We start from the raw sequence: 113,779 nt of genomic DNA, 5'->3' as shown, positions 1-113,779 counted from the left end.
GTGCAGGGGTGCGAACCTTGGTTCGCACCCGGCTTGCCGCCGCGCTCGCCGGGCATGGCCCGGCGCTACCAATGCGGGATCTACCCTGGTGGATGCGGACCTGGGTCCGCACCGTTCCTGCCGCGCCGTTGCTGCGTCACTCGTTCGGCGGCGTGGTCGCCTTGGCTTCACTGCCGAAACTGCCATCGGCTTCGGCGGCCAGGTACGCAAACACAGTGTAGGCCGCCACGTTCTGGGCCAGCGCCTTCGGGTCGATCTTGTCGAGGGTGTCGTCGGCGGTGTGGTGCAGGTGGAAGTAATCCGAGCCATCCTGCGCCAGCCACGCCCATGCGCCACCCTTTGCGGCCAGCGGACCGACATCCGGCCCTGGGCCACCCTTGTCGGCGGCGTACTCGATGCCCAGCGGCTTCATCACTTCGGCAATCTGCTTCGTCGCTTCGCGCGAGCCTTCCGGGTTCGGCGAACCGGTGTTGAAGGCGTAGATGCGGCCAGCACCGAAATCGCTCTCGGCGGCCAGCTGGTGCAGGGCTACGTCCTTGGCGTGCGCCTCGGCGTAGGCCTTGCCGCCATACAGGCCCTGCTCTTCGTTGGCGAAGGCGACCACGCGGATGGTGCGCTTCGGCGCCTGCTTCAGCTGGCCGATCAGATGACCGGCGGCCATGGTGATGCCCACGCCTGCGCCGTCATCGACCGCGCCGGTGCCCAGGTCCCACGAGTCCAGGTGTCCACCGATCACCACCACTTCCTTCGGCAGCGTGCGGCCGGTGATCTCACCGATCACGTTGTACGAGGTCGCGGTGCCATCCCAACCGCAGTCCAGTGCGACCTTCACCGTGGTTGCGCCACGGGCAAGCAGGCGCGCCAGCTGGTCGGCGTCGGGCACCGACAGCGCCGCCGACGGCACCGGGGTCAGGCCGTCATCGAAGCGGGTGATGCCGGTGTGCGGCACGCGGTGCGAATCGGTACCGGCCGAGCGCATCAGGAAACCGATCGCGCCCTTGCGGATGGCCTCGGACGGGCCCTTGCTGCGGATCGCGCCGCCACGGCCATAGTCGCGGCCATCGCGGAACGGCAGCATCTGGTAATCGACGAAGACGATCTTGCCCTTCAGCGAACCCGCCGGTGCGGCCTGCAGCGCGGCCAGATCGGCAAACCGCACCACCTCGGCTTCGACCGTACCACCCGGGCTGCCACCCAGCGCGGTGATCTGCAGCGGTTGCGGGTTCCTGCCGGTCACGGCGGCGTGCTCGCTGCGGCGCTCCCATTTCGGGAAGGTCACCGGTTCCTTCCACACCTTGTCAAAACCCAGTGCCTTGAACTTGGCTTCGGCCCAGGCCACGGCACGGGCGTCGGCCTCGCTGCCGGCGATGCGAGGGCCGATCTCGGTGGTCAACGATTCGACCACCTTCCAGCCGGTGTCATCGGCCAGCGCCTGGTCGCGCAGCTGCGCGGCGGTGGCCAGCGAAGCCGGCGGCAGGGTGGTGGCATGCGGCGCCGCGAAGGCCGGCGCGGCCAGCAGGGCGAGGGAGGATGCGATGGCAAGGACGCGGCGACGCATGGACAGCTCCGGGAAGGGTGTAAGCCTTGGAGCTTAACAGTCGTTCAGCGCCGCGCATGGGCGGGAGGTCATGGCCGGCGCGGATGCTGTTTTCCGCCAGATGCAGCAAAGCGAAAGCCCCGCCGGGGCAGGGCTTTCGCAGGGCGGCGTTCACCGTTTCCGCCGGGCATGGCCCGGCGCTACCCACCTTATTTCTTCAGGCTGTCGCGGATCTCGCGCAGCAGCACCACTTCCTCGGCCGGCGCTGCCGGAGCGGCTTCCTTCTTGCGCGACAGGCGGTTGATCACCTTGATCACCAGGAAGATGGCGAAGGCCACGATCACGAACTGGATCAGCGTGTTGATGAAATCACCGTAGCCGATCACCACGGCCGGGATTTCCTTGCCATCAGGCCCGATGCTGGCCGGCGACAGCGTCCACGCCAGGTGCGAGAAATCCACCCGGCCAATGAGGTAGCCCAGCGGCGGCATGATGATCTTCTCCACCAGCGCGGTGACGATCTTGCCGAAGGCAGCGCCAATCACCACGCCGACGGCGAGGTCGATGACGTTGCCGCGCATCGCGAATTCCTTGAACTCGGTGAGCATTCCCATTGTTGTTTTTCTCCTGAGGGCGAGAGGGGACAGCGCGAAGGGTAGCGCAGGTGATGTCAGCCGGCGATCACGCCGTGGCGTTCGGCCACGTTCTCAAGGCGTGCACTGAAACGGTCGCCGGGCTTCAGTGCGGCCACGCCGGACGGCGTGCCCATGAACACCAGGTCGCCGGCGCGCAGCTGCCACAGCTTGGACAGCTCGTGCAGGATCTCCGGCACGTTCCAGATCATCTGGTCGAGCAGGGACTGCTGGCGGACTTCGCCATTGATCTCCAGCGACAGATTGAGCGCGGCCAGATCGCCGACTTCACCGGCGTGCACGATCTCGCTGATCGGTGCAGAGGCATCGAAACCCTTGGCCGAATCCCACGGGTGGCCCTTCTCCTTGGCGGCCGCCTGCAGGTCGCGGCGGGTCAGGTCCAGGCCCACGGCATAGCCATAAACCAGGGCCTCGGCGTCGGCCACGGCCAGCACGCCGGTGGGCGCGTCACGGCCGATCGCCACCACCAGTTCCACCTCGTGATGCAGGTTGCTGGTGGCAGGCGGGTAGGGGATCACATCGTCGTGGCCGACCACGATGGCGTCGGCCGGCTTGGTGAAGAACATCGGGCGGCCGCGATCATCTGCGGCGGGCACGGCAGCACCCATCTCACGCGCGTGGTCGGCGAAGTTGCGGCCGACGCAGTAGATGCGGTGCACGGGAAAGCTGCCGCCGCCAACCACCGGTACACGCGGCGTGGCTGCAGCAGGGATCACATCGGAGACATCGGACATGCGGGCATCCAGGAAGGGAGTGCCCGCAGTCTAGAACGCAGCAAGGCCCGCCGTCAGCGGGCAGCGTCGATCAGCGCGAGGACGGCAGCGCCGACTTGCGCACCACGTGGTACTCGCCCTCGACCACGTTCGGGTCGACCGGGCGGCTCGGGCCGGGCTTGCGCGAAGCCAGCAGCTTCCACGCCAGGCCCACCAGGATCATGGCTGCACCGACGAATACGCCGATGAACACCATCGCGGCCAGGATCGCCAGGCCGAGCAGGCCCACGGCAACGCGCACCAGCGGATGGCGCGGCTTGCGCGGGGCAAACAGGGTGCGGAACTGGTTGAAGGCGAAATCGCGATTGAACATGGTGGCTCGATAGGCTGGAAATCAGCGAGCCATGAGTATCGGCAGCTGCCACTGTCATTGAGTGAAAAACTCGTTAAATATAGCCTTGGCTTATTACGGATCAATGACTTGTGTTCATGTCGCAGCTAGTCACATGACCAGGCATGCGACAATGCGCGATTCCGTAGGAGCCTTCGCCATGACTGCCGCTGTTGCCCTGATCACCCTGGATGCCATTGCCGATGGTGCGTTTGCCGAGGTTGAAGCGGTGGTTGATGGCGATGCCGAGTCGCTGCTGCTGTACCGCGACGGTGAACAGGTGCGCGCGTTCCTGAACATCTGCCCGCACGCGGGCCGGCGCCTGGATTGGGCGCCCGGCCAGTTCCTGAAGAGCCGAGAAGGCCACCTGGTCTGCGCCGCCCACGGCGCCTCGTTCGCGCTGGACAGTGGCGACTGCATCGCCGGCCCCTGCAAGGGCGACCGCCTGCGCGCAGTGCCGGTGGATGTGCGGGATGGGCAGGTCTACCTGGCCTGAGGCATCGGTGTGCGGACCAACGGTCCGCACCCACCGAGTTCAGAACCCACCGAGTTCAGAACCCACCGAGTTCAGAACCCACCAAGTTCAGAACCCACCAAGTTCAGAACCCACCGAGTTCAGCCCCCCCCACATCAGCGAAACATCCAGGAATCCATCCACGCATGGCGTGGATCTACCGTGTCGACCAAGGTCGACACCCACCTCGTCATCCCAAGGAATGCAGGCCGTTGCCGTTGCCTCTGCGGGTGCAGGGCGCAGCCCTGCCAACAAACCCAACCCTCAGAACATCAGGTTGATCATCACCACCACCACGCAGGTGTAGATCAGTGACAGCGGGCCGCCGACCCGCCACATCTCGCGCGGGGTGTAGTTGGCCGGGCCGGTGATCATCGAAATCACCGGGTTCGACGCCGTCATCAGGTTGTTCGACGCCGACAGCGCCACGATCAGCGCGAACGCCGTGGGATTGCCGCCGGCCGCCAGCGCCAGGTTCACCGCGATCGGCACCATCACGATGGTCGCGCCCACATGGCTGATCACCAGCGAGAACACCGTGGTCAGCAGCGCCAGCGCCAATTCCAGCACCCAGATCGGAATGCCGGTGGGCAGCTTGTCGATGGTGTGGCCGGCCACCCATGCCGCTGCGCCACTGGAATCCATCGCCCAGCCGAGCGGAATCAGCCCGGCCATCATGAACACCGTCTTCCAGTTGATCGAGGCATAGGCCTCGTCCATGCGCAGCACGCCGGTCAACAGCATCCCGGCCACGCCGGTCATCAGGGTCAGCGCCACCGGCAGTTTGCTGGTCAGCGCGATCAGGATGGTCAGGGCGAAGATCGCCATGGCGATCTTGAACTTGTGCGGGCGCTGCTCGCCGGTGGGGTAATCGGTGACCACCACGAAGTCGCGGCTCTTGGCGGCCTGCGCCAGGTCGGTCCAGATGCTGTGGAAGACCAGCATGTCGCCGGCGCGCAGCTGCACATCGCGCACATCCTCGCGGATCACCTGCTTGTCGCGGTTGATCGCCAGCAGGCTGATGCCGCGTTCCTTGCGCAGGCGCAGCTCGCCTGCGGTCTTGCCGATGACGCCGGAGGTCGGCGGCACCACCGCCTCGGAAATGCCGGCGCGGCTGGGATTGAACAGGTCGCCCAGGTGCTTCAGGCGCGAGGACATGCGCAGGAACTGGTTCTGCGCGAAATCGTGGATCTGCTGGCGCGGGCCCATCGCACCGAGCACGCTGCCCACCCAGATGCGCATTTCCGCCGGCGGTGCCAGGCGGGTGTCATTGCCGGTCTTCAGTGCCAGCAGCAGTGGCGCGTCATGCAGGTTCTCGGCTTCGCCCAGGGTCATGCCGACCAGCGGGCTCTCGGCGGTGACCACCAGCTCGAACACGTCGCCTTCGATGCCGTAGGTCTTGGCGAAGTAGCTCTCGGTGCGGGCCGGCGTGGTGCCGTCGTTGACCAGGCTTTCCTCTTCCACCAGCTTGCGGTCGCCGTAGTAGCGGAAATACAGCAGCGAGGCGATCAGCAGGGCGATGCCGATCGGCAGCGGCGCGAACATGCGCAGCGGCTCGATGGTGGCCAGGCCGGAGGGCAGGTTGTTGTTGGCCGAGGCCAGCAGATCGTTCAGCAGGATCAGCGGCGAGTTGCCGACCATGGTCAGCGCGCCACCCATCACGATCGCCGCCGAGATCGGCAGCAGCAGGCGCTGCATGGTCAGCCCGGTGCGCGCGGCCAGGCGCGAGGCGACCGGCAGGTACAACGCCATCACCGACGGGTTCTGCATGAAGGACGAGTTCAGGCCGGCGATGGCCGTGGTCATCATCAGCAGCCGCTGCTCCACGCCATGGCCGCGCCGCAGCAGCCAGGCTGCGAGGCGGTTCAACGCACCGGTGCGGTCCAGGCCCGCGCCGAGGATGGTGGTGGCGATGATGCTCATCACCGCGTTGCCGGAGAAGCCGCCGAAGATCTCCTCCGGCGCGATCAGGCCGGTCACGCCCAGCACCACCAGCACCACCAGCGCGACCACGTCGGCGCGGATGCGCTCGAACAGGAACATCGCCATTGTGAAGCCGACCAGCCCGAGCACGAGCTTCATGTCAGTGGTCAGCGTCAGCGCGGTATCCATGTGGGGCGCGGCGTCCTCAGGCGTTCATCAGGTGCGGTCGTACAACAGGTCCCAGACGCCATGGCCGAGCTTCTGGCCGCGGGTCTCGAAGTGGGTCTGCGGGCGCCAGTCCGGGCGCGGCACGCTGCCACGCGGGCCGGCGCGGTTGACCAGGCCGGGGGTGGCATCGAGCACGTCCCACATCTGCTCGGCGTAATCCTCCCAGTCGGTGGCACAGTGCAGGCGGCCACCGGGGCGCAGCTTGCGCACCAGCAGCTCGGCAAAACCAGGCTGGATCAGGCGACGCTTGTTGTGGCGCTTCTTGTGCCACGGGTCGGGGAAGTAGATGCGCACTTCGTCCAGCGCGCCATCGGCGATTTCCTTTTCCAGCACTTCCACCGCGTCGTGGTGGTACAGGCGCACGTGGTCGGCGTTGTCGTCGGCCAGCGCGTTCAGCAGGCGGCCTACACCAGGTGCGTGCACTTCCAGGCCGATGTAGTCGCGGCTGGGGTCCTGCTGTGCGGCGAAGCGCAGCGCGGCGCCGTTGCCGAAGCCGATTTCCAGCACCTTGTGCGCATCGCGGCCGAAGGTGGCATCCAGATCACGCGGTTCACCGCTGAAATCCAGGCCGAAACGCGGCCAGCGCTCGTCGAACGCGCGCTGCTGGGCCGGGGTGAAACGGCCCTGGCGCAGCACGAAACTGCGCACTTCACGGCGGCCTTCGTTGACCGTGAACGGCTTGGGCGGCGCCTTCGAACCGGCGCTGTCGAATGGATTGGTCATCAGCCGATCAACCCATCGATCGGGGAGGACGCACTGGCATAGCGCTTGCGCGGAATGCGGCCGGCCAGGAACGCCTCGCGGCCGGCTTCCACGGCCTTGCGCATGGCGCTGGCCATCAGCACCGGGTTGCGCGCACCGGCGATGGCGGTGTTCATCAGCACGCCGTCGCAGCCCAGCTCCATCGCGATCGCCGCATCCGACGCGGTGCCCACGCCGGCGTCGACGATGATCGGCACCTTGGCGTCTTCGATGATCTGCAGCAGGTTGTACTTGTTCTGGATGCCCAGACCCGAGCCGATCGGCGCGGCCAGCGGCATCACCGCAGCGCAGCCGATCTCTTCCAGGCGCTTGGCCAGGATCGGGTCATCGGAGGTATAGACCATCACCTCGAAACCGTCCTTGACCAGCTGCTCGGCGGCCTTGAGGGTCTGCACCACGTCCGGGTACAGCGACTTCTGGTCGCCCAGTACTTCCAGCTTGGTCAGGTTGTGGCCGTCCAGCAGTTCGCGGGCCAGGCGGCAGGTGCGCACGGCATCCTCGGCGGTGTAGCAGCCGGCGGTGTTGGGCAGGATGGTGTAACGGCCCGGCGGCAGCACGTCGAGCAGGTTCGGTTCGCCCGGGTTCTGGCCGATGTTGGTGCGGCGGATGGCCACGGTGACGATCCGGGCGCCTGCGGCCTCGGTGGCCAGGCGGGTTTCTTCCAGATCCTTGAACTTGCCGGTGCCGGTGAGCAGCCGCGAGCTGTAGGCCTTGCCGGCGATCACCAGCGAATCGGGGGAGACATGAGCGTTCATGACGCGATTATCGCTTATCCGCCCGAAGATGGGGTCGTCACTTCGACGCCGCCGGGCATGGCCCGGCGCTACCGGAACGGATGCGCAGGGTAGCGCCGGGCCACGCCCGGCGAGCGCGGAGCGCGGGATGCCTCAGCCGCCACCCAGGGCATGCACGATCTCCACCACATCGCCCTCGGCCAGCACATGCTCGGCATGAAGGCTGCGGCTGACGATCTCGCCGTTCACCTCCACCGCCACCCGGCGCTGCAACAGCTGCTCGGCCGCGAGCAGGTCCAGGAGGGTCGCCGAAGCGGGCAGGGTGCGGGGTTGGCCATTGAGCTGGATGTTCATGGGGCCATTGTCGCTGATCGCCGGTTCGCATCGGAACCGTTGCAAGTTATGCGCTACGCCCGCACCGGCAAAGCCCTTCAAGCCTGGCTCGGGCGACAATCCATGCGGCGGCGCAGCGTGAGCAATTGGCGGCGCAGTGAAACCATTCACCGTGCGCCGGCGTACGTGCGTCGGATCCTCAAACGATATCCCCACAGGAGTTTTTACATGCTGCTCAGCAAACGCCCGATCCGCTCCCTCATGGCGGCCGCGATCGCGCTGGCCGCGCTGCCGGCCATGGCAGGCGAATCCCCGTTCACCCGTACCGTGTTCTTCGGTGACAGCCTCACCGACAGCGGCTACTACCGTCCCTTGCTGCCGGCGGAGGCGCGTCCGGTCGCCGGCCAGTTCACCACCAACCCCGGTTGGGAGTGGGCGCAGTTCGTCGCCGATTACTACGGCACCAATGCGTCCCCCAACGGCAACGGCCAGACCGGTGACAACTACGCTGTCGGCGGTGCCCGCGTGGGTACCGACCTGACCCAGCCGGCCTTCGGCAACGTGCCGGTGCCGTCGCTGAAGACGCAGATGGCCAGGTATCTTGCTGCCAACGGTGGCAAGGCCGACCCGAATGCGCTGTACACCGTGTGGGGGGGCGCCAACGACCTGTTCTCGATCACCGCTCCGGCCCAGGCCCCGGCCGTGATTGGCGCAGCGGTGACCGACCAGATCGGCATCGTGGCCAGCCTCAAGCAGGCCGGCGCGCAGTATGTGCTGGTGCCGAACCTGCCCGACGTCGGTATCACCCCCGGGTTCATCGACCGCGGTGCGGCGGGTCAAGCGCAGGGTACGGCCCTGTCCACCGCGTACAACACTGCGCTGTACGGTGGCCTGAAGCAGGCCGGCATCGACTTCATCCCGCTTGATACCTACACCCTGCTGCATGAAATCATTGCCAATCCGGGCATGTATGGTTTCAGCAACGTCACCGGCCGCGCCTGCCTGGTGGCTTCGTCACTGACCTGCAGCCCGCTGGCCTACGCGCGCCCGGACGCGGCCAGCAGCTACCTGTTCGCCGATGACGTGCACCCGACCTCGGCCGCACACCAGATGCTGGGTCAGTACGCCCTCTCGATCCTGGAAGGCCCGCGCCTGCAGCAGGTGCTGAGCCACTCGGCACAGACCATCGGCCGTTCGCGCGCCGACCAGGTCAGCCTGCACCAGGCCGGCCGCCCGGCCGACGGCATGTCCTGGTGGGGCGGCGTGCGCGGTGACATGCAGCGCTACGACCACGCCGATCTGTACGACGGCCTGGCCCCGGCCGGCCTGTTCGGTGTCGACTGGGCACGTGACGGCATGGTCTTCGGCGGCTTCGCCGGCTTTGGCCGCCTGAATGCCGACTTCGGCAACAGCCGTGGCGATTTCACCCAGAAGGACACCACGGCTGGTCTGTTCGCCGGCTGGTACGGCGAGCGCATCTGGGTCAATGGCCAGGTCAGCTACACCTGGCTGTCCTATGACGTGAACCGCAAGGTCCAGCTCGGCCCGGCCACCCGCGAACACGGTGGCTCGCCGGACGGCAGCAACCTGACCGCCGCCCTGAACGCCGGTTACGAGTTCGGCACCGAAGGCGGCTTCCGCCACGGCCCGATCGCCTCGGTGATCTGGCAGCAGGTCAAGCTCGACGGTTACACCGAAAGCGCCGATGCCGGCACCCTGGCCACCGCGCTGGGTTACGGCAAGCAGGATGTCGATTCCACCGTCGGCCGTATCGGTTGGCAGGCCCGCTTCGACGGCGGCACCGTCAAGCCGTACGTGCAGGTGACCTACGACCACGAGTTCGAAGACACCAAGCAGGCCAGCGCCTGGGTGCAGAGCCTGCCGGACGTCGGCATGTACCGCGTGCCGGGCATGGACTTCGACAAGAACTATGCAACCGCCATCCTGGGCGCGCGCATGGAGCTGTTCGGCCTGCAGAGCAACATCGGCCTGAGCGCCACCACCCTGCAGAAGCGTGCGCAGGACGCGACGCTGTTTGCCAGCTTCAGCGGCAGCTTCTGAGGCACACGACGGCAGGCCTGCGGGCCTGCCGTCACCGTCACGGGCAGGCTGCAAGGGCTTGCCCGTTGCGTTTGAACACGTGCCCCGCATAGACTTGTCGGGCAACGCGGGCGTAGCTCAATGGTAGAGCTGTAGCTTCCCAAGCTACTGACGAGGGTTCGATTCCCTTCGCCCGCTCCATGTCTTCCAGCGTTTTGCGCCAGATCGAGGCGCTCCGCAATAACCGAAGCGCTTCGCAATTCACTGCGCCGAAGTGGTTTTGGACTCTCTTTTCTTTCGCGCGTGGATCCCGGTCGTGGTGACTGATGGATGCTCGGCTGGGCCTGCGCCTCGTGAATGTCCGCCGCCTCGCGGGTCTTATCGAATCCTCAGCGCGATGCGCGCCCGTCAAGGGAAGACTCGCTTCATTCGCGATCGGCTGCGAGTTGTGAGTCTTCGCTGCTCGTTCGGCAGGTTCGTGCTTCCAGCAACGAGGCGCGTCTTCGGTCAGGTGCAGCAAATCAATGTGGGGAAATGAGTGGCCCGCGTCAAGTACAGGTGATCTTGCTTCGCACCAAGGGACTTCTGACGCCGTCAGAGTCTTCAAGATAACGATCAACTTCAATTACAGCGCCTGCAACCGGGCGCACAGTCGTGCAGTTGGCAACTGAATTCAGTGTGTCTGGCGTACTGCTGGGAGATATGTACTGCGTGGAGTTCTGGCTGCAGTGGTAATCCGGAGGGCAGGTCACAACTTTGCTGCGAAGGTACAGCGGATAGGTCGGTGATCCCATGAACTGGAAGGTATAAGGAATATCGGTGAGATGTGGCCCGGTGACCGGAGGCAGATTCGTGATAGTTAGTGGTCGACAATCGGTCTCCCCATTCCTGAACGTTCGATAGCCCTTCTCCACGCCCTTCATAGCTGCCGCACGGAACTCTGAGTCCTGAAGTGCTTTGGCGTCTTCGGCGTTGGAGTGGAAGGCTACTTCAATCAGTGCTGTAGGCATCTCCGCATCGCGGACTTCTGCCTTGTTATTGCCATTGACGAGGTTCGGCCTGATGACGAAGTCCGCGTAGTTCTCCAGCGCATTTATCTGCTCTTTCATGTAGCAGAGAATGTTGTTGGAGAGCTGTACAGATGATGGATCATCCAATTTTGTCATCACCAGCACTCCACGTGCGGTTGCAGTGGCCGCGTTGGTGTGCAGAGAGATGAACGTCTCTGCATTGATGTGATTGGCGTATCTGGCGCGGGCTGCGATGTCGTCGTCCTGCTCACGAAGATCGCGACGGTTGGGCTGGCCGTCGGGGAAGCGGTTCCAGATTGTGGGACCCTCGTCGGGCAGCAGTGACTTGATGTGGTAGCGAGCAGCCAAGTCTTTCCAGGAGAGATTGCTTTCCTCCTCGATGAACGGATTTCCGATGGCCCGTGTATGCCGGACTTCGGTGACGAAATCTCTGCTGCGGGAGGTGAGCCATGTGTTGAGCATCGAAGCAAAGCGCGGTGTGATGTCGTCCTCATGCACGTCGGTGGTGCCTGCATAGGGTTCAGGTCGCTCGTACTCCCAAGTATTACTCCCATAGTGGAAGTACTTGCCGTGGCCTGGATTGATGACAACCAGACCCGGCACGGGGGCTGACGCAGCGCGAGTGCTGCGCTGGTCCTTGTGTTTCAGCAGACGCTCCGGGGGAAGGATTTCATTGATCGTTTTACCCCCGATTCGTGCAATAACGTACTTGAATCCGACAGTTCCGGAGAGGTACTCGTAAAGCTCCGCCTCGATCTCGCCGATCTTTTCGCCGAAACTCTCACTCAGCTCCTTCGCCCCTTTAGGCAAATAGCCTGAATCCAGATCAATCCAGACTATGCCTGTAGACGGCTCAGGAGTGATCCGGACAAGTACACGCCCTTCTTGGCCCGGTAGCCGCGTCTGCTGATCCACAAAACGCTGCAGTTCAGGCTCCAGTTGTCGGAAAATCGACATGCTTTCCGCCACAGAGGGAAGTCGCTGTTGCTGCTGAGGCTGTGTCTGTCGTGTGCTTGCATTGGCGGCGAGTGCTACAGAAAGTGCCAGCCCTGCGACGATACAAGCCAATCTCCCACGTTGCGTAACAGGCATCATGCATCTCCTTTGCTGATGGATCCCCTGCGTCCGAGGTTATCAACAATGATCGCGTCGTTTGAAGTCAGGTAACTCCCCGTCTATTGCAGGTAATTCCAGTCGGCGAAGGTGAACGGTGGCCTTTTCAGGCGTGCAAGATGCTGGGTAGGGGAATGGCCAAGTGCTGTCGCGGCATTGCCCTACGGCGTCGAGCTGGCCGGGGCGCCCTCGTGACCTCGCACAATCAAAAGTCGCTTGGGCGAGCGATTCAGGTGGGCCCGCTTCGTTCGCATCGGCTAGATCCTGTCGGGCCCGGTTCAGGCCGAGCGCGGGGCGTTCGTTTCCAACAATCCGCATTTCCCGTGCAGGCAGTGCGCGGTAGCGTCCAGACTTCTTTCAAGTGGAAACATGCGCATGGAAAGCAGGGACGACGTTGTCATACGGCTGCACAGGATCTTCCTTTCGGCCGGCATCGGATCGGCCAAACAGGTCGAAGCGGTTCGAGCACTCGGGCGTGCCGGTGGCCCGGAGGCGGCGCGGTTGATCGGGCAGATCTATCAGGACGCCTTCAGCGGGTCGACCGTCCAGATGGCGTGCATCGCCGCTCTGGGCGAGGCCGCACGCGGCTATCCAGCGGCGGAATGAAGGGGAGGCCCGGCGCACGGTGGTGCCGCCAGGCAGCATCATCCAGACGCAACGCCACCACGCTATGCTTCGCGCCTGCCGACCGATCCCACTGCGATGAAGCTCGCCATCCTGTCCCGCAACACCCGGCTGTACTCCACCCGTCGGCTGGTCGAGGCCGCGCGCGCGCGCGGCCATACCGTGCGCATCCTGGATCCGCTGCGCTGCTACATGCGCATCGCCGCAGACGGCTTTTCCATGCACTACAAGGGCCGGCCGATGACCGGCGTGGATGCGGTCATCCCGCGCATCGGTGCTTCGGTCACCCGCTATGGCACCGCCGTGCTGCGCCAGTTCGAACTGATGGGCGCACGCACGCCCAATCCGTCCGACGCGATCCTGCGCTCGCGCGACAAGCTGCGGGCGCACCAGCTGCTGGCGGCCAAGGGCATCGACATGCCGGTCACCGTCTTTGGTGACAACCCGGATGACACCGTCGACCTGTTGTCCATGCTCGGCCCGCCGCCGCATGTGGTGAAGCTCAATGAAGGCACCCAGGGCCGTGGCGTGATCCTCACCGAGAAGGCCAGCGCCTCGCGCGGCATCGTTGAAGCCCTGCGTGGCCTGTATGCCAACTTCCTGATGCAGGAGTTCATCGGCGAGGCCAAGGGCGCCGACCTGCGTTGCTTCGTGGTCGGCGACCAGGTGGTGGCGTCGATGCAGCGCCAGGCACCGGAGGGGGATTTCCGCTCGAACCTGCATGCCGGCGGCACGGCGGTGGCGTCCAAGGCCAGCCGGGCCGAGCAGCAGGTGGCGGTGCGTTCGGCCAAGGCGTTGGGGCTGGGCGTCTGCGGGGTGGACCTGATCCGCTCCGAGCGCGGCCCGCTGGTGCTGGAGGTGAACTCCACCCCGGGCCTGGAAGGGATCGAGGCCGCCTGCGGGGTGGATGTGGCCGCACGCATCATCGAACATGTCGAGAAGATCAAAAAAACCTGATATTTCAGTGGCTTGAAATTAAATTCAGGCGAGGTTGGCGGGTTTAACACTGCTTTAATCGCCCCGGGCGTAGCCTTCAACGAACCGCAGCTCTGCCTCTCAGCAGGATCGGTATCGGGATACAACTTCAGGCCCAGGCGGGTGCACCGCCTGGGTCTTTTTTATGCCCGGTGTCCCCCTGCCAAGGGGCCCTTGTGGGCACGTGGGGACACTCGTAGAGTTGGGCCTTCGTTCCGAAGGATCGGGAGGTTGGCGATGTACCGCACCACGATGATCGTGCTGTTGCTGTGCCTGCCTGGCGTTGCACTGGCCAAGCCGGAAAAGGCGGCTGTGCAGATGGACCGCCAGACCCCGGTGGCCGAGCAGGTCCGCCAGGTCGAAAAAGCCCTGCAGCAGGGCGACTACAACGAAATCTCCGCCGAGGACCGCAGTCAGGTCCAGCAGGCACTGGCGCGGATCACCCAGCGGATGGGCGACCGGCAGACCGTCCAGGAGTTGCCACCGCAGGTGCAGAACGACGTCTTCAACGATCAGGAGCGGGTCAACAGCATCCTGACGCGCGCCCACGACGACAGCCGCCAGATCTGCTCGTACCAGCGCACCACGGGCAGCAACATGCCCAAGAGCCGTTGCATGACCGTGGCCGAACGGCGCCGCATCGAAGAGAAGGGCAAGGCCCTGCTCAACGACCAGCGCACCTACAGCAACTTGAACCCCGACTCCAAGCTTTAAGTCGGCCTGCACCCTGCCGCCCAGCACTTGCTGGCAGAGCGGGCATCCGCATACAGTCGGCGTTCACCTCAGACAGGGATTCGTTTGTCATGAAGCATCCAGTGATATCAGCGGTTCTGGTTTCGGCATTGGCCCTGGTCGCTGCCTCGGCAGGGGCCAAGAGTGCCGAAGAGGTATTCCTGCCGGGCAAGCCGCTGCTGCAGCAGGTAGAGCGCATCGAGATCGAACTCAACGATGGCGAAACCTATTCCGAGCTGCGTCAGGAAGAGCGCGGCAAGGTCCGCGAGACGCTGGTTCGCATCCGCGCCGCCGCCGAGCAGTACCCGACCAAGGACGCGATGCCTGAATCGGTACGAACCGAGGTCTTCAACGATCAGCAGGTCGTGAACACCGTTTTGACACGGGCGCGTGAGGATAGTCGTCTAATATGCCGACGTGAGAAGGCCATCGGTTCCAACATGTCGTCCACGCAGTGCTTGACCGTTGCCGAGCGTGCTCGGCAGAAGGACAAGGCGCAGCGCGACATGGGCCAGGCCCAGCGCGTCGGTAAATTCGTCAATTAGAGGTGACAGTGAGAATCCTGGTAATCGAAGACAACAGCGACATTGCGGCCAATCTGGGCGACTACCTGGAGGACCGGGGCCACACCGTGGACTTCGCTGCCGACGGAGTGACCGGGTTGCATCTGGCTGTCGTGCACGAGTTCGACGCGATTGTCCTGGACCTCAACCTGCCCGGCATGGACGGCATCGAAGTCTGCCGCAAGCTTCGCAATGAAGCGCGCAAGCAGACTCCGGTGCTGATGCTGACCGCGCGCGATTCGCTGGACAACAAGCTGGCCGGCTTCGATTCCGGTGCTGACGACTACCTGATCAAGCCGTTCGCACTGCAGGAAGTGGAAGTGCGTCTGAACGCCCTGTCGCGTCGCGGCAAGGGCGTGCAGACCCGCGTGCTGGAAACCGGTGACCTGGAATACAACCTGGACACGCTGGAAGTGCGCCGCCAGGGCAAGTTGCTGCAGCTCAACCCGACCGCATTGAAGATCCTGCAGGCGCTGATGGAAGCGGCCCCGGCCGTGGTCACGCGGCAGGAGCTGGAAACCCGTGTCTGGGGCGAAGAACTGCCGGACTCCGATTCGCTGCGCGTGCACATCCACGGCCTGCGCGCTGTGGTGGACAAGCCCTTTGAAGTGCCGATGATCCAGACCCGCCATGGCATCGGATACCGCATCGCTACGCCGGAAGCCTGATTCTGTGGCAGGCAAGGGGGAGCGCCGGCGCACGCCTTATCGGCGGCGCCTGCGCAGCCGCATCATCGTCTCGTTCGTGTTGTTGGGCTTCTGCCTGACGACACTGTTCGCGTTCGCCACCAACTGGGCCCGCATGCGGGTGGAAAACCAGCTGGTGGAAGACGTGATGAACCGCAACATCAGCGAGTACGTGCGGCGTTATTACGAAAGCCCGGACCGCAACCCCGACCTGCCGGTGCAGCAGATGCGCGCGCGCCTGATCAAGCCGGACAAGTTCGAAGCCCTGCGCGAGGAGGAGCCGGACTGGTACGAGTTCAAGGACGGCCTGTACAACATGGGCGGTGTGGACGAGCGCGGCGAGCGCTATTCCTACAAGCTGGCCGTGCGCAAAACTCCCGATGCCTGGGCGTTCCTGGCCTACGACATGACCGACAGCGTTCGCGGTGGGCAGCAGCTCAACCGCGCGCTGTTCCTGTCGGTGCTGGTGTTCAGCCTGCTGTCGCTGGTACTGGGCTGGTGGTCGGCCTCCAAGGTGATGAAGCCGGTCTCGGATCTGGCCGCGCGCCTGCGTGCGTACCGTGGCGGTACCAGTGAGCCCGAGCCGTTGGCGCCGCGCTTCCCGGATGACGAAGTGGGCCAGTTGGCACAGGCGCTGGATGACTATTCCTCGCGGCTGACCGAAGTGGTGCAGCGCGACCGTGAGTTCAATGCCGATGTCAGCCACGAGCTGCGCACGCCGTTGGCGGTGATCCGTGGCGCCACCGAGCTTCTGCTGACCCGCCCGGGCCTGGACGAGAAGGTATTGCAGCGCCTGCAGCGCATCCAGCGTGCCGAGCAGCAGTGCAGCGATCTGATCGGCGCGCTGCTGCTGCTGTCGCGCAACGAACGCGGGCAGGGCAGCAGCAATGTAGCCCGGGTGGCCGAACAGCTGCTGGACGCGCACCGCGCCCAGTTGGGTGGCAAGCCGCTGGAGCTGCACCTGGATGGCGAACGTGATCTGGTCATCGATGCCCCCGAAGCGGCGCTGTCGGTGGCGCTGGGCAACCTGATCGGCAATGCGGTGAAGTATTCGCAGGATGGCGAGGTGCGCGTGCATGTGGGCGCCAACGCCGTGTCGGTGACCGACAGCGGGCCGGGCCTGAGCGAGGAAGATGCCGCCAAGCTGTTCCAGCGCGGCTATCGCGGTACTCATGCCGGTCACTCGCAGGGCGGTGGCATTGGCCTGTCGATCGTCAGCCGCCTGTGCGATCTGTACGGCTGGCAGGTGAGCGTGCGCCCGGGCGGCGCCCGTGGCGTGATCGCTACGCTGACGTTCTCGCCGAAGCCGCTGTAACCCATTCTGGCTGCTGCTTTGGTGGGTGCCGACCTTGGTCGGCACGAATCCTCCGTCGCCAAAATCTCCTGATCGGCGCGATATGACGCATGCAGCGCCAATGCAGCTTCCGCGAAGGTGCGGTGTTTCTGGTCCAGTACGACACCTGCGTGATGTACTCCGCGCCCCGTGCGTGTCACACCGCACGGTTCCGCAGACGGTTGGCCAGCATGGCGTTTTCGCCTCATGACCGCAGTGCATGCAGCTGGCGAGATGGCACGGTCGGGGTCATCGCCCCGGCCGGGATTGGCGTCCTGAAATCGACCCAACAATCAACAAACCTCTGATGCGCCGAAGGCCGTCATGGAAAATGCATCGCGATGCCCTTGCTTCGGCGGGCGGTGCGTGGGGACTTTGAAGAGTCCGCCGGAGTGTTTTGTTGATTGTTGTGATCCGGTACGCCAACCCGCACCGTCCGCCACCCCGCATCCGCGGGTGGCCTTGCCGTCTGCGAGGAGCATTGCCATGTCTGCACGCACCACCTATCCGAACCTGCGCCGCCTGGTTGGCGAATCCGCCGATCAGTTGCCGGGCGACATCGCCGAACGCATCGAAGATGTACTGGCCGAACCCAGCGACCTGCTGCCCGCGCTGATGGCGCGCATGGATGGGCGCGATAACGCCGATGGCCAGACCCGGAAGGGCACCGGTCTCACGCCCTCGCAGGCCGTAACCCTGGCCAGCCTCAGCCGTACCCTGGCCGGTCTCAATGCGCTGATCCAGATGCTGCACGCCGCCGAAGCGGCACGCGTCCAGGGCAGCACAGGCCAGCAATTGCCGCCGGATGTAGTGGAAGGTCTGTTGCTGGCCGCCCGCGAACTGGCCCGCTACGCCCGCCAGCAGCTGGAGTAGATCCACGCATGCGTGGATGCCCGTTCGCGCGGTGCCGATGGACCTGCAGGGTTATCCGGCCGCCAACGCCAGATACCGCGCATGCAACCGCTCGACCTGCGCCTGCAGGTCATCCGGATGGCCATCATTGACGACCACATCATCAGCCAGCGCGAGGCGCTGCGCGCGGTTGGCCTGGGCGGCGATCATCTGGTCGGCCAGCGCGGCGTCGATGCCGTCGCGCTGCATCAGCCGGGCGTGCTGCACGGCTTCCGGGGCATCCACCAGCAGCACCCGGTCCAGCCACGGATAGGCCTGGCGACCGCCCACTTCGGTCAGCAGCGGGATCGCCGCCAGCGCATAGGGGCTGGCGGCCTGTTCGCACTGCTGCTGCATCAGACGGCGGATGGCCGGGTGAGTGATCGCTTCCAGCGCCGTCCGCTCGGCCGGGTCGGCAAAGATGTGGGCACGCAGGCGCGCCCGGTCCAGGGCGCCGTCGGCGAGCAGCATGTCTGCACCGAAGCGCTCGGCAATCAGGGCGAGGGCAGGGCTGCCCACCGCCACCACCGCACGTGCGGCCAGGTCGGCGTCGGCCACGACAATCCCCAGCGCCTCGAAGCGCCGGGTCACCTCACTCTTGCCCGAGGCGATGCCGCCGGTCAGGCCCACCACATACTGGCTCATGGGGACTCCCCTCAGCGCAGCCCGCTCATCACCAGATACTGGTTCAACAGCGGCTCGCCCCACATGAAGAACAGCCAGCCGGCCAGTGCCAGGTAGGGGCCGAACGGGATCGGTGTCGCCCGGTCACGGCCACGGCTGTACAGCCAGATCGAGCCGATGAGGGCGCCCAGCACCGACGACATCAGGATGATCGGCAGGATGCCCTTCATCCCGCACCAGGCGCCCAGTGCGGCCAGCAGCTTGAAGTCGCCGTGGCCCATGCCTTCCTTTCCGGTCAGCTGCTTGAACAGCCACCACACCGACCACAGCGACAGGTAGCCCAGCAGCGCGCCGAGCAGGGCCGGTTTGGCGGGCATGTACAGGTTGTCGATGCTGCCGATCAACCCCAGCCACATCAGCGGCAGGGTCAATTGGTCCGGGAGCAGCTGCGTGCGCAGGTCGATGCCGGACAGGGCGATCAGGAAGCAGGTCAGCACGATGGCGCCAAAGCCCTGCCAGCCGAAGCCAAACTGCCACACGCAGGCCAGCACCATCACCGCGGTCAGCGCTTCCACCAGCGGGTACTGGATGGAGATGGGCGCCTTGCAGTGGCGGCACTTGCCGCCCTGGATGATCCAGCTGAACAGCGGGATGTTCTCGTACCAGGCCAGCTTGTGCTTGCAATGCGGGCAGTGCGAAGGCTCGACCACGATGCCCGGCGGGGGCGGCTCGTAGAAGTCCGGCTCCTCCAGCACCTCGCGCGCATCGCGCTTCCACTGCCATTCCAGCCGCTTGGGCAGGCGCAGGATGACGACGTTCAGGAAGCTGCCCAGAAGCAGTCCCAGGCCGGCCGCGGCGGGATAGCCGAGGCCGGGATGCTGGTCAAGAAAAGCCATGTATGTGTTATCCGACGACGGAGGCGAGCTTGAAGATCGGCAGGTACATGCCGACGACCATGCCGCCCACGACCACACCGATGAACACCATGATCATCGGTTCGAGCAGGCTGCTCAAGGCGTCAACGGCATTGTTGACCTCCTGCTCATAATACTCGGCCACCTTGAACAGCATGGTATCCAGCGCGCCGGCCTCTTCGCCGATGCCGGTCATCTGGATGACCATGTGCGGGAACAGGTTGGTCTGCTTCATCGCCATGTTGACCGGGTAGCCGACCGACACGTCATCGCGCATGCGCAGCACCGCCTCCTCATAGACCTTGTTGCCGGTGGCGCCGGCGACGATGCCCAGCGCCTCCACCAGCGGCACGCCGGCCTTGAAGGTCACCGCCGTGGTGCGGGCGAAGCGGGCGATGGCACTGTTGTGCATGATCTGGCCGATCACCGGCACCTTCAGGATGTAGCGATCCATTGCATGCTGCATGGCGGGTGAGCGCTTGTAGGCCATGACCAGGCCGACAATGCTGCCGATTACGATGATGGCAACCAGCCACCACCAGGACACCATGAAGCGCGAAGCGTTGACGATGATCTGGGTGAAGGCGGGCAGGTCAGCGCCGAAGCTCTTGAACACTTCCTCGAACTGCGGGACCACGAAGATCAGCAGGATCGCGCTGACCAGCAACGCCACCGCGATGACCATCGCCGGATAGAACAGCGCCTTCTTGATCTTGCCCTTCAGGCCTTCGATGTTTTCCTTGTAGGTGGCCACGGTGTCCAGCACCGTTTCCAGCACACCGGCGCCTTCACCGGCGCGTACCAGGTTGCGGTACAGCTCGTCAAACTGCACCGGGTACTTGCTGACCGATTCGTACAGTGACGAGCCGCCCTCGATGTCGGTACGGACGCCGTCGACCATCTTCTTCATGCGCGGGTTCTTGTGCCCGCTGCCGATGATCTCCAGCGCCGATACGATCGGCACACCGGACTTCATCATGGTGGCCATCTGCCGGCTGAAGAAGGCAATGTCCTTGCTGCCGATTGCCTTGCCGGCGGCACCAAACAGCGGCTTTGGCTTGACCTTGACCTGACCGGGATTGATGCCCTGCCGGCGCAGTTCGGCGCGCAGCAGGTTGGCGTTCTTCGCCAGCTGCTCGCCCTTCATTTTCACGCCCCGCTTGTCGGTCCCCTCCCAGACAAACGGCTGCAACTCCATGGTGGCGCGCGCCACCGGCTCTTTCTTGATCGCACTGCGACTGACAGACATGTTGGCTCCCCGGCCCGCCATCCCCAGACGGGCATCTGCCGATGGTAGCGGGTTCATCGTCCACTTGGCAGATCCGGGATAGGCCGGAATGCGAATTCGTGCCGGCCGCCGACCAAAGGTGACGCACTGCGTCACATTGCCGGGTCCGTCGCAGAATGATGACTGGGGGGTTCACATCGCAGAAATTGCTGCCATCATGGGCCCGGGGAAATCCAGGGGGAGGCGTGCCGGGGTTGGCACGCAACCTGCGTTGATCCACCCGCAGGGTGCAGGACCCGCTCAGCCGGCCGATGGCCGGATCGATCCTGTGCGCTGACTTAACCACCACTTATCTTGGGGATGTAATCATGAAGAACCAGAAGGGCTTCACCCTGATCGAACTGATGATCGTCGTTGCGATCATCGCGATCCTGGCCGCCATCGCGCTGCCGCAGTACCGCAACTACACCGCCAAGGCGAAGATCACTCAGGCTGTTGCCAGCGTTGCCGGTGAAAAGATCAAGGTCGCCGAGAACCAGGCTGCGGAAGTTGCCGACGTCTGCACCGGTGTTGCCACCTCCGCTCAGTGCAACGCCGGCACCCTGACCGGCACCTCCAATGACGCCTCGGCAGTGGTATCGCTGGTGCCGAATTTTGGTGACGGTAGCGACAATGTGACCTGGGCTTGCACCGTGACCACCTCGAGCATCGCTGGCTATCAGGGCGACAACTGCGATACTCTGACTCCGTAATCGCGGTCGAGTTTTCAGCCAATGTGCTGGATGCGATCCCCAGATGCCCGCGAGAAATCGCGGGCATCTGCGTTTGTGTAGCCCGAATCGGGTGCCCTATAAGCTGATCACTTCTTCCAAAGTCCTCGCCATGAACGCAGTCACCTCCGCCAATCTCGTCGGCATCACCGGTCTGGCCCGTCGCCTGGTGCAGGACGGCGCACTGGATGAAGCTGGTGCCCGCGATGCCATGGCCAAGGCCGCTGCAGACCGCCAACCGCTGCCCACCTGGTTCGCGCAGAACAAGGTGGTCTCGCCGCCGCAGCTGGCCGCCGCCAACGCGGTCGAGTTCGGCATGGCGCTGTTCGACGTGTCGGTATTCGATGCCAGCCAGAACGCGATGAACCTGGTCAGCGAAGCGCTGCTGCGCAAGCACAACGTGCTGCCGCTGTTCAAACGGGGTGGCAGGCTGTTTGTCGGCACCAGCAATCCGACCCATTCGCTGGACGAGATCAAGTTCCATACCAATCTGGTGGTCGAGCCGATCCTGGTCGACGAGGACCAGATCCGCCGCACGCTCGAGCAGTGGCACTCCAGCCATGACAACTTGGGCGACTCGCTCGGCGGCGACGACGAGGCGCTGGCCAATCTGGACGTGTCCGGTGGCGACGATGACATGGCCGGCGGCACCGATTCGGGCATCGACGCCAAGGGCGACGATACCCCGGTGGTGAAGTTCATCAACAAGGTGCTGATCGATGCGATCCGAAAGGGCGCCTCGGACATCCACTTCGAGCCCTACGAAGACGATTACCGCGTGCGCCTGCGCATCGATGGCCTGTTGAAGATGGTCGCGCGCGCGCCGAACAAGCTCAACCAACGCATTGCCGCGCGCCTTAAGGTGATGGCGCAGCTGGATATCGCTGAAAAGCGCGTGCCGCAGGATGGCCGCATCAAGCTCAATCTTTCCAAGACCAAGCAGATCGATTTCCGCGTCAGTACCCTGCCGACGCTGTTCGGCGAGAAGGTGGTGCTGCGTATCCTCGATGGCAGCGCGGCCAAGCTGGGCATCGACAAGCTGGGTTACGAGCCGGACCAGCAGAAGCTGTTCCTGGAGGCGATCCACAAGCCTTACGGCATGGTACTGGTGACCGGCCCGACCGGTTCAGGCAAGACGGTGTCGCTGTATACCGCACTGGGCATCCTCAACGACGAGACCCGCAACATCTCCACCGCCGAGGATCCGGTGGAAATCCGCCTGCCCGGCGTCAACCAGGTGCAGCAGAACAACAAGCGCGGCATGACCTTCGCCGCAGCGCTGCGCTCGTTCCTGCGCCAGGATCCGGACATCATCATGGTCGGCGAAATCCGCGACCTGGAGACGGCGGAAATTGCGATCAAGGCCGCACAGACCGGTCACATGGTGCTGTCCACGCTGCATACCAACGATGCGCCGCAGACCATCGCGCGCCTGATGAACATGGGCATCGCGCCGTACAACATCACCAGTTCGGTGACGTTGGTGATCGCCCAGCGCCTGGCGCGCCGGTTGTGCAACAACTGCAAGCGACCGGCCAATCTGCCGGAGCATGCGCTGCTGGCCGAGGGCTTCACCCAGGCGCAGCTGGATGCAGGCATCGAACTGTATGAGGCAGTGGGCTGCGACGAATGCACCGAGGGCTACAAGGGCCGTACCGGCCTCTACCAGGTGATGCCGATGACCGACGAGATCGCGACCATCGTGCTGGCGGGCGGCAACGCGCTGCAGATTGCCGAGGCTGCGCAGGCGATCGGTGTGAATGACCTGCGGCAGTCGGCGTTGAAGAAGGCGGCCGCGGGCGTGACCAGCCTGGCCGAGATCAATCGCGTCACCAAGGATTGATGCCGTAGATCCACGCCATGCGTGGATGGTCTAACCAGTAGATCCACGCCGTGCGTGGATGGGGCAACCAGTAGATCCACGCCGTGCGTGGATGGGGCAACCAGTAGATCCACGCCATGCGTGGATGGCGCGATGCATGAGGTTGCCGGCCAGCGGCCGGCACTACCATTTCGACGCAGGACGCCCAGTAGATCCACGCCATGCGTGGATGGGCGGTGCACGGGGTTGCCGGCCGGCGGCCGGCACTACCACGGGGCAGCCTTATTCCATCCCCAGCTTCTTCAGCTTGTAGCGCAGCGCACGGAAGGTGATGCCCAACTGCGCGGCAGTGCGGGTCTTGTTCCAACGGTTTTCTTCCAGCGCGCGCTGGATCGCACTGCGTTCAAGCTGCTCGATATACGAGGGCAGGGCGGCACTTCCCGGGTGCAGATCAACCACCGCTTCAGCGTGCGCAGCGCTGCCCGGTGAGCGCGGCGCATGCTGCGGCAGGCGCAGGTCGTCGGCGCCGATACGGTCTTCCTCGGCCAGTGCCAGTGCGCGTTCCAGGATGTTCTCCAGCTCGCGCACGTTGCCCGGGAAAGCGTACTGGGCCAACGCGTCCAGTGCCGAAGGTGCCAGCAGCGGGGTGGCGCGGCCGTGGCTGCGGGCCAGCCGCGCCAGGATCGATGCGGCCAACGCCGGCAGGTCCTGGCGGCGCTCGCGCAGCGGCGGCACGCGCAGTTCGATGACGTTGATGCGGTAGTAGAGGTCGTGGCGGAAGCGCCCGTCTTCGACCAGCTCGGCCAGATCCTTGTGGGTGGCCGAAAGGATGCGCACGTCCACCGGTTCTTCGCTTGGGGCCCCGACGGCACGCACCGATTTTTCCTGGATCGCACGCAGCAGCTTCACCTGCATCTGCAGCGGCAGCTCGGCCACTTCATCCAGGAACAGGGTGCCGCCGTGCGCAGCCTGGAACAGGCCCGGCTTGTCGGCATGGGCGCCGGTGAAGCTGCCCTTGCGGTGGCCGAAGAACTCGCTCTCCATCAGCTCGGTGGGGATGGCGCCACAGTTGACCGGCACGAACGGCCCGGCGGCGCGCGCGCCCTGCGCATGGATGGTGCGCGCGACCAGTTCCTTGCCCACCCCGGATTCGCCCAGGATGTAGACCGGCGCCTGGCTGCGCGCAACCTTGCCGATGGTGGCGCGCAGCTGGTCCATGGCCGGCGATTCGCCGAGCAGGCGTGCGGCCTGTTCCGCAGCAGGCCCGGCAATGGGGCGTTCGCTGTTGTTGAGTTCCAGCGCATGCTTGACCAGGCCGCGCAGCACGGTGATGTCCACCGGCTTGCTGACGAAATCGAAGGCGCCGGCTTTCAGTGCTTCCACGGCCAGGTCCATGCTGCCGAAGGCGGTGATCATCGCCACCGGCGTGCGCGGGTAGTGCTGGGCGATCTCGCTGACCAGTTCGATGCCATTGCCATCGGGCAGGCGCATGTCGGTGATGCACAGGTCATAGGGATTGCTGGCCAGCAGTTCGCGGGCTTCGGCGAGGTTGGCGGCGGTGCTGATGCGCAGGCCCATGCGGCCGAGGGTCAACACCAGCAGTTCGCGGATATCGCGTTCATCGTCGACGACGAGGGCGCTGCGGGTTTCGTTCATGGGTGGGAAAGATAGCCGAGGGTGTGGAAGGCGACAAATGTTTGACGCACGGAATCAGTGCGGAAGCAGGGTGTGCGGGCCGGGCAGTACCAGGCGGAAGCAGGAGCCGCCGGCGGGGACGGGGATGTAATCCAGCCGCGCCTGGTTGGCCCTGCACAGCTCGCGGGCGATATACAGGCCCAGGCCGGTGCCGTGCTCGGAGGTGGTGAAGAAGGGGCGGAACAGCTGCGCAGCGACGGTCTCCGGGATGCCGGGGCCACGGTCCATCACGTCGATCACCGCACTACGCTCGTGCTGCGCCACGCGCAGCCGCACGCGCGCGGGCTGCTCGCCGATGCGGCCGTACTTGAGGGCGTTGTGCACCAGCACGGTCAGCACCTGGTACAGGTGGCGCGGGTCGACCTGGGCCGGCACCGAGGTGTCGTTGATGATCGGTTCGATGCTGTCGGTTTCCAGCGTCTGGCCCTGCTTGTACTCCAGCACGAAGCGGCGCACGAAGGCGGCCAGGTCGACGTTTTCCGGGTTGGCGCGTTCGCGCCGGGCCAGGCCCAGCACGCTTTCGACGATGCCGTTGGTGCGCTGGCACTGCTGGTGGATGATCTGCAGCAGGCGACGGTCGCTTTCGTTGAAGCCGGTGCCTTCCTCCAGCAGCTGCACGGCGTAGTTGATGGCCGCCAGCGGGTTGCGGATCTCGTGCGCGAGGCTGGCCGAGAAGCGCCCCATCGCCGACAGGGTGAGCGATTCAGCGCGGCGCGAGACCACGCTGGAGTCGTCCAGGAACACCAGCACCAGGTCGCTGCCGGCCAGCAGGCGGGCGAAGCGTGGCTGCACTTCCGGCTGGTCGGGGTTGAGCTGCAGCGGCATTTCATCCTGTGCCCAGCCGTTGCGCCAGCGTTGCAGGCGCCGGGCAAGTTCGGGGGCGACACTGGCCAGGTCGAGGCGGCCCGAATCACTGTTGCCATCGGCGTCGCCCAACAGGATCGAGGCGGCTTCGTTGGCCAGGGTGATGCGGTTGTCGGCGTCCACCACCACCACGCCGGTGCGCATGCGGCGGATGATCAGTTCGTTGATCTGGAACAGGTTGGCCACTTCGTCGCCACGCTGGTTGGCCAACTGCTGGTTGCGGCGTGCACGGTTGCCGACCTGGTAGCTGATGAAGGCCAGCGCCAGGTAGCTGGTGGCGAACATCGCCAGTTCGGCGAGGGTGCGGGTAGGGTCGCCGCCTTCCAGCACTTTCCACAGGTACTCGGCAGCGGTGGCGACGCTGGCGGCCAGCGCCAGCACCAGGCCCCAGCTGAGCGGCAGCAGGGTGGCGGCGGCGGCGATGTTGAACAGCAGCGACATCGAGATGCCGGCGCTGGCGCCGGGCAGGGCGTGCGCCAGCAGGCTGGCGGCGACGATGTCCAGCAGCACGCCGCCGACCACGATCTGCCGCAGCCAGCGTTCGTTGCGGCCGATCACCAGCCATAACAGGGACAGCAGCAGATAGGCGGCGCCGACCGAATAGGCCAGGCGGGGGTGATGCGCTTGGCCGACCATGGCCGACAGCGGGCTGTACAGCAGGGCGGCGATGACCGAGGCGATCAGTACCCGGTACAGGGCGAAGAAATACAGCTCGCGCCGCGGTATCGATTCGATGCGGTCGATCAATGAAGCACTGGGTGACACGCCGGAACTCCCCTTCTGGCTGCCTGGAACTGGGTCATGACGGCGGTGGGCCGAACCTGCCGACGTCCCCCGATCGTCGGATCTGCTCGCTGCCCGGGTGCCGGCACCGTGGGTCGAATTTACCGGGCCAGTATAGGGCGCCTGTACCGGGCTGGGCTGCGCAGTCGGCCCGGGCGGGCGTTTGCGGTGTGATCCAGGCCGTGCCGCAACTGCCTGAATGACCATGGAAATCTGGCCGGTCCCGGCCTTTTGTCCATACTTCTTTGCGCCCCGGCGCCGGCTCGGCCACAATAGTGGGCCCGCCGCGGTCCATGCCGGCGCCCCGCCGGGGCCCTGAGGAATTGCGTGCGGTCGTTCCTATTCCCACGGTGACGCATGAATTTCCACGAATACCAGTCAAAACAACTGCTTGCCGAGTACGGCATCCCGGTCCCGGCCGGCAAGGTCGCTGCGACCCCGGACGAAGCTGTTGCCGCTGCCAACTCCCTGGGCCAGGGCCCCTGGATGGTCAAGGCGCAGATCCACGCTGGCGGCCGCGGCAAGGCTGGCGGCGTCAAGTTCTGCAAGACCACCGACGACGTGAAGGCCGCTGCGGCCAAGATGCTCGGCACCAAGATGGCCACCTACCAGACCGCTGGCGTTGAACTGCCGGTCAACCTGGTGCTGGTGACCACCGCTGGCGAGATCGTCAAGGAACTGTACCTGTCGGTGCTGGTTGACCGTGGCACCAAGACCATCACCTACATCGCTTCTTCGGAAGGCGGCGTGGAGATCGAGCAGGTCGCCGCTGAAACCCCGGAGCTGATCCACTCGCTGAACGTCGACTTCGTCGAAGGCGTGCAGGGTTACCACGGTCGTGATTTCGGCTTCAAGCTGGGCCTGACCGCCAAGCAGGCCGGCCAGTTCGCCAGCATCATGGTGAACCTGTACCGCCTGTTCAACGAAAAGGACCTGGCGCTGGTTGAAATCAACCCGCTGGCCATCCTGGACGACGGCAACCTGTACGCGCTGGACGGCAAGTTCGACAGCGACGACAACGCCGCGTTCCGCCAGAAGGCGCTGGTCGCCATGCGCGACAAGACCCAGGAAGATCCGACCGAAGTGATCGCTTCGGAGCTGGACATCAACTACGTCACCATGGACGGCAACATCGGTTGCATGGTCAACGGCGCAGGCCTGGCCATGGCCACCATGGACGTCATCAAGCTCAACGGCGGCGAGCCGGCGAACTTCCTGGACGTGGGCGGCGGCGCCAACAAGCAGCGCGTCATCGAAGCGTTCAAGCTGATCCTGTCCTCGGACAAGGTCGAAGGCATCTTCGTCAACATCTTCGGCGGCATCGTCCGCTGCGACATGATTGCCGAAGGCATCATCGCCGCCGTGAAGGAAGTGGGCGTCAAGGTTCCGGTCGTGGTGCGCCTGGAAGGCACCAACGTGGAAGAAGGCAAGCAGCTGCTGCGTGACAGCGGCATGGCCATCATCCCGGCCGACAACATCAACGACGGTGCCAAGAAGGTCGTCGAAGCTGTCAAGAACGCCGCCTGATCCGACACCGAAGGAAATCCAATGTCAGTTTTGATCAACAAGAACACCAAGGTGATCGTGCAGGGCTTCACCGGCCAGCAGGGCACCTTCCACGCCACTCAGATGATCGAGTACGGCACCCAGGTTGTTGGCGGCGTGACCCCGGGCAAGGGTGGCACCACCCATATCGACCTGCCGGTCTTCAACACCGTTGCCGACGCCGTGCAGAGCACCGGCGCCAACGCTTCGGTCATCTACGTGCCGCCGCCGTACGCGGCTGACGCGATCCTGGAAGCCGCTGCTGCCGGCATCAAGGTCATCGTCTGCATCACCGAGGGCATCCCGGTGCTGGACATGCTGCGCGTCAAGAACGTGCTGACCCGTTCGCATCCGGACACCGTGCTGATCGGGCCGAACTGCCCGGGCGTCATCACCCCGGGCGAGTGCAAGATCGGCATCATGCCGGGCCACATCCACAAGCCGGGCAAGATCGGCATCGTGTCGCGTTCGGGCACCCTGACCTATGAAGCGGTCAAGCAGACCACCGAAGTCGGCCTGGGCCAGTCCACCTGCATCGGCATCGGTGGTGACCCGATCAACGGCCTGAACTTCGTCGACTGCCTGAAGCTGTTCAACGAAGACCCGCAGACCGAAGGCATCATCATGGTCGGCGAAATCGGCGGCGACGCTGAAGAAGCCGGTGCCGAGTACATCAAGAACCACGTGAAGAAGCCGGTCGTCGGTTTCATCGCGGGTGCTTCGGCTCCGGCCGGCAAGCGCATGGGCCACGCCGGTGCGATCGCATCGGGCGGCAAGGGCACTGCCGAAGGCAAGTTTGCTGCCATGGAAGCTGCTGGCGTGGTCACCGTGCGTTCGCCGGGCGACCTGGGCGCTGCCATCGCCAAGCTGGTGAAATAAGATCGACTGCCTTCGGCAGACGATTCTGTAGAGCCGGGCCGACGCTCGGCTGCTTGAAACAGAAAGGCCGCCTCAGGGCGGCCTTTCTGCGTCTGGGCATCCGCCGGGCATGGCCCGGCGCTACCAGAATGGTCCACGCGGTAGCGCCGGGCCATGCCCGGCGAGCGCATGTCGCGGCGCTACAATGTGCGCATTGCAACCACAGGCTGGACCCTCATGGCTTCGATCCGCATCGCGATGGCGCAGTTCGACTTCCCGGTTGGCGATGTCGCCGGCAACACCGAGCGCATCATCGAGATGATCGGCCAGGCGCGCGATGAGTACGGCGCCGGGCTGGTGATGTTCCCCGAGCTGGCGGTCAGCGGCTATCCGCCGGAGGACCTGCTGCTGCGCCCGGGCTTCCTGTACGAGTGCGAGCAGGCGATGACCCGCATTGCTGCTGCGTGCCGTGGCATTACCGCCGTGGTCGGTTGGCCGCAGGCGGCCGGTGCGGTGGTCTACAACGCGGCCAGCGTGCTGCGCGATGGCCTGGTGGAGCAGACCTACCGCAAGCGCGAACTGCCCAATTACGCGGTGTTCGACGAGCGCCGCTACTTCGATGTCGACCCGGACGGTGGCAGCTGCGTGTTCGAGGTCGACGGCATCCCGGTCGGCCTGCTGATCTGCGAGGACCTGTGGTTCGCCGAGCCACTGGCCGATACGGTGCGTGCCGGCGCGCAGCTGGTGGTGGTGCCCAATGCCTCGCCGTACGAGCGCGGCAAGCATGCCCAGCGTGACGCTGTGCTGGCTGCACGCACCCGCGAAAGCGGCGCGGCGATCGCCTACCTCAACGTGGTGGGCGGCCAGGACGCGCTGGTGTTCGATGGTGCATCGGTGGTGGCCGACGGCGATGGCACGGTGCACCCGGCCGCGGCGGCCTTCGTCGACCAGTGGCTGGTGGTGGACTACGACGGCGCCACCCGCCGCTTCCTGCCACAGGTATGGATGGACGACGGCGACGAGAGCATGGATGCGCTGGCCTGGCGTGCGGTCACCCGCGGCATCCAGGACTACTGCAGCAAGAACGGTTTCAAGAAGGTGTGGCTGGGTCTGTCCGGTGGCATCGACTCGGCGATCGTGCTGGCCATGGCGGTCGATGCGCTGGGTGCGGAGAACGTGACGGCGGTGCGCCTGCCGTCGCGCTATACCGCCGGCATGTCCAACGACCTGGCCGCCGAGCAGTGCCAGGCGCTGGGCGTGAAGCTGGAAGCCGTTTCCATCGAGCCGGCGTTCCAGGGCCTGATGCAGGCCCTTGCGCCGATGTTCGAGGGCACCACGCCGGACGTGACCGAGGAGAACCTGCAGTCGCGCAGCCGTGGCGTGATCCTGATGGCACTGGCCAACAAGTTTGGCGGCCTGCTGCTGACCACCGGCAACAAGAGCGAATACGCGGTCGGTTACGCCACGATCTATGGCGACATGTGCGGTGGCTACGCGCCGCTGAAGGACCTGTACAAGACCGAGGTGTTCGGCCTGTCCAAGTGGCGCAACACCGTCGGCGGTGCGCCGGTGATCCCGCCGGCGGTGATCAGCCGCCCGCCGTCGGCCGAACTGCGTGAAAACCAGACCGACCAGGATTCGCTGCCGGCCTACGACGTGCTGGACGGCATCCTGTACCGCTACATCGACCAGGAGCAGTCGCGCACGGAGATCGTCGCCGCAGGCTATGACGCGGCGGTGGTGGATCGTGTGCTGCGGCTGGTGCGGATCAGCGAGTGGAAGCGCCACCAGGCCGCGCCGGGCCCGAAGGTCTCGCGCCGCGCGTTCGGGCGTGAGCGCCGCTACCCGATCAGCAACGGCTACAAGAGCTGAGGGCCGGTCGCCGGGCATGGCCCGGCGCTACCGATGTTCGATGGATCCATCGATAGTGCCGGCCGCTGGCCCGCAACCGGGTGTACCGCCCATCGATGCACGGCGTGGATCTACCGGGCTTCGTTGAGCAGTTGCTCCAGGCCGGCGGTTTCGGCGGCCTCGTCAAATTGGCTGTCCCCCAGCCGCGCACGCACGAATGCCAGGCCATCGGCCGCCGCTGCGTCCAGCGTACCGCGATGGTCGACCGGGTATCGGCGGAATGCCACCGGTTCACCGCGCAGGGCCAGTCCGACGGCATACAGCAGGGTGGTGAGATAGGGCACGTCGCGATCCTGGCTGCCGTGGCCGAGCATCAACGGCTGGCTGAAGCCCCGCCGTGGCACGCCCAGATAGTCATGCAGCAGCGCCCAGATGCCCGGCACCGAGGTCAACGGTGCGCTGAACATTTCTCCCGTGTTCGCTCCTTCCAGGGTGGCCGCCAGCGGGCCCAGGCACTGCTGGCGCGCCAGCGCGACCCGTGCATGGCCTTCATCGCTGAGCACGCGTGCGATACGCGGCTCCACCTGCAGCAGGCCATCGAGCAGGTAGGCGTGATAGGCATTGAGCGCGCCCGGATTCGGCGTGCGGCTGTCCGGCTTCATCACCAGCGCGGTCAGTTCGACGGCCGTGGGCGTGCCGGTGGTGAAGCTGCCGCGGTACTGCAGCGAGGGTCCATGGGACGGTGCCAGATGGCCGGCCGTGAGTGCGGCAGCGCCGCCCTGCGAATGGCCCACCGATACCCAACGCGGTGACAGCGTGGCATTGCCGAGGAAATGGCGGCTGGCCTTGATGAGATCGATGGCGTTGCGCGCGGAGGTGCGCACGTGCAGGTAGGCGTGGTCACCCGGGCCGCCCAGGCCCTGGTAATCGGCGGCGAGAACGGCATAGCCCTGTGCCAGGAACTGGTCAAGGAAGCGACCGTCACGCTCGGGCTGATAGGGGCCGGATACCGAGGGCGCGCAGTGGTCGGCGATGCCCTGGGTGCCGTGGACCCACGACACGACCGGCCAGCCACCTGCCGGCGCAGGCCCGGCGGGCAGGTAGACCAGCCCGGTTGCCTCGGCCAGGCGACCGTGATGATCGGGGGTGCGGTAGGCCAGCTTATAGGCCTGGGCGGCCTTGGAGGGCACCCAGCTGGCGCGGTAGGGCGCGGCCGAGAGCAGGTCACCCGGTTCCGCCGCCAGCGCGACAAGGGGGCAGGCGGCCAGCGCGAGCAGGGCAGTGGCCAGCAGGATCGGGCGCGGTCGGAACCGCTGGGATGAGGACATGTGGCGCTCCATACAGGCCGGGATGGCCTTTGCGCCGCATTCTGGGAGCTGTTCTCGGCACCGACTGCGATGGATGTCGCAGTGATCGCCGGTTCGTAGCATTCCTAGCGGTGACGCCAGGCAAAAAAAGGCCCCGTGCGGGGCCTCTTTTCTTACTTCTTTTCCAGTCGCGCGTTGCGCTGGCCGGTGGCGGCGGACTTCTCGCCGGCAAACGGGTTCAGCTTGCGGATCATCCACGGGTACTTCGGCCACTTGCCTTCCAGCCACGGGTGATCCGGCTGGTTCAGCTGCAGGACGCGGCGGGCGTCGTCGGCCAGGGTCTTGTTGCCCAGGTGGGTGTAGGAATCGGCCAGCACCGCCACGGCATCGTTCTGGAATGCGCTCTGCGGGTAGTTCTCCAGCAGGTAGTTGGCGCGGCCGGCAGCCGATACCCAGGCGCCGCGACGCACGTAGTACAGGGCGTTGTCGAGCTCGTGCTGGGCGAATACGTCACGCAGCACCAGCATGCGCTGGCGCGCATCGGCGGCGTAGCGGCTGTTGGGATAGCGGTCGACCACGATGTTGAAGTCTGAATACGCCTGGTGCGGCGTGGACAGATCGCGGCGGCTTGCGTCCAGGGACCATACGCGACGCAGGAAAACCGTATTGCGGTTGGAGTTGGCCAGGCCGCGCAGGTAGTACAGGTACGCGATGTTGCGGTGCGTCGGGTAGGTACGGATGAAGCGGTCGATGCTGGACACCGCGTCATCGTGCTTGCCGGCCTTGTACTGGGCATAGGCCGATTCGATCATCGCCTGCTCGGTGTACGGGCCGTAGGGATACTGTGCCACCAGGCGACGGAAGCTGGCTTCAGCGCCGCTCCAGTTGCCGCCTTGCATCAGCTTGTGGCTCTTTTCGTAGAGCTGTTCGACCGGGGTGCCTTCATCAGGGCGGTCGCCCTTGGTGCCGCGGTTGCAGCCAGTGGCGACGATGACCAGCACCAGCAGGAGGGCGGTCAGGCGGACGGGCGCGGAGAGCAGGACGGAGCGTCGGATCATGGGGTCAATGCGGGACGCGGCTGGAATACGAAGGGTCGATGATAGCCTAGTGTCCTGTCCAGCGACTGAAACCGGTTCGCCGGGACCCCAAAATTTCAAAGATGCCCCCCTGCCATGTCTGAACAACCCTCCGAATCGGCCCGCCAGGCCATTGTCCCCGACACCTCCGCCGGCCGCCGTTTCGACGCGGTCGTGGCCGAGCTGTTCCCCGAATACTCCCGTTCCCGCCTGACCGAGTGGATCAAGGCTGGCGACGTCCTGCTGGACGGCGCGCAGGCACGCCCGCGCGACGCACTGCGCGGCGGCGAGGTGGTCACCCTGCAGGCGGTGCTGGAAACCCAGACCAGCGCCGAGCCGGAAGACATCCCGCTGGACGTGCTGTTCGAGGACGAGCACCTGCTGGTGATCAACAAGCCGGTCGGCCTGGTCGTGCACCCCGGTGCCGGCAACCACAGTGGCACCCTGGTCAATGCGCTGCTGTACCGCGACCCATCGGTGGCGGTGCTGCCGCGCGCGGGCATCGTGCATCGCCTGGACAAGGACACCAGCGGCGTGATGGTCGTGGCCCGCACGCTGGAAGCGCAGACCGCACTGGTCGAGCAGCTGGCCGCCCGTGACGTGCACCGCCAGTACCTGGCCGTGGTGATGGGCGCGCTGGTGGCCGGTGGTACCGCAGATGCGCCGATCGATCGCCACCCGCGCGACCGCCTGAAGATGGGCGTGCGCGAGGATGGCAAGGAAGCGGTGACCCATTACCGCCTGCGCGAGCGCTTCCGTGCGCATACCGCGCTGGAATGCCGCCTGGAAACCGGGCGTACCCACCAGATCCGCGTGCACATGGCGCACCTGCGCCACCCGATCGTGGGCGATCAGCTGTACGGTGGGGCGCTGAAGCTGCCCAAGGGTGCCAGCGACGAGCTGGTGGCCGCGCTGCGCGGCTTCAAGCGCCAGGCCCTGCATGCAGAGACCCTGGAGTTCGTGCATCCGATCAGTGGTGAGCCGGTGCGCAACACCGCGCCGGCGCCGGCCGACATGCTGCACCTGATGAAGGTGCTGCGCGAAGACAGCGCGGCCTTCGCCGAGCGCGAGCGGGACCGCTGGTAATGACTACCGCGCTGCCGATGCTGCAGGCTGATTGGCCAGCGCCCCCGGGCGTGCATGCACTGACCACGCGCCGGCATGGCGCGGGTATCTCGCCAGCGCCATTTGCCCAGTTCAACCTGGGCAACCGGCACGCGGCCGACGGTGACACCCCGGCCAACGTCGAACACAACCGGCAGCTGCTGCAGCAGGGCCTGGCACTGCCATCGGCACCGCATTGGCTGCGCCAGGTGCACAGCAGCACCGTGTTGCGTTTCGGCGCGCCGCCGGTGGAGGGCGCCAGCGAACCGGTGGCCGATGCCGCGGTGACCTCGGTGCCCGGCGTGGTGCTGGCGATCCTCACCGCGGACTGCCTGCCGGTGGTGTTCGCCGCTGCCGATGGCCGCGAGGTGGGCGCCGCCCATGCCGGTTGGCGTGGCCTGGCCGACGGCATGCTGGAGGCCACCGTGGCCGCCATGCAGACGCCACCGGCGCAGCTGCGCGCGTGGCTGGGCCCGGCGGCGGGACCGGCCGACTACGAGATCGGCGAAGAGGTGTACCACGCCTTCGTCGGCCACGACGCAGCCGCTGCGGCGGCCTTCGTGGCGACCCGCCCCGGTCACTGGAGAGTGGATCTGTTCGCGCTGGCGCGCCAGCGCCTGCAGGCCGCGGGCATGGCGCTGGGCAACATCCACGGCGGCACGGTCTCGACCATGGCCGATGCGGATCTGTACTCGCACCGTCGCGACCGCCGCACCGGCCGGATGGCGACGCTGGTGTGGATGGACTGATGCGGGGGGATCGCGCTGCGGGGGTAGAACCTGGCGGCGTGATCGTCTTCGATGGCGTCTGCGCGTTGTGCAGTCGCTGGGTGCGTTTCCTGCTGCGGTTCGACCGGCAGGAACGCTTTCGCTTCGCGGCGATGCAGGGCGCGCGGGGCAGCGCGATGTTGCGCGCGCACGGCCTTGACGCGCACGACCCGACCTCGTTCCTGCTGTTGGACGGGCAGGGCGCGTGGACCGATACCGATGCGATCCTGCGCGTTCTGGACGCACTGGGTGGTGGCTGGCGCCTGGCTGCCGTACTGCGCGTGCTGCCACGCCGCTGGCGCGATGGCGCCTACCGCGTACTGGCACGCAACCGCTATCGCTGGTTCGGGCGCCATGACGCCTGCTTCCTGCCCACCCCGGAACAAGCCGCGCGGTTCCTCGATTAAGCGCCGCCGGGCGTGGCCCGGCGCTACCCCGTGCCCAGATCAAGGTAGCGCCGGGCCATGCCCGGCGTGGGCGGTCAACCTTCCAGGGCTTCGAGGTAGCTGCGGCGCCAGTGGTTGATGTCGTAGGTGCGCAGGTGGTCCATCATCGCGTGCCAGCGTTCCTTGCGCCGGTGCAGCGACATCGTCGCCGCGGTGGCGATGGCATCGGCCACGCCGTCCAGATCATGCGGATTGACCAGCAGCGCCTGCTTCATTTCATCGGCGGCGCCGGCCAGCAGGGACAGCACCAGCACGCCGGGATCTTCCGGATCCTGCGAAGCCACGTATTCCTTGGCGACCAGGTTCATGCCATCGCGCAACGGGGTGACCAGGCCGACAGCGGCGGCACGGTAGAAGCCGGTCAGCGTGGCGTGGGTGAAGTTCTGGTTGACGTAGCGCAGCGGTGTCCAATCCGGCTCGGCATGGCCACCATTGATGTGGCCGGCGATCTGCTCCAGCTGGCTGCGCAGTTGCCGGTATTCGGTGACATCGCCGCGCGAGACCGGTGCGATCTGCAGGTAGGTGAGCGAGCCACGCTGGTCTGGATGGCGCTGCAGGTAGCGTTCGAAGCCGAGGAACCGTTCGGGCAGGCCCTTGGAATAGTCCAGTCGATCCACGCCGATGGCGAGCTGGCGGTCGCGCAGGCTGCTGCGCAGGTTCTTCACGGCCGCCTTGCTGGCTGCGGTGCTGGCCTGGCGGGCGATCAGCTCGGTGTCGATGCCGATGGGGAATGCCGCGGCACGGAAGTGACGTCCGCCGGGTGCTTCGAGCTTGCCGTTTTCCAGTACCCGGCCACCGCCGAACAGGCGCAGGTAGGTCTGGAAGCGATCGGCATCGCGCTGGGTCTGGAAGCCGACCAGGTCATAGGCATACAGCGCCGAGAACAGCCGCAGATGGTCGGGCATGGCCTGCAGCAGGTCGGCCGAGGGCATCGGGATGTGCAGGAAGAAGCCGATGCGGCAGCCGATGCCGCGCTCGCGCAGCATCGCGCCGAGCGGAATGAGGTGATAGTCGTGGATCCAGACGATGTCGTCTTCGCGCAGCAGCGGCGCCAGCTTGTCGGCGAACAGTGCATTGACCCTGTGGTAGGTCTCGCGGGTGCCACGGTCGTAGTCGACCAGGTCCAGGCGGAAGTGCAGCAGTGGCCACAGCGTGCGGTTGGCGAAGCCGTTGTAGTAACCGTCCACATCGCGCTTGGCCAGGTCCATGGTGACGTACTGGATGTCACCATCGCGCTGCTCGTGCAGCGCGCCACTGGCCTCGCGCACGCTCTTGCCACTCCAGCCGAACCACAATCCGCCGCGTTCCTTCAGTGCCGCCAGCAGGCCCACGGCTAGGCCACCGGCGCGGTTCTCGCCGGGCACAGCCACGCGGTTGGAGACGATGACAAGACGGCTCATGAGGCCTCCTGCCAGGAACGCGACAGGCGCATGGCCGCAGTGATCAGGCCGACATGCGAGTAGGTCTGCGGGAAGTTGCCCCAGGCTTCACCACCGTCGAACGCCAGGTCTTCCGACAGCAGGCCAAGATGATTGCGTTGCTGCAACAGTGATTCGAACATGTCGCGCGCCTCGTCCATGCGGCCGATCGCAGCGAGCGCATCGATGTACCAGAACGTGCAGATGGTGAAGCTGGTTTCCGGTTCGCCGAAATCATCCGGGGCGATATAGCGGTACAGCGCGTTGCCGTGCTTGAGGTCGCGGCCGATGGCGTCGACAGTGGCGACGAAGCGTGCGTCGTTGGCGTCGATGAAGCCGATGTCGGCCAGCAGCAGCAACGAGGCATCCAGGCGGTGGCCATCGAAGGTATCGGTGAAGTGGCCGAGTTCCTCGCTCCAGGCTTTTTCCATGATGCGTGCGTGGATGGTGTCGGCACGCTCGCGCCAGTACTGCGCGCGGTCATCACGCTTCAGGCGCACGGCGATCTTGCACAGGCGATCGCACGCCGCCCAGCACATCGCGCTGGTGTAGGTATGCACTTCGGTGCGGCCGCGGAATTCCCACAGGCCGGCATCGGGCACGTCGTGCAGTGCGAACGCCTGTTCACCCAGCGGTTCGAGCCGGGCAAAGGTGTGGCTGTCACCGGGGTCCTGCAGGCGACGGTCGAAGAACAGCTGGGTGGAGGCCAGCACCACGCTGCCGTATACATCGTGCTGGCGCTGTACCCAGGCCAGGTTGCCGCGCCGCACCGGGCCCATCCCGCGGTAGCCGGACAGGCTGGGCACTTCGTCCTCGTCCAGCTTGGCTTCGAAGCCGATGCCATACAGCGGCTGCAGGGTGCCGTCGGTGGTGGCCAGGTTGAAGATGTAGCCGAGGAACTGCTCCATCGTGCGGGTGGCGCCCAGACGGTTCAACGCGCGCACCACGAAGGCGGCATCGCGCAGCCAGCAGTAGCGGTAGTCCCAGTTGCGCACGCTGCCGGGCGCTTCCGGGATCGAGGTGGTCATCGCCGCGATGATCGCGCCGCTGTCCTCGTACTGGCAGAGTTTGAGGGTGATCGCACTGCGGATCACCGCGTCCTGCCATTCCAGCGGGATGGACAGGTACCGCACCCATTCGCGCCAGTAGTCGCGGGTGCGCTGGAACGCTTCCTGCACGTAGCCGCTGATGGAGCGGTTGAGCGATTCATCCACACCCAGGATCAGGTGGATGGGATGGTTGAGCACGAACGGCAGGCCATCACGCACGAAGCGCACAGGCACGTCGGTAGTCAGGCGCAGCACATGCTCGGGCAGGATCCAGCGCACGTGGTTGCTGCCCCAGGTGGACTCGGGTACGCGTGCGCCCCAGTCGGCCAGTGGCCGCGCACGGATCACGATGCGCGGGCTGCCGGACAACGGGCGCACCTGTCGGATCAGGCTGACCGGCCGGTAGAAACGATCGTTCTGGCGCCAGCGCGGGGCGAAATCGAGGATTTCCAGCGCGCCGCCATGTGCATCGCGCAGCACGGTGCGCAGGATCGCGGTGTTGGTCAGGTATTCCTGTTCGCTGCCGGCGAAATCCTCCAGTTCGATGGCGAAGTCGCCGCCGGTCTGCTGATTGGGGCTGAGCAGGGCACAGAAGGTCGGGTCGCCGTCGAAGGTCGGCAGGCAACTCCAGACAACACGGGCGTGCTTGTCGATAAGGGCGCCGAAGCTGCCGTTGCCGACCACGCCCAGATCAAGATCGGGTTGGGTCATCACGCGGTACATCTCGGTTGCGGCCGTGGGGGCCGGGGTCAATACGCATTCTCACGCAGCCAGGCGTGCACGCTGCGTATGTCGGGCAGGGCGAACACTGCTGCACTGGGTTCACGTTCGCCGATCAACACGCTCCAGCCATGCAGGCCATTGGCCGCATCGAAGCCGAATTCATCGGTCAGGTCATCGCCGAGGAACACCGGCAGACGCCCACGGAACGGCAGGTACTGCATCAGCCGACGTACCGCGCGTCCCTTGTCGGTGCCGACCGGAACGAATTCAACGACATGATCGCCCGGTTGCAGGCGATAGCTGGCGCGGCCGCGGATATGCCGGTCGGCGAACGCGCGTACATCGCTGGCGGCATCGGGGGCGCCGCGCCAGTGCAGGGCCAGGCCTACGCCCTTGTTCTCGACCAGTACGCCGGGATGTCCATGGGCGAAACGCATGGCCTGTTGATGAAGCGCATGCAGCCAGTCGGCGGTGTCGTCACCATGCTCATCGCGTATCACGTGCCCGTCCTGCGCACGCAGTTCGTGGCCATGCAGGCCCGCAGCGGGAAGCTTGAGCGGCGCGAACAACTGGTCCAGCTGTTCAAGCGGGCGACCACTGACCAGTGCCACGGCACCTTCCAGCCGATCGCTGATGCGGCCGATGGCTTCACGCACATCGGGGAGAAGCTGCACGGCGTCGGGGCGTGCAGCGAATTCGATCAGGGTGCCATCCACATCGAGGAACAACGCGCAGGCATCGTCCAGCAATGGAGGTGGCGGACGCAGGGGGAGCGGTTCAGCCATGGCGACCACCATGCCAGTGGCGGCGTGTACGCCGGGTCGAGGCCAGGCTACGGCGGGTGCGGACCAACGGTCCGCACCCACCCGGTGGGTGCCGGCGCACCCACCCGCAGTGATCCATCGCGTCCCGGTGGGTGCCGACAGTGATCCATCGCGTCCCGGTGGGTGCCGACCGTTGGTCGGCATGCTGTGCGGACCAACGGTCCGCACCCACCCAAGGCAATCACACCCAGAGCAATCAGAACGTGTAGCGCACGCGACCGTAGTAGTACGCACCGTTGCTGCCGATCGGCGACAGCACGTCGTAGGGCAGGTTGCCGAAGTAGTGGATGTCCTCGTTGGAGCGATCCGGGTAGTTGTCGGTCAGGTTCTGCCCACCGATGGCCACGCTCCACTGCGGGGTGATGCGGTATTCCACTTCCGCATCCAGCTGCCACTCGGCCTGGTAGGTCTGGCGCGGAATGTAGCCATCACCGAAGTTGAATACGCGGGTCGCGCTGCCGTAGCGGTTCACCCGGCTGCTCAGCGACCAGCGGTCGTTGCTCCAAGCGGCTGAGAAACTGCCACGGGTGCGCGGGGTGGCGTCGGTCAGCGTATTGGTCTCTTCGATGCCGAACAGCACGTAGTCCGGGTCCAGCGCCTGCAACTCCGCCGGTGTGGCCAGCACGTTCTTCAGCGTGGTCTTGGCGTAGGCGTAGGTGCCGGTCAACAGCAGCTGGCCATCGCCCAGCGACTGCCGCCAGTTGCTCACCAGCTCGGCGCCGCGGGTGCGCGTGTCGGCGGCGTTGACGAAGAAGCTGGCGCTCTGCAGGCCGCCGACGCCGTAGTTGGTGGCCACGTAATCGGTCAGCCCATCGCCGGTGATGCTCTCGGACAGCGCGATGCGGTCGTCGATGTCGATCTGGAAGAAGTCCAGCGACAGGTCGAAGTGCTCGCCGATGCGGCTGGTGAAGCCGAGCGAGGTGTTCAGCGACTTCTCCGGCTTCAGGTCCTGCGCACCCAGGCCACGGGCGATGGGGTTGTTGACCGAGAGCAGGCGGCCCTGCACCAGCTGGCCGCCGGCGTTGTAACCGGTGGAGGTGGATTCGTAGCCGATCTGCGCCAGTGACGGTGCGCGGAAATTGTTGGAGATCGCGCCGCGCAGGGCGAATGCCGGGGTGAACTCGTAGCGCAGTCCGAGCTTGCCGGTCAGTTCGCCGCCGAAGTCATCGCTGTGCTCGTAGCGCGCGGCCAGGTCGGTGGAGAATTTTTCGCCGAACTGGCTGGACAGGCTGGCGTAGGCACTGGCCACATCGCGTGACAGGGTCGCCGCATCCTGCGGAGTCAGGCCACCGCCTGCCTGCGAGCCGGTCGGGCGATCGGTGTAAGTGCCGGCGGCGTAGCTGGCCGGGTCGCCTGGACGGGTCTGGTAGCGTTCGTGGCGGGCTTCGGCGCCCAGGCCCAGGGTGTGGCTGATGCTGTCGCTCTGCGAGAACACGCGGCTCAGGTCGACGTTGCCTACGGTCTGCGCGTACTCGTAGTCGGCCGTCTTGAAGCGGGTCGGACTGGTCGGGCCCAGCGAGGCATTCAGCGAATCGCGCAGACGATAGGTGAAGTCGTTCTGGCCGTAATCCAGGCTGCCGTCATAGCTCCATTCGCCCCACTGCCCACGGATACCGGCGACCGCCTGCACGTCGCGGTTCTCGCCTTCGGAGATCGGCCGGTAGCCATTGGGGTAGACCTCCTTCCAGTTGGCATCGCCATCGGGATAGCGGAAGTAGTTCGCGCCTTCGGTATCACGCTGGTTGAAGGTGCCGAACGCATAGAACGTCGCGGTCTTGCCCACCGGAATCTCGGTGTTCAGCCACAGATTGATGTCCTTGCTGGCGCCATCGCCGAGCACGTAGTTGCGCTTGCCCTGCAGGGCAAGATTGGCCTCGGTCTGGTCCCACGGCGGAATCTGGTCGAAGCCGGCGCGGTTGGTGCCGTTGCGCTTCTTGTATTCCAGGCCGACGCGCAGGAAGCCGCCGTCTTCGCCCAGCGAGGTGCCGACCTTGGCACTGAGGTTGCCCGTCTGGCCGTCGGTGAGGGTGCGGCCGATCGGCTTGAGGTCGGTGTGGTTGGCGCCGTAGCTGGCTTCGATCTCGCCGCCGTCGCCGCCGTTGTCGAGGATCACGTTGATCACGCCGGCCACGGCATCGGAGCCATACAGCGCACCGGCGCCATCACGCAGTACTTCGATGCGCTTGATGGCGCTGACCGGGATTGCGTTGAAGTCGACCGGGGTGGTGCCCTTGCCGATCTTGCTGTCGGTGTTGACCAGCGCGGTGTGGTGGCGGCGCTTGCCGTTGACCAGCACCAGCACCTGGTCCGGCGACAGCCCGCGCAGCTGCGCGGCGCGCACGTGGTCGGCGCCGCCGGAGTTGGACTGGCGGGGGAAGTTGAACGAGGGCAGCAGGGCCTGCAGGGCGCTGCCCAGCTCGCCGTTGACCACGCCGGCCTTGCGGATGTCCTCGGCGGTCAGCACGTCCACCGGCGAGGTGGATTCAAGCACGGTGCGGTCGGCGGCGCGGGTGCCGGTGACGATCACCGTGTCCAGGTTGGTGGCGGCGTCCTGGGCCGAAGCCAGGGCGGGGGACAGGGCGAGCGCGATGGCGAGGCCGAGCGGCGACGCGGACAGGCGGGGGGACATGCGGGCTCCAGCAGCAACGACGTGGGGAAGGGGGGGGGATAGTTTCACTTACATCCATCCGGATGAAGCGATATATTATCTTGGCGTGAGGAGGCGGTGCGATGCAAGTCCCGGCTCCCATTGCATCACTTCATGCCCTGCCGGCATGAGGGCATTGGTTGCAGCCGCAACCGAGGCGCAGGTGTACCCTCCGTGCCCCTTCGTCGTGCTTTTTCCCCTTCCCGGAGTGCTGTTCCCGATGAAACACCTTGGCCTTGTCTTCGCCGTGCTGCTGGCCACCAGTGGCTGTGCCAGCCTGTCCTCCAAGGCGCCCAGCGCCTATGCCACCACCGCCGACCTGCAGGGCGACGCCGCGCGTCCGTCCAGCGGCCATGGCTGGGTGCGCAGCGAGCTTTATTTCGGCGTGGGCGAAGAGCAGGGCGCCGGTGACCGCCCGCAGGCCGACACCATCAGCGATGCGCAGTGGCGCGCGTTCCTGGACAAGGAAGTGACGTCGCGCTTCCCGGACGGCCTGACCGTGTTCGATGCCTACGGCCAGTGGCTGTTCCGTGGCGATGCCTCCCCGAACCGCCTGCGCACCAAGGTGCTGGTGGTGCTGCACGAGGACAGCCCGCAGCGCCGCGCCGACATCGAAGCGATCCGTCTGGCGTGGAAGCAGCAGACCAAACACCAGTCGGTACTGTGGTCGCGGCAGGCGGTTGACGTATCGTTCTGACCTGGACGCGCCACTGTGGCGCTGCAGGGAATGACGATGACACCCAGGGATGTGCTGATGACGGTGATGCTGGCCAGTCTGTTGGCGCCGGCGGCACAGGCGCAGGACAAGGACCGGGGCCCGCTGCGGTTTTCGCCGGCAGCGGGCGTGCAGGCGGCGGTAGAGGTACAGGAGGACGGCATGCTTGCCGTGCTCCTGCAGCCGGCAGGGAAGCGGCAGCGCCTGCCTGGCGCGCCGGACGCCGAGGGACATTCGCGCCTGGGCGCAGAGGATCTCGATTTCGACGGGCGTCCCGAGCTGGTTGCGCGCGCGGCGGTGGGCATGGTCAATGAGGCCGTTGCGGTCTATCGCTTCGACGTGGGCAGCGGTGAGTTCCGCGCACTGAAGGCGGTGACCCATGGACACGACCAGTGCGGTGACCTGATGGGCCTTACCGCCGACGCCGCCACGCGCACGCTGACCGCCAGCTGCCGCAGTGGGCCGATGTGGTACAGCGACGTGTATCGCTTCAATGGCCAGCAGCTCTATCTGTACCGCGGTGAGAGCGTGCTGATGCTGGGCGATACGCTGAACCGTGCGTTGCACTGGGAAGAGACCGAGAACCAGGGGCCACTGGCGGTGTGGCGCACCTACGATCCCTCCGGCAAGGTGCTGGAAAGCGCCATCGGCGACGGGCTCGGCGCACCAGCAAGCGGTGCGCCGCTGGTGGGGCTGATGGCGAGCGTGCTGCCTGCGCGCCTGTTCCTGTTCGATCATCCCGGTGCGTCCAGCACGCAGCGCTACCTGGTGCAGGGTGATCGCGTGGAGATGCTGGATGAGCAGGATGGCTGGGTGCAGGTGCGCTACCGCAACCCGAAGCGCGGCGCGGTGACGGGGTGGATCAACGTCAACGATTGACGGCAGCCCTGCCCGGAGTTTGCACGACAAGGCGATCGGCCTCTTGCCCACGGAAGCATCACTTCACCGGGACTAGCCTCGGGGTTCCCCCTTGCAAGGTTGTAGTCCCATGAGCAAGCGCGTTGCCGAGATCGTCGTCGATACCCTGCAGCAGGCGGGCGTCCGCCGTTGTTATGGCATCGTCGGCGACACCCTGAACCATGTCACCGACGCACTGCATCGCAGTGAGATCGAGTGGGTGCATGTCCGCCATGAAGAGGTCGCGGCGTTCGCGGCCGGTGCCGATTCATTGATCAGCGGCCAGCTGACCGCCTGCGCGGGTTCGTGCGGTCCTGGTGGTCTGCACTTCATCAACGGCATCTTCGAGAGCAACCGCAACCGCGCGCCGATGGTGCTGATCGCCAGCCAGGTGGTCACCAGCGAACTGGGCATGGAGTTCCCGCAGGAAGTGGATTTCAAGGCGGTGTACGGCAGCTGCACCGTGTTCTGCGAGCAGGTGCACAGCCCGGCCCAGGCACGGCGCGTGGTGGCGCTGGCCTGCCAGGCGGCGATCAGCCGCCGCGGTGTGGCGGTGGTGATCCTGCCGGCCGACATCAGCGAAGCGGAAGTGAAGCACGATGTGCCGTTCTCGGTGCATTACACCCAGCCGGTGCTGCGCCCCTCCGAGGCCGAGCTGCAGCACATCGCCGAACTGCTGGGGCAGGGCAAGCGTATCGGCATCTATGCCGGCGCCGGTTGCCAGGGGGCACATGCGCAGCTGCTGGAACTGGCGCGGCGCCTGCAGGCACCGGTGGCGCACACATCGCGCGCGAAGGACTTCGTCGAACCGGACAACCCGTACAACATGGGCATGACCGGAGTCTTCGGCATCGAGTCCGGGTTCCACACGTTGATGGAGTGCGACACGCTGCTGCTGCTCGGCGCGGATTTCGCCTGGGGCCAGTTCTATCCGGACAAGGCCACGATCATCCAGGTCGACCGCGACGGCAGCCACCTCGGTCGCCGCCATCCGGTGAACCTGGGCGTGGTCGGTGATATCGCACCGACACTGGACGCGCTGCTGCCGATGCTGCCCCCGCGCGAAGACAGCAGTTTCCTGGACGAATGCATCGAGCACCGCGACAAGGCGCTGAAGAAGCGCGAGCAGGAGGAGCAGCCGGGTGAGGGCGAGCTGATCCATCCGCAGCACCTGACCGCGCTGCTGTCGAAGTACGCTACCGACGATGCGCTGTTCACCGCGGATGGTGGCTCGCCGATGGTGTGGGTGCTGCGGCACATCCGGGTGAACGGCCGGCGCCGCACGCTGACCAGCCTGCTGCACGGCACGATGGCCAACGCGATGCCGCAGGCGCTGGGTCTGCAGAAGGCCTTCCCGGGGCGGCAGGTGATTTCGTTGTCCGGCGATGGTGGGTTGGCGATGTTGCTGGGCGACCTGCTGACCGCGGTGCAGGAGAATCTTCCGATCAAGGTGGTGGTGTTCAACAACGGCTCGCTGAATTTCGTCGAGCTGGAGCAGAAGGTGGAGGGGCTGCTGGACAACTACACCGACCTGAAGAATCCGGATTTCGGCCGGTTGGCCGAGGTGATCGGCTTCCATGGCCGCACGGTGACCCGCAGCGAGGACCTGGAAGAAGCGGTGCAGGATTTCCTGGCCCAGCGTGGGCCGGCGCTGCTGGATGTACATACCAGTCGCGCGGAGCTGGTGATGCCGCCGCAGATCGAGGCCAAGCAGGTGGCGGGCACGGCGTTGTATGCGGCCAAGGCGGTACTGAGCGGTCGCATCGACGACGTGAAGCATCTGCTGGTGGACAACTTCCTGAAGAAGTAAGAGGTTGGGTTTGATGCAGGGCTGAGCCCTGCACCCGCCGAGGCCAGAGCAACAGCCGAAGCAACAGCAACAGCGGGAATTCCGTGGGATGGCGGGGTGGGTCCGGCTGCGGGGGACGCCGTAAACCCCCAGACCGGCCCAGCCGCTGGCGGCTGTGCGTTCGGGCGCTTGCGAAGCAGTGCTTCGCAAGCAAAGCGCCCTCACCCTTGGGGGCTTGGCCGCGGCATCCATGCCGCGGACACCCCCGCAACCGGACCCACCCCGCCTTCGACAGATTTCCGCGATCTGTTGGAATGGCATGGCCTGTTGCTAGTGGGACCTTGGTCGACACAGTAGATCCACGCCATGCGTGGATGTCTGTCGGTAGTGCCGGCCGCTGGCCGGCAACCACGCAGATGCCTGCGATCCGGCGCCTGAGAGCGCAGCGACCGGCTTCTGCTTTTGATCTTTTGATTCTCTTCCGTGGCTGGCGCCCGCAGGAAACTGTCCGTGGCCGGGCGGGGTGGGCTGCGCAGGACCGTTGGCGCCATGGATGGCGCCATCGAGCCCCCATGGACGGGTTTACGGCGTGTCCTGCGCAGCCCACCCCGCACGACCCACTCCGATAGCCTGCTTTCAGCGACCAACCACGAGGGGCTCCGCCGTTGGCTGGAACCCATCATTCCACTCGGGAATTGGCGCGCCGGCCCCGCTGGGCCTACCATCGGCGGTCCCCACCCCCACCGCCCCTTCCATGCCCGCTCCCGCTTCCACCGCGCCGCGCCGCTGGTTCGTCGCTGGCGACTTCAATGGCTTCTTCGGCCTGGTCGTCGACAACCTCTCCATTCTCGGCTTCATCGCCATGGCCCTGGTCGGGATGTTCCAGTTCCCCGCCGACGTGGTCTTTGGCCGCATGTTCCCCGGCACCGCCCTGGGCGTGCTGGTCGGCAACCTGCTGTACACCCTGATGGCACGGCGCCTGGCCGCGCGTACCGGGCGCGACGACGTCACCGCCATGCCGCTGGGCCTGGATGCACCGACCAGCATCGGCATGGCGCTGCTGGTGCTGGGCCCGGCCTTCCTGGCCTTCAAGCAGCAGGGCCTGGACCCGCATGCCGCCGCCATCGCCACCTGGCAGTTGGGCATGGCGTCGCTGGTCATCATGGGCGTGCTCAAGCTGATCCTGTCCTTCTTCGGTGAAGCGGTGACCCGCGCGCTGCCGCGCGCTGCGCTGCTGGGTTCCATCGCAGGCATCGCACTGGTGCTGATGGGCCTGCTGCCGTTGCTGGAAACCCTGCGCTCGCCGCTGGTGGGCTTCACAACGCTCGGCCTGCTGCTGTACGTGCTGATCGCCAAGGGCAAGCTGCCGCTGCGCGGCCCCGGTGTGCTGCTGGCCTTCGTGTTCGGCACCGTGCTGTATTACGGGCTCGGCCTGGCCGGCCTGGGTGTGCCCGGCTTCCAGATTCCGGCCTGGGTGCCGCCGCAGGTGGTATTGCCGCTGCCGACGCTGGGCTTCATCGAGGGCCTGCCGACCGCGATGACCTACCTGCCGCTGCTGTTGCCGTTCGGCCTGCTGATGGTGGTCGGTGGCATCAACGTATCCGAGAGCGCGCGCGCGGCCGGCGATGACTACCGCACCCGCGACATCCTGCTGGTGGAGGCGGTGGCCACGCTTGTGGCCGGCGTCTGCGGTGGCGTTGCGCAGACCACCCCGTACATCGGCCAGCCGGCCTACAAGCACATGGGCGCGCGCAGCGGCTACACGCTGCTGACCGGCCTGTTCGTCGGCATCGGCGGCATGCTCGGCATCATTTCCGGGCTGGTGCAGTGGCTGCCGCTGGCGGTACTGGCGCCGATCATCGTGTACGTGTCGATCGACATCACCACCCAGGCGTTCCAGGCCACCCCGCGGCAGCATGCCGGTGCGATGGTGCTGGGCTTCCTGCCGTCGGCGGCCTACCTGCTGGCGATCAAGGCGCCGGGCTGGATTCCGGCCGAGCAGATGGGCGCGCTGCTGACCCACGTCGATGGCCATGGCCTGCCGGAGCTGGCGGTGATCTTCGCGCTGGGCAACGGCTTCATCATCACCTCGATGCTGTGGATCGCCACCGTCGCAGCGATGGTCGATGGCCGTCTGCGTCGCGCCTGCGGCTTCCTGCTGGTGGCTGCGGTGCTCACCCTGTTCGGCCTGATCCATTCGGTGGATCCGCGCGGCGGCATCTACCTGCCGTGGGATCTGCAGGGCCTGGCCCGCGTCATCAGCTGGCAGTTCGCCGGCGCATACGTGGCGTTGGCCATCCTGCTGGGGCTGCTGTCGCTGCAGAAGCAGGCGGTGAAGCCACTGGCTGAAAACGCCCATTGACCGGTAGCGCCGGGCCATGCCCGGCGTTGGGTTGCGCTGCCGCAGGGATTGGCCCGGGCGCTACTTCCCGCTATCCAGTTCCGGGTAATGCCGGAAGATGCCGTTGGTGTTGAAGGGCAGCCGCCGCTCCGAAGCGAGATAGGCGGCGATGCCGGGCCGTTGTTGCACCCGGTCCTTCAGCGCGCGCAGCAGTGGCAACGTCGGCCACAGCGCCTGCATGCGGCGTGGAAACATATAGTCCAGCCCGCTCAGCAACTGGAACAGCGACAGGTCCACGTAGGAGTGTTCGCGCAGCGGGTGGCGACCGCCATTGGCCTTCAGCACCTGCTCGAAGTAGCCGAGGAATTTCGGCAGGCGCTCATCGCGCAGCGCTGCCGCGCGCGCCTTGGCCTCGGTCTTCTGGTCTTCGTAGTACTTCGACGCGGCGATCGGATGGTGGGTGTCGTGCACTTCGGCCACCAGATCGGCGATGGTCAGCTGCAACTGCAGCGCCTGCATGCGCCGCGAGGCGGCCTGCGGAACCAGATCCAGCGTCGGGCCGAGGAAATCGAGAATGGCCGCGACCTGTGCGATGACCTGTCGCCCCGCCTTCAGGAACGGTGGCGCGAAAGGTTGCGCACCTTCGCTGTGGCCATCGAGGAACGGCTGCATCACCGCGTCGCCGTGCACTCGCGCCATGTCCACGTAATCGGCGCCGGTATCTTCCAGCGCCAGCCGCACGAATTCGCCACGGCCCTGGATGCCGGTCCAGTAGTACAGCGCGTATTGCATGCAGGCTTCTCCACCCAACAGGGGCAACAGGGTCGCGCGTATCGCGCAAAGCAGGCGTGAACCACAACGGCAGTGGAATGAGTGGGGAACCCCGCCGAATCAGGGGAGTCACACCTTGTCCATGCAGGTGAAAAGCGAGGTTCTGCATCATGCAGAGTGGAAAAGCGGTCTGGCCCTGGGTTCTGGGCGTGGTGGTGGTGGGCGGCGCGGGCACGTGGTTGTTCCGCGACCAGTTGCAGCACCTGGCAGATGCCGTAGCGGTGCTGGAGCAATCCGCGCCGACCTCGGCCGTCGCCGCACCGAAGGCCGCTGCTACGCAGCAACCCGCGCCCTCTCCGATCAAGCATCCGCTGGATTCGGAGGCCGCCGCCGACCCTGCGCTGCCGAACCTGGCCGACAGCGATGCCGCCGCCTGGAGCGCAGTGAGCGAACTGTTCAAGGGCGAGGGTGCGTTGAGTGCGCTGCTGCGCGATCACCTGATCCAGCGCCTGGTCACCCAGGTCGACAACCTGGACAAGGCCAGTGTGCCGCCTGCCGCGTTGGCCTTCAGGCCGCTACCGGGCAGCCTGCAGGTGGAGCCGGGCGAGGGCGGCGAACGCATCGCTGCGGCCAATGCGACGCGCTATGCGCCCTATGTGCAGGCCTTCACGGCGCTCGATCCGGCGGCGGCGGGCCAGGCGTACAAGCGCTTCTATCCGTTGATCCAGCAGGCCTACGTCGATCTGGGCCGTCCTGACGGGTATTTCAATGATCGCCTGGTAACGGTGATCGACCACCTGCTGGACACCCCGGAGCTGGCCCAAGCGCCACTGCTGCAGCGCGATGAGCGCGGCCGCTACCGCTTCGCCGATGCCACCCTGCAGTCGCGCTCGATCGGGCAGAAGGCCTTGCTGCGCATGGACGTAGCGCAGGTGCGGGCGGTCAAGCAGCAGCTACGGGCGATCCGGGCCACGATCACCCGGTGAGCTCCCATCGTGCGGATCTGATCCGGATCAACGCGCCGACAACACCGCTTCCGGCATGCTGGCCACGGGCTGACTGGCCTTCGAATGCAGTCGCAGCCACCCTTGAAACCGGGTGGGGCAACCGCATCTTTCCAGCATCGCCGGCGCGGGCCGGCCAAGATGACCGATGAGGTTTCGCAATGCGAATGGACAAGCTCACCTCGCGTTTCCAGCAGGCGCTGGCAGACGCGCAGTCGCTGGCGGTAGGCCGCGACAACAGCATCATCGAACCGGTGCACGTGTTCAGTGCCCTGCTGGACCAGCAGGGGGGCAGCACCCGGCCGTTGCTGGCCCAGGCCGGCGTCAACGTGCCGGTGCTGCGCGAGCGCCTGGACGAGGCGCTTGAAGCGCTGCCGAAGGTGTCCGGCCAGGCCGGCAACCTGTCGATCGGCAACGACCTCAACCGCCTGCTCAACCACACCGACAAGCTGGCCCAGCAGAACGGTGATGCCTTCATCGCCAGCGAGTGGTTCGTGCTGGCCGCACTGGAAGACGGCGGCACGCTGGGCATGGCCATGCGCGCTGCCGGTGCCGACAAGGCGCGCCTGCAGACCGCCATCGACAAGCTGCGTGGTGGCGAGAACGTGCAGTCGGAGAACGCCGAAGAGCAGCGGCAGGCGCTGGAGAAATACACCATCGACCTGACCGCACGCGCCGAGAGCGGCAAGCTCGACCCGGTGATCGGTCGCGACGAAGAAATCCGCCGCACCATCCAGGTGCTGCAGCGTCGCACCAAGAACAATCCGGTGCTGATCGGCGAACCCGGCGTGGGCAAGACCGCGATCGTCGAAGGCCTGGCCCAGCGCATCATCAATGACGAAGTGCCTGAAGGCCTGCGCGGCAAGCGCGTGCTGTCGCTGGACATGGGCGCGCTGATCGCCGGTGCGAAGTTCCGCGGTGAATTCGAAGAGCGCCTGAAGGGCGTGCTCAACGATCTGGCCAAGAGCGAAGGGCAGATCATCCTGTTCATCGACGAGCTGCACACCATGGTTGGCGCGGGCAAGGCCGACGGTGCGATGGATGCCGGCAACATGCTCAAGCCGGCACTGGCGCGCGGTGAACTGCATTGCGTCGGTGCGACCACGCTGGACGAGTACCGCAAGTACATCGAGAAGGATGCCGCGCTGGAGCGCCGCTTCCAGAAAGTGTTCGTGGGCGAGCCGACGGTGGAGGACACCATCGCGATCCTGCGCGGCCTGAAGGAAAAGTACGCAGTGCACCACGGGGTGGAGATCACCGACCCGGCCATCGTCGCTGCCGCCACCCTGTCCAACCGCTACATCACCGACCGCCAGCTGCCGGACAAGGCCATCGACCTGATGGACGAGGCCGCTTCACGGCTGCGCATGGAGATCGATTCCAAGCCGGAGGAACTGGACCGGCTGGAGCGTCGCCTGATCCAGCTGAAGATCCAGCGCGAGATGCTGAAGAAGGAAAAGGACGACGCTTCGCGGCAGCGCCTGGCCGATCTGGAAAAAGATATCGATGCGCTGGAGCGCGAGTTCTCCGATCTCAACGAAGTCTGGAAGTCGGAGAAGGCCGCGCTGCAGGGCACGACGAAGATCAAGGAACAGGTCGAGCAGGCCAAGGTTGAACTGGAGTCGGCCCAGCGCCGGCAGGATTTCGCGCGCATGAGCGAGATCCAGTATGGCGTGCTGCCGCAGCTGGAAAAGCAGCTGGCCGCCGCCCAGGAAGTGGAGAACCACGACTTCAAGCTGGTGCAGGACCGTGTCACCGACGAGGAGATCGCCGAGGTCGTCTCGCGCTGGACCGGCATCCCGGTCAACAAGATGCTCGAAGGCGAGCGTGACAAGCTGCTGCGCATGGAAGAGGTGCTGCACAACCGCGTGGTCGGCCAGGAAGAGGCGATCAAGGTGGTGTCCGACGCGGTGCGTCGTTCGCGCGCTGGCTTGTCCGATCCGAATCGACCGGGGGGATCGTTCCTGTTCCTGGGCCCGACCGGCGTGGGCAAGACCGAATTGTGCAAGTCGCTGGCCGAGTTCCTGTTCGACAGCGCCGACGCGATGATCCGCATCGACATGAGCGAGTTCATGGAGAAGCACAGCGTCGCACGCCTGATCGGTGCGCCCCCCGGCTACGTGGGCTATGAGGAAGGCGGTTACCTCACCGAGGCTGTGCGCCGTCGCCCGTATTCGCTGATCCTGCTGGACGAGGTGGAAAAGGCGCATCCGGATGTGTTCAACATCCTGCTGCAGGTACTGGACGACGGTCGCCTGACCGATGGCCAGGGCCGCACTGTGGACTTCCGCAATACCGTCATCGTGATGACCTCCAACCTGGGCTCGCACCAGATCCAGGACATGAGTGGCGATGACACGCCGGAAGCCTACACGCAGATGAAGGCGGCGGTGATGGGCGTGGTGCAGGCGCACTTCCGTCCGGAGTTCATCAACCGGTTGGATGACATCGTGGTGTTCCATCCGCTGGACAAGCAGCAGATCAAGCAGATCGCGCGCATCCAGATGCGTGGCCTGGAAAAGCGCCTGGCCGAGCGTGGCCTGAAGCTGGTGGTGTCCGATGCAGCGTTCGATCTGCTCGGCAACGTCGGCTTCGATCCGGTCTACGGCGCGCGTCCGCTGAAGCGTGCGATCCAGGCACAGCTGGAAAACCCGCTGGCGCAGAAAATCCTGTCCGGTGCGTTCGTCAACGGCGATACCATCGAAGTGGGCAACGACGGCGGCCACCTGGTGTTCGCCAAGGCCTGATGCGTGCAACGGGGCGCTGCATGGTCGCAGCGCCCCGTCTCTTTGCCAGCGCGAACGTCGGTGTCCGGCGTTCGCCGGCCATGCTCAGAACCGGTGCGTATACCCGGTCATCAACCCGAACTGGTTGGCCTTCTGCACGATCGGGCTGTCGGCGGCGTCGCCGAGCAGGCGGGTGCCTTCCACGGCGATGTACCAGTTGCCGTTGCGACCAGCACGATGGCTCCATTTCATGCCCAGCCCGGCGCTGACCAGGCCGGCCTTGGGCTTGTGCTGGGCGAACCCGGTGCGAGCGGCCTGGTCGGGGCTGACGCCGTACCAGGTCTGCATATAGCCGCGGTTGCCGTAGTCGGTGGAGACGCTGCCGCTGACCACGCCACCGGCCAGATCGAACAGCGGCATCTCCAGGTTCAGGTGGATCTGCTGGGTGGCAAGGCCGTTGTCGCCCTTGTCTTCGTCTTTCAGCGTGTACTGCCAGGAACCACTCAACACCGCCTCACCCAGCGTATAGCCAGCCGCCAGGCCGACCAGGGGCCGGGTATCGATATCGCCCATGCCACGCAGGAAGTCCGAGCCGCCGAGGATCGAGTTCTTCTCGCGTCGGCTGCCGCTGCCGCCGACGTAGGCACGCACGCGGGTGTGTTCGCCGATCGCCGTGCCCCAACCCGCACCGCTGGTACCCAGAAACCAGCCGCCCGGCGAAGTCACGTCGAACGACAGCGTCGGTGCGGCCTGGAATTCCTCGCTGCCGCTGTAGCGCGGGGCAACGCCGCCACCGGCGGCAAGCTCGAAGGTCCATTGATCCTCCTTGGCATGCGCTGTGGACGTTGCGAACAAGGGCAGCAGGGCCAGGCCGAGCAGGGTGGGGAAACGGCGACGGTGGGACATGGCAACTCTCTACAGTGGGAGGAAATGCAGTGCGCGCATCCGGCGCGTGCTGCTGGGTCGACAGCGTGGCGGGATGCCACCGACCAATCCGTCCGCAGTTGTGCGGGAGTTGTAAGCAACTGTAAGCGCGGCCCGTGGCGTTCAGCTGGCAGCCAGTGGCCAGTGCATTTCCAGGCGTGCACCGCCCAGGGTCGCGCGTCCCACGCGCAGCTCGCCGTGGTGACGAACCGCGATGCGCCCGGCGATGGCCAGGCCAAGACCAAAGCCGCCGGTGTCGCGGCTGCGGCTGTCATCCAGGCGGGTGAACGGGCGCAACACCTTCTCGCGATCGCCTTCGGCAATGCCGGGGCCATCGTCATCCACGCGCAGGCAGGCCTTGCCGGCCACGCTGACCAGTGACACCTCCACACGGGTGCGTGCATAGCGCATCGCGTTGCCGACCAGGTTGCTCAGGGCCAGCTGCAGCAGGCGTGGCTCGGCATCCACGCGTGGCAGCGCGCTGGGCCAGACCTGCAGCACCAGGCCCGCGCGCTCGGCATCGCGCCGTGCGTCTTCCATGCAGGCCTGCAGCCAGTCGTTCGCCTCGATCCGCTGCATGGGCTCGGCGTCGTTGGGATGCTCCAGACGCTCATAGGCCAGCAGTTCGCTGACCAACCGGTTGAGCTCGGCCAGATCACCATGCAGGCCGGCAGCGAGGTGTGCCCGCCGCGCCGGGTCGTTGCTGTCCTGCATCAGATCCAGGCCGAAGGCCAGGCGTGCGATCGGCGTGCGCAGCTCGTGGGAAATGGCATGGGTAAGATCGCGCTGCCGTTGCACCAGTTCGGCCACGCGCGCGGCCATGCGGTTGGAATGCTCGACGATGACCCGGATCTGCGAGCGTGGCGATACCTGCGCACGTGCCTGCAGGTCGCCGGCACCGATGCGATCGGCATGACCCCGCAGCGCTTCCAGGTCGCGCCACAGCAGGCGTACCCAGGCATACAGGCAGGCGCCGACCAGCAGCAGGATGCACAGGTAGGCGGCGGCGGTCATGTACAGGGTCATCTGCACCTCGCCGGGAAGGCGCAGCTGCAGCCAGCGTCCGTCAGCCCCCTCGATGGGCAGCAGCACCTGCTGGTAGCGCTCACGGACGATGAAGCCGTCCCCGCGCAGGGCACTGCGCTCTTGGTCATCGAGCTCGGGCGGTGTATCCAGCAGTGACAGCGCAATGCCGTAATGCGGCTGCCACTGCAGCAGGCGCTGCTGTTGCTGCTGTCGGTCCAGGCCGGCCAGTCCGCTGCGCAGCGCATACACCTGCCCGCGCACCTGTTCGACGAAGACACGTTCCTGCAGGGGCGTGTAGATGCGGTCCAGCAGATGGTTGAGGCTGAACACCGACACCAGCAGGCAGCCGCCGGTGACGAACCACAACCACAGGAACAGGCGCTTCACGCCGACCAGGCCGAGGGGTTGAACTGGTAACCGCGGCCCCACACGGTCTTGATCCGGCGCGGTTCGCGCGCGTCATCGCCCAGCTTGCGGCGCAGCTTGCCGATGCAGACATCCACGCTGCGGTCCAGGCCATCGAAACCGATGCCGCGCGCCGCCTGCAGGATCTGGTCGCGCGAGAGGATCTGCCCGGGCTGGCTGGCCAGCAGCCAGAGGATCTCGAATTCGGTCGTGCCCAGTTCCACCGGCTGCCCATGCAGGTGAACCTCGCGCTGCACGCGATCGATCAGCAGTTCGCCATGCATCAGCCTGCACGGCACGCCGGCAGGGCCGCTGCCATGGCGACGGCGCAGCAGCGCACGCAGGCGCGCCAGCAGCAGGCGTGGCTCGATCGGCTTGTGGACATAGTCATCGGCGCCGGACTCCAGGCCCAGCACCTGTTCGATATCGTCCTCGCACGCGGTCAGCATCAGGATCGGCACGTCGGAAAAACTGCGGATCTGCCGGCACACGTCGATGCCACCAAGGCCAGGCAGCATCAGGTCCAGCACCACCAGTTCCGGCGCGTGCTGGCGGCAGGCCGCGCTGGCCAGGTCGCCACGCGGCACGTGCTGCACGGCAAATCCATGTTCGCTCAGGTAGTCGCTGACCAGCTCGGCCAGGCGGCGGTCGTCTTCGACCAGCAGCACCTGGGTCGGGTTGCCGGCGGCGGGGGTCCACGGGGAGGGCTGCATCGGTAGGGCATCCTTGTCCGGGGCGAAGGGCCCGGCGGCGAAGCCTAGCAACGGCCCATGGCGACTGCCTGAATCCCGGGCAACCTGATAACCACCGGTATTGGCGTCATCGCCAGAGGCTCTCAATGGCGGCCGATGGCTGGCCTATGGTGGGTGTTTCCCCGGATGGAGCCTGGTGCAATGAGCGATCCGCAGTGGCAACTGGAAACCCTGGCCGTGCACGGCGGCTATCGCCCCGACCCGACCACCCGCGCGGTGGCGGTGCCGATCTACCAGACCGTGGCCTACGCATTCGATGACACCCAGCATGGTGCGGACCTGTTCGACCTGAAGGTGCCGGGCAACATCTATACGCGCATCATGAACCCCACCACCGACGTGCTGGAGCAGCGCGTTGCGGCGCTGGAAGGGGGCATCGGCGCGTTGGCACTGGCTTCCGGGCAGGCCGCGATCACCTATGCGATCCAGACCATTGCCGAGGCCGGCGACAACATCGTCGCTGCCAGTGCGCTGTATGGTGGCAGCCTCAACCTGCTGGCGCACACGCTGCCGCAGTACGGCATCCAGGCGCGATTCGCCGATCCGGCAGATCCGTCGGCGTTTGCCGCGCTGATCGATGAACGCACCAAGGCGGTATTCGTCGAATCGATCGGCAACCCGCGCGGCAACGTCACCGACATCGCCGCCATCGCCGAGGTCGCGCATGCGGCCGGCGTGCCGTTGATTGTCGACAACACGGTGGCCACGCCATTCCTGCTGCGCCCATTCGAACATGGCGCCGACATCGTGGTGCACTCGCTGACCAAGTACCTCGGTGGCCACGGCACCAGCCTGGGCGGGGCGATCGTCGATTCCGGCCGCTTCGACTGGACGGCACAGCCGCAACGCTTCGCCCGCTTGAACCAGCCTGATCCGAGCTATCACGGCGTGGTCTATACCGAAGCGCTCGGCGCGGCGGCCTACATTGGCCGTGCGCGGGTAGTGCCGTTGCGCAATACCGGCGCAGCATTGTCACCGTTCAACGCCTTCCTGATCCTGCAGGGCATCGAGACCCTGGCGCTGCGCATGGAGCGGATCAATGCCAACGCGCTGGCCGTGGCGCAGTACCTGCGCGCGCATCCGAAGGTAGCGTGGGTGCGTTATGCCGGGCTGGCCGATGACCCCGAACACGCGGCAGCGCAGCGTTATCTGGGCGGCCATGGCTCCGGTGTGCTGACCTTCGGACTGCCGGGCGGGCGCGTTGCCGGCGCCCGCTTCCTCGATGCCCTGAAACTGTTCACCCGGCTGGTGAACCTGGGCGATGCGAAGTCACTGGCCACCCATCCGGCCTCGACCACCCATCGCCAGCTGGATGCGGCCGAACTGGCCAGGGCCGGGGTCAGCGAGGACACCGTGCGCCTGTCGATCGGCATCGAGCACATCGGCGATCTGCGCGCGGATCTGGAACAGGCGCTCGCCAAGGCCTGAGGGCGGGCAATCGCGCAGGATCGGTCACGCACCCCGCCAAAGGATCAGGCACGATCGCAGCCATGTCCTCACCGGAGATGGTCATGAAGCGGCTTGCAGGCCTGCGCCAGGCGCAGGGAATCGAACGGGTCATCGACCATCTGCAGGGCTGCCTGCGTGAGCAGCAGGCACTGCCGGACGTAACGGCACTGGCGACTGTCGCCCATCAGTCGCCCTACCACTTCCAGCGCCTGTACCGGGCACTGACCGGCGAAAGCCCGGGACAGACGCTGGACCGGCTGCGCCTGCTCAACGCCCTGCAGGCGCTGCAGCAGCCCGATGCAAGCGTCACCGACGCCGCGCTGGCCGCCGGCTATGAGAGTGCGCAGGCCCTTGCGCGGCGCTGCAGGCAGCGCCTGGATACCACCCCGCGCGCCCTGCGCGCCGATGCAGCACTGCGGCAGCAGTGGCAGCAGGTCTTGGCACAACCACCTGCCGACGTAGACGCGGTGACCGCCGCCCCGCTGAAGGTGGAAGTACGCGCGCTGCAGCCGTTCGAGGTCGTGCTGCTGCGCGCGCAGGGGGCCTTCGGTGATCTCGATGCCAGCTTCGGCCGCCTGTACGAATGGGCGCAGGCGCAAGGGCTGGCCGACGATCTGCTGCACCTGGTAGGCATCGCCATCGATGACCACCGGGACGTACCCGCGCAGGCGCACCGCTTCGACTGCGGGATGGGATTTGCCACCGCGCTGCCGCAACTTTCGTCGCCGCTGCGGCGGCAGGCCCTCGGCATCGGTCCGCATGCGGTCGCCCACCATGTCGGCCCTTATGAGCAGCTGCAGGCCGTGGGGGATGCGCTGCTGCGCGACTGGTGGCCGGACAGTGGGCACGCGCTTGCCGAAGCGCCCCTGTATTTCCACTTCCTGGATGATCCCGAACAGGTGCCTGCCCACCAGTTGCGCGCCGACGTCTGCCTGCCGCTGGCAGGCTGATACCTGCGGGCTTGGTCGTCATCGCCAGAGGCGATCACCACCACCGCAGGAAAGCGTTACGGTAGAGACGCTCTCCAAGGGCGTGGCGATATCATCCCCGGCCGATGCGGGTCGGCCGGGGATTTCTTTGGGCGCAGCCAACCCCACGCCATGCGTGGATAAATCCCCATCGGAATCCAATAGTCCGACAGTGCATCGAAAAGCATCCACGCATGGCGTGGATCTACTGTCGACCAAGCTCGACACCTGCCAAATCGTTCATCCACCACCAGCAGCGGGAACCTGTCGAAGGCGGGGTGGGTCCGGTTGCGGGGGCGTGAGCCGCATGGATGCGGCGACCGAGCTTACATGGACGTACTTGCAGCGTCCCCCGCAACCGGACCCACCCCGCCATCCCACGGAATGCCAGCTTTTGCCGTTGCCGTTGTTTCGGCGGGTGCAGGGCGCAGCCCTGCTGCACACCCCTCACACCACCGGAATGCTGTGCTGCCCAAGACTGCGGTACGGCGGGGTGGCCATCACCATTTCCGCCAACGAGTAGGCCAGCTCGCGCTCGGCCATCACCGTGCCGTCGGCACCGTGTTCAAGCAGATGCTTCACTTCGGCATCGCTGTGCGCACGCGCCAGCAGGGTCAGGTTGGGGTTGATCGCACGCAGCTTGGCCAAGGTCTCACCGGCTTCCAGCGGCTGCGGGATCGCCAGCACCGCGATCTTGGCGCGCTCGGGATGGGCTTCGGCCAGCACCTTGTCCGAGGCGGCGCTGCCGCGGATGCCGGGCAGGCCGGCGGCATGCGCCTCGGCCACGTGTTCCTTGTTGTCGTCGATGATCATCACCGGCACGCCACGGTCGCGCAGCACCTGCGCCAGCGCGCTGCCGACGCGCCCATAGCCGATGACGATGGCATGGTCGTGCAGGTCCAGCGACGGCCCCGGTGGCAGCTCGGTCTCCACCGCGGTGGGCGTGGTTTCCTGGTGCTTCAGCAGCCAGCGGTCGAGCAGGCCGAACACCAGCGGGTTGAGCATGATCGAGATCAGCGCGCCGGCCAGCACCAGCGCCTGGCCGGTCGGCGGCAGGATCTTCAGGGTCACGCCGAGGCCGGCAATGATGAAGGCGAACTCGCCGATCTGCGCCAGGCTGGCCGAGATCGTCAACGCGGTGCCGGTGGGGTGGCCGAACGCGCGCACGATGAAGAACGCCGCCGCCGATTTGCCGAACATGATGATGCCGGCGGTGGCCAGCACCTGCCACGGGTGCTCGATCAGGATGCCGGGATTGAACAGCATGCCCACCGAGACGAAGAACAGCACCGCGAACGCGTCGCGCAGCGGCAGGGAATCGCTGGCCGCCTTGTGGCTGAGTTCCGATTCATTGAGCAGCATGCCGGCGAAGAACGCGCCCAGCGCGAAGGACACACCGAACAGCATCGCCGAGCCGAACGCCACGCCCAGCGCGATCGCCAGCACCGACAGGGTGAACAGTTCGCGCGAGCCGGTACCGGCAATGCGCTCCAGGATCCACGGAATGACCCGGCGGCCGACCACCAGCATCACCGCCACGAACAGGCCCAGCTGCACGAACGTCCAGCCGATGCTGGCCAGCACGCTGCCGAGGGTGTGGTGTTCATTGGCCGCGTCGGGCCCGAACACACCAGCCATCACCGGCATCATCACCAGTGCCAGCACGCAGGCCAGGTCCTCGACGATCAGCCAACCGACCGCGATCTTGCCGCGCTGGGTTTCCAGCAGGCGGCGCTCTTCCATCGCGCGCAGCAGCACTACGGTACTGGCCGTGGCCAGCGCGAAACCGAACACCACGCCGTGGATGACCGGCCAGCCCATCAATGCCGCCAGGCCCCAGCCGAGCAGGGTAGCGACCAGGATCTGGCCGATGGCACCGGGAATGGCGATGGCCTTGACCGCCATCAGGTCCTTCAGCGAGAAGTGCAGGCCGACGCCGAACATCAGCAGCATCACGCCCAGCTCGGCCAGCTGGTTGGCCAAGGCCTGGTCGGCGACGAAGCCCGGCGTGAACGGACCGACGCAGATGCCAGCAACCAGGTAACCGACCAGAGGAGACAAGCGGAGCTTGTTGGCCAGCGCGCCGAAGATGAAGGCGAGCCCGAGACCAACGGCAACGATGTTGATCAGGTCGGTGTCATGGTGCATCGGCTCTCGCAGAAATCGGGGGGATGCCCCGATTTTCACCTAATGAGCCAAATGCGGCAAACCTTTGGAACAAATAGGGTCAGATCCCTTTTCCATCAGGAAAAGGGATCTGACCCCGGATGAACCCGCCGGGCAGGGCCCGGCGCGCCCGTTACCGCTTACCAGTTGTACTTGATCCGCCCGTACACATACGCGCCATTGAAGCCGAACGGCGAGTAGTTGCTGTACGGCAGCATGCCGAAGGTCGAGTTCTGCAGGTCTTCGGTGCGGTCCGGGTACTCGTCCAGCAGGTTGTCGGCGCCCACCGTCAGCGTCCAGTTCGCACTCGGCTTGTAGCTGGCCGAAGCATCCAGCACCCACTTGTCGCCGTAGGTCTGGTCACGCGCGGCGGTGGCCGAATTGCGCACCGTGAACTTGCCGTAGCGGGTCGCCGCCAGGCCCAGTTCCCAGTGGTCCGAGCGCCAGGTGCCGCTGAGGATGGTCTTGTCGTGCGGGTAGCTGTCTTCGATGCGGCCGATCTCATCGCGGCCGATCAGCGACTGGGTCAGGCCCAGCGTGCCGAACACCGCCGGCGTGCCACCCACGCGCTGCACTTCGGTGTCGTTGTAGCTGTAGGCCGCGGTCAGTTCCAGGCTGCTGGCGCTGAACGGCACGGTGTAGCTGGACACGACGTCCACGCCGCGGGTGCGGGTGTCCAGGCCGTTGGTGAAGTACGAGAACGCGGTTACCTGCGGCAGGCCCAGCGTGGCCAGCAGCGCGCTGCTGGCCGCATTGGTGGTGATGCTGGAGGACAGCGCGATGCGGTCATCGATGTCGATCTGGTAGGCGTCGACGGTGACGTACAGGCGATCCACCGGCTGCAGCACCAGGCCCAGGCTGTAGGACGTGGAGGTCTCGGCCTTCAGCGGCGACGCGCCCAGTGCCTGTGCGGCCAGGCTGGTGGTCGGGAAGGTGCCACGCTCGACGAACACGCCGTTGAGGAACTGGCTGGTGACCGCCTGGTAGCCCTGCTGGGCCAGTGACGGTGCGCGGAAACCGCTGGAGGCGGTGGCACGCAGCGCTACCTTGTCGGTGAACGCATAGCGCGCCGACAGCTTGCCGGAGAAACGGTCACCGAAGTCCGAGTAGTCCTCGTAACGGCCGGTGATGCCGGCGGAGAACTTCTCGGTCAGGTCCGCTTCCAGGCCCGCATAGACCGCGTAGTTGTGGCGGTCGGTATGCACTTCGTTGGTGGGAGTGAAGCCGGCAAAACCCTGCGCACCGCTGCCGGTGTAGGAGTTCAGTTCGCCAGGGTTCTGGTCCCACTTCTCGCGGCGATACTCACCGCCGAAGGACAGCGTGACCGGATAGGCCAGGCCCCAGTCCAGCGACTTGGTCAGATCGGCGTTGAAGATGTCCTGCTGGTACTTCAGCGTGCCGTCGTAGAACGAGCGCGGGCTGGTCGCACCCAGGCTGTAGTTGATGCTGTTGCGGGTGTGGAAGTCCAGGGTGTTCTCGCCGTGGTTCAGGCTCAGGTCCCAGGTCCAGCCGCTGTCGGTGTTGCCTTTGACCCCGGCCACCAGCGAGCGGTCCTTGGAATACTGGTTGATCTGCGGCACGAAGCCGTCCGGGTAGGTCTGCGCCAGCAGCGCGGTCTGCCCGCTGTGGTTGCGCGAACGGTAGAACGCGAACGAGGTGATGTCGCGGTTGCTGAGCAATGCGCTGGCGTAACCGGTGACGTGGTCGCTGAAATCGAAGCTGGCGTTGGCCGACGCCGCAGTGGCGTCCACGCGCGGGTCGCCGACGATGAAGGTGGTCTGGCCGACGCTGGGGAAGTTGCCGGTGTTCGGCGTGGTGCCGCGATAGGGGCCGGCGCGGTCGCTCTCGTCCTGCTGGCTGATCTGGCCGGCCACGTGCACGCGGCCACGGCCGTTGCCGAATTCCACGCCGGTATCGCCGGACAGTTGGTACTTGTTGCCGTCGCCGGCCGAATACTGGCCGTAGTCGACGGCCAGGCTGCCACCGCTGCCGCTGCCCTTGAGCACGATGTTGATGACGCCGGCGATGGCATCCGAACCGTACTGTGCCGAGGCGCCGTCACGCAGCACCTCGACGCGCTCGATGGCGGCGATCGGAATCGCGTTGATGTCCACGGCCGACGAACCACGGCCGATGCTGCCGTTGACGTTGATCATCGCCGAGGTGTGGCGGCGCTTGCCGTTGACCAGCACCAGCACCTGGTCCGGCGACAGGCCGCGCAGCTGTGCAGGGCGCACGCCACTGGTGCCGTCGGTCAGTGCCGGGCGCGGGAAGTTCAGCGATGGCAGCGCGCGCGACAGCGCGGTGGCCAGTTCGCCGGTACCGGTGGACTGCAGGATCTCGGGGGTGATGATGTCGATCGGTGACTGCGATTCGGCGACCGTGCGGTCGGCCACGCGGGTGCCGGTGACGATCACCGTATCGAGGGTGTTGGCGGCGCTGCCGGCCTGCTGGGCGGCGGCAACGAACGGAGAGCCACCGAGTGCGACAGCGACGGCGGCGGCGATCAGGCTGGTCTTGCGGGTCATCGGGAGGGGGCTCCGGTTGGCGGGATGGCACCGGAATCGACATCACGGGGGTGAGGCGGACGACGGTTGTTGCGGTGCGCAATACAGGAATTAACGGGATATTCAGTGCCTGTCAAATGCCGACCCACAGAAAAAACGTTGCAGCAGCAACCATTTAGCTGCGACAGGCCCTGACAGGGGGAGGGGCCCGGGAGGCGCGCGGACAGGACGTGGGAGAGAGGAACGTCGGCCGTCGCGCATCCCGGGGCGCGTCAAGTATTCGTTAACGTTAGAATTGCGTCGCAGGAACTGTGCTTACCAGCACATTCCATTCGGTTATATGGACGCCCCCCATGATTTCGCTTCGTAATTTCGCCTTGCGCCGCGGCGAGCGGCTGCTGTTGTCCAATGTCGACCTGACCCTGCATGCCGGTTACCGGGTAGGCGTGGTCGGCCGCAATGGTGCTGGCAAGTCCAGCCTGTTCGCGGCGGTGAAGGGCGAACTGGAGGCCGACAAGGGTGACGTCGACCTGCCGGGCAAGATCCGCATCGCCAGCGTTGCCCAGGAAACCCCGTCCCTGCCGGACCCGGCGCTGAGCTTCGTGCTGGGCGGTGACATCGAGGTGGCCGCGGTGCTGGCCGCCGAGGCCGACGCCACCGCCCGCGAAGACTGGGAAGCGGTGGCCGAGGCGCATACGCGCATGGCCGAGCTGAACGCCTACGACGCCGAAGCGCGTGCCGGCAAGCTGCTGCACGGCCTGGGCTTCCCGGCCGAAACGCACCACCGCGCGGTGTCCTCGTTCTCCGGCGGCTGGCGCGTGCGCCTGAACCTGGCCCGCGCGCTGATGATGCCCAGCGACCTGCTGCTGCTGGACGAACCGACCAACCACCTGGATCTGGACGCGGTGTACTGGCTGGAACAGTGGCTGCTGAAGTACCCGGGCACCTTGCTGCTGATCTCGCACGACCGCGAGTTCCTCGACAACGTGGCCACCCACACCCTGCACCTGCACGGTGGCGGCGCCAAGCTGTACCCGGGTGGTTACACCGACTTCGAGCGCCAGCGTGCCGAACAGCTGCGCCAGCAGCAGATCGCGCATGAGAAGGAACAGGCCGAGCGCGCCCACCTGCAGAGCTTCATCGACCGCTTCAAGGCCCAGGCCAGCAAGGCCGCGCAGGCACAGAGCCGGATGAAGCGACTGGCCAAGCTGGCCGGTACCGAGGCGGTGCGCGCCGAGCGCGAATTCCGCATCGAGTTCGCACCGCCGGCCAAGCTGCCGTTCTCGCTGATCCGCCTGAACCATGTCGAGGCCGGTTACGGCAGTGACTCGGTGATCCTGCACAACGTGGGCTTCGGCCTGGAAGCGGGCCAGCGCATCGGCCTGCTGGGCCCCAACGGCGCGGGTAAAACAACGCTGGTGAAGACCCTGGTGGGCGAGCTGGCACCGATTGCCGGTGAGCGCGCCGCGCACCCGGACCTGCGCATCGGCTACTTCGCCCAGCACACGGTCGAGTCGCTGCATGAAGGCCAGTCGCCGATGGAACACTTCCGCGAGCTGGCCCCGGATGCACCGAACCAATCGTTCCGCGACTTCCTCGGCAAGTGGAACTTCCCGGGCGACCGTGCCTTTGAACCGGTGGATGGTTTCTCCGGTGGCGAGCGTGCACGCCTGGCGCTGGCGTTGATCGCCTGGCAGCAGCCGAACGTGCTGCTGCTGGACGAACCGACCAACCACCTTGACCTGGAAATGCGCGAAGCCCTGGCCGAAGCCCTGGCCGATTTCGACGGCGCGATCGTGATGGTCTCGCATGATCGCCATCTGATCGGCCTGGTCTGCGACACGTTCTGGCGGGTGGCCGACGGCGTGGTCGAGCCGTTCGATGGTGACCTCGACGCCTACGCGGCATGGCTGCGCACGCGCCCACAGGCGCAGGGCACCAAGGCACGCATGGAACAGGTGGAAGAGCCGGTGGTGGTCAAGACCGCACCGGTCGCGCAGGTGGTGCAGAAGAAGCCGGTCAACCCGCACAAGCTGGCCAGCGCCGAAGCCAAGGTCGCCGAGCTGGAAGGTGTGCTGGCCGAACTGGACCGGCAGCTTGCCGACTCGAGCAACTATGCCGATGCCACGCGCATGGCCGTGCTCGGCCGCGACCGCGAAGCCGCCGCCGCACAGCTGGAAAAGGCCGAAGCGGCCTGGATGGAACTGCTGGAGTCCTGATTTCATCGGTAGCGCCGGGCCATGCCCGGCGGCTTCTCCCAACCGCTGCGCTCGCCGGGCATGGCCCGGCGCTACCCGCGGCGCGCGTGTTTCATCCCTGCGCCTGCAGCCATTCGCGGAACCGCTTGGCCGGCTCCCGTTCGGCACGCGAGCGCAGACGGGTCAGCCAGTAGCGACCCAGCTCCAGCGTGGTGGCAAACGGCTGCAGCAGCCGGCCCTCGGCCAGGTCCGCTTCGAACATGCGCAATGGCAGCAGGGCAACGCCTGCGCCACCGGCGGCGGCCACGGCCAGCGTCAATGACGAATCGAACACCGGTCCTCGCGCTTCCACACCGTTGACCCCGGCCATCTGCAGCCAGCGTGGCCATTCGTCGCTGCGATACGAACGCAGCAGCGGCAGGGCCGCCAGATCGCGCGGATGCTTCAGCCGCCGCGCCAGGGCCGGCGCACACAAGGGCGCGAACGGCGCGTCCAGGATTGCCGTGCAGGCCTGTCCCTGCCAGTCGCCATCGCCGAAACGGATCGCCAGGTCCAGGCCTTCACCGGCCAGATCGATGCGGTTGTTGTGGGTCTGCAGCCGCAGCTCGATATCCGGGTGGGCCGCGTCGAAGGCGGCCAAGCGCGGCAGCAGCCAGCCGGTGGCGAAGGTGCCGACCACGCCTATCGTCAGTACTTCCCGCGCCGGGCCACCGGTGTAGCGGGCGATGCTGGCTGAAATGCGCTCGAAGGACTCATTGAGCACCGGGTACAGGGCTGTGCCTTCCTCGGTCAACGCCACGCCGCGGGGCAGGCGATGGAACAGGCGGATACCCAGCCGGTCCTCCAGTCCGCGTATCTGGTGGCTCAGTGCTGCCTGGCTGACGCACAGCTCCAGCGCCGCGCGGGTGAAGTTCTGGTGCCGGGCGGCGGCCTCGAAGGCGCGCAGGGCGTTCAGCGGCAGGGTGGGATGCAGCATGGGAAGGTGTGAGGTGGGGTGATGGCTGATTCCAGTTTGACAGATCGAAATCCCGGCGTGGCGTGATCTTCCTTTCGATAGGCATCAATTTATCTCATGCCTGTCCCTGAAAATTCCCGCTGGTGGCCCCGCGTCATCCCTCCCAATAATCGGGGCACGTTTACCGGAGTCCATCCATGTACGCTCGCCGTCGATTCCTGCAGTTCACTGGTGCCGCCCTCGCATCCTCCCTGCTCGCGCCTGCACTGGCGCGGAGCACCACGCCTGCGGCCGTTACGCCGGCCACGCACGCGGCCATTGCCGGAGCCGCCGATTTCGCCGAGCTGGAAAAGGCCAGCGGCGGCCGACTGGGGGTGACCGTGCTCGACTCCCGCACCGGCCGCCGCATCGGCGGGCATCGCCAGGGCGAGCGCTTCCCGATGTGCAGCACCTTCAAGTCGATGCTGGTGGCCCATGTGCTGAGCCTTGCAGACGCTGGCCGTGTCTCGCTGGACACCCGCGTGGCGGTCGCCGAGAAGGATCTGCTGTCCTACGCCCCGGTCGCCCGCCGCCACGTCGGCAAGGACCTGAGCGTGCGCGACCTGTGCCGCGGCACCCTGACCACCAGCGACAACACCGCAGCCAACCTGCTGCTGGGGGTGACCGGCGGGCCGGCGGCACTGACCGCTTTCCTGCGCGACCACGGCGACCGCGTGACCCGCAACGACCGCTACGAGCCTGACATGAACCGCTTTGCCGCAGGCGATCCGCGCGATACCACCAGTCCGGCGGCAATGGCTGCCAGCCTGGCCCTGTTTGCCGTGGGCGATGGCATCTCCGCCGCATCGCGCCAGCAGTTCGCCGACTGGCTGATCGACAACCAGACCGGCGACGCCTGCCTGCGGGCAGGGCTGGGCAAGCGCTGGCGCGTGGGTGACAAGACCGGCAGCAACGGCGAGGACACCCGCAACGATATTGCCGTGCTGTGGCCGCGTGCGGGCGGCACGCCCTGGGTGATCACTGCTTATCTGCAGGGTGCTTCGGTGGACGAGGAACAGCGAGCGGCCGTGCTGGCCCAGGTGGGCCGGATCGCCGACCAGCTGATCGGCTGAGGCAACGGGTGCTTCATCGGCGGCTTGCCCCACGGTGCGCGAACCCGCATCCTGCGCGCGTTCGATCCACACGGAAGTCCCCCGATGAGCCATGAACTGGTCTACCTGCTGCTGATCTTCGCGCTGCTGGTCATCCCGCGCGCGTTGCAGCGGTTCAGCCTGCCGGCGCCGCTGACCTGCCTGCTGTTCGGCATCATCGGCATGCTCTGGCTGGGCGACCAGGCGCACGACGCGGTCATCGCACTGCTGGCCACGCTGGGCATCTCCTCACTGTTCCTGTTCGCTGGCCTGGAAGTTGACCTGCAGGCCCTGCGGCGCGGCATGTGGCCGCTGCTGGCGCACCTGCTGATCCGCAGTGCGACCCTGTTCGGCGTCGGCTGGCTGGCCTGGCGTTACGCCGGCCTGCCATGGCAGGCGGCCGGGCTGCTGGCGCTTGCGCTGCTGACCCCCTCCACCGGTTTCATCATGGATTCGCTGTCGCGGCTGGGGCTGAGCGAGGACGAGCGGTTCTGGGTCACCAGCAAGGCCATCGCCGGTGAACTGCTGGCCCTGGCGGCGTTGTTCATCGTGCTGCAGGCTGGCGACCCCGGGCACATGGCGCTGTCCAGCCTGGCCCTGCTGGCGATGATGGTCGGCCTGCCGCTGCTGTTCATCGCGCTCGGTCGCTGGGTCGCGCCGCATGCGCCGGGCTCGGAATTCTCACTGCTGGTGATGGTGGGCATGGTGGCGGCGTACATCACCTACCTGCTGGGCGTGTATTACCTGGTCGGCGCTTTCATCGCCGGCCTGGTCGCGCGCCTGCTGCACCAGCGCATGCCGCTTCTGGCCTCGCACGAAAACCTGCATGCGCTGCGCCTGTTCGCCTCGTTTTTCGTGCCGTTCTACTTCTTCAACGCCGGCACCAAGGTGTCCAGCGAAGCGCTGAGCTGGGAGGCACTGGGGCTGGGCATTGTCATCACCCTGGTGGTGCTGCCGCTGCGCATCGCGGTGGTCTGGCTGCAGCGCCGGGTGATGTTCGGCGAGAGCTTCCGCAGCAGCCTGCGTGTGTCGCTGGCGCTGGCACCGACGTTGATCTTTACCCTGGTACTGGCCGCGATCATGCGCGATCGCTTCCAGATTCCGGCGGTGCTGTTCGGCGCGTTGCTGCTGTACGCCGCATTGACCACGCTGCTGCCCTCGCTGGTGTTCCGCACGCCGTTCGATGTCGACCCGGTCGAGCAGGAGCCGGCAGGGCAGGGCGAAGATGCTCCGGTGGCGGCGACGGACGTGGTTGCCGTCGCCCCTGCAGCCGAACGCTGAGGTGGATCCAGGGAGTGCGGTTTGCGCGCATCGGCCGTGGCCGTTAGGGTTGGGGCATGAAACCGATCGCCGCTGTTGCTTCCGCCATCGCTCTGCTCGGCCTCGCCGCCTGCTCGCAGCCATCGCATACGGTCAACCACGATCTGTCGACCGCGCCGGCCGACGCCTTCATGGCCGCCATTGCGGCCCACTGTGGCCAGGCCTACGAGGGCAGGGTGGTGGAAGACACACCGGCGCCCACCGGCAACGACCCCTTCGCCGGGCAGAAGCTGGTGATGCACGTGCGGGGCTGCGCCGACCCGGGTCATGAGCTGCGCATTCCGTTCCACGTCGGCGATGACCATTCGCGCACCTGGGTATTGACCCGTACCGAGCACGGCGTGCGCCTGAAGCACGACCATCGCCACGCCGACGGCAGCCCCGATGCGATCACCCTGTACGGCGGCGACAGCAAGCCGCCGGGCACCGCCGAACGCCAGCAGTTTCCCGCCGATGGCGAGTCGGTGGCGATGTTCCGCCGCGCCGACATGCTGGCTTCAACCCACAACACCTGGGCGATGGAGATCGAGCCGGACCAGCGTTTCGTCTATGAGCTGACGCGACCGGAAGGGCGCCGTTTCCGGGTCGAGTTCGATCTGAGCAAGCCGGTCGCGCTGCCGCCGGCGCCCTGGGGTGATGCAGCGGCGCCGGCACCCTGATCGGCCCCCTGGCATGCTGCCGCGGACAGCCCGGTAGCGCCGGGCAATGCCCGGCGGCTTTCAAGCGGAGACCCTGCCGCTGCCTCGCCGGGCATGGCCCGGCGCTACCCCTCAACGCGTGCCGAAGCGCGCCCGGCAGCCGTTGCTGACCCACACGTTGCCGCGCGAGTAGCCCCAGGTCCGGCCTTCCTGGCAGGCGCTGCCGGACAGCTGCTGCTGCAGCACAGGCCGGCCCTGGCGCTCGTCCCAGTTACAGCTCTGCTGGCGGTTGTTGTTGCTGCTGCAGGTCACGGTGTAGTTGCTGTTGCCACCACCCCAGCCGCCGCCATTGCCGCCGCCCCAGCCACCGCGGGCCTCGGCGAACTCGGCGCGGCAGCCGCGGTTGACCCAGATCGCGCCGTTGCGCACGCCCCAGTTCTGGCCTTCCACGCACTGCGTGCCGGAGATCTGCCGGACCACGCGTGCGTTGCGCCAGCCCACCGGGCAGCTGCGTTCGCGGTTGTCCTGGCTTTCGCAGCGCACGGTGCCGCTGTTGCCGTTGCCGTTGCCACCACCCCAACCGCCGCCGTTGCCGCCACCCCAGCCGCCTCGGCCCTGGGTGAATTCGGCGCGGCAGCCGTTGTTGACCCAGATGCTGCCATTGCGGGTGCCCCAGGTTCGGCCTTCCACGCAGGCCGAGCCGGACAGCTGGCGGACCAGCCGGGCATCGCGCCAGCCGGTGTTGCAGACGCGTTCGCGGTTGTTCTGGCTCTCGCAGCGGACCACCCCGTCCTGCGCGGCGGCAGGGGCGGAGGGCAGGGCGAGCGCGGTAAAGGTGCCAAGGATCACGGCCAGGCTGGCCAGGGACTGCGGTTTCATGGCGACATCCCCATGCGGGAGTAGGTGCGCGACTATAAGGACGGGGGCGATCAAGCCCGCGTGACCGTCCGCATTTGCCCCGGCCGGGGCGTCGGCCGCAGAATAAGAGGCTTTCCGGCCTCCATCAGGTGCCGGCGTTCTCCAGCGGAGCTTTCCCCCCATGCGTACCCACTTCTGCGGCCTGGTCGATGAGACCCTGATTGGCCAGACTGTCACCCTCGCCGGCTGGACCGACGTGGCCCGTAACCAGGGCGGCGTCTGCTTCATCGATCTCCGCGATCATGAAGGCATCGTGCAGGTGACGGTGGAGCTCGACAACGCCGAAGTGTTCGCCGTGGCCGCCTCGCTGGGCTATGAGGACGTGCTGCAGGTGGAAGGCGTGGTACGTGCCCGCCACGCGGTCAACGACAAGCTGCGCACGGGCAAGGTGGAAGTGATCGCCACCGCCATCACCGTGCTGAACAAGGCCGCGCCGCTGCCGTTCCACGCCCACGAGAACCCGGGCGAAGAAACCCGCCTGAAGTACCGCTACCTGGATCTGCGTCGTCCAGAGATGCAGCGCATGCAGCGCACCCGCATCAAGCTGGTGCAGGCCCTGCGCCGCCACCTGGACGAGAAGGGCTTCCAGGACATTGAAACGCCGATCCTGACCAAGGCCACCCCGGAAGGCGCACGCGACTTCCTGGTGCCGGCGCGCATGCACCCGGGCGAGTTCTATGCCCTGCCGCAGAGCCCGCAGCTGTTCAAGCAGATCCTGATGGTGGCCGGCTTCGACCGCTACTACCAGATCGCGCGCTGCTTCCGCGACGAGGCCCTGCGTGCCGACCGCCAGCTGGAATTCACCCAGCTGGACATGGAGTTCGCCTTCGTCCGCGAGCGCGACGTGCAGGACTTCGTCGAAGACATGATCCGCGCCATCTTCAAGGAAGTGGTCGACGTCGAACTGGATGCCAGCTTCCCGCGCATGACCTGGGCCGAGGCGATGCGTCGCTATGGTTCGGACAAGCCTGACCTGCGCATCGCGCTGGAACTGGTGGACGTGGCCGAGCTGGTCAAGACCAGCGAATTCCCGGTGTTCACCGCTGCTGCCAACGATGCCGATGGCCGCGTCGCCGCCCTGCGCATCCCCGGTGGTGCCAGCCTGTCGCGCAAGCAGATCGACGAGTACGCCGCGCACGCCGCCAAGTACGGTGCGAAGGGCCTGGCCTACATCAAGGTGGGCGAGAACGGTGAAATCAGCTCGCCGATCCAGAAATTCTTCAGTGAAGAGGGCTTCGCCGCCCTGGTCGCCCATGTCGGCGCCGGCAACGGCGACATCGTGTTCTTCGGTGCCGGCGGCTACAACAAGGTGTCCGACTTCATGGGCGCGCTGCGCCTGAAGGCCGGCAAGGATTTCAGTCTGGTCGCCGACGGCTGGGCACCGCTGTGGGTCACCGACTTCCCGATGTTCGAATGGGACGAGGAAGCGCAGCGCTACGTCGCCCTGCATCACCCCTTCACCGCGCCGGCCGTGGACGACATCGCCGACCTGCGCGCGCACGCCAAGACTGCCGTTTCGCGCGGCTACGACATGGTGCTCAACGGCAATGAAATCGGCGGCGGTTCGATCCGTATCCACCGCCCCGACATGCAGAGCGCGGTGTTCGAACTGCTCGGCATCGGTGCCGAAGAAGCCCGTGCCAAGTTCGGCTTCCTGCTCGACGCGCTGAACTACGGCGCGCCGCCGCACGGTGGCATCGCCTTCGGCATCGACCGCATCGCCGCGCTGATGGCCGGTACCGAGTCGATCCGCGACGTCATCCCGTTCCCGAAGACCACCGGTGCGCAGGATCTGATGACCGACGCGCCGTCGCCGATCGTCGACGAGCAGCTGGCCGAAGTGCACATCCAGGTTCGCCCCAAGAAAAACTGATCAGGAGATCCAGGCAATGACCGAGTTTGCGTTTTCGCTGGAGTGGGAAAAGCTGGGCAATGAAGGCTCCGAGGCCAACCTGGTCACCGAGCGTGCACGTGTCTTCGGTGGTTGGCTGGTCCGTGTCGGTACCAACCCGTCGGCCATGGCCCTGACCTTCGTCGCCGACGGCGAAGGCCGCTGGGACGGTGAAGACTTCGGCGTCGAGGATTACGAAGACGACGAAGAGGAAGAGTACGACGAGGACGAGGAAGGCGAAGAAGAGGAAGACGGCGAGGAAGAAGAGGACGAGGAGGAATACGAAGAAGAGGAAGAGGAAGAAGACGACAAGGAACCGGCGGAGCGGGCTTGACCCGAACCGTGGTCCTGACGTCAACTCGACCCATGTATTCGATCCGCCGCGCCACTGTGGACGACGCGCCGACCCTGTCGGCGCTGGCCGCACGCACGTTCACCGAAACCTTCGGCCATCTGTATCCGCCGCAGGACCTGCAGGACTTCATCGACGAGGCCTACACGGTCGAGCGTCAGCGCACGATCCTGGCCCACCCCGATTACGCGGTGTGGCTGCTGGAGCTGGACGGGGAGGCGGTCGGCCATGCCGCCGCCGGCCCCTGTGGATTGCCGCACCCGGACGTGCAGCCCGGTGACGGTGAGCTCAAGCGCCTGTACCTGATCAAGACGCAGCAGAGCTGCGGCTGGGGCAGCCGCCTGCTGGAAACGGCGCTGGCCTGGCTGGAGCACGACGGCCCGCGCACGCTGTGGCTGGGCGTGTGGTCGGAAAACTTCGGCGCGCAGCGCTTCTACGCCCGGTATGGTTTTGAAAAGGCCGGCGAGTACCTGTTCCCGGTGGGCGATACCAACGATCTTGAGTTCATCCTGCGCCGTTTGCCGCATCCGGCCTGAAACCGTTCACCGCCGCTTGCCCCTGGCATGTGTTCAATCACCGTAGTTCCGCCCCGCTGACCGCCAGGCTGTTGCACATGACTCCCCCCGTTCTGTTGTTGCATGGCATCTGGAATGCCCGTGCCTGGGTCGGGCCGCTGGCCTGGCGCCTGCGCGCGCGTGGCTTCCAGGTCCATACCTTTGGCTACTCGTCCGTATTTGGCGGCCCCGATGTGGCCGTGCCGCAGTTGCTGGAGCGGCTGGCAGATGCAGGCCCGCTGTCGCTGGTCGGGCACAGCCTGGGTGGCCTGCTGGCGCTGGAAGCCCTGCGCCGGCAGCCGCAGTTGCCCGTGCAGCGCGTGGTCTGCCTGGGCTCGCCACTGCGGGGCAGCGGCACTGCGCGCTCGTTGTCCGAACATGGTTGGGGCCTGGCCCTGGGCCGCAGCAGCGAACTGCTGCTGGACGGGCTGCCGGACTGGCAGGGCAAGGCCGCGGTTGGCCTGATCGCCGGCTCGGTGCCGCATGGGCTGGGCAGCCTGCTCGGGGCGCTCGATGACGATTCCGACGGTACCGTGGCGCTGGCCGAGACCCGCCTGCCGGGCCTGGCCGACCACTGCGTGGTGCGTACCAGCCACAGCGGCCTGGTGGTGTCACCCGATGCCGCGCGGCAGACCGCGCATTTTCTCCGCCATGGCCAGTTCGACCATGGCCGGGACGCCGCCGCCGCGTAAGGCGGTTCGCCGGGCATGGCCCGGCGCTACCGCCCTGCCTTTGTGGGTGCGAACCGTTGGTTCGCACGCTCTCGCCGGGCCATGCCCGGCGAGCGCAGCGGCATCCATCCGCCCTCGACACGGTCAGCGGGCCCGATCAGGTAGAATCCGCGGCCTTATCCATCAACGCACGTACGGAAAGACCCATGGGTAGAGGCCCCTCCATCGAGAACCGCAAGAACGCGTCTGACGCGAAGCGCGGCAAGATTTTCACCAAGATCATCCGTGAGATCGGCGTGGCCGCCCGCGGCGGTGGAGGCGACCCCAACAACAACCCGCGCCTGCGTGTGGCCGTGGACAAGGCGCTGACCGCGAACATGTCCAAGGACGTGATCGAGCGCGCCATCAAAAAGGCCACCGGTGAACTGGAAGGCGTCGAGTACGAAGAGATCCGCTACGAGGGCTACGCGCCCGGTGGCGTGGCCGTCATCGTCGATTGCCTGACCGACAACCGCGTGCGCACCGTGGCCGACGTCCGCCATGCGTTCAGCAAGTGCGGCGGCAACATGGGCACCGAAGGCTCGGTCAGCTTCATGTTCAAGCGCGTGGGCGTGCTGCACTACGGCGCCGGCGCCGATGAGGACGCCATCTCCGAAGCGGCCATCGAGGCCGGTGCCGATGACATCGTGGTCTACCCGGAGGATGGCGCGATCGACGTGCTCACCGCCGCGGACAGCTTCCACGCAGTCAAGGATGCGATGCAGGCGGCTGGCCGCACGCCGGATCATGCCGAGCTGACCTTCCGTGCCGACAACGACATCAAGGTCGAGGGCGATACCGTCCTGCAGGTCAAGAAGCTGCTGGACATGCTGGAAGACCTCGACGACGTGCAGGACGTGTACTCCAACGCCGATCTCGGCGCGGACGCCTACGCCTGAACGGACGCTGCGCCGGTCGCCTTTGGCGGCCGGTGAGCGGACAATGCGGACCATGATGACCCCAGACGTTTCCAGCCATCACCGCCGCATGCGTCCTTCCCGGATCAGCGGCCTGCGCGCGTGTGCCGCATGACCCGCATTCTTGGCATCGACCCGGGTTCACAACGGACCGGGGTCGGCATCATCGATGTCGATGCCAGCGGCCGGGTCAGCCACGTGCATCACCAGCCGCTGGTGCTGCTCGGCGCCGATGACTTCCCGCAGCGCATGAAGCTGCTGGTGCTGGGCCTGGCCGAGCTGTGCCTGCAGTTCCAGCCGCAGGAAGTGGCCATCGAAAAGGTGTTCATGGCGCGCAACCCCGATTCGGCGCTGAAGCTGGGCCAGGCCCGTGGCGCGGCGATTTCGGCGGTGGTGCTGCGCGACCTGCCGGTGCACGAATACGCCGCCAGCGAGATCAAGCTGGCGGTGGTCGGTCGTGGTGGCGCCGAAAAGCAACAGGTTCAACACATGGTCGGGCTCATGCTCAACCTGAAAACCAAGCTGCAGGCCGACGCGGCCGACGCGTTGGCCGTGGCCATCACCCATGCCCACGTAAGGGCAACGGCCAACCGCCTGGGGCTGACTGCCCGCCAAGCGTGGGGCCGCAAATGAGGAGCTGCACGCAATGATCGGTCGACTGCGCGGAATCGTCGCCTACAAGGCGCCGCCGTGGCTGGTGGTGGACGTCAACGGGGTGGGCTACGAGCTGGAGGCGCCGATGAGCACCTTCTACGACCTGCCCGAGCTGGGCCGTGAGGTCACGCTCTACACTCATTATTCGCAGAAGGAAGACAGCGTCTCGCTGTACGGCTTCCTGCGCGAAGGCGAGCGCCGCCTGTTCCGCGACGTGCAGAAGGTCAGCGGCATCGGCGCGAAGATCGCGCTGGCCGTGCTGTCCGGGGTCACCGTCGAAGAATTCGCCCGCATGGTCCAGGCCGGTGACATCACCGCGCTGACCCGCATCCCCGGCATCGGCAAGAAGACCGCCGAGCGCATGGTGCTGGAACTGCGCGACCGCGCGGCGCAGTTCGGTGCCGGTGGCGCTCTGCCGACCGGCAGTGGCCCGGCACCGGCCGATCCGCTGTCCGATGCCACCGTGGCCCTGCAGCAGCTGGGCTACAAGCCCACCGAGGCGGCGCGGATGGCGCGCGAGGCCTTCAACGAGGGCGACGAAGTGGCCACTGTCATCCGCAAGGCCCTGCAGTCGGCGCTGCGCTGAGCCGCTCCGCTTCCTTTCCCATTACACCCTGAGCTTCGCCAGGAGCCCCATGTCCAGCAGTCAAACCCCGCACACCGCCGCCCATGGTGGCCATGGTCACGCTCCCCCCGCCGGGGGCCTGGCGCTGATCATCGGTGCGATCGGCGTGGTCTTCGGCGATATCGGCACCAGCCCGCTGTACACCCTGAAGGAGGCGTTCTCGCCGCACTACGGGCTCAACAGCGACCACGACACCGTGCTGGGCGTGCTGTCGCTGGCGTTCTGGGCGCTGAACATCGTGGTCACCCTGAAGTACGTGACCATCATCATGCGCGCCGACAATGACGGCGAGGGCGGCATCATGGCGCTGATGGCGTTGACCCAGCGCACGCTGCGCAACGGGTCGCGCTCGGCCTACGTGGTCGGCATCCTCGGCATCTTCGGCGCCTCGCTGTTCTTCGGCGATGGGGTGATTACCCCGGCGATATCGGTGCTCGGTGCGGTCGAAGGCCTGGAGGTTGCCGCGCCGGGGCTGCATGCCTTCATCGTGCCGATCACCGTGGTGGTGCTGCTGGCCGTGTTCGCGGTGCAGCGCTTCGGTACCGCGAAGATCGGCAAGCTGTTCGGCCCGATCACCTCGATCTGGTTCATTTCGCTGGCCGCGATCGGCATCTACAACATCGTCGACGCGCCGGAAGTGCTGAAGGCATTCAACCCGTGGTGGGCGATCCGCTTCTTCATGGAGCACGGCTGGCACAGTATCTTCATCCTCGGCGCGGTGGTGCTGGCGGTGACCGGTGGCGAGGCGCTGTACGCCGACATGGGCCACTTCGGTGCCAAGCCGATCCGCCACGCCTGGTACTTCTTCGTGCTGCCCTGCCTGGTGCTGAACTACCTGGGGCAGGGCGCGCTGGTGCTCAACCATCCCGAGGCGGTGAAGAACCCGTTCTTCGAGGCGGTGCCGTCGTGGGCGCTGTACCCGATGATCATCCTGGCCACGATGGCGGCGGTGATCGCCTCGCAGTCGGTGATCACCGGTGCGTTCTCGGTCTCGCGCCAGGCCATGCAGCTGGGCTACATCCCGCGCATGCGCATCAAGCACACCTCGCACGACACCATCGGCCAGATCTACATCCCCGGCATCAACTGGGGCATCGCGGTGATGGTGATCGGCCTGGTGCTGGCCTTCCGCAGCTCGTCCAACCTGGCCGTGGCCTACGGCATCTCGGTGTCGGCCACCATGCTGATCGATACCCTGCTGCTGGCCCTGGTTGCACGTTCGCTGTGGCCCAAGGCACGCAACTGGATCCTGCCCTTGTGCGTGGTGTTCTTCATCATCGATCTGGGCTTTGTCATCGCCAACGGCGCCAAGCTGCTGCAGGGCGCCTGGTTCCCGGTGGTGCTGGGCATCTTCCTGTTCACCATGATGCGCACCTGGCGCCGTGGCCGCGAACTGCTGCGCGACGAGATCCGCAAGGACGGCATCCGCATCGACACCTTCCTGCCGGGCCTGATGCTGGCGCCGCCGGTACGCGTACCCGGCACCGCGGTGTTCCTCACCGCCGACCCGACCGTGGCCCCGCATGCGCTGATGCACAACCTCAAGCACAACAAGGTGCTGCATGAGCGCAACGTGTTCCTGCACGTGGTGACCCTGCCGGTGCCGTACGCGGCGGAAGGGCAGCGCCTGAAGATCGAATCGGTGGGCGATGAGTTCTATCGGGTCTACGTGCGTTTCGGCTTCATGGAGACCCCCGACGTACCGCTGGCGCTGATGCGCTCGTGCGACCACGGTGGCATCTACTTCGACCCGATGGACACCACCTTCTTCGCCAGCCGCGAGACCATCGTCGCCACCGCCAACCGCGGCATGCCGATCTGGCGCGACAAGCTGTTCGCGCTGATGCACCGGAACGCCGCCCCGGCGACGGGCTTCTTCCGGATTCCGGGTAACCGCCTGGTCGAGCTGGGCGCGCAGGTGGAGATCTGACCGCGCGGGGTCGGATCCCTTTTCCACAGGAAAAGGGCTCTGACCCCATGTCCGTGTCATCCAGCTCCATCCACACATGGCGTGGATCTACCGTGTCGACCAAGGTCGACACCTACCAGGAGCAGGCCATGCCATTCCGGCAGATCGCGGAGATCTGTCGAAGGCGGGGTGGGGCCGGTTGCGGGGGCGTGAGCCGCATGGATGCGGCGACCGAGCTTACATGGACGTACTTGCAGCGCCCCCCGCAACCGGACCCACCCCGCCATCCATCAGGAAACCTGCTTCTGCTGTCGCTTCGGCAGTTGATGTTGCAGTTGCTTCTGCGGGTGCCGGGCGCAGCCCGGCCGAATCTCCCCGCTTTTACCGCATAATCAGCACATGACCGACGACCGCATCATCGCCGCCGGCGCCACCCGCGAGGATGACGCCGCCGACGCCAGCATCCGACCCAAGCGACTTGCCGACTATCTCGGCCAGGTGCCGGTGCGCGAGCAGATGGAGATCTACATCCAGGCCGCCAAGGGTCGTGGCGATGCGTTGGACCACGTCCTGATCTTCGGCCCCCCCGGCCTGGGCAAGACCACCCTCAGCCACGTCATCGCCAACGAACTGGGCGTGGCCCTGCGCGTGACCTCCGGCCCGGTGATCGAGAAGGCCGGCGATCTGGCCGCGCTGCTGACCAACCTGCAGCCGCACGATGTGCTGTTCATCGACGAGATCCATCGCCTGTCGCCGGTGGTGGAAGAAGTGCTGTACCCGGCGATGGAAGATTTCCAGATCGACATCATGATCGGCGAGGGCCCTGCGGCGCGCTCGATCAAGATCGACCTGCCGCCGTTCACCCTGATCGGCGCCACCACCCGCGCCGGCCTGCTGACCGCACCGCTGCGCGACCGCTTCGGCATCGTCCAGCGCCTGGAGTTCTACAGCGTCGAAGAACTGACCCGCATCGTGCGCCGCTCGGCCGCGATCCTGGCCATCGACTGCACCGCCGACGGGGCAGGGGAGATCGCGCGCCGCGCGCGTGGCACCCCGCGTATCGCCAACCGCCTGCTGCGCCGCGTGCGCGATTACGCTCAGGTCAAGGCCGGTGGCCACATCGACCAGACCGTGGCCCAGGCCGCAATGCAGATGCTCAAGGTCGACCCGGAAGGCTTCGACGAGCTCGATCGTCGGCTGCTGAAGACCATGGTCGATTACTTCGATGGTGGCCCGGTGGGCATCGAGTCGCTCGCCGCGGCGCTGTCCGAAGAGCGTGGCACGCTGGAAGACGTGGTCGAGCCGTACCTGATCCAGCAGGGCTTCCTGGTGCGCACCGCGCGTGGCCGCATGGCCACCCACAAGGCCTACCGGCACATGGGCCTGAAGCCGAAGAACCCGCCGCAGGACCTGTTTGCCGAGGTCCCCGATGTCGGTTGAACCGCGATTCAGTTGGCCGACACGCATTTACTGGGAAGATACCGACGCTGGCGGGGTGGTCTACCACGCCCGCTACGTGGCCTTCATGGAACGGGCCCGGACCGAATGGATGCGCGCGCTGGGCTACGGCCAGGAGCGCATGCGGTCCGAGCACGGCATGGTATTCGCGGTGCGCTCCATGCAGATGGATTTCATCAAGCCGGCACGGCTGGATGACCAGCTGCAGGTAAGCGCCACCCTGGTCCAGCTGAAGAAGGCCAGCATGGTCTTCGACCAGCAGGTCCTGCGCGACGGCCAGCTGCTGCTGTCCGCACAGGTCCGCATCGCCGCACTGGACGCGGCCAGTTTCCGCCCGCGTGGCATGGACGATGCCGTCCTTGCCGCGCTGCAACCCCACCTCCACCCCGAATCCGAACAGAACTCTTGAGGAACAACGGATGATCGCAACGCTCCTGGCCCTGCAGGCCACGGTCACCGAGGCTTTGCCGGCTGACGTCAGCAATGCCGCGACCCAGACCCTTGCCCAGGCCACCACCGGCGGCGGCATCAACTACCTCGAACTGATGGCCAAGGCCAGCTTGCCGGTGAAGATCATCGTGCTGGCGCTGCTGGTCGGCTCGTTCGTCAGCTGGGTGATCATTTTCCGCAAGGCCCGCATCTTCAAGCAGGCCACCCGCGAAGCCGACGAGTTCGAGAACCGCTTCTGGTCCGGTGCCGACCTGGGCAAGCTGTACAGCTCGGCCACCGACCGCAGCCGCAATGTCGGCGGCCTGGAAGCCATCTTCGAAGCCGGTTTCCGCGAGTACACCCGCCTGCGCGACAAGCGCCGGCTGGATGGCCGTGCCCAGCTGGAAGGTGCCCAGCGCGCCATGCGCACCACCTACACCCGCGAAGTCGACCAGCTCGAGCGCAACCTGGAACTGCTGGCCAACATCGGCTCGACCGCCCCGTACGTGGGCCTGGTCGGTACCGTGTTCGGCATCATGGTGACCATGCACGACATGATCAGCAGCGGCGCCCAGGCCGGTATCGCCGCCGTCGCCCCGGGCATCTCCGAAGCGCTGTTCGCCACTGCCATCGGCCTGTTCGTGGCGATCCCGGCGGTATGGGCCTACAACCGCTTCACCACCCGCGTGGAGCGCATGTCGGTGCGTTTCGAGACCTTCGCCGACGAGTTCAGCTCGATCCTGCAGCGCCAGAGCGCTGGCGACGAGTAAGCGCCAGACCCGGGAGTCCAAGCCATGTCCGCTGCCATCGGTCGCCGCAAGCGCCGCAAGCTGAAATCGGAAATCAACGTCGTTCCCTATATCGACGTCATGCTGGTGCTGTTGATCATCTTCATGGTCACCGCGCCACTGCTCACCCTGAGCTTCGATGTCGACCTGCCCAATTCCAACGCCAAGGCGCTGGAAAGCAAGCAGGACCCGGTGATCGTCTCGGTGCGCCAGGACGGCCAGCTCAGCCTGAAGCTGCCCGACGCCAAGGAACCCACGGCCGTCACTGCCGAGGAACTGCAGGGCCACCTGTCCGGCATCGCCGCGCAGGACAAGGGAGTGCGCGTGATCGTCGCCGCCGACCGTGCCGTGGCCTATGAAAAGGTCATCGCGGCGATGGACGTGATCAAGCGCGCCAACGTGGACAAGGTAGGCCTGGCCACCGATGCACGCTGACGCCCTGCCGCCACCGCACAAGCAGGAACCCGGCTGGGGCCAGCCGCTGGTGCTGGCCGTGCTGGTGCACCTGCTGGTCGCGTTGATCTTCATCGGCGCCTGGCTGTGGTCACCGCAGCGCAATACCGATGCCGCCGCAGGCGATCCCTCGGTCGAGGCCAGCCTGGCGCTGTCCGCGTCCGAAGCCGCCGCCGCCCGCCAGGCCCTGCGCCAGTCGGAAAAGCTGGAAGACCTGCCGCCGCCGGTGGCCGAACCGATCCCGGTGCCGGAAGACACCATCCCGCCGCCGCAGCCGATTGAAGAGCCGCGCCCGCAGGACGCACCGACGCCGCAGCAGCAACAGGCGCAGGAGCGCGTGGCGCAGCCCGATACCAAGGACCAGGACGCGGTCAGCGCGTTGGCGGTCTCGCAGGAAAAGGCCAAGCAGGAGCAGGAAGCCAAGCGCCGCCAGGAGCAGATCGACCTGACCGAGCGCAAGCGCCAGGAAGAGGCCGAGCAGAAGCTGCGCCTGGCCAAGCAGCAGGAAGCGGACGCCAAGAAGAAGCAGGCCGAGCAGGAGCGCCTGGCCGCTGACAAGGCCGAGGCCGAGAAGCAGAAGAAGATCGCCGACATCCGTGCCCGCCGCGAGCAGGCCGAGAAGGAAGCCAAGCTGGCCGAGCAGAAGCTGCGCCAGGTCGCCGCTGCGCGCAATGCCGCAGGCACGGCCGCTGCCGGCGCCAGTGGTGCCGCACAGCCGGCTGCCGGTGGTGGTGGCAGCAGTGATGATCTGTCTGCCAAGTACGCGGCGGCCATCCAGGCCAAGGTGCTGGCGCAGTGGGTGCGTCCGGACAGTGTGCCGCTGGGCCAGCGCTGCCAGATCACCATCAACCAGTTGCCGGGCGGTACCGTCCGCAGCGCCACGGTCAGCGCCGGCTGCCCGTTCGATGAAGCCGGCAAGCGCTCGATCGAGGCCGCCGTGCTCAACGCCCAGCCGCTGCCGTACCGCGGTTTCGAGCAGGTATTCGCACGCACGATCAACTTCACGTTCACCGCCCAGGATCGCTGAGGCGCGGGGGCAGGGCAGCCCTTTGGGGCTGTCCCGTCATCCATGACGCCTTTAGCTCTGGATCGTGCGGGCCCGTCCACGCCATGATTGGGACGCGTCATTCGCACGAAAGGTGGCCGCGACGTTAACGGCATGTGAGAGACCCGGCTGGCACTGACCAGGAATTCACGTACCCTTGGTTCATGATTGCGAAGCGGTTCACTGCCGTTTTGCTATCCCTCGTTCCGGTTCCCCCTATTTGAGCGCTCCATGAAGAAGATGCCTCGCTGGCTTGCCGTGTTTGCGGCCCTGTTGCTGCCCTTTGCTGCCGTCGCGCAGCAGAAGGGGCTGGATATCGACATCATCGGCGGCAATGCCTCCGCCCTCCCGATCACCATCGTGCCGATGCCCTACCAGGGTGCAGCCGGTGCTCCGCAGACCGACGTCGCCGGCGTGGTCCGTGCCGACCTCGAACGTTCGGGCCAGTTCCGCACGCTGCCCGAAGCGCAGATCGTCGAAAAGCCGACCCGCGGCGGTGACATCCAGTTCGCCACCTGGCGCGCGCTGAAGCAGAACTACATCGTCGTCGGCCGGGTCATGGACGCCGGTGCCGGCGCCTACCGCGTCGAGTACGAACTGTTCGACGTGCCCAAGGGCGAGCGCCTGCTGGGCCTGGCGATGACCGCACGTGGCAATGCCATGCGCGACGTTGCCCACCAGATGGCCGACGCCATCTACGAGAAGATCACCGGCGTCCGTGGTGCCTTCTGGACCCGCATCGCCTACGTGACCGCCAGCGGCAAGGGCGACGCCATGCGCTATGCGCTGATGGTGGCCGATTCGGACGGCTTCAACCCGCAGACCATCGTGCGTTCGGCCGAGCCGCTGCTGTCGCCGTCGTGGAGCCCGGATGGCAACAAGCTGGCCTACGTCAGCTTCGAGCGTGGCAATTCGGCCATCTACATCCAGAACATCTCCACCGGCGCCCGTGAGCTGGTCACCAGCTTCCGCGGCATCAACAGTGCCCCGGCGTTCTCGCCGGACGGCCGCAAGCTAGCCCTGACCCTGTCGCGTTCGGGCAACCCGGAAATCTACGTGATGGATCTGGGCAGCAAGCAGCTGACCCAGCTGACCAACCACTTCGCCATCGATACCGAGCCGACCTGGGCGCCGGACGGCAGCGCGGTGTACTTCACCTCCGACCGCGGCGGCCGTCCGCAGGTCTACAAGGTCGGTGCCGGTGGCGGCAGCGCCGAGCGCGTGACCTTCCAGGGCAACTACAACGCCAAGCCCTCGGTCTCCTATGACGGCAAGAAGATCGCTGTCGCCCAGGGTTCGGGCAACAGCTACAAGATCGCGATGATGGACAGCTCGCTGGGTTCGCCGCGCTGGAGCACGCTGTCGCCGGGTTCGCTGGACGAATCGCCGAGCTTCGCGCCCAACGCGAGCATGGTGCTTTATGCCGCCCGTGAGGGTGGTCGTGGTGTGCTGTACGCCGTCTCGGCCGATGCGCGCGTGCGCCAGCGCCTGGTTCTGGCAGACGGTGATGTGCGCGAGCCGGCATGGTCCCCATACCGTACCCAGCGCTAAAAGAGTGTTAATATTTTCTCTGTATTGAACCCCTCATCGGCTTAGGAGCCACAAAGGTATCGCCATGAACAAGTCCACCCGCGTTCTGCTTGTTTCCCTGCTGTCTGTGGCCGTCCTGGCCGGTTGCTCGAAGAAGGTCAAGGAAGAAGCCCCGGCTCCGGTCGATACCGGCACCTCGACCACCACCCCGACCGGTCCGTCCACCTCCGGCCTGTACGGCCCGGGCGACCTGGACACCGATGCCTGCCTGCGCCAGCGCGTTGTCTACTTCGACCTGGACAAGGAAGACGTGAAGCCGGAATTCCAGGCCATCATGGCTTGCCACGCCAAGTACCTGCGTGACCGTCCGTCCTCGCGCATCACCCTGCAGGGCCACACCGACGAGCGCGGTTCGCGCGCGTACAACCAGGCCCTGGGCGAGCGTCGTGGCAACGGCGTCAACTCGGCACTGCAGGCCAACGGTGGCTCGGCTTCGCAGCTGACCGTCGTGTCCTACGGTGAAGAGCGTCCGGTCTGCACCGAGTCGAACGAGTCCTGCTGGTCGCAGAACCGTCGCGTCGAAATCGTCTACACCGCGCAGTAATCCATGCGCCTTGGCATCAAACTGATGCTGGTCGTTGCGGCAGCCCTCGTGGCTGCCGCACCGGCGCATGCACAACGTCAGAGCCTGGCCGACCGCGTCGGTTCGCTCGAGCAGCAGATGTACAACAACAGTGCCAACCAGGACCTGTTGAACCAGATCAATCAGCTGCGGCAGCAGGTCACCAGCCTGCAGGCCTCGATCGAGCAACTCCAGCACGACAACGCCCAGCTCAAGCAGACCGCCCAGGACCAGTACCTGGATCTGGACAGCCGCCTGAACCGGTTGGAAGGGGGCTCTGCCGCCCCGGCCCTGCCTGCGGTTCCGGCGAGCGCACCGAAGGCTCCTGCAGCCCCGGCAAAACCCGCAGCGGCGGCCACTTCCGAGCGGCCGCCTTCCGTCCATGGTGACCCGGGCAGCCTGGCCGTCACCGGTGACGAGCGTACGTCCTACAACGTGGCCTTCGACGCATTGAAGGCGGGCAAGTACGATGATTCGGCGCAGCTGTTCCTGAGCTTCCTGGAGCTGTACCCGAACGGCGTCTACGCCCCCAATGCCTTGTACTGGCTGGGCGAAAGCTATTACGCCACCCGCAATTTCCCGATGGCCGAGTCCCAGTTCCGCGAACTGCTCTCGCGCTATCCCACCCACGACAAGGCCGCTGGCGGCCTGCTCAAGGTCGGCCTCTCGCAGTACGGCGAGGGCAAAGTCGACCAGGCCCAGCAGACGCTGGAGACCGTCGTGGCGCAATACCCGGGCTCGGATGCCGCGCGTACCGCGCAGGACCGCCTGCAGTCGATCCGCCTCGGCAATCAGATCCGCTGATCCGCTGACCGGGCGTACAATGTGTTCCCCGTAGCGCCGAGCCCTTGCTCGGCTGCTTTCGTTTCCGGGTCGGCAAACCCGTCCGGATCCGGTAGCGCCGGGCCATGCCCGGCGGCTTGCATTACCCGCCGGGCCATACCCGACCGGCTGCTGTTGTAGAGCCGAGCCATGCTCGGCTGCGTTCGTTACCGGCCACGGTAGCCCACCCGCCACGTGTCCCATCAAGAAGTCCCTGCCATGACCGCCGTTCCCCCGTCCGCCGCCGTCGCCACGCCCAGCGAAATCGTGCAGTCGCCCCTGCCGCGCCTGAAGATCACCGAGATCTTCACCTCCCTGCAGGGCGAAGCCGATACCGCCGGTTGGCCGACCGTGTTCGTGCGCCTGACCGGTTGCCCGCTGCGCTGCCAGTACTGTGACACCGCCTACGCCTTCCACGGCGGCACCTGGTGGGACATCGACGACATCGTGGCCCACGTGCAGGCCCAGGGCGTGCGCCACGTCTGCGTGACCGGCGGCGAGCCGCTGGCGCAGAAGCGCTGCCTGGTGCTGCTGCAGAAGCTGTGCGATGCCGGCCTGGATGTGTCGCTGGAAACCTCCGGTGCGCTGGACGTCAGCGCCGTTGATCCGCGCGTGTCGCGCGTGGTCGACATCAAGACCCCGGGCTCGGCCGAGGTCGCGCGCAACCGCTGGGAAAACCTGCCGCTGCTGACCACGCGTGACCAGATCAAGTTCGTGATCTGCAACCGCGAAGACTACGACTGGGCCAAGGCCATGGTCGCCGAACACCAGCTGGTGCAGCGCACGATGGTGTTCTTCTCTCCCAGCAAGGGCGAAATCACTGCCCGCCAGCTGGCCGACTGGATCGTGGAAGACCGGCTGCCGGTGCGCTTCCAGATGCAGTTGCATAAAATCCTGTGGAACGACGAGCCGGGCCGATGAGCCGGCGCAGCGTTTCCTGATGTAGCTCCGGCGCGGGACAGCGTGCTGGCTTTCTCCCCCAACCGGATGATTTACCCATGAAGAAGGCAGTCGTGCTTCTCTCCGGCGGCATGGATTCAGCCGCCGTCATCGCCATGGCCCAGGAACAGGGCTTCGCCGTGCATGCTCTCAGCGTGCGTTACGGCCAGCGCCACACCTCCGAGCTGGATGCTGCCGCGCGCGTGGCCAAGGCCCAGGGCGTGATCGTGCACAAGATCGTGGACGTGGACCTGCGCAGCATCGGCGGCTCGGCGCTGACCGACGACATCGACGTGCCCGAGGCGGGCGGCGAGGGCATCCCGGTCACCTACGTGCCGGCGCGCAACACCATCATGCTGTCGCTGGCGCTGGGCTGGGCCGAAGTGCTTGGCGCCAACGACATCTTCTGCGGCGTCAACGCCGTGGACTACTCCGGCTACCCGGATTGCCGCCCCGAGTTCATCGCCGCCTTCCAAGCGCTGGCCAACCTGGCGACCAAGTCGGGCGTGGAAGGCGCGGGCATCACCGTGCATGCGCCGCTGCAGTTCCTCAGCAAGGGCCAGATCGTCAGCGAAGGCGTGCGACTGGGCGTGGACTTCGGCCTGACCGTGTCCTGCTACAACGCCGATGCCAGCGGCGCGGCCTGCGGCCACTGCGATGCCTGCCGCCTGCGCGCGCAGGGCTTCGCCGATGCCGGCGTGGCCGACCCGACGCTGTACGCCTGACCGCGCCCGGTGGGTGGTGGGTGCGAACCGTTGGTTCGCACTCCCTATCCCGGCGCTACCGCTGCCCGGCTACCCCGGTGGGTGCGAACCGTTGGTTCGCACTGCCTGACCCGCCGGGCTCGGCCCGGCGCTACCGCTGCTGCAGCCAACCCGATGCTTCAATGAAACCGCGCACCGCAACCGGATCGCTGTAATCCAGCTCGATCATCCGTGCGATCGCCGCCTGCTCATCCGGCTGCTGCCGCATGTACTCCTGCGCGATGCGATACCCCGCGTAGTACCCCACATCACTCACCCCGAACGCATTACGGGCGCTGTTGTACAGCCAGCTGTCCAGCGCATCGCCATCCATCTCGGCGATGAAGCGAGCGCGGATCTCCGATTCGTGCAACGGCCCGTAGGCATACAGCGGCAGTGCCGGGCGGCGGCCGCTGATCCGCTCGGCGATGTACTCGGCCACGCCCTCGCGCACCGCGTACTGCGCGAGCGAACCGGTTGTCTCGCGCTGCTGGGTGTGCACGTACTCATGCAGGTTGTTCTGCGCGTTGTTCGCGCCGGGCGTGCTGTCGTAGAAGATCCGCAGGCGACTGCGCAACGGCTCCGGCAGTTCGCTGACATCCACACTTGCATCGCCGAGTGCCATCTCCGCGCCGATCAGCACCTGGTTGCCCAGCGTGGTGCCGCCTGTGCGCAGCACGCCCACCGCATAGGTGATGCTGGCCGGGCGCAGGGCGGGGTAGAGCTTACGGAACACAGCCAGATCCCGCTCCAGCGTAGCGCTGGCCTGCCGGGCGTTGGCGGTCAGCGGCCGCACCGAGGCCCAGAAGCGCGGCCAGGCGAGCATTGCTTGTGCGTATTCGGCGGCGGTGTAGTTGCGCACCTTCATCAGCGCATGCAGGCCAGGGCTGCCGGGCTCGATATAGCGCTGCTGCACCAGGGCCACACGCTGCGCGGCATCGGGCTCGGTGAGCACCGCATCGTAGGTAGCCCAGAAGCGGCCGATGTCGTCGGTCCGCACCTGTGCAGGCGATGCCGCAGAGGCGGCAAACGGCAGCAGCAGGGCGAGCATCAACGGCAGTGGCAGGCGCATCCATCGCTCCGGGGCAGGGTCGCAGGTGAGATGCGGCACGTGGCGGAAAGGTTTAGAGGCCCGCAGCCGGGGTAGTGGCGGCCGCTGGCCGGCAACCTGGTAGATCCCCGGCTTCACCCCACCCGGAAAAGTACGGTAGAATGCCCACCCCGCCGAAAGGCCGGGGCCTTGCATGGGCCGTTAGCTCAGTCGGTAGAGCAGAAGACTTTTAATCTTTTGGTCGATGGTTCGAATCCATCACGGCCCACCATTGCAGGCAATGACTCCGGTCATCCAGAAAGGCACCGCCAAGCGGTGCCTTTTTTGTTGCAGAACCTGAGGTCCTACCTGGACTTCGCGCCCTGGGAACGGGCTGCCTCGCGGTCTGCCGCTACTTGTGCGGCAACCGCGGCGGCGTTCGCAGCGCGCTCCACTGCGGCGCGCTCTGCGTCGAACCGGGCCTGCCGCTGGGCGCTGTAATTGTGCTCCAGCTCCAGCGAGGCGATGAAACTATCGGGGTGCTTTGCGGCGCACGCCTGCTGCACCAATTGCACGGCGCGGTCGGATAACCCGGGTTGGATGTTGCCGAGCAGGCAGTCGGCGTATGGCACGGAAGCGGCCGGGCTTGCGGCCAGCGCGGCAATGACCATGGCATTCAACATGCGAACCTCCTTGTGTCAGTGTCGATGGAACCCGGAACGGGCCCGGTCCGAGTATGGCTGGATTATGGTGCAGGGTTGCTACTCAGGCCGGATATCCCGGCACACCAGTTCCGCCAGCCCGCGGAAGGCGAAGAACAGCCCTTCGACCACGCCGTCATCCAGATGCCGGTCCGGCGTTGCGATTGACCGGCAGCGGTCGGCGGCGTGCAGCATCTCTGCCACGGTCAGCATGCCGACGGCCGCGCGCTCCACGCGTGACAGTGCCAGCCTGCGCCCTGCGGGAAGGCTGGTATCAGGCCAGGGCTGGCCGTCTGCACCTTCGCCCGCGCGGATGCGCTCGAGGCAGCCCAGGAACGTGCTCAGTTCGGGCGCAGGGTTGTCATCGTCGTCGTTGACGCTGGCGGCATATGAGGGATAGGGCGGACCTTCGGTCATCTCGGCTTCCTCGGCTCTGAGGTGGGAATGCCACCGCGTGAGGCGGGTGGCGGACGGTGCATGGCTGCAAGCCGGGAAGACAGTAAGCAGTTAACCGGCGGATCCGAAGACCCCCACGCACCGCCCGCCATAAAGGCCGACGGATCACCCGCCGGCACGGTCCGGAGACAGTGCCGACGGGTGAGCGCAAACAACATGCTTTTTGTCTTCCCAGGCTTGCAGGCCCGGTGCCACCCGTTGTCGGTGGCGCAGCATGGTGTTTACGCCTGCGCTTGGATTTCAATCAGAAATTTCCGCAAGGACATGCGGAATCCAGACGCGCGACGATGGTGGCGCAGGCCTGTCCTGCGCAGCAAGCGTCAGTACACGGCGCATTCGTTTCCGCGTCTGGTTGATCGCGCTGGAAGATGCCGCAAACCGCACATTGCGATGCATCTGCCGTGAGCCAGCGCGTGTAAAGCTGGCTTCACTTTCGCCATCAATGTCCTCTGTGCGTTCCAGTTGTACCCACCGCATTTCGGTGCAGGTGCGACGCTAGTGGCGTCCTTGGCGGTTCAAACACGACACATGGCGGTGCACGCGCGGTATGGGGCCCTATCCGGGCGCGAGTCACGGCAAGTCATCCACGCATGACGTGGATCTACGCATCTGGCAGGCGCCAATGCGCACGTCCGGGCGCTATGCTCGGCATCTTTCGCTGGATGGGGCGCCCCATGCGTTTGATCGTGCTGTCGCTGTTGTTGTCCTGTGTCTCCGCCGCGCCGTTGATGGCCGCCGAACCGGCGCCTCAGCCGACGGTCGCCTCTCCATTGGTCATCGGCGAGACCTTCACCCTCCAGTCCAAGGCGCTGGGCGAGACCCGCCGCATCAACGTTTACCGCCCGCAGCCGTGGGGCCTGGACCCGAAAACGCCACTGCCGGTGCTGTACATGCCCGACGGCGGCATCGGCGAGGACTTCCTGCACGTGGCCGGGTTGGTGCAGGTGCTGACCGGCAACGGCAGCATGCGACCGTTCCTGCTGGTCGGCATCGAGAACACCGAGCGCCGACGCGACATGACCGGCCCGAGCCGTGATCCTGAGGACCAGAAGATCGCGCCGCGCATCGGTGGCTCGGCGGCGTACCGTGATTTCCTGCGCGATGAACTGATGCCGCAGGTGCGCCAGCGTTATGCGACAACCGACGAGCGCGCGCTGATCGGTGAATCGCTGGCCGGGTTGTTCGTGATTGAGACGCTGCTGCAGGAACCGGCCTTGTTCAGCAGCTATATCGCGCTGGACCCCAGCCTCTGGTGGAACCACGGCGCCTTGCTGTCTGGCGCAGGCAAGCAGGTGCCCTCCGTCGCGCGCAGCGGTGCGCGGCTGTTCCTGGCCAGCAGTGGCCAACCGGAACTGGCTGCGTCGAGCGCACGCTTGGCGGCGCTGCTGCAGCAGTCATCGCCGGCAACGCTGGTGAAGTACCAGCCGCTGCCGGAAGAGACCCACGCCACGATCTACCACCCGGCGGCGCTGCAGGGCCTGCGTACGTTGTTCCCGGTACCGCCGCCGGCCTCGCCCTGAGAGGGGTTTGGCGCGCAACAACGCGGTGTGTGAGGATGCATCAGCGGCGCCACCTGGGTGCGCCGCCCGCAACAGGAGAGCGCGGATGCAGCGTGTGCGTGTATGGAGTGTGCTGGCCTGCCTGGCCTTGGCAGGGTGCGCGATGTCGGTGGCGCCGCCGGCAACGCAGAAGGAAGCCAGGGAAAGCGCGACGGCGGTGCCAGGCGTTGTGCTCCCCGATACCGAGTCACTGCGCGTGCATGACCCGATCGGGCGCGACTATGCCCTGTGGGTGGCGTTGCCTGCCGGCTACGCGGCGCATCCGCAGAAGCGTTATCCGGTGGTGTACGTGACCGATGCGCTGTACAGCTTTCCGCTGGTGCGCAGCGTGCGCAACCTGGTCGGGCAGCAGGGCGTCAACATCGAGGATTTCATCCTGGTCGGGTTGCCGCCGCAGGAAGGCCTGACCTCCAAACAGAGCCGCTCGCGCGACTACACTCCCAGTGACCCCGTGCGCACCCCTGCCGGCTACTACAGCGATGACGTGATCTATGGCGGCGCGGCCCATTACCGCGACTTCCTCGCTGACCACGCGCTGCCGCTGATCGATGCGCGCTACCGTACCGATCCGGCCCGGCGCGTGTTTGCGGGTCATTCCTATGGCGCGCTGTTGGGTGCTTACGTGCTGACGACCCAGCCCGACATGTTCGGCACCTACATCCTGTCCAGTCCGTCGCTGTGGTTCGACCAGGGCCTGCTGCCGCGCATGCAGGATGCCGCCGTGATGCCGTCACAGCCCATCCGCGTGCTGCTGTCGGTGGGCGGCTACGAGACGGTCAAGCCGGGGCCGCGTTACTCAACGGGCAACGACATGCTGCGGCAGGCCGCCGACTTCGCCGGTCAACTGCAGCGCAGCGGTCGCAAGCTGCAGGTGGAGAACATCGTGATTGATGGTGAAGACCATCTCACGGTGTATCCGCGCGTGATCACCCGTGCGCTGCTTGAGGTACTTCCGGGCGAAGGACCGTATACCGGCGGTTGACGGCCGGCTCCATCCACGCATGGCGTGGATCTACTGGCAGCATTTTTCGTTCACGCAACGGTGCGCATCGCCGTAGAGCCACGCCATGCGTGGCTGCACCAGTAGATCCACGCCATGCGTGGATGCACCAGTAGAGCCACGCCAAGCGTGGATGCACCAGTAGATCCACGCCACGCGTGGATGCACCAGTAGACCCACGCCAATGCGTGGCTGCACCACTAGATCCACGCCATGCGTGGATGGCAGCCTCAGGCCGCGCTTGCCTGCGGCGCCGGCATCAGCGCGGCATCGGCGGCATGGCGGAAGCACAGCCGGATCGCATCCAGCAGCTCGCTCATGTTGTAGGGCTTGGGCAGGAAATGGATGCCGTCGTGCAGTTGCGGCAGCACGTCATGCTGGTCCATGCCGGAGGTCACCAGGATCGGCAGCTGCGGATACAGGCTGCGCACGCGGTTGGCGGCCTCGATGCCGCTGACCAGGCCGAGATTGACGTCGGTGAACATCAGGTCGAAGCGCTCTCCGGCGGCCAGCAGGCCCAGCGCGGCTTCGGCGCTGCTGACGCCTGCGACGTGGCAGGCCTGGCTCTCCAGCGCCATCCGGCTCAGTTCACGGGTTTCCTCGGCGTCTTCGATCAGCAGGACGCGTGGTTCAACGTGGCGCTTGGACAGCAGCATGACGCAACAACTCCGGACGGCAGGGCATGAAAGGCGCGCAAGTATGCGCAAGCCCCCAGTGAGCCCCGTGTGCAGGATCGGCTAAGCCGGCGTTACAGCGCGCGGTTGCGCTGGCGCCGCACATGCCAAGCCAGCGCCGCCACCGCCAGCAGCGCGGTGCCGATGCGCAGGCTGGTGGCCTGCCAGCCGAGCGCAACGGCGTCGTCGAGGCTGAACACATTCCAGGCCAGGTTCATCGACACGTGCAGGGCCAGACCGCACCACAGGGTATTGCCGTCGAGGTGGTCGAGCCAGGCGAAGATGAAACCGCCGAAGGCGATCACTACGCCGACGAACAGGGCCATGCCGCCGCCGTCGAAGCCGCCGAAGCCCAGCCAGTGCACCATGCCGAACAGCAGCGCCTGTGGCAGTGCGAGCAACGGCCAGGGGCCGCGTACGATCTTCGCCAGCAGCACGAAGCCCAGGCCACGGAACAGCACTTCTTCGGCCAGCGGGAACAGCACGGCCAGCATCGTGGCGTCCAGCGTCGTCAGCGCCGTGTTGGGCGTCCCCAGCAGGGCCAGCCCCAGCCAGCACGGCAGGCTGGCCAGCAGCACCCACAACGGGCCACGCAGGCCGTTTCCGCGCAGGCCGAGGCTGGCCAGCAGGCCCACACCGCGGGGGCGCAGCAGCGTGGCCAGCAGCAGTGCCACCAGCACCGCCAGCGCGTTGTCCAGCAGGCTGCTACCGTAGGGCATGGGCAGGGCGGGAATCGGCGCGCCCAGCGCGGCACTGATGTCGCGCACGTTCAGGCCGAGGCCAACGCCAAGCAGCACCAGCAACAGGCGGACGCCTGTGGGAATCGAGTCACGGGCAGTCACATGCATTCCTTGCAGCGAGGTCGCGAGGCAGTCTGCAGGGCGGCGGACGTGGCGGCACGCGCCGGAAGTCCCTGTGCCATCGGTCATGCGTTGCCGCACAGTCATCCGCACACAGGTACAGTCGAGGCCAGACCGACAGGAGCAATGCGAATGCTGTGCCCCGTGTGCAAGACCCAGACCCTGCAGATGGCCGAGCGCCATGGCATCGAGATCGACTATTGCCCGAGCTGCCGTGGCGTATGGTTGGATCGTGGCGAACTCGACAAGATCATCGAGCGCGCCACCGACGGTGCAGGTGCCGCCATGCCGCCGCCAGGGCCCGCGCCGGTGCAACCGCAGGCCGTTCCGCCGCCGGTGATGCATCGCGACACCCGTCATCTCGGCCAGCGCCACGATGACAACCGTGGCCAGCACAGCCAGGGCTACAAGAAAAAGAAGAAGGAGAGCTTCCTCTCCGAGCTGTTCGATTTCTGACGCGGTTCAGGGCCGGCGCAGGATGAACTCGCGGTCGCGGCTGTCGCCGACGATGAAGTCATACTCGCCGGCCTTGCTGCAGCCGTAGCGCGCGTAGAAGCGCTGCGCACCGAAGTTCTCTTCCCACACGCCCACCCACAGGGTGCGGCGCTGCGGCTGGTCCAGCCAGGCCATGAAGGCATCCATCAGGCGCGCGCCGTGGCCGCCGTTCTGGTGGCTGGCCAGGATGTACAGCCGCTTCAGTTCGATGTCGCCTTCGCGTGCTTCGGCATGCGGCAGGGTGTTGGCGCCGGCGGCCAGATAGCCCACCACCGTCTCACCCTCCAGCAGCAGCCACACCGCGCTGCGCGGGTCGGACAGTTCCGCTCGCTGCGGCTCGGTGCCGTAGTGTTCCTGCAGGAACGCGTGCAGATCCTGCGGCGGATAGGAATCGCCCCAGGTTTCGGTATAGGTGGCGATGGCGATCGCCGACAGCGCGTCGACGTCGGCGAGGGTGGCGCGGCGGATATGCAACGACATGGTGCAGCCTGCAATGGAACGTGCGGCAGTGTAGCCGGCCCCGGCGGTTGCCGGGGCTGGCTGCTGCTCATGATCCGCTGCTCAGAACCACATGCGGATGCCGGCGACCCAGCGTGTGTCGCGTGCATGGTCGCCGGCATAGTCGGTGGTATCGCCGAAGGCGCGTTCGTGGCTGATGCCGATGTACGGCGCGAAGCGGCGATTGAACTCGTAGCGCAGGCGCAGGCCGGCTTCGACCTTGTTGAGGCCGCGGCCGATGCCGTGCTCCGGTTCGTCCTTGCTGGCCACGGTAGCTTCCAGCAGGGGCTGCAGGATCAACCGGTTGGTCAACAGCACGTCGTATTCGATCTCGGCCTTGGCCATCAGCTGGCCACCGGAACCGGCATACAGCGTGGCCGAGCTTTCGAACTTGTACGGCGCCAAGCCCTGGATGCCGATCGCCGCCCAGGTGCGTGAATCGGCGGGGCGGACGTCCTGGCGTACACCGACCAGCACGTCCCACCACGGCGAAATTGCACGCCCGTACAGCGCTTCCACGCCTGATGATTCCGTGCGGCCTTCGCTGCGTTCGCCATCGGTGCGCAGCCACAGGCGGTTGATGTTGCCGCCGATCCAGCCGCTGGCCTCCCAGGCTTGGCCGTTGCCGTTCTTTCCATCCCAGTGCTCCAGGCGATCGATCAGCAGCAGGCTGTGGATCTCCGGGGCGTGCTCCATCGCACCATGCGCGATGGGGGGGAACGCGGCCGCACGATCAGCATCGGTGGGGACAGGTATCGGCTCGCGCGGCTGCGTCGGCGCGGGTGTGTCGTGGCCCATTGTCGAGTGATCCATCGCGCCATGGTCCATCGTCGAATGGTCCATCGCACCGTGATCCATCTTCGAATGGTCCATCTTCGAATGATCCACGTCGGCCGCTGGCGTGGCATCGGCAGGAGGCGCGTGTGCGGTCATGTCATGGCCGGCATGGGACTGCGCGAATGCGGGCAGCGCGGCCAACAGGCCGAGGGTCAACAGGCTTGGGGCAAGCAGGGAACGGCTCATTCTTCGATCCTCACTTCGCGCATCATGCCTGCTTCCATGTGGTACAGCAGGTGGCAGTGGTAGGCCCATCGGCCGAGTGCATCGGCGCGTACGCGATAGGTGCGGCGTGTACCGGGCGGCATGTCGATGGTGTGCTTGCGCAGCTGGAATTCACCCTGCGCGTTTTCCAGGTCGCTCCACACGCCATGCAGGTGGATCGGATGCTGCATCATGGTGTCGTTGACCAGCACGATGCGCATGCGCTCGCCGTAGTTCAGGCGCAGCGGTTCGGCGCCGGCGAAGGGAATGCCGTCGAACGACCAGGAGAACTTTTCCATGTGGCCGGTCAGGTGCAGCTCGATCTCGCGGCCGGGCTCGCGGCCATCGGGGTCTTCGAACAGGCTGCGCATCGCACCATAGGTCAGCACCTGGCGGCCGTTGTCGCGCAGGCCGATGCCGGGGTCGTCCAGCTTCGGCTCGGTGGCCGAACTCTGCATGTCCACCAGCGGATTGTTGCGCTCGCTGGCCGGATGCTTTGGCGCTTTGCTGACGGTCTCGCCGCCGCCATGTGCGCCGTGGCCCATGCTGGCACCGCAGCCGCCTTCCATGCCCTTCATTGCTGCCATGTCGTGGCCGCCGTGGCCACCGCCGCCCATGTCGTGACCCATGTCGCTCATCGTCAGCAACGGGCGCGGATCGCGCGCGGGAATCGGTGCCTGCAGCCCATGGCGCACGGCGAGGGTGCCGGCGGCAAAACCCGTGCGGCCCATGTCCTGGCAGAAGATGGTGAAGGCATCCTGGCCGCTGGGTTCCACCAGTACGTCGTAGGTTTCGGCCGGGGCGATGCGGAACTCGTCGATGCTGACCGGATGGATGTACTGGCCGTCGGCGGCGACCACGGTCATCTTCAGGCCGGGAATGCGCACGTCGAAGTAGGTCATCGACGCACCGTTGATGAAGCGCAGCAGCACCTTTTCGCCAGTGCGGAACAGCCCGGTCCAGTTGCCGGCCGGCGCGGTCCCGTTCATCAGGTAGGTGTAGGTGTGCGCGTTGATGTCGGAGATGTCGCTGGGCGTCATCCGCATCCGGCCCCACATGCCGCGGTCGGACAGCGCGGCCGACCAGCCATCGCGACGCGCGTCGCGCAGGAAGTCGGGCAGGGTGCGCTTGTAGTAGTTGTCGTGCTCGGCGAGCTTCTTCATGCGCCGGAACAACGCGCCGGGATCCATGTCGGTCCAGTCGGACAGCATGATCACGTGCTCGCGGTCATGCCGGTACGGCGCCGGCTCGGCCGGGTCGATGATCAGCGCGCCGTACAGCCCCGCCTGTTCCTGGAACAGCGAATGGCTGTGATACCAGTAGGTGCCGGACTGCTTGAGGTCGAAGTGGTAGTGGTAGGTCTCGCCGGGGCCGATGCCGTTGAAGCTCAGGCCGGGCACGCCATCCATGTTGGCCGGCAGCAGGATGCCGTGCCAGTGGATCGAAGTAGGGTGCTGGCCGAGCGTGTTGCGCACGAACAGGTCCACGGTCTGGCCTTCGCGCCAGCGCAGGATCGGTGCCGGCAGCGATCCGTTGACGGTGATCGCCGGGCGGGTGCGGCCGGTGAAGTTGGCCAGCGACTCGCCGATCGCCAGTTCGACGCGGGTATCGCTGATGACCGAAGGTGCGCCGGCCAGGCGTGGCGTGGCAGAAGCGGCGGCGAGCGCGCGCTGCGGGATGCCGGCCGCGGCGATGCCGGCGACCACGCCGCCAGCGGCGATGCCCTGTACGAAAAGACGGCGCGACGGCATGGGCACAGCGCCCGGGCCGGGAGGAATACGGGTACTCATGGTGGTGACTCCAAACACGGAAAGACGCCAGCGCAGGGCCGGCTTCAGTGCGCAGCGCGCACGAGGCGTGTTGGATCAGCCGATGGGAGGGCGTGAGATCGGCGGCAGCGGCGGTGCCGGGCGGCCATTGGCAGGCATCGGCTGCGGGGTCAGGGAAAGACCGGGACCGGTCAGGACAGGCAGTGCCTGCACCGCCAGCAGCGGGTGCTGGGCGCAGCTGCGCACGCAGTCCTTGATCTGGCAGTGTGCGTCGTGGGCGGGGGCCTTGGCCTGCGGCGCCTCGTCGGCCGTCATGCCGGCGTGGTGGTGGCAGTCGGCGTCGCCTTCATCGGTCATCGCCGAGGCCATCGCATGGGCCATGCGGCCCATGTCCTCGTGCCCGCTGGCCATGGCCGCGTTCAGCCCGTTGAGCAACAGGCTGAGCATGAGCACGACACGGAGCAGGGTCGAGGCGAAGGACATGGCGCTAATCTAGCGGCAAGTGGGCGGACATGCACATCCGGCTGAACGGGTGGTTCAAGGTTTGAGCCGGGCAAGGGTGCGCAATCGCGCAGCCTGGTAGCGCCGGGCCATGCCCGGCGAGCGTGAAGCGCGGTCGATATGCGGGCCGCCGGGCATGGCCTGGCGCTACCGGGGTCACCCCTCTTCGCGCACGATCTCGACCAACCTCGGGCCATAGCGGCTGAGCTTGGTGCCGCCGATGCCACCGACCCGGGCCAGCTCGTCCAGCGAGGTCGGGCGCTGTTCGGCGATGTTGCGCAGGGTGCTGTCGTGGAAGATCACGAAGGCCGGCACGTTCTGCTCGCGCGCCAGCTCGGCGCGCAGGCCGCGCAGCGCATTGAACAGGGCCAGGTCCTGCGGCAGCACCGACAGGCCGGTGCGTTGCGCGCTGCGTTCGCGCCCGGCGCTGGCACTGACCGCATCGCGGCGCATGCTGATCTGGCGGCGACCGGTCAGCACATCGCGGCTGGCATCGGTCAGGCGCAGGCCACCGTGGCCCTCGCTGTCCACTTCCAGCAGGCTGGCGGCCACCAGCTGGCGGAACACGCTGCGCCAGGTACGCGCGTCCAGGTCGCGGCCGATGGCGTAGGTGCTCAGCTTGTCGTGGCCCTGCTGCTTGACCTTCTCGTTCTCGCTGCCGCGCAGGACGTCGATCAGGTGTCCGACGCCGAAGCGCTGGCCACTGCGGTATACACAGCTCAACGCCTTCTGCGCGGGGATGGTGGCATCCCAGGCCGCCGGCGGGGTCAGGCAGTTGTCGCAATTGCCGCAGGGCTTGGGATAGGTCTCGCCGAAACCGGCCAGCAGCACCTGCCGGCGGCACTGCATCGATTCGCAGTACCCCAGCAGGTGGTCGAGCTTGGACCGCTCCAGCTGCTTGCGCTCCTCGCTGGCCTCGGACTGCTCGATCATCTGCTTGAGCAGCACCACATCGCCCAGGCCGTAGCAGAGCCAGGCCTCGGCGGCTTCGCCATCGCGACCGGCGCGGCCGGTTTCCTGGTAGTAGCCTTCCATCGACTTGGGCAGGTCGGTATGGGCGACGAAGCGTACGTCCGGCTTGTCGATGCCCATGCCGAAGGCGATGGTCGCGCACATGACGATGCCGTCCTCGCGCAGGAAACGGCGCTGGTTGTTGGCACGCACTTCCGCGGGCAGGCCGGCGTGGTAGGGCAGGGCATTGAACCCCTGCGTGCACAGGAACTCGGCGGTTTCCTCCACCTTGCGCCGTGACATGCAGTAGACGATGCCGGCCTCGCTGCGATGGCTGCGCAGGAAATCGCTCAGCTGCTTGCGGGCGTTGTCCTTCTGCACCACGGTGTAGCGGATGTTGGGGCGGTCGAAGGAGCTGACGAAGTGACGTGCTTCGGCCAGGTCCAGGCGCTCGGCGATCTCGCGCTGGGTGGGCGGGTCGGCGGTGGCGGTCAGGGCGATCCGCGGAATCTCCGGCCAGCGCTCGTGCAGGACGGTCAGCTGCCGGTATTCGGGGCGGAAGTCGTGGCCCCATTGCGACACGCAATGGGCTTCGTCGATGGCGAACAGGGCGATCCGGCTGCGCGACAGCAGCGACAGGAAGCGGCCGGTCAGCAGGCGTTCGGGAGCGACATAGAGCATGTCGAGCTCACCGGCGAGCAGTTCGCGTTCGACCCGGCCGGCCGTTTCGGCGTCCAGGGTCGAGTTCAGGAATTCGGCGCGCACGCCGAGCTGGCGCAGGGCTTCGACCTGGTCCTGCATCAGCGCGATCAGCGGCGAGATGACGATGCCACAGCCGTCACGCAGCAGGGCGGGCACCTGGTAGCACAGTGATTTGCCGCCGCCGGTAGGCATCAGCACCAGGGCATCGTGACCGGCAGCCACATGCTCCACGATGTCCTGCTGCGGACCACGGAAATCGTCGTAACCAAAGACGCGGCGGAGCAGGTCGTGCGCAGGACGGGAAGCCATCCAGCTAGTTTACCCCGGCAGGGGTTCGGCCGGGTTGCACCCGGCACCTGCTGTAGTGCCGGCCGCTGGCCGGCAACCCTGGCAACAGCAGCAGCAACAGCAGGCTCTGGGGTGATCCGTGGTTTGGCGGGGCGGTGTGGGCTTGCAGGACACGCCGTAAACCCGTCCATGGGGGCTCGATGGCGCCATCCATGGCGCCAACGGTCCTGCAAGCCCACACCGCCCCGCCCCCGACAGATTTCCGGTGACGGTTGGTAGATCCACGCCATGCGTGGATGAAATCTGTCAGATATCGACAAATAAAATGGGGTCGGATCCGTTTTCCTGCGGAAAACGGATCCGACCCCAAGAGCTGGCCCGGCAGATCGCGGAGGTTTGTCGAAGGCGGGGTGGGTCCGGTTGCGGGGGCGTGAGCGCCATGGATGGCGCGACCGAGCCTACAGGGACGTATTCACGGCGTCCCCCGCAACCGGACCCACCCCGCTACCCACAGGAAGTCAGCTTTTGCTCTGGCTCTGGCCTTGGCTTCAAAGTCTCTGCAGGTGCAGGGCGCAGCCCTGCCGAACCACCCTCAACCCTTACTGGAGCAGCGAGCGCAGCATCCACGCGTATTTCTCGTGGGTCTGCAGGCGCTGGGTCATCAGATCCTCGGTCGGAGCATCGTCGCCCTTGGCAGCCACATCCAGCACTTCACGTGCCGTACGGCATACCGCTTCGTTGGCGACCACCAACTGGCGTACCATTTCACGCCAGTCCGCACTGTCGGTCAGGCCCGGCTCCTCGACGATCGAGGTCAGCGCAGCAAATTCCCGGTAGGAGCCCGGGGCATTGAAGCCCAGTGCGCGGATGCGCTCGGCCACGTCGTCCAGTGCCGCCCACTGCTCGGTGTACTGCGTCTCGAACATGGTGTGCAGCGAGTTGAACATCGACCCGGTGACATTCCAGTGGAAGTTGTGGGTCTTCAGATAAAGCGTGAACGCATCGGCCTGGAACCGCGCCAATCCGTCGGCGATCTTCTTGCGGTCGCCCTGGGTGATCCCGATATCGATGTTGGGGGCCGACGGCGCGGAAGCCGCAAGCTTCTGCTTGCCGGTCTTGGGCTTGGTCGTGCTCTTGGTCTTCGCCATGGGGTTCCTCCTTGTGGAATCGTTGGCCTTCACAATAAATCAGTCGTGATGACTGGTCGCATTCAACGTTTTAAACGAACCGATTGATGAACGCTATCGACAAAATGCCGCAGTCCCGCCAGCGCCAACAGCGTGCCGCCATCGACGGCGCCATGAGCCGCGACCGTGGACGATTGCTGGGAATGCTCTCGCGTTGCCAGGCCAAGCCACAGGATGCGGCGTTGGCCGCCAGTTTCGAGCAGGCCTTGCAGGTTTCGGTGCAGCGCCGGCAGGCGCGGGCGCAACAACAGCCGGCCATTACTCTGGACCCACAGCTGCCGATTGCGCGTGAAGCCGAGACCATCACCCAGTTGATCCGCGACCATCAGGTGGTGGTGATCGCCGGTGAAACCGGCTCGGGCAAGACCACGCAGCTGCCGAAGCTGTGCCTGGCCGCCGGCCGTGGCCAGGCCGGCATGATCGGTTGCACGCAGCCGCGCCGGATCGCCGCACGTGCGGTGGCCAGCCGTGTCGCGCAGGAACTGCAGAGCGAGCTGGGCCAACTGGTGGGCTACCAGGTGCGCTTCAACGACAAGGTCGGCGAAGACACCCGCATCAAGTTCATGACCGACGGCATCCTGCTGGCCGAGATCGCCAGTGATCGCTGGCTGTCGAACTACGACACGATCATCGTCGACGAAGCGCACGAACGCAGCCTCAACATCGACTTCCTGCTTGGCTATCTCAAGCAGCTGCTGCGCAAGCGCCCGGACCTGAAGCTGATCGTCACTTCGGCGACCATCGATACCGAGCGCTTCGCCCAGCATTTTGACAATGCCCCGGTAATCAGCGTCGAAGGCCGTACCTATCCGGTCGAGGTGCGCTATCGCGCGCTGGAAGGCGAGGGCGAAGACCAGGGCGAACGCACGGTCAACGATGCGATCGTTGCGGCCATCGACGAAATCACCCGCCTGGATTCCCGTGGCGACGTGCTGATCTTCCTGCCGGGCGAGCGTGAGATCCGCGATGCACACCAGTCACTGGAGCGGCGCAAGTACCGCAATACCGAAGTGCTGCCGCTGTACGCGCGGCTGTCCAACCAGGACCAGGACCGGGTGTTCAACCCCGGCCCGAACCGACGCATCGTGCTGGCCACCAACGTGGCCGAGACCTCGTTGACGGTGCCGCGCATCCGCTATGTGGTCGACCCCGGTTTCGCCCGCGTCAAGCGTTACAGCCCGCGCAACAAGCTGGACCGGCTGCACATCGAGCCGATCTCGCAGGCCAGTGCCAACCAGCGCAAGGGCCGCTGTGGCCGCGTGGCCGAGGGCATCTGCTATCGCCTGTATGCCGAGGCCGATTTCCAGGCGCGGGCGGAGTTCACCGATCCGGAAATCCGTCGTTCCAGCCTGGCCGGGGTGATTCTGCGCATGCTGCAGCTTGGCCTGGGCCGCATCGAGGATTTCCCGTTCCTTGAGGCGCCGGATGAGCGGGCCGTCGCTGACGGTTGGCAGCATCTGACCGAGCTGGGGGCGATCGACAGCCAGCGCCACCTGACCGCGATCGGCAAGCAGATGGCGCGCCTGCCGGTGGACGTGAAGCTGGCGCGCATGCTGGTGGCGGCGCAGGCGGCAGGCTGCCTGCGACCGATGCTGGTGATCGCCTCGTTCCTGGGCATCCAGGATCCGCGCGAGCGGCCGCCCGAGGCGCGTGGCGCCGCCGACAACGCACACGCGCAGTTCGCCGATGGCCGCTCCGAGTTCGTCGGTGTGCTGCGCCTGTGGGACGCCTATCGCCAGTCCCATGAGGATCTGACCCAGTCCAAGCTGCGCGACTGGTGCGGCCGCCACTTCCTCGGCTTCCTGCGCATGCGCGAATGGCGCGAGCTGCATCGGCAGCTGCGCCTGCTGTGCGAGGAACTGGGCTGGAAGGAAGAGGCCAACGAGGCATCGATGGCACCGCTGCTGGCCGGCAGCAGTGCGCCGGCTCCGGCGCGCGATGACGCTGCTGCGGTGAAGGCGACCCGTGGCCAGCTGCACCGTGCCGCGCGCCTGGCCCGCGAGGGCAAGGCCGAAACGGCGCCCGCGCCGGTCGCCGCCCGTGCGCAGAAGGACCAGGCGCCCGACGGCGGTGGTTACAGCGAACGCGTTCGCGCCACGGCTTACCAGACCCTGCATCGGGCGTTGGTGGCGGGCCTGCCCACGCAGATCGGCCATCGCAGCGAGAAGGGTGATTTCCAGGCGCCGCGCCAACGCCGTTTCCTGCCGTTCCCCGGTTCGACGCTGTCCAAGCGGCCGCCACCGTGGCTGCTGGCCGCCAACCTGCTGGATACGCAGAAGGTGTGGGGCATGACCCTGGCGGCGATCGAGCCGGACTGGGTGATTGCCGAACTGCCGCACCTGCTGCTGCGCAAGCACTTCGACCCGCATTGGTCGCGTGCGCAGGGCCAGGTGCTGGCCTCCGAGCAGATCAGCCTGTTCGGGCTGGTGCTGGCACCGAAAAAACCGGTGCATTACGGCCGCATCAACGCCGGCGAGGCGCATGACATCTTCGTGCGGCAGGCACTGGTGACCGGTGAGATCAACACCCGCGCCAGCTTCGTGGCCGACAACAAGAAGGTGCTGGAGCAGGCGCGCGAGGAAGAAGCCAAGCTGCGCCGTGCCGGCATTGTTGCCGACGAGGATTGGCAGGCACGCTGGTACCTGGACCGGGTGCCGCCGCAGATTCATTCCGCGTCCGGGCTGGATGTGTGGTGGAAGGCGCTGCCGCCGGAACAGCGCAAGGGCTTGCACTGGTCGTTGATGGATCTGCTGCCGGGCGAAGGCAGCGAGCAGGAGCGCTACCCGAAGTACCTGGTGCTGGGCCAGGCGCGGTTGCCGCTGCACTACCGCTTCGAACCGGGGGCCGACGATGACGGCGTGACCCTGGACGTGCCGCTGCATCTGCTCAATGCACTGGATGCAGTGCAGTTGGGGTGGCTGGCGCCGGGTTTCGTTGCCGACAAGGCGGCGGCCTTGATCCGCAGCCTGCCCAAGGCGATGCGGCGCAACTACGTGCCGGCACCGGATTTCGCGCGCGCGTTCTACGAGGCCTTCCCGCAGCCCAGCGCGGACGCAATCACCGGCGAGCTGGCGCGTTTCCTGTCCCGTGCAACCGGGGCAACCGTGGCCGCTACCGATTTCGAGCCCGGTTCAATCGAACCGCACCTGCACATGAACCTGCGCCTGCGCGACGAGCAGGGCAAGGTGCTGGCAACCTCGCGCGACCTCGATGTGCTGCGTGCGAAGTTCGGTGGCCGTGCCGGCGATGCCTTCGCCGCACGTGCCGGGCGCGAGATGGCGGCCGATGGCCTGCGCTCGTTCCCGGCCACGCCGATTCCGCTGCAGGTGCCGGGCGAAGCCGGCGTGCCGGCCTATCCCGCGCTGCTGGATGAGGGTGACAGCGTTGCACTGCGCATCTTTGCTGATCGCCAGCAGGCCGAGGAAGCGCACCCGCTGGGCGTGCGTCGACTGCTGGAGATCGGCCTGGGCGAGAAGATCAAGCAGGCACGCAAGCAGTTGCCGGTAGCGGCGAAGACCGGGCTGCTGTACGCCTCGATCGAAACCCAGGAACGCCTGCGTGGCGATCTGGTCGATGCGGCGCTCAATGCCGTGCTGGCCGACGGCCTGGGCGACATCCGCGATGCGGCGGCGTTCGAGCAGCGTCGCGAGCACGCCGCAAAAACGCTGTTCGGCGAGGCCATGCAGCGGTTGAAGCTGGCCGAGACGATCCTCGCCCTGGTGGCCGAATTGAAACCGATGCTGGAAGCACCGTTGATGGGCTGGGCGCGCGGCAATCTGGACGACATGGAAGCGCAGCTGGTTGGGCTGATCCATCCCGGCTTCCTGCGCGACACGCCGGCCGATGCCCTGGCGCAGTACCCGCGTTACCTGAAAGCGATGATCCTGCGCACCGAACGCGCCAAGCGCGATCCCCCACGTGACCAGGCGCGCATGCTGGAACTGCACCCGTTCCTGGAGGCACTGCAGGTGGGCGAGCAGCAGGGCCTGCGCGAGCGGCCGCAGTGGCAGGCCTTGCGCTGGGATCTGGAAGAGCTGAGGGTTTCGTTGTTCGCCCAGGAGCTGGGCGCACGCACCGGCGTTTCGGCGAAGAAGCTGGCGCAGCGGGTGACCGCACTGCGCCAGGTCTCGTAATCCCTGGGCTGGCCCCGCCGGGCACTCGTCGGCGGGGTCAAGCGGAATGGCATCCACGCATGGCGTGGATCTACTGCGGGTCATCGCACGGCGGGTTTCTGCCGAGCGAGAAATCGGCGCGACCGCCTGACAGCGTCGTTACTTGGTGCGGCGCACCTTGGGCTGGGTGTTCACGCCTTCGACCTTCAGGTACCACACGCCCATCACTCCGGGGCTGATGCTGACCTTCGGCGACTGCTTGCGTACGCCGGAAATCGAGGTGGCATCGGTCTGTTCCCACTGCTGGCCATTGTCCAGCACGTAGATCCGGCCCTTGCCGAAACCGCGGAACTCGCCCTGCAGCACGCCGCTGATCGGCTCGTTGCTGCCGAAGTCGAAGAAGCCGCGGTTCTTCACGATCACTTCCTGGCGGCCTTCCTCGCGCGCTTCTTCGCGCACCGCAGCGACGGCCTCGGTGGTGGCGGCTTCAACCTTGCCCTGCAGCCAGCGGTTCAGCGTGGCCAGCTCGGCGGCATTGAGCTTGTCCAGGCCTGCGGCCTTGAATTCGGCCGGTGACATCTGCTGCTGCAGGTCACCCTGCACCACGCGCTGGGCCAGCGCAGGCGCCGACAGGGACATCAGCACGGCGGCACAGGCCAGCAGGCGAGGGCGGAAAGGCAGGGTGATCGAAGGCATGGCGGAACTCTCCGGTGGATGTCGGCGAGTGTAGCGGCATGTCCACATTCCCGGCGATGGTGGCCGCGGCGATTGTTCCTGAACGGCTGCGGCGCTAGTGTAGGGGCTTCTGTCTTGCCTGCTCGATGCTGTGAACCGCGCTTCCGTCCCCGGCCTGGATGCCTTGTTGAACCGTCCCTCGGCAGCCGTGCTGCCGGCTCCGCTGCGCCAGGCCCTGCGCGGGCATTGGGAAGCGCCGGACTGCGACCCGCAGATGCGTGCCAGCTGGTCGGTGCTGGGCGATACCCTGGACGCGCTGGCAATGCTCTCGGCAGACGAGGGCGCTGTGGTGGCGGCCCTGCTGTTCGATCTGCCGGGCCTGCGCGTCCACCTCGACGCGTTGCCGCTGGGCAGCCACAAAGCGGCGGTGATCGGCCTGCTCGATGGCCAGGATGCGGCCGATCCCGTCTGGGCACTGCATGCCGGTCGCGAGGCCGGCCGCAACAGCGAAGGCCTGCGCCGGTTGCTGCTGGCGATCATTCGCGACCTGCGGGTGGTGCCGATCCTGCTGGCCCGGCAGCTGGCGCGCATGCGCGCGGCCGACAAGCTCGATGAGGAGCAGCGCCGCGCGCTGGCCCAGTTGACCCGCGACATCCATGCGCCGCTGGCCAACCGGCTCGGCATCTGGCAGTTGAAGTGGGAACTGGAAGACCTGGCCTTCCGTCACCTGGAGCCGGACACCTACCGGCGCATCGCGCGCGAGGTCGACGAGACCCGCATCGCCCGCGAGCGCTACGTCGAAAATGTGAAGAAGGTGCTGTCGCGCGAACTGGGCGTGCAGGGCATCCGCGCCGAGGTCAGTGGCCGGCCCAAGCACATCTACAGCATCTGGCGGAAAATGCAGAAGAAGCGCCTGGCCTTCGACCAGTTGTATGACATCCGTGCGGTACGGGTGATGGTCGACGACGTCGCCGCCTGCTACGCCGCGCTCGGCGTGGTGCATGCGCTGTGGGCGCCGGTGCCGAGCGAGTTCGACGATTACATCGCCCGGCCCAAGGCCAACGATTACCGCTCGCTGCACACGGCGGTGGTTGGCCCGGAAGGGCGCACCATCGAAGTGCAGATCCGCACCCACGACATGCACGCGCAGGCCGAGCTGGGCGTGGCCGCGCACTGGAAGTACAAAGAAGGCGGCAAGGGCGCGGAGAAGTCGTTCGATCGCAAGATCACCTGGATGCGGCAGCTGCTGGAGCAGGCGCAGGACGGGCAGGGCAATGAACTGGCCGGAGCGCTTGATGCCGAGCTGACCGAAGACCGTGTCTACGCGCTGACCCCGAAGGACGAAGTGCTGGACCTGCCGCAGGGCGCAACGCCGCTGGATTTTGCCTACCAGGTGCACACCATGGTCGGGCACCGCTGCCGTGGGGCCAAGGTCAACGGCCGCATCGTGCCGTTGACCTACCGCCTGCGCAGCGGGGATCGCGTCGAGATCCTCACCGGCAAGGAGGCCGACCCGCGCCGCGACTGGCTGATGCCGGCCAACGGCTTCCTGGCCAGCAACCGCTCGCGTGAGAAGGTCCGCAGCTGGTTCCACAAGCTGGACCGTGCGCGCAACGTGCAAGCGGGGCGCGAGCTGCTGGAGCGCGAACTGAAGCGACTGGGCCTGCAGCATTCTGACCTGTCCGCGGCGGCGAAGAAGTTCCACGCCGACAGCGTCGACGACCTGTACATCCAGGTCGCCCTGGGCGATACAGGCCCCAACCAGGTCAGCCGTTCGCTGCTGGAGGCCGAGCGTGCGGCCAGCCAGCCGGCGCCGACGTCGGCCTTGCCGCGGCCGACCGCGCGCCGCGAGAACCTGGGCAAGTCCAAGTTCACCGTACAGGGCGTGGGCAATCTGCTGGTGCAGCTGGCGCGCTGCTGCCAGCCGGTGGCGGGCGAACCGATCGTCGGCTACCTGACCCGTAGCCGTGGTGTCACCGTACATCGTGCAGACTGCGTGGCACTGGCACGGCTGGCTGCGACCAGCCCGCAGCGGATCCTGCCGGTGGAATGGGGCCAGGCCGGCGGTGGCTATGAAGTGGACGTGGTGGTCGAGGCGGTCGACCGCCGCTGGCTGCTGAAGGACATCACCAACCTGATCGCACAGGAAGACGCCTACGTGCTGGACATCCACAGCGACAACGTCCGCAACAGTGGCCGCGCGCATCTGCGCCTGCGGTTGAAGGTCAGCGACTACGGCCAGTTGTCGAATCTGCTGGGCAAGCTCGATGCGTTGCCGGGCGTGAGCGAGGCGCGTCGTCTGGGCTGAGCTTCACGCTGCCCCGGCTACCCTGCACGCATGGAACGCGAGCCCCCGCATCGTTCACACGGCGCCGCACATCCGGCGCTGGATCGCGTTCGCCGTGAAAGCCGCTGGTGGTGGCTGCAGGCGCGCCACGCACGACGGGTGTGGCGTTGGGCACTGCTGGCGGCCGCAGCCGTGTTCGTGCTGCTGGTACTGGTGCGCAAACCGCTGGCGGACTGGTTCTGGGATGAGCCACAGATAGAACAGCTGCTGGCCGAGGGCGATCGCGCACTGAGCGAAGGACGCCTGACCGCGGCCGACGGCAGCGGCGCGCGAGAACGCTACCAGGCGGTGCTGGCCCTTGATGGCGACCGCCCGCAGGCGCGACAGGGCCTGGCCCGCACCGGCGCGGCAGCGTTGCAGCAGTCGCGTGAGCGGTTGCAGGCGGGCGACCTGGACGGCTGCGCACAGGCGCTGGCGTTGGCACGTGAGCTGCAGGTGCCGCGTGCCGAAGCGGATGCGGTGGCCCAGCAGCTGCAGGCGCGTCGTCGCGCCGGCGCTGGCATCGGCGCATTGCTTGCGCAGGCCCGCAATGCCTTTGCAGCGGGGCGGCTGGACGACGGCGACAGCAGCGCGCTGCCGTTGTTCCAGCGCGTGCTGGCACTGCAGCCGGACAACCTGCCTGCACTGGAGGGGCGCGAGGACGCATTGAGCGATCTGCTGCAGCACGCGCGTGCACAGGCCGCGCGCGGCGAATTGGCCACGGCGGCTGTGATCCTGCAGCGTGCACGCCAGTTCGATGCAGGTCATTCCGAGCTTCCTGCCAGCCAGGAAGCGCTCTCCCAGGCCGTCGATCAACGGCTGCAGCAGGGTCAGCGTGCGCTAAAACGGCAGCAGCTCGAGACGGCTGCGGATAGTTTCCAGGCCGTGCTGGCGGTCACGTCCGATGATCCTACTGCACTGCGTGGGCGCGAGCAGGTCGTGCAGGCGTTGCTGGCGCGCAGCCAGAAGCGGGCTGACGACTTCCAGTTCGAGGCGGCCGACAAGGACGCTGCGCTGGCGGCAGGTATGGGTGCCTCGCAGGCAGCGCAGCAGCAGCTGGCACAGCGCCTGCAGCGTGCGCGGCAGGCGCGCCAGTCGTTGCAGCAGCCGGGTATCAGCGCGGCCCAGCGTGAGCGTCAGTTGCGTGATCGGTTGCGCCAGATCGACCGCGCCGAGCGTGCCGGACAGTGGATCAGCCCTCCCGGTCACAGCGCCTTCGATGCGCTGCGCGAAGCGCAGGCACTGGCGCCGCGCGACAGCCGGGTCAAGGCAGCGGCAGCGCGTCTGCTGCCCGCCAGCCGGTCCTGTTTTGATGACAACCTGCGGCAGAACCGGGTGCAGGCTGCGGGCGCCTGCCTGCAGGCCTGGCAGACCCTGGCGCCGACCGCCACAGGCTTGCCCGATGCGCGTGCCCGCCTGGCACAACGCTGGCTGGCGATCGGCAGCGAACGGCTGGGTCGCGGTGATGTGGAGTTTGCCGCTTCAGCCGTGGAGCAGGTGCGGCGGTTGCAGCCGGACCTGGCCGAGCTTCCCGCGTTCGAGGACCGCCTGCGGCACGCAGGCGGTCACATCGACTGATCGAAGAACACCCGCTGCACGGTTGCCGATGCGGCATCCAGCGAGAAATGCTCGGCCACGTTGGCCAGGCCGGCGGCTGCCAGCTGCTGCCACAGCACAGGATCCTGGTACAGGCGGACCACCGCATCGGCAAAGCCGGTTGCATCGTCGGCCACCAGTACATCCTGGCCGGCGCGCAGGTGCATGCCTTCCACCGCGCAGGTGGTGCCGACCACGGGCTGGCCATGAGCCATGCTCAGGTTGATCTTGCCCTTCACGCCGGCGCCGAAACGCAGCGGCGCGATGGCGATGCGGGCACCGTCCATGTACGGAACGATGTCTTCGACGAAGCCATGCATCACCACGCCCGGCTGGGTAGCAGCCAGGGCAAGCAGCGTGTCCGGTGCGCCGGCACCGATGCAATGCAGGCGCACCTGCGGCAATGCTGCGCGGATGTGCGGGAACACGTCGCCGATGAACCACTCCATCGCGTCCAGGTTCGGTGGGTGGCGGAAGCCGCCGACGAACACCAGGTCGTGGCGCTGTGCGAACGGTGCGCCGGTTCCGGCGACTTCATGCAGGTTGGAAATCAGTTCCACCCGGACCTGGGGCGCATCGGCCTGCAGCTGTTCGCGCTCGGCGGCGCTGACCAGCACGGTGATGTCGCACCGGTCCATCACTGCCAGTTCACTGGCGCGGGTGCGTTCGGCGTTGCGCAGCAGGCCAGCATCGCCAGCCACTTCCGCACCCCGGCGTTCGCGCAGGTAGTGCAGGTCGACGGTGTCGAACACGGTGCGCGCCTGCGGGGCATAGCGTTCAAGCAGCGGCAGGCATTCGTTGGCGACATGATGGCGCACCATCATCACCACGTTGAAACGGGTGCCGTGGCTGCGCAGCCAGCCTGCGACACCGTCCAGGAAGGGCGCGTACCAGACTTCCACGCCCATCCGCTGCAGGGCTTCGGTCGCCACACCGCCGTGTTCGCGCCGGGTGGGCACGAACACCACGTGGGCGCCGCCCTGCAGCAGCAGCCGGATCAGGTTGACCTGGCGCAGCGAGCCGGAGTCGCGCTCCGGGCGCGGTACTTCCTCATCGAGGATCAGCACCTGGCGGCGGCCGCGCAGCAGCAGCGCCGGCGAGGGTACCTCGCCGACCTTCGGATGGGAGGCCAGTTCAGCGGCCCATCTGGCTGCGAAAATTCCCTGGTTGCGTACCTGGTAGGCTTTCACGCCGCTGCCGGTATCGGTGCCGTTGCTGGTGCCTTCATCGTGGATCACCCGGCTGGCCGGTTGTACCAGTACCCGCAGGCCCTGCGCACGCACGCGGAAGGCCAGGTCGGTGTCTTCGTAGTAGGCGGGCTTGTAGCGGGTGTCGAAGCCGCCCAGCTGCTGCCACAGGGCGCGCGGCAGCATCAGCGCGGCGCCGGAGCAGTAATCGACGTCGCGCAGGCTGGCGAAGCGCGGATCATCGGCTGCTTCGAAACGGCCGTAGCTCCAGCCGCTGCCATCGCTGAAGATCACCCCACCCGATTCCTGCAGGCGGCCGTCGGGGTACAGCAGCTGGCTGCCGACCAGGCCGGCATTGGCGACGGTGGCAAAGGTGTCCAGCAATGCCTCCAGCCAGCCCGGCTGCGGCACGGTATCGTTGTTGAGCAGCACCACATAGCGGCCGCGCGTGCGCGACACGCCATCGTTGCAGGCCTCGATGAAACCACCGTTGTGCTCGCGCACTTCGTAGCGCAGGCCACTGATCTGCGGCATCCACTGCACCGTTGCGTCGCTGCTGCCGTCGTCCACCACCAGGATTTCGCAGGCCACCGACGGCGGGTGCGCGGCCAGGGCGCGCAGGCAGGCCAGGGTATGGTCGACGTGGTTGTAGACCGGAATGACGATGCTGACGTCCGGGGTATCGCTGGTGGGCACCGCAAAGGGAGCGAACGGTTGTGCCGGTGGCAGGTACAGCGGCTTGCGCGGTGCGGGCACCGCGCGCTGGGTGTGCACCCGTATCCGCTGCCAGGTGGCCCGCCAGCCGCGGGTACGCAGGCTGGCCAGGCTGCGGCGGGCCAAGCCGGTCAGGCGATTGATCAGGTAGCGGATTTCGGCCAGGGACATCGCCATCCGGTTGCAACTCCAGCTTAAGCAGGGGGGCCGGGAGAATTCGCCTGCCGCAGCGGCTGGGGTAGACTCGCCAGACCCTACATTGTCGCATTCCCGTGCCCCGACGCTACGATTCAGACGATATCGACGATTTCGACGACGACGACCAGCAGGACGCCGGTCCGCTCTGGCGCCGCCGACTGATCACCTGGAGCATGGCGGCGGTCGCGTTGGGATTGGGTTTCCTGATCCCCTATACGCTGTACCTGAACCAGCAGGTGACGCAACGCTTCGGTGAGCTGCGCTGGCAGATCCCGACGCGCGTCTATGCACGCCCGCTGGTGCTGATGCCCGGCAAGGCGATGGATGCGGCAACTCTGAAGACCGAACTGGCCGCCTCGGCCTATCGCGATGATGGCCAGGGCAAGGATCCGGCAACCTATGCGGTGCAGGGCGGCCGCTTCGTCATCTCCAGCCGCGGCTACAACGATGTCGATGGACACGTTGCTGCGCGCCGGGTCGAGCTGTCGCTGTCCGGTGGCAGCATCGCATCGTTGCGGGACGCCGACAGCCGCAAGGCGCTGAAGGCGGCCCGCATGGATCCTGCGCGCATTGCCACGCTGTATGGGCAGAAGCAGGAAGAACGCCGCCTGATCCGCATGAATGAGGCGCCGGACCTGTTGGTCACTGGCCTGCAGGCGGTCGAGGACAAGGACTTCAACCGCCATCACGGCATTGATCTGTCCGGCATCGCGCGCGCGGTCTGGGTGACTGTCCGCTCCGGTGGGCAGAGCCGCCAGGGCGCTTCCACCCTGACCCAGCAGCTGGCCCGCAGCGGCCTGCTGGGAATCGGCAAGGAACAGACCGTCACCCGCAAGTTCAACGAAGTGCTGTATGCGTTGATCATGGAAGCGCGCTATGACAAGCGCACCATCTTCGAGGCGTACCTCAACCAGGTGTATCTGGGCCAGCGCGGCAGCCAGGCGATCCACGGCATGTCCTCCGGTGCCGAGTTCTGGTTCGGCCGCGATCTCTCCTCGCTGGAAACCGAGCAGATCGCGCTGCTGATCGGCCTGGTCAAGGGGCCGTCCTACTACGACCCGCGGCGCAATCCCGAGCGCGCGCTGGACCGTCGCAACTTCGTGCTGGGCAAACTGCACGAGGCGACCCTGATCGACGATGCCGAGTACCAGCGTGCGTTGAAAGCGCCGCTGGGCGTGCCCAAGACCCCGGGCCTGGTGGCAGCCAACCGTTTCCCGGCCTACGTTGACCTGGTGCGTCGCCAGCTTGCCCACGACTATCCGGAATCCGCCCTGCAGGGCGCTGGCCTGAGCGTGATGAGCGGCATGTCGCCGTCCGCGCAGGCTTATGCCGAAGGTGCGGTCACGCGCACCATCAAGTCGCTGGAAAGCAAGCGTCGCCCCGAGCTGCAGGCCGGCCTGGTGATGACCGACGTGCACAACGGTGACGTGGTGGCGGTGATCGGCAGCCGCGACGTGTCCGAGGTCGGCTTCAACCGTGCCATCGAGGCGCAGCGCCCGGTCGGCTCGCTGCTCAAGCCATTCGTGTACCTGCTGGCACTGGCGCAGCCGGACCGCTATTCGCTGGCCAGTTGGGTCGATGATTCACCGGTGACGGTGCAGCTTGGCCGCGGCCGCAACTGGAACCCCGGCAATGCGGACAACCGCAGCCACGGCACCGTGCGCCTGATCGATGCGCTCGCCCACTCCTACAACCAGGCGACGGTACGGGTGGGCATGCAGGTCGGCCCGGAACGGGTGACGCAGCTGATCCACGTGCTGGCCGGCATCAAGGCCGAGGCGAACCCGGCGGTGATCCTCGGCTCGACCGACCAGAGCCCGTACGCGATGGCGCAGCTGTACCAGTTCCTGGCATCGGGCGGCGAGATCCAGCCGCTGCACGCGGTGCGTGGCGTCCTTGATCCGCAGGGCAAGCTGCTCAAGCGCTACGACAAGACCCCGGCACCGGCACAGGAAGGTGACTCGATTGCCGCCAACCTGATCAGCATCGGCCTGCAGCAGGTGGTGGCCAGTGGTACCGCGCAGCGTTTGAACGCCGATGGCCTGGGCCGCCTGCAGCCGGCCGGCAAGACCGGCACCACCAACGATGGCCGCGACAGCTGGTATGCCGGTTACACCGGCGATCACCTGGCGGTGATCTGGATGGGCAATGACCAGAACGAACAGGCCGGCCTGTATGGCGCCACCGGCGCGATGCGGGTGTGGTCGGGCATCTTCCAGCGCCTGCCGACGGCGCCGTTGAAGGTCAGCAACAAGGGCCTGGACTGGCAGCCGGTTGCGGCCACGGGAACCAACAGCACCGATGAAGGGTGCCCGGGTGCCCGCCGCTTCCCGTTCGTGGTGGGCTATGCGCCTGCGTATGAACCGTGTGCACCGGCGGCCTTGCCGGACGCGCAGGACGGTGCGGAAGGCGAAGGCGGCGGCTGGCGCAGCTGGTTTGGTCTTGACCGTAAGCCCGAACCCGCCGCCGAACCTGCCGCAGCACCTGCTGCAGCGACTCCTCCTCCAAGCCGATGATGCCGATGACTATCCGTTCGCTGTTCCAGCCCTTGGTCCTGAGTGGCCTCAGCCTGGCCCTGGCGGCCTGCGTGAGCAGCGCGCCGCAGGTGGTCAAGCCGGTGGACACCACCACGCCCGCACAGCGGCTGGCAGCCGTGGAAGCCGCAGCCGGCCCGGATGACAAGGAACTGTCGGTGCAGCCACTGCGCGATTCCCAGGTTGAGGATCTGCGGCAGACGGCGCTGAGCCAGCGCAAGGCCAATGATCTGGCTGGCGCGGCCGGCAGCCTGGACCAGGCGTTGCAGATCGTGGCCGGTGATCCGTCGGTATTGCAGGAACGCGCGGAACTGGCGCTGCTGCAGGGCCAGTGGGCGGAGGCGGAAACGTTCGCACGCAAGGCTGTGGACCTTGGCTCGAAGACGGGGCCGTTGTGCCGCCGGCACTGGGCGACGATCGAGCAGGCGCGCCTGGCGCGGGGCGAGAAGGAGAATGCGGTGTCCGCGCACGCGCAGATTGAAGGCTGCACGGTGCCGGGGATCAAGCGGTACTGAGGTATTCCACTCCATCGGGCGCAGCCCCCTCTGCGGCGCGCGCGCACTGATGGATGCGGGTGATGGGCCGGGTGGGTGG

General features: G+C 66.5%; 96 protein-coding genes and 2 tRNA genes. 57 read left to right on the top strand and 41 right to left on the bottom strand.

All coding sequences use genetic code 11. The annotated features are described in order from the left end of the window. Nucleotides 1-136: 136 nt before the first annotated feature. The 4 genes from ACUXVE_RS10715 to ACUXVE_RS10700 all read right to left on the bottom strand — a co-directional run bounded on the left by ACUXVE_RS10715 (nucleotide 137) and on the right by ACUXVE_RS10700 (nucleotide 3,276). Nucleotides 137-1,558: a M28 family peptidase gene (locus ACUXVE_RS10715; RefSeq protein WP_445514375.1), complete on the bottom strand. Its 1,422-nt coding sequence runs from the start codon at nucleotides 1,556-1,558 to the stop codon at nucleotides 137-139. Nucleotides 1,559-1,746: 188 nt separating this feature from the next. After that, on the bottom strand, nucleotides 1,747-2,151 hold the full coding sequence (gene mscL / locus ACUXVE_RS10710) for a large-conductance mechanosensitive channel protein MscL (RefSeq protein ID WP_033831860.1): 405 nt from the start codon (nucleotides 2,149-2,151) through the stop codon (nucleotides 1,747-1,749). A 56-nt stretch (nucleotides 2,152-2,207) separates the two neighbouring features. After that, a complete protein-coding gene (locus ACUXVE_RS10705) occupies nucleotides 2,208-2,924 on the bottom strand; it encodes a fumarylacetoacetate hydrolase family protein (protein WP_025874273.1) in 717 nt (238 codons plus the stop codon). A gap of 70 nt (nucleotides 2,925-2,994) precedes the next feature. Next, nucleotides 2,995-3,276, bottom strand: a complete 282-nt coding sequence (locus ACUXVE_RS10700; protein ID WP_025874274.1) for a hypothetical protein — start codon at nucleotides 3,274-3,276, stop codon at nucleotides 2,995-2,997. Nucleotides 3,277-3,454: 178 nt separating this feature from the next. Between ACUXVE_RS10700 and ACUXVE_RS10695 the strand changes: the two genes are divergently transcribed. Next, nucleotides 3,455-3,790, top strand: a complete 336-nt coding sequence (locus tag ACUXVE_RS10695; protein ID WP_049469607.1) for a Rieske (2Fe-2S) protein — start codon at nucleotides 3,455-3,457, stop codon at nucleotides 3,788-3,790. Nucleotides 3,791-4,072: 282 nt separating this feature from the next. Here ACUXVE_RS10695 and ACUXVE_RS10690 read toward each other — a convergent pair whose 3' ends face one another. The 4 genes from ACUXVE_RS10690 to thiS all read right to left on the bottom strand — a co-directional run bounded on the left by ACUXVE_RS10690 (nucleotide 4,073) and on the right by thiS (nucleotide 7,809). Then, complete coding sequence (locus tag ACUXVE_RS10690; RefSeq protein ID WP_025874276.1) at nucleotides 4,073-5,920, bottom strand: SLC13 family permease; 1,848 nt, start codon at nucleotides 5,918-5,920, stop codon at nucleotides 4,073-4,075. 27 nt (nucleotides 5,921-5,947) lie between these two features. Next, complete coding sequence (trmB, locus tag ACUXVE_RS10685; RefSeq protein ID WP_025874277.1) at nucleotides 5,948-6,682, bottom strand: tRNA (guanosine(46)-N7)-methyltransferase TrmB; 735 nt, start codon at nucleotides 6,680-6,682, stop codon at nucleotides 5,948-5,950. After that, entirely contained in the window at nucleotides 6,682-7,476 is a 795-nt protein-coding gene (locus ACUXVE_RS10680; protein ID WP_445514374.1) for a thiazole synthase, read from the bottom strand. Before ACUXVE_RS10680 ends, trmB begins: the two co-directional genes overlap by 1 nt. Nucleotides 7,477-7,608: 132 nt before the next feature. Then, nucleotides 7,609-7,809, bottom strand: coding sequence for a sulfur carrier protein ThiS (thiS, locus tag ACUXVE_RS10675; RefSeq protein ID WP_222388470.1), 201 nt, complete (start codon nucleotides 7,807-7,809; stop codon nucleotides 7,609-7,611). A 207-nt stretch (nucleotides 7,810-8,016) separates the two neighbouring features. Here thiS and ACUXVE_RS10670 point away from each other — a divergent pair, with 207 nt between their 5' ends. Then, on the top strand, nucleotides 8,017-9,849 hold the full coding sequence (locus tag ACUXVE_RS10670; protein ID WP_222388471.1) for an autotransporter outer membrane beta-barrel domain-containing protein: 1,833 nt from the start codon (nucleotides 8,017-8,019) through the stop codon (nucleotides 9,847-9,849). Nucleotides 9,850-9,955: 106 nt separating this feature from the next. After that, a tRNA-Gly gene (locus ACUXVE_RS10665) sits at nucleotides 9,956-10,029 on the top strand. Between the two features lie 347 nt (nucleotides 10,030-10,376). Here ACUXVE_RS10665 and ACUXVE_RS10660 read toward each other — a convergent pair. Continuing rightward, the gene (locus ACUXVE_RS10660) at nucleotides 10,377-11,951 is read right to left on the bottom strand and encodes an N-acetylmuramoyl-L-alanine amidase family protein (protein WP_222388472.1); all 1,575 of its coding nucleotides are present in this window, start codon (nucleotides 11,949-11,951) and stop codon (nucleotides 10,377-10,379) included. 396 nt (nucleotides 11,952-12,347) lie between these two features. Here ACUXVE_RS10660 and ACUXVE_RS10655 point away from each other — a divergent pair, with 396 nt between their 5' ends. The 7 genes from ACUXVE_RS10655 to ACUXVE_RS10625 all read left to right on the top strand — a co-directional run bounded on the left by ACUXVE_RS10655 (nucleotide 12,348) and on the right by ACUXVE_RS10625 (nucleotide 17,758). Beyond that, nucleotides 12,348-12,578, top strand: coding sequence for a hypothetical protein (locus tag ACUXVE_RS10655; protein ID WP_445514373.1), 231 nt, complete (start codon nucleotides 12,348-12,350; stop codon nucleotides 12,576-12,578). Nucleotides 12,579-12,674: 96 nt separating this feature from the next. After that, nucleotides 12,675-13,553, top strand: a complete 879-nt coding sequence (rimK, locus tag ACUXVE_RS10650; RefSeq protein ID WP_093818761.1) for a 30S ribosomal protein S6--L-glutamate ligase — start codon at nucleotides 12,675-12,677, stop codon at nucleotides 13,551-13,553. Between the two features lie 255 nt (nucleotides 13,554-13,808). Then, complete coding sequence (locus tag ACUXVE_RS10645; RefSeq protein WP_025874284.1) at nucleotides 13,809-14,285, top strand: hypothetical protein; 477 nt, start codon at nucleotides 13,809-13,811, stop codon at nucleotides 14,283-14,285. A gap of 89 nt (nucleotides 14,286-14,374) precedes the next feature. Continuing rightward, nucleotides 14,375-14,848, top strand: a complete 474-nt coding sequence (locus ACUXVE_RS10640; protein ID WP_140225599.1) for a hypothetical protein — start codon at nucleotides 14,375-14,377, stop codon at nucleotides 14,846-14,848. 8 nt (nucleotides 14,849-14,856) lie between these two features. Continuing rightward, nucleotides 14,857-15,534, top strand: coding sequence for a response regulator transcription factor (locus tag ACUXVE_RS10635; protein ID WP_025874286.1), 678 nt, complete (start codon nucleotides 14,857-14,859; stop codon nucleotides 15,532-15,534). After that, nucleotides 15,497-16,867 carry a sensor histidine kinase gene (locus tag ACUXVE_RS10630; protein WP_222388474.1) on the top strand — a complete coding sequence of 457 codons (1,371 nt, stop codon included), beginning with the start codon at nucleotides 15,497-15,499 and terminating at the stop codon, nucleotides 16,865-16,867. Before ACUXVE_RS10635 ends, ACUXVE_RS10630 begins: the two co-directional genes overlap by 38 nt. A 504-nt stretch (nucleotides 16,868-17,371) precedes the next feature. After that, entirely contained in the window at nucleotides 17,372-17,758 is a 387-nt protein-coding gene (locus ACUXVE_RS10625) for a hypothetical protein (protein ID WP_445514372.1), read from the top strand. 51 nt (nucleotides 17,759-17,809) lie between these two features. On the opposite strand, the gene coaE is transcribed toward ACUXVE_RS10625, so the two are convergent. Genes coaE through ACUXVE_RS10610 form a run of 3 tightly spaced genes read right to left on the bottom strand, consistent with a single transcriptional unit; the run spans nucleotide 17,810 to nucleotide 20,563 of the window. Next, nucleotides 17,810-18,421 (bottom strand): dephospho-CoA kinase, encoded by a 612-nt coding sequence (gene coaE, locus ACUXVE_RS10620; RefSeq protein WP_445514371.1) that lies wholly within the window; start codon nucleotides 18,419-18,421, stop codon nucleotides 17,810-17,812. Nucleotides 18,422-18,432: 11 nt separating this feature from the next. Beyond that, nucleotides 18,433-19,296, bottom strand: a complete 864-nt coding sequence (locus tag ACUXVE_RS10615; RefSeq protein WP_049463888.1) for a prepilin peptidase — start codon at nucleotides 19,294-19,296, stop codon at nucleotides 18,433-18,435. A gap of 7 nt (nucleotides 19,297-19,303) precedes the next feature. After that, nucleotides 19,304-20,563: a type II secretion system F family protein gene (locus ACUXVE_RS10610; RefSeq protein ID WP_445514370.1), complete on the bottom strand. Its 1,260-nt coding sequence runs from the start codon at nucleotides 20,561-20,563 to the stop codon at nucleotides 19,304-19,306. Between the two features lie 347 nt (nucleotides 20,564-20,910). Here ACUXVE_RS10610 and ACUXVE_RS10605 point away from each other — a divergent pair, with 347 nt between their 5' ends. Next, the gene (locus ACUXVE_RS10605; protein ID WP_445514369.1) at nucleotides 20,911-21,294 is read left to right on the top strand and encodes a pilin; all 384 of its coding nucleotides are present in this window, start codon (nucleotides 20,911-20,913) and stop codon (nucleotides 21,292-21,294) included. Nucleotides 21,295-21,424: 130 nt separating this feature from the next. Next, nucleotides 21,425-23,155, top strand: coding sequence for a type IV-A pilus assembly ATPase PilB (pilB, locus tag ACUXVE_RS10600; protein WP_445514368.1), 1,731 nt, complete (start codon nucleotides 21,425-21,427; stop codon nucleotides 23,153-23,155). A 261-nt stretch (nucleotides 23,156-23,416) separates the two neighbouring features. On the opposite strand, the gene ACUXVE_RS10595 is transcribed toward pilB, so the two are convergent. Together ACUXVE_RS10595 and ACUXVE_RS10590 are read right to left on the bottom strand one after the other, a co-directional pair. Beyond that, complete coding sequence (locus tag ACUXVE_RS10595; RefSeq protein WP_445514367.1) at nucleotides 23,417-24,790, bottom strand: sigma-54-dependent transcriptional regulator; 1,374 nt, start codon at nucleotides 24,788-24,790, stop codon at nucleotides 23,417-23,419. A 54-nt stretch (nucleotides 24,791-24,844) separates the two neighbouring features. Next, nucleotides 24,845-26,458: a sensor histidine kinase gene (locus ACUXVE_RS10590; RefSeq protein WP_222388478.1), complete on the bottom strand. Its 1,614-nt coding sequence runs from the start codon at nucleotides 26,456-26,458 to the stop codon at nucleotides 24,845-24,847. Nucleotides 26,459-26,833: 375 nt separating this feature from the next. On the opposite strand from ACUXVE_RS10590, the gene sucC reads away from it, so the two are divergent. The 3 genes from sucC to ACUXVE_RS10575 all read left to right on the top strand — a co-directional run bounded on the left by sucC (nucleotide 26,834) and on the right by ACUXVE_RS10575 (nucleotide 30,751). Then, nucleotides 26,834-28,003 (top strand): ADP-forming succinate--CoA ligase subunit beta, encoded by a 1,170-nt coding sequence (gene sucC / locus ACUXVE_RS10585; RefSeq protein ID WP_093818751.1) that lies wholly within the window; start codon nucleotides 26,834-26,836, stop codon nucleotides 28,001-28,003. Between the two features lie 21 nt (nucleotides 28,004-28,024). Next, entirely contained in the window at nucleotides 28,025-28,900 is an 876-nt protein-coding gene (gene sucD / locus ACUXVE_RS10580) for a succinate--CoA ligase subunit alpha (RefSeq protein ID WP_017356169.1), read from the top strand. A 216-nt stretch (nucleotides 28,901-29,116) separates the two neighbouring features. After that, complete coding sequence (locus tag ACUXVE_RS10575) at nucleotides 29,117-30,751, top strand: NAD+ synthase (protein WP_093818794.1); 1,635 nt, start codon at nucleotides 29,117-29,119, stop codon at nucleotides 30,749-30,751. Nucleotides 30,752-30,861: 110 nt separating this feature from the next. Here the strand turns inward: ACUXVE_RS10575 and ACUXVE_RS10570 are convergent, their stop codons facing one another. Further along, on the bottom strand, nucleotides 30,862-32,058 hold the full coding sequence (locus ACUXVE_RS10570) for a lipase family protein (RefSeq protein ID WP_445514366.1): 1,197 nt from the start codon (nucleotides 32,056-32,058) through the stop codon (nucleotides 30,862-30,864). Nucleotides 32,059-32,210: 152 nt separating this feature from the next. Beyond that, entirely contained in the window at nucleotides 32,211-33,095 is an 885-nt protein-coding gene (locus tag ACUXVE_RS10565; RefSeq protein ID WP_093818749.1) for an outer membrane protein assembly factor BamD, read from the bottom strand. Between the two features lie 114 nt (nucleotides 33,096-33,209). Here ACUXVE_RS10565 and rluD point away from each other — a divergent pair, with 114 nt between their 5' ends. The 3 genes from rluD to ACUXVE_RS10550 are packed head-to-tail and all read left to right on the top strand — an operon-like array spanning nucleotide 33,210 to nucleotide 35,391. Continuing rightward, the gene (rluD, locus tag ACUXVE_RS10560; RefSeq protein WP_093818748.1) at nucleotides 33,210-34,199 is read left to right on the top strand and encodes a 23S rRNA pseudouridine(1911/1915/1917) synthase RluD; all 990 of its coding nucleotides are present in this window, start codon (nucleotides 33,210-33,212) and stop codon (nucleotides 34,197-34,199) included. Continuing rightward, a complete protein-coding gene (gene pgeF / locus ACUXVE_RS10555; protein WP_093818747.1) occupies nucleotides 34,199-34,966 on the top strand; it encodes a peptidoglycan editing factor PgeF in 768 nt (255 codons plus the stop codon). Before rluD ends, pgeF begins: the two co-directional genes overlap by 1 nt. Continuing rightward, complete coding sequence (locus ACUXVE_RS10550; protein WP_222388480.1) at nucleotides 34,966-35,391, top strand: thiol-disulfide oxidoreductase DCC family protein; 426 nt, start codon at nucleotides 34,966-34,968, stop codon at nucleotides 35,389-35,391. The genes pgeF and ACUXVE_RS10550 overlap by 1 nt, the downstream gene beginning before the upstream one ends. A 74-nt stretch (nucleotides 35,392-35,465) precedes the next feature. Here ACUXVE_RS10550 and otsA read toward each other — a convergent pair whose 3' ends face one another. The 4 genes from otsA to ACUXVE_RS10530 all read right to left on the bottom strand — a co-directional run bounded on the left by otsA (nucleotide 35,466) and on the right by ACUXVE_RS10530 (nucleotide 42,073). Further along, a complete protein-coding gene (otsA, locus tag ACUXVE_RS10545) occupies nucleotides 35,466-36,830 on the bottom strand; it encodes an alpha,alpha-trehalose-phosphate synthase (UDP-forming) (RefSeq protein ID WP_093818745.1) in 1,365 nt (454 codons plus the stop codon). After that, nucleotides 36,827-38,608: a glycoside hydrolase family 15 protein gene (locus ACUXVE_RS10540; RefSeq protein WP_093818793.1), complete on the bottom strand. Its 1,782-nt coding sequence runs from the start codon at nucleotides 38,606-38,608 to the stop codon at nucleotides 36,827-36,829. The genes otsA and ACUXVE_RS10540 overlap by 4 nt, the downstream gene beginning before the upstream one ends. A 38-nt stretch (nucleotides 38,609-38,646) precedes the next feature. Further along, complete coding sequence (gene otsB / locus ACUXVE_RS10535) at nucleotides 38,647-39,405, bottom strand: trehalose-phosphatase (RefSeq protein WP_222388481.1); 759 nt, start codon at nucleotides 39,403-39,405, stop codon at nucleotides 38,647-38,649. 235 nt (nucleotides 39,406-39,640) lie between these two features. Further along, nucleotides 39,641-42,073: a TonB-dependent receptor plug domain-containing protein gene (locus ACUXVE_RS10530; RefSeq protein WP_445514365.1), complete on the bottom strand. Its 2,433-nt coding sequence runs from the start codon at nucleotides 42,071-42,073 to the stop codon at nucleotides 39,641-39,643. 238 nt (nucleotides 42,074-42,311) lie between these two features. Between ACUXVE_RS10530 and ACUXVE_RS10525 the strand changes: the two genes are divergently transcribed. The 4 genes from ACUXVE_RS10525 to ACUXVE_RS10510 all read left to right on the top strand — a co-directional run bounded on the left by ACUXVE_RS10525 (nucleotide 42,312) and on the right by ACUXVE_RS10510 (nucleotide 47,854). Further along, complete coding sequence (locus ACUXVE_RS10525) at nucleotides 42,312-42,788, top strand: DUF3574 domain-containing protein (protein WP_222388483.1); 477 nt, start codon at nucleotides 42,312-42,314, stop codon at nucleotides 42,786-42,788. A gap of 36 nt (nucleotides 42,789-42,824) precedes the next feature. Beyond that, on the top strand, nucleotides 42,825-43,685 hold the full coding sequence (locus ACUXVE_RS10520) for an SH3 domain-containing protein (protein ID WP_445514364.1): 861 nt from the start codon (nucleotides 42,825-42,827) through the stop codon (nucleotides 43,683-43,685). A gap of 109 nt (nucleotides 43,686-43,794) precedes the next feature. Continuing rightward, complete coding sequence (locus ACUXVE_RS10515) at nucleotides 43,795-45,513, top strand: thiamine pyrophosphate-dependent enzyme (protein ID WP_025874311.1); 1,719 nt, start codon at nucleotides 43,795-43,797, stop codon at nucleotides 45,511-45,513. A 733-nt stretch (nucleotides 45,514-46,246) separates the two neighbouring features. Beyond that, on the top strand, nucleotides 46,247-47,854 hold the full coding sequence (locus ACUXVE_RS10510) for a hypothetical protein (protein ID WP_222388485.1): 1,608 nt from the start codon (nucleotides 46,247-46,249) through the stop codon (nucleotides 47,852-47,854). A 60-nt stretch (nucleotides 47,855-47,914) separates the two neighbouring features. Here the strand turns inward: ACUXVE_RS10510 and ACUXVE_RS10505 are convergent, their stop codons facing one another. After that, nucleotides 47,915-48,625, bottom strand: coding sequence for a glutathione S-transferase (locus ACUXVE_RS10505; RefSeq protein ID WP_222388486.1), 711 nt, complete (start codon nucleotides 48,623-48,625; stop codon nucleotides 47,915-47,917). A gap of 149 nt (nucleotides 48,626-48,774) precedes the next feature. Here ACUXVE_RS10505 and ACUXVE_RS10500 point away from each other — a divergent pair, with 149 nt between their 5' ends. Beyond that, nucleotides 48,775-49,590 carry a DUF3014 domain-containing protein gene (locus ACUXVE_RS10500; protein ID WP_445514363.1) on the top strand — a complete coding sequence of 272 codons (816 nt, stop codon included), beginning with the start codon at nucleotides 48,775-48,777 and terminating at the stop codon, nucleotides 49,588-49,590. Nucleotides 49,591-49,769: 179 nt separating this feature from the next. Beyond that, nucleotides 49,770-52,355, top strand: a complete 2,586-nt coding sequence (clpB, locus tag ACUXVE_RS10495; RefSeq protein WP_442252334.1) for an ATP-dependent chaperone ClpB — start codon at nucleotides 49,770-49,772, stop codon at nucleotides 52,353-52,355. Nucleotides 52,356-52,439: 84 nt separating this feature from the next. Here the strand turns inward: clpB and ACUXVE_RS10490 are convergent, their stop codons facing one another. The 3 genes from ACUXVE_RS10490 to ACUXVE_RS10480 all read right to left on the bottom strand — a co-directional run bounded on the left by ACUXVE_RS10490 (nucleotide 52,440) and on the right by ACUXVE_RS10480 (nucleotide 55,402). Next, nucleotides 52,440-53,240 (bottom strand): MipA/OmpV family protein, encoded by an 801-nt coding sequence (locus ACUXVE_RS10490; RefSeq protein ID WP_154880984.1) that lies wholly within the window; start codon nucleotides 53,238-53,240, stop codon nucleotides 52,440-52,442. A 141-nt stretch (nucleotides 53,241-53,381) separates the two neighbouring features. Beyond that, nucleotides 53,382-54,671: an ATP-binding protein gene (locus ACUXVE_RS10485; RefSeq protein WP_445514362.1), complete on the bottom strand. Its 1,290-nt coding sequence runs from the start codon at nucleotides 54,669-54,671 to the stop codon at nucleotides 53,382-53,384. After that, nucleotides 54,668-55,402 (bottom strand): response regulator transcription factor, encoded by a 735-nt coding sequence (locus ACUXVE_RS10480; RefSeq protein WP_025874693.1) that lies wholly within the window; start codon nucleotides 55,400-55,402, stop codon nucleotides 54,668-54,670. The genes ACUXVE_RS10485 and ACUXVE_RS10480 overlap by 4 nt, the downstream gene beginning before the upstream one ends. 180 nt (nucleotides 55,403-55,582) lie before the next feature. Here ACUXVE_RS10480 and ACUXVE_RS10475 point away from each other — a divergent pair, with 180 nt between their 5' ends. Further along, nucleotides 55,583-56,869, top strand: coding sequence for an O-acetylhomoserine aminocarboxypropyltransferase/cysteine synthase family protein (locus tag ACUXVE_RS10475; protein WP_445514361.1), 1,287 nt, complete (start codon nucleotides 55,583-55,585; stop codon nucleotides 56,867-56,869). An 83-nt stretch (nucleotides 56,870-56,952) separates the two neighbouring features. Beyond that, nucleotides 56,953-57,840 carry an AraC family transcriptional regulator gene (locus ACUXVE_RS10470; RefSeq protein WP_445514360.1) on the top strand — a complete coding sequence of 296 codons (888 nt, stop codon included), beginning with the start codon at nucleotides 56,953-56,955 and terminating at the stop codon, nucleotides 57,838-57,840. Between the two features lie 465 nt (nucleotides 57,841-58,305). Here ACUXVE_RS10470 and ybaL read toward each other — a convergent pair whose 3' ends face one another. Continuing rightward, nucleotides 58,306-60,006: a YbaL family putative K(+) efflux transporter gene (gene ybaL, locus ACUXVE_RS10465; RefSeq protein WP_025874691.1), complete on the bottom strand. Its 1,701-nt coding sequence runs from the start codon at nucleotides 60,004-60,006 to the stop codon at nucleotides 58,306-58,308. 158 nt (nucleotides 60,007-60,164) lie between these two features. Beyond that, nucleotides 60,165-62,552, bottom strand: coding sequence for a TonB-dependent receptor plug domain-containing protein (locus tag ACUXVE_RS10460; protein WP_445514359.1), 2,388 nt, complete (start codon nucleotides 62,550-62,552; stop codon nucleotides 60,165-60,167). 332 nt (nucleotides 62,553-62,884) lie between these two features. On the opposite strand from ACUXVE_RS10460, the gene ACUXVE_RS10455 reads away from it, so the two are divergent. Continuing rightward, a complete protein-coding gene (locus ACUXVE_RS10455; RefSeq protein WP_049463961.1) occupies nucleotides 62,885-64,750 on the top strand; it encodes an ABC-F family ATP-binding cassette domain-containing protein in 1,866 nt (621 codons plus the stop codon). A gap of 91 nt (nucleotides 64,751-64,841) precedes the next feature. Here ACUXVE_RS10455 and ampR read toward each other — a convergent pair whose 3' ends face one another. Continuing rightward, a complete protein-coding gene (gene ampR / locus ACUXVE_RS10450) occupies nucleotides 64,842-65,705 on the bottom strand; it encodes a LysR family transcriptional regulator AmpR (RefSeq protein ID WP_093818735.1) in 864 nt (287 codons plus the stop codon). 176 nt (nucleotides 65,706-65,881) lie between these two features. Here ampR and blaL2 point away from each other — a divergent pair, with 176 nt between their 5' ends. The 3 genes from blaL2 to ACUXVE_RS10435 all read left to right on the top strand — a co-directional run bounded on the left by blaL2 (nucleotide 65,882) and on the right by ACUXVE_RS10435 (nucleotide 68,793). Next, complete coding sequence (gene blaL2 / locus ACUXVE_RS10445) at nucleotides 65,882-66,796, top strand: L2 family extended-spectrum class A beta-lactamase (RefSeq protein ID WP_093818734.1); 915 nt, start codon at nucleotides 65,882-65,884, stop codon at nucleotides 66,794-66,796. An 84-nt stretch (nucleotides 66,797-66,880) separates the two neighbouring features. Beyond that, entirely contained in the window at nucleotides 66,881-68,095 is a 1,215-nt protein-coding gene (locus tag ACUXVE_RS10440) for a cation:proton antiporter (RefSeq protein WP_445514358.1), read from the top strand. A gap of 56 nt (nucleotides 68,096-68,151) precedes the next feature. Continuing rightward, the gene (locus tag ACUXVE_RS10435; RefSeq protein ID WP_222388496.1) at nucleotides 68,152-68,793 is read left to right on the top strand and encodes a hypothetical protein; all 642 of its coding nucleotides are present in this window, start codon (nucleotides 68,152-68,154) and stop codon (nucleotides 68,791-68,793) included. A gap of 111 nt (nucleotides 68,794-68,904) precedes the next feature. Here the strand turns inward: ACUXVE_RS10435 and ACUXVE_RS10430 are convergent, their stop codons facing one another. Continuing rightward, entirely contained in the window at nucleotides 68,905-69,651 is a 747-nt protein-coding gene (locus ACUXVE_RS10430) for a DUF3011 domain-containing protein (protein ID WP_093818731.1), read from the bottom strand. A gap of 160 nt (nucleotides 69,652-69,811) precedes the next feature. Between ACUXVE_RS10430 and aspS the strand changes: the two genes are divergently transcribed. From aspS to queC, 18 genes are all read left to right on the top strand, one after another. Beyond that, nucleotides 69,812-71,563 (top strand): aspartate--tRNA ligase, encoded by a 1,752-nt coding sequence (gene aspS, locus ACUXVE_RS10425; RefSeq protein ID WP_140225621.1) that lies wholly within the window; start codon nucleotides 69,812-69,814, stop codon nucleotides 71,561-71,563. A gap of 16 nt (nucleotides 71,564-71,579) precedes the next feature. After that, nucleotides 71,580-71,915, top strand: a complete 336-nt coding sequence (locus ACUXVE_RS10420) for a DNA primase (protein ID WP_333623104.1) — start codon at nucleotides 71,580-71,582, stop codon at nucleotides 71,913-71,915. Between the two features lie 32 nt (nucleotides 71,916-71,947). Continuing rightward, complete coding sequence (locus ACUXVE_RS10415; RefSeq protein WP_301867497.1) at nucleotides 71,948-72,469, top strand: GNAT family N-acetyltransferase; 522 nt, start codon at nucleotides 71,948-71,950, stop codon at nucleotides 72,467-72,469. Nucleotides 72,470-72,546: 77 nt separating this feature from the next. Next, nucleotides 72,547-73,179: an esterase/lipase family protein gene (locus ACUXVE_RS10410; protein WP_025874679.1), complete on the top strand. Its 633-nt coding sequence runs from the start codon at nucleotides 72,547-72,549 to the stop codon at nucleotides 73,177-73,179. Between the two features lie 185 nt (nucleotides 73,180-73,364). Next, nucleotides 73,365-74,096 (top strand): YebC/PmpR family DNA-binding transcriptional regulator, encoded by a 732-nt coding sequence (locus tag ACUXVE_RS10405; RefSeq protein WP_032975140.1) that lies wholly within the window; start codon nucleotides 73,365-73,367, stop codon nucleotides 74,094-74,096. A gap of 129 nt (nucleotides 74,097-74,225) precedes the next feature. Beyond that, nucleotides 74,226-74,747 (top strand): crossover junction endodeoxyribonuclease RuvC, encoded by a 522-nt coding sequence (ruvC, locus tag ACUXVE_RS10400; RefSeq protein ID WP_093818726.1) that lies wholly within the window; start codon nucleotides 74,226-74,228, stop codon nucleotides 74,745-74,747. Between the two features lie 13 nt (nucleotides 74,748-74,760). After that, nucleotides 74,761-75,354: a Holliday junction branch migration protein RuvA gene (ruvA, locus tag ACUXVE_RS10395; RefSeq protein WP_025874676.1), complete on the top strand. Its 594-nt coding sequence runs from the start codon at nucleotides 74,761-74,763 to the stop codon at nucleotides 75,352-75,354. 49 nt (nucleotides 75,355-75,403) lie between these two features. Then, entirely contained in the window at nucleotides 75,404-77,323 is a 1,920-nt protein-coding gene (locus ACUXVE_RS10390) for a potassium transporter Kup (protein WP_033831825.1), read from the top strand. Nucleotides 77,324-77,701: 378 nt separating this feature from the next. Next, nucleotides 77,702-78,742 carry a Holliday junction branch migration DNA helicase RuvB gene (ruvB, locus tag ACUXVE_RS10385; protein WP_025874674.1) on the top strand — a complete coding sequence of 347 codons (1,041 nt, stop codon included), beginning with the start codon at nucleotides 77,702-77,704 and terminating at the stop codon, nucleotides 78,740-78,742. Further along, nucleotides 78,732-79,169, top strand: coding sequence for a tol-pal system-associated acyl-CoA thioesterase (ybgC, locus tag ACUXVE_RS10380; RefSeq protein WP_032975136.1), 438 nt, complete (start codon nucleotides 78,732-78,734; stop codon nucleotides 79,167-79,169). The genes ruvB and ybgC overlap by 11 nt, the downstream gene beginning before the upstream one ends. 10 nt (nucleotides 79,170-79,179) lie before the next feature. After that, complete coding sequence (tolQ, locus tag ACUXVE_RS10375; RefSeq protein ID WP_025874672.1) at nucleotides 79,180-79,959, top strand: protein TolQ; 780 nt, start codon at nucleotides 79,180-79,182, stop codon at nucleotides 79,957-79,959. A 24-nt stretch (nucleotides 79,960-79,983) separates the two neighbouring features. Then, nucleotides 79,984-80,412, top strand: coding sequence for a protein TolR (gene tolR / locus ACUXVE_RS10370; RefSeq protein ID WP_025874671.1), 429 nt, complete (start codon nucleotides 79,984-79,986; stop codon nucleotides 80,410-80,412). Continuing rightward, a complete protein-coding gene (gene tolA, locus ACUXVE_RS10365) occupies nucleotides 80,402-81,457 on the top strand; it encodes a cell envelope integrity protein TolA (RefSeq protein WP_222388498.1) in 1,056 nt (351 codons plus the stop codon). The genes tolR and tolA overlap by 11 nt, the downstream gene beginning before the upstream one ends. Nucleotides 81,458-81,706: 249 nt before the next feature. Then, on the top strand, nucleotides 81,707-83,026 hold the full coding sequence (gene tolB, locus ACUXVE_RS10360; protein WP_222388499.1) for a Tol-Pal system beta propeller repeat protein TolB: 1,320 nt from the start codon (nucleotides 81,707-81,709) through the stop codon (nucleotides 83,024-83,026). 64 nt (nucleotides 83,027-83,090) lie between these two features. Next, complete coding sequence (pal, locus tag ACUXVE_RS10355) at nucleotides 83,091-83,609, top strand: peptidoglycan-associated lipoprotein Pal (protein ID WP_025874668.1); 519 nt, start codon at nucleotides 83,091-83,093, stop codon at nucleotides 83,607-83,609. 3 nt (nucleotides 83,610-83,612) lie between these two features. After that, nucleotides 83,613-84,431 (top strand): tol-pal system protein YbgF, encoded by an 819-nt coding sequence (gene ybgF / locus ACUXVE_RS10350; RefSeq protein ID WP_025874667.1) that lies wholly within the window; start codon nucleotides 83,613-83,615, stop codon nucleotides 84,429-84,431. A gap of 237 nt (nucleotides 84,432-84,668) precedes the next feature. After that, entirely contained in the window at nucleotides 84,669-85,370 is a 702-nt protein-coding gene (gene queE / locus ACUXVE_RS10345) for a 7-carboxy-7-deazaguanine synthase QueE (RefSeq protein WP_025874666.1), read from the top strand. 77 nt (nucleotides 85,371-85,447) lie between these two features. Continuing rightward, a complete protein-coding gene (queC, locus tag ACUXVE_RS10340) occupies nucleotides 85,448-86,113 on the top strand; it encodes a 7-cyano-7-deazaguanine synthase QueC (protein WP_445514357.1) in 666 nt (221 codons plus the stop codon). A 130-nt stretch (nucleotides 86,114-86,243) separates the two neighbouring features. Here queC and ACUXVE_RS10335 read toward each other — a convergent pair whose 3' ends face one another. Beyond that, the gene (locus tag ACUXVE_RS10335) at nucleotides 86,244-87,203 is read right to left on the bottom strand and encodes a DUF2268 domain-containing putative Zn-dependent protease (RefSeq protein ID WP_445514356.1); all 960 of its coding nucleotides are present in this window, start codon (nucleotides 87,201-87,203) and stop codon (nucleotides 86,244-86,246) included. 174 nt (nucleotides 87,204-87,377) lie between these two features. On the opposite strand from ACUXVE_RS10335, the gene ACUXVE_RS10330 reads away from it, so the two are divergent. Further along, a tRNA-Lys gene (locus tag ACUXVE_RS10330) sits at nucleotides 87,378-87,453 on the top strand. A 73-nt stretch (nucleotides 87,454-87,526) separates the two neighbouring features. Here the strand turns inward: ACUXVE_RS10330 and ACUXVE_RS10325 are convergent. Together ACUXVE_RS10325 and ACUXVE_RS10320 are read right to left on the bottom strand one after the other, a co-directional pair. Beyond that, nucleotides 87,527-87,844: a hypothetical protein gene (locus tag ACUXVE_RS10325; RefSeq protein WP_445514355.1), complete on the bottom strand. Its 318-nt coding sequence runs from the start codon at nucleotides 87,842-87,844 to the stop codon at nucleotides 87,527-87,529. 78 nt (nucleotides 87,845-87,922) lie between these two features. Next, a complete protein-coding gene (locus tag ACUXVE_RS10320; RefSeq protein ID WP_105164539.1) occupies nucleotides 87,923-88,279 on the bottom strand; it encodes a hypothetical protein in 357 nt (118 codons plus the stop codon). 713 nt (nucleotides 88,280-88,992) lie between these two features. On the opposite strand from ACUXVE_RS10320, the gene ACUXVE_RS10315 reads away from it, so the two are divergent. Then, nucleotides 88,993-89,838 carry an alpha/beta hydrolase gene (locus tag ACUXVE_RS10315; RefSeq protein ID WP_445514354.1) on the top strand — a complete coding sequence of 282 codons (846 nt, stop codon included), beginning with the start codon at nucleotides 88,993-88,995 and terminating at the stop codon, nucleotides 89,836-89,838. A gap of 85 nt (nucleotides 89,839-89,923) precedes the next feature. Then, nucleotides 89,924-90,859 carry an alpha/beta hydrolase gene (locus ACUXVE_RS10310; RefSeq protein WP_445514353.1) on the top strand — a complete coding sequence of 312 codons (936 nt, stop codon included), beginning with the start codon at nucleotides 89,924-89,926 and terminating at the stop codon, nucleotides 90,857-90,859. Nucleotides 90,860-91,107: 248 nt separating this feature from the next. Here ACUXVE_RS10310 and ACUXVE_RS10305 read toward each other — a convergent pair whose 3' ends face one another. Together ACUXVE_RS10305 and ACUXVE_RS10300 are read right to left on the bottom strand one after the other, a co-directional pair. After that, a complete protein-coding gene (locus ACUXVE_RS10305) occupies nucleotides 91,108-91,533 on the bottom strand; it encodes a response regulator (RefSeq protein WP_445514352.1) in 426 nt (141 codons plus the stop codon). Nucleotides 91,534-91,625: 92 nt separating this feature from the next. Next, the gene (locus ACUXVE_RS10300) at nucleotides 91,626-92,393 is read right to left on the bottom strand and encodes a CPBP family glutamic-type intramembrane protease (protein ID WP_445514351.1); all 768 of its coding nucleotides are present in this window, start codon (nucleotides 92,391-92,393) and stop codon (nucleotides 91,626-91,628) included. A gap of 150 nt (nucleotides 92,394-92,543) precedes the next feature. Here ACUXVE_RS10300 and ACUXVE_RS10295 point away from each other — a divergent pair, with 150 nt between their 5' ends. Next, entirely contained in the window at nucleotides 92,544-92,867 is a 324-nt protein-coding gene (locus ACUXVE_RS10295; RefSeq protein WP_445514350.1) for a TFIIB-type zinc ribbon-containing protein, read from the top strand. A 6-nt stretch (nucleotides 92,868-92,873) separates the two neighbouring features. On the opposite strand, the gene ACUXVE_RS10290 is transcribed toward ACUXVE_RS10295, so the two are convergent. The 6 genes from ACUXVE_RS10290 to ACUXVE_RS10265 form a co-directional block, all read right to left on the bottom strand. Then, entirely contained in the window at nucleotides 92,874-93,386 is a 513-nt protein-coding gene (locus tag ACUXVE_RS10290; protein ID WP_445514349.1) for a GNAT family N-acetyltransferase, read from the bottom strand. Nucleotides 93,387-93,467: 81 nt separating this feature from the next. Then, nucleotides 93,468-94,427, bottom strand: coding sequence for a copper resistance protein B (locus ACUXVE_RS10285; RefSeq protein ID WP_445514348.1), 960 nt, complete (start codon nucleotides 94,425-94,427; stop codon nucleotides 93,468-93,470). Then, complete coding sequence (locus ACUXVE_RS10280; protein WP_445514347.1) at nucleotides 94,424-96,235, bottom strand: copper resistance system multicopper oxidase; 1,812 nt, start codon at nucleotides 96,233-96,235, stop codon at nucleotides 94,424-94,426. The genes ACUXVE_RS10285 and ACUXVE_RS10280 overlap by 4 nt, the downstream gene beginning before the upstream one ends. 75 nt (nucleotides 96,236-96,310) lie before the next feature. Beyond that, nucleotides 96,311-96,697 (bottom strand): CopL family metal-binding regulatory protein, encoded by a 387-nt coding sequence (locus ACUXVE_RS10275; protein WP_445514346.1) that lies wholly within the window; start codon nucleotides 96,695-96,697, stop codon nucleotides 96,311-96,313. Between the two features lie 174 nt (nucleotides 96,698-96,871). Beyond that, a complete protein-coding gene (recQ, locus tag ACUXVE_RS10270) occupies nucleotides 96,872-98,677 on the bottom strand; it encodes a DNA helicase RecQ (protein ID WP_025874645.1) in 1,806 nt (601 codons plus the stop codon). Nucleotides 98,678-99,255: 578 nt separating this feature from the next. Next, a complete protein-coding gene (locus tag ACUXVE_RS10265; RefSeq protein ID WP_088100980.1) occupies nucleotides 99,256-99,804 on the bottom strand; it encodes a Dps family protein in 549 nt (182 codons plus the stop codon). 86 nt (nucleotides 99,805-99,890) lie between these two features. Between ACUXVE_RS10265 and hrpA the strand changes: the two genes are divergently transcribed. Next, a complete protein-coding gene (hrpA, locus tag ACUXVE_RS10260) occupies nucleotides 99,891-103,976 on the top strand; it encodes an ATP-dependent RNA helicase HrpA (protein WP_445514345.1) in 4,086 nt (1,361 codons plus the stop codon). Between the two features lie 138 nt (nucleotides 103,977-104,114). On the opposite strand, the gene ACUXVE_RS10255 is transcribed toward hrpA, so the two are convergent. Then, complete coding sequence (locus ACUXVE_RS10255) at nucleotides 104,115-104,651, bottom strand: hypothetical protein (protein WP_445514344.1); 537 nt, start codon at nucleotides 104,649-104,651, stop codon at nucleotides 104,115-104,117. Between the two features lie 130 nt (nucleotides 104,652-104,781). On the opposite strand from ACUXVE_RS10255, the gene ACUXVE_RS10250 reads away from it, so the two are divergent. Both ACUXVE_RS10250 and ACUXVE_RS10245 read left to right on the top strand, forming a co-directional pair. Next, the gene (locus tag ACUXVE_RS10250; RefSeq protein WP_222388517.1) at nucleotides 104,782-106,938 is read left to right on the top strand and encodes a bifunctional (p)ppGpp synthetase/guanosine-3',5'-bis(diphosphate) 3'-pyrophosphohydrolase; all 2,157 of its coding nucleotides are present in this window, start codon (nucleotides 104,782-104,784) and stop codon (nucleotides 106,936-106,938) included. Nucleotides 106,939-106,968: 30 nt separating this feature from the next. After that, entirely contained in the window at nucleotides 106,969-108,534 is a 1,566-nt protein-coding gene (locus tag ACUXVE_RS10245) for a hypothetical protein (RefSeq protein ID WP_445514343.1), read from the top strand. On the opposite strand, the gene ACUXVE_RS10240 is transcribed toward ACUXVE_RS10245, so the two are convergent. Then, nucleotides 108,522-110,630, bottom strand: coding sequence for a glycosyltransferase (locus ACUXVE_RS10240; protein ID WP_093818707.1), 2,109 nt, complete (start codon nucleotides 110,628-110,630; stop codon nucleotides 108,522-108,524). The genes ACUXVE_RS10245 and ACUXVE_RS10240 overlap by 13 nt on opposite strands. Nucleotides 110,631-110,725: 95 nt before the next feature. On the opposite strand from ACUXVE_RS10240, the gene mrcB reads away from it, so the two are divergent. Then, nucleotides 110,726-113,167: a penicillin-binding protein 1B gene (gene mrcB / locus ACUXVE_RS10235; RefSeq protein WP_445514342.1), complete on the top strand. Its 2,442-nt coding sequence runs from the start codon at nucleotides 110,726-110,728 to the stop codon at nucleotides 113,165-113,167. Beyond that, on the top strand, nucleotides 113,164-113,700 hold the full coding sequence (locus ACUXVE_RS10230) for a hypothetical protein (RefSeq protein WP_080278370.1): 537 nt from the start codon (nucleotides 113,164-113,166) through the stop codon (nucleotides 113,698-113,700). Before mrcB ends, ACUXVE_RS10230 begins: the two co-directional genes overlap by 4 nt. The last annotated feature ends 79 nt before the right edge of the window (nucleotides 113,701-113,779 follow it).

The organism is Stenotrophomonas sp. 3(2025) (genome assembly GCF_052665395.1).
Note: the sequence above shows the minus strand (reverse complement) of the source record. Positions and strands in the feature narration are given on the sequence as shown.

Bases quoted from the DNA above. Each gene is read 5' to 3' on its own strand.
- ACUXVE_RS10715 (WP_445514375.1), bottom strand. From the start codon at position 1,558: ATGCGTCGCCGCGTCCTTGCCATCGCATCCTCCCTCGCCCTGCTGGCC.
- mscL (WP_033831860.1), bottom strand. From the start codon at position 2,151: ATGGGAATGCTCACCGAGTTCAAGGAATTCGCGATGCGCGGCAACGTC.
- ACUXVE_RS10705 (WP_025874273.1), bottom strand. From the start codon at position 2,924: ATGTCCGATGTCTCCGATGTGATCCCTGCTGCAGCCACGCCGCGTGTA.
- ACUXVE_RS10700 (WP_025874274.1), bottom strand. From the start codon at position 3,276: ATGTTCAATCGCGATTTCGCCTTCAACCAGTTCCGCACCCTGTTTGCC.
- ACUXVE_RS10695 (WP_049469607.1), top strand. From the start codon at position 3,455: ATGACTGCCGCTGTTGCCCTGATCACCCTGGATGCCATTGCCGATGGT.
- ACUXVE_RS10690 (WP_025874276.1), bottom strand. From the start codon at position 5,920: ATGGATACCGCGCTGACGCTGACCACTGACATGAAGCTCGTGCTCGGG.
- trmB (WP_025874277.1), bottom strand. From the start codon at position 6,682: ATGACCAATCCATTCGACAGCGCCGGTTCGAAGGCGCCGCCCAAGCCG.
- ACUXVE_RS10680 (WP_445514374.1), bottom strand. From the start codon at position 7,476: ATGAACGCTCATGTCTCCCCCGATTCGCTGGTGATCGCCGGCAAGGCC.
- thiS (WP_222388470.1), bottom strand. From the start codon at position 7,809: ATGAACATCCAGCTCAATGGCCAACCCCGCACCCTGCCCGCTTCGGCG.
- ACUXVE_RS10670 (WP_222388471.1), top strand. From the start codon at position 8,017: ATGCTGCTCAGCAAACGCCCGATCCGCTCCCTCATGGCGGCCGCGATC.
- ACUXVE_RS10660 (WP_222388472.1), bottom strand. From the start codon at position 11,951: ATGCCTGTTACGCAACGTGGGAGATTGGCTTGTATCGTCGCAGGGCTG.
- ACUXVE_RS10655 (WP_445514373.1), top strand. From the start codon at position 12,348: ATGGAAAGCAGGGACGACGTTGTCATACGGCTGCACAGGATCTTCCTT.
- rimK (WP_093818761.1), top strand. From the start codon at position 12,675: ATGAAGCTCGCCATCCTGTCCCGCAACACCCGGCTGTACTCCACCCGT.
- ACUXVE_RS10645 (WP_025874284.1), top strand. From the start codon at position 13,809: ATGTACCGCACCACGATGATCGTGCTGTTGCTGTGCCTGCCTGGCGTT.
- ACUXVE_RS10640 (WP_140225599.1), top strand. From the start codon at position 14,375: ATGAAGCATCCAGTGATATCAGCGGTTCTGGTTTCGGCATTGGCCCTG.
- ACUXVE_RS10630 (WP_222388474.1), top strand. From the start codon at position 15,497: ATGGCATCGGATACCGCATCGCTACGCCGGAAGCCTGATTCTGTGGCA.
- ACUXVE_RS10625 (WP_445514372.1), top strand. From the start codon at position 17,372: ATGTCTGCACGCACCACCTATCCGAACCTGCGCCGCCTGGTTGGCGAA.
- coaE (WP_445514371.1), bottom strand. From the start codon at position 18,421: ATGAGCCAGTATGTGGTGGGCCTGACCGGCGGCATCGCCTCGGGCAAG.
- ACUXVE_RS10615 (WP_049463888.1), bottom strand. From the start codon at position 19,296: ATGGCTTTTCTTGACCAGCATCCCGGCCTCGGCTATCCCGCCGCGGCC.
- ACUXVE_RS10610 (WP_445514370.1), bottom strand. From the start codon at position 20,563: ATGTCTGTCAGTCGCAGTGCGATCAAGAAAGAGCCGGTGGCGCGCGCC.
- ACUXVE_RS10605 (WP_445514369.1), top strand. From the start codon at position 20,911: ATGAAGAACCAGAAGGGCTTCACCCTGATCGAACTGATGATCGTCGTT.
- pilB (WP_445514368.1), top strand. From the start codon at position 21,425: ATGAACGCAGTCACCTCCGCCAATCTCGTCGGCATCACCGGTCTGGCC.
- ACUXVE_RS10595 (WP_445514367.1), bottom strand. From the start codon at position 24,790: ATGAACGAAACCCGCAGCGCCCTCGTCGTCGACGATGAACGCGATATC.
- sucC (WP_093818751.1), top strand. From the start codon at position 26,834: ATGAATTTCCACGAATACCAGTCAAAACAACTGCTTGCCGAGTACGGC.
- sucD (WP_017356169.1), top strand. From the start codon at position 28,025: ATGTCAGTTTTGATCAACAAGAACACCAAGGTGATCGTGCAGGGCTTC.
- ACUXVE_RS10575 (WP_093818794.1), top strand. From the start codon at position 29,117: ATGGCTTCGATCCGCATCGCGATGGCGCAGTTCGACTTCCCGGTTGGC.
- ACUXVE_RS10570 (WP_445514366.1), bottom strand. From the start codon at position 32,058: ATGTCCTCATCCCAGCGGTTCCGACCGCGCCCGATCCTGCTGGCCACT.
- ACUXVE_RS10565 (WP_093818749.1), bottom strand. From the start codon at position 33,095: ATGATCCGACGCTCCGTCCTGCTCTCCGCGCCCGTCCGCCTGACCGCC.
- rluD (WP_093818748.1), top strand. From the start codon at position 33,210: ATGTCTGAACAACCCTCCGAATCGGCCCGCCAGGCCATTGTCCCCGAC.
- pgeF (WP_093818747.1), top strand. From the start codon at position 34,199: ATGACTACCGCGCTGCCGATGCTGCAGGCTGATTGGCCAGCGCCCCCG.
- ACUXVE_RS10550 (WP_222388480.1), top strand. From the start codon at position 34,966: ATGCGGGGGGATCGCGCTGCGGGGGTAGAACCTGGCGGCGTGATCGTC.
- otsA (WP_093818745.1), bottom strand. From the start codon at position 36,830: ATGAGCCGTCTTGTCATCGTCTCCAACCGCGTGGCTGTGCCCGGCGAG.
- ACUXVE_RS10540 (WP_093818793.1), bottom strand. From the start codon at position 38,608: ATGACCCAACCCGATCTTGATCTGGGCGTGGTCGGCAACGGCAGCTTC.
- otsB (WP_222388481.1), bottom strand. From the start codon at position 39,405: ATGGCTGAACCGCTCCCCCTGCGTCCGCCACCTCCATTGCTGGACGAT.
- ACUXVE_RS10530 (WP_445514365.1), bottom strand. From the start codon at position 42,073: ATGTCCCCCCGCCTGTCCGCGTCGCCGCTCGGCCTCGCCATCGCGCTC.
- ACUXVE_RS10525 (WP_222388483.1), top strand. From the start codon at position 42,312: ATGAAACACCTTGGCCTTGTCTTCGCCGTGCTGCTGGCCACCAGTGGC.
- ACUXVE_RS10520 (WP_445514364.1), top strand. From the start codon at position 42,825: ATGACACCCAGGGATGTGCTGATGACGGTGATGCTGGCCAGTCTGTTG.
- ACUXVE_RS10515 (WP_025874311.1), top strand. From the start codon at position 43,795: ATGAGCAAGCGCGTTGCCGAGATCGTCGTCGATACCCTGCAGCAGGCG.
- ACUXVE_RS10510 (WP_222388485.1), top strand. From the start codon at position 46,247: ATGCCCGCTCCCGCTTCCACCGCGCCGCGCCGCTGGTTCGTCGCTGGC.
- ACUXVE_RS10505 (WP_222388486.1), bottom strand. From the start codon at position 48,625: ATGCAATACGCGCTGTACTACTGGACCGGCATCCAGGGCCGTGGCGAA.
- ACUXVE_RS10500 (WP_445514363.1), top strand. From the start codon at position 48,775: ATGCAGAGTGGAAAAGCGGTCTGGCCCTGGGTTCTGGGCGTGGTGGTG.
- clpB (WP_442252334.1), top strand. From the start codon at position 49,770: ATGCGAATGGACAAGCTCACCTCGCGTTTCCAGCAGGCGCTGGCAGAC.
- ACUXVE_RS10490 (WP_154880984.1), bottom strand. From the start codon at position 53,240: ATGTCCCACCGTCGCCGTTTCCCCACCCTGCTCGGCCTGGCCCTGCTG.
- ACUXVE_RS10480 (WP_025874693.1), bottom strand. From the start codon at position 55,402: ATGCAGCCCTCCCCGTGGACCCCCGCCGCCGGCAACCCGACCCAGGTG.
- ACUXVE_RS10475 (WP_445514361.1), top strand. From the start codon at position 55,583: ATGAGCGATCCGCAGTGGCAACTGGAAACCCTGGCCGTGCACGGCGGC.
- ACUXVE_RS10470 (WP_445514360.1), top strand. From the start codon at position 56,953: ATGAAGCGGCTTGCAGGCCTGCGCCAGGCGCAGGGAATCGAACGGGTC.
- ybaL (WP_025874691.1), bottom strand. From the start codon at position 60,006: ATGCACCATGACACCGACCTGATCAACATCGTTGCCGTTGGTCTCGGG.
- ACUXVE_RS10460 (WP_445514359.1), bottom strand. From the start codon at position 62,552: ATGACCCGCAAGACCAGCCTGATCGCCGCCGCCGTCGCTGTCGCACTC.
- ACUXVE_RS10455 (WP_049463961.1), top strand. From the start codon at position 62,885: ATGATTTCGCTTCGTAATTTCGCCTTGCGCCGCGGCGAGCGGCTGCTG.
- ampR (WP_093818735.1), bottom strand. From the start codon at position 65,705: ATGCTGCATCCCACCCTGCCGCTGAACGCCCTGCGCGCCTTCGAGGCC.
- blaL2 (WP_093818734.1), top strand. From the start codon at position 65,882: ATGTACGCTCGCCGTCGATTCCTGCAGTTCACTGGTGCCGCCCTCGCA.
- ACUXVE_RS10440 (WP_445514358.1), top strand. From the start codon at position 66,881: ATGAGCCATGAACTGGTCTACCTGCTGCTGATCTTCGCGCTGCTGGTC.
- ACUXVE_RS10435 (WP_222388496.1), top strand. From the start codon at position 68,152: ATGAAACCGATCGCCGCTGTTGCTTCCGCCATCGCTCTGCTCGGCCTC.
- ACUXVE_RS10430 (WP_093818731.1), bottom strand. From the start codon at position 69,651: ATGAAACCGCAGTCCCTGGCCAGCCTGGCCGTGATCCTTGGCACCTTT.
- aspS (WP_140225621.1), top strand. From the start codon at position 69,812: ATGCGTACCCACTTCTGCGGCCTGGTCGATGAGACCCTGATTGGCCAG.
- ACUXVE_RS10420 (WP_333623104.1), top strand. From the start codon at position 71,580: ATGACCGAGTTTGCGTTTTCGCTGGAGTGGGAAAAGCTGGGCAATGAA.
- ACUXVE_RS10415 (WP_301867497.1), top strand. From the start codon at position 71,948: ATGTATTCGATCCGCCGCGCCACTGTGGACGACGCGCCGACCCTGTCG.
- ACUXVE_RS10410 (WP_025874679.1), top strand. From the start codon at position 72,547: ATGACTCCCCCCGTTCTGTTGTTGCATGGCATCTGGAATGCCCGTGCC.
- ACUXVE_RS10405 (WP_032975140.1), top strand. From the start codon at position 73,365: ATGGGTAGAGGCCCCTCCATCGAGAACCGCAAGAACGCGTCTGACGCG.
- ruvC (WP_093818726.1), top strand. From the start codon at position 74,226: ATGACCCGCATTCTTGGCATCGACCCGGGTTCACAACGGACCGGGGTC.
- ruvA (WP_025874676.1), top strand. From the start codon at position 74,761: ATGATCGGTCGACTGCGCGGAATCGTCGCCTACAAGGCGCCGCCGTGG.
- ACUXVE_RS10390 (WP_033831825.1), top strand. From the start codon at position 75,404: ATGTCCAGCAGTCAAACCCCGCACACCGCCGCCCATGGTGGCCATGGT.
- ruvB (WP_025874674.1), top strand. From the start codon at position 77,702: ATGACCGACGACCGCATCATCGCCGCCGGCGCCACCCGCGAGGATGAC.
- ybgC (WP_032975136.1), top strand. From the start codon at position 78,732: ATGTCGGTTGAACCGCGATTCAGTTGGCCGACACGCATTTACTGGGAA.
- tolQ (WP_025874672.1), top strand. From the start codon at position 79,180: ATGATCGCAACGCTCCTGGCCCTGCAGGCCACGGTCACCGAGGCTTTG.
- tolR (WP_025874671.1), top strand. From the start codon at position 79,984: ATGTCCGCTGCCATCGGTCGCCGCAAGCGCCGCAAGCTGAAATCGGAA.
- tolA (WP_222388498.1), top strand. From the start codon at position 80,402: ATGCACGCTGACGCCCTGCCGCCACCGCACAAGCAGGAACCCGGCTGG.
- tolB (WP_222388499.1), top strand. From the start codon at position 81,707: ATGAAGAAGATGCCTCGCTGGCTTGCCGTGTTTGCGGCCCTGTTGCTG.
- pal (WP_025874668.1), top strand. From the start codon at position 83,091: ATGAACAAGTCCACCCGCGTTCTGCTTGTTTCCCTGCTGTCTGTGGCC.
- ybgF (WP_025874667.1), top strand. From the start codon at position 83,613: ATGCGCCTTGGCATCAAACTGATGCTGGTCGTTGCGGCAGCCCTCGTG.
- queE (WP_025874666.1), top strand. From the start codon at position 84,669: ATGACCGCCGTTCCCCCGTCCGCCGCCGTCGCCACGCCCAGCGAAATC.
- queC (WP_445514357.1), top strand. From the start codon at position 85,448: ATGAAGAAGGCAGTCGTGCTTCTCTCCGGCGGCATGGATTCAGCCGCC.
- ACUXVE_RS10335 (WP_445514356.1), bottom strand. From the start codon at position 87,203: ATGCGCCTGCCACTGCCGTTGATGCTCGCCCTGCTGCTGCCGTTTGCC.
- ACUXVE_RS10325 (WP_445514355.1), bottom strand. From the start codon at position 87,844: ATGTTGAATGCCATGGTCATTGCCGCGCTGGCCGCAAGCCCGGCCGCT.
- ACUXVE_RS10320 (WP_105164539.1), bottom strand. From the start codon at position 88,279: ATGACCGAAGGTCCGCCCTATCCCTCATATGCCGCCAGCGTCAACGAC.
- ACUXVE_RS10315 (WP_445514354.1), top strand. From the start codon at position 88,993: ATGCGTTTGATCGTGCTGTCGCTGTTGTTGTCCTGTGTCTCCGCCGCG.
- ACUXVE_RS10310 (WP_445514353.1), top strand. From the start codon at position 89,924: ATGCAGCGTGTGCGTGTATGGAGTGTGCTGGCCTGCCTGGCCTTGGCA.
- ACUXVE_RS10305 (WP_445514352.1), bottom strand. From the start codon at position 91,533: ATGCTGCTGTCCAAGCGCCACGTTGAACCACGCGTCCTGCTGATCGAA.
- ACUXVE_RS10295 (WP_445514350.1), top strand. From the start codon at position 92,544: ATGCTGTGCCCCGTGTGCAAGACCCAGACCCTGCAGATGGCCGAGCGC.
- ACUXVE_RS10290 (WP_445514349.1), bottom strand. From the start codon at position 93,386: ATGTCGTTGCATATCCGCCGCGCCACCCTCGCCGACGTCGACGCGCTG.
- ACUXVE_RS10285 (WP_445514348.1), bottom strand. From the start codon at position 94,427: ATGAGCCGTTCCCTGCTTGCCCCAAGCCTGTTGACCCTCGGCCTGTTG.
- ACUXVE_RS10280 (WP_445514347.1), bottom strand. From the start codon at position 96,235: ATGAGTACCCGTATTCCTCCCGGCCCGGGCGCTGTGCCCATGCCGTCG.
- ACUXVE_RS10275 (WP_445514346.1), bottom strand. From the start codon at position 96,697: ATGTCCTTCGCCTCGACCCTGCTCCGTGTCGTGCTCATGCTCAGCCTG.
- recQ (WP_025874645.1), bottom strand. From the start codon at position 98,677: ATGGCTTCCCGTCCTGCGCACGACCTGCTCCGCCGCGTCTTTGGTTAC.
- ACUXVE_RS10265 (WP_088100980.1), bottom strand. From the start codon at position 99,804: ATGGCGAAGACCAAGAGCACGACCAAGCCCAAGACCGGCAAGCAGAAG.
- hrpA (WP_445514345.1), top strand. From the start codon at position 99,891: ATGAACGCTATCGACAAAATGCCGCAGTCCCGCCAGCGCCAACAGCGT.
- ACUXVE_RS10255 (WP_445514344.1), bottom strand. From the start codon at position 104,651: ATGCCTTCGATCACCCTGCCTTTCCGCCCTCGCCTGCTGGCCTGTGCC.
- ACUXVE_RS10245 (WP_445514343.1), top strand. From the start codon at position 106,969: ATGGAACGCGAGCCCCCGCATCGTTCACACGGCGCCGCACATCCGGCG.
- ACUXVE_RS10240 (WP_093818707.1), bottom strand. From the start codon at position 110,630: ATGGCGATGTCCCTGGCCGAAATCCGCTACCTGATCAATCGCCTGACC.
- ACUXVE_RS10230 (WP_080278370.1), top strand. From the start codon at position 113,164: ATGATGCCGATGACTATCCGTTCGCTGTTCCAGCCCTTGGTCCTGAGT.